This window comes from Streptomyces sp. NPDC048338 (assembly GCF_043201055.1).
Taxonomy (GTDB): Bacteria; Actinomycetota; Actinomycetes; order Streptomycetales; family Streptomycetaceae; genus Streptomyces.
In genome coordinates this window covers 115,344-229,173 of record NZ_JBICYQ010000005.1, presented here as the reverse complement: position 1 = coordinate 229,173, position 113,830 = coordinate 115,344, and the positions used below count along the sequence as shown (strand labels likewise).

The 113,830-nt window shown below is 70.7% G+C and carries 109 protein-coding genes and 1 pseudogene (2 of these 110 only partly in view); 64 read left to right on the top strand and 46 right to left on the bottom strand.

Annotated features, from left to right (window positions below; all coding sequences use genetic code 11):
* The 16 genes from ACGFZF_RS14285 to ACGFZF_RS14210 form a co-directional block, all read left to right on the top strand.
* Positions 1-36, top strand: the final stretch of a protein-coding gene (locus tag ACGFZF_RS14285; protein WP_329283905.1) for a hypothetical protein. Its footprint begins 477 nt before the window's first position; 36 of the gene's 513 nt are visible here — the last part of the coding sequence; its start codon lies beyond the left edge, outside the window; it ends in the stop codon at positions 34-36.
* 39 nt (positions 37-75) lie between these two features.
* A complete protein-coding gene (locus tag ACGFZF_RS14280; RefSeq protein ID WP_392625653.1) occupies positions 76-906 on the top strand; it encodes a hypothetical protein in 831 nt (276 codons plus the stop codon).
* A gap of 140 nt (positions 907-1,046) precedes the next feature.
* Positions 1,047-1,409, top strand: coding sequence for a hypothetical protein (locus ACGFZF_RS14275; protein ID WP_392582298.1), 363 nt, complete (start codon positions 1,047-1,049; stop codon positions 1,407-1,409).
* Between the two features lie 22 nt (positions 1,410-1,431).
* A complete protein-coding gene (locus ACGFZF_RS14270) occupies positions 1,432-2,010 on the top strand; it encodes a hypothetical protein (RefSeq protein ID WP_392582299.1) in 579 nt (192 codons plus the stop codon).
* Positions 1,937-2,464: a hypothetical protein gene (locus tag ACGFZF_RS14265; protein WP_392625651.1), complete on the top strand. Its 528-nt coding sequence runs from the start codon at positions 1,937-1,939 to the stop codon at positions 2,462-2,464. Before ACGFZF_RS14270 ends, ACGFZF_RS14265 begins: the two co-directional genes overlap by 74 nt.
* Positions 2,465-2,523: 59 nt before the next feature.
* The gene (locus ACGFZF_RS14260; protein WP_393554006.1) at positions 2,524-3,189 is read left to right on the top strand and encodes a hypothetical protein; all 666 of its coding nucleotides are present in this window, start codon (positions 2,524-2,526) and stop codon (positions 3,187-3,189) included.
* Positions 3,186-3,605, top strand: coding sequence for a hypothetical protein (locus tag ACGFZF_RS14255; RefSeq protein ID WP_392582302.1), 420 nt, complete (start codon positions 3,186-3,188; stop codon positions 3,603-3,605). The genes ACGFZF_RS14260 and ACGFZF_RS14255 overlap by 4 nt, the downstream gene beginning before the upstream one ends.
* Positions 3,606-3,708: 103 nt before the next feature.
* The gene (locus ACGFZF_RS14250) at positions 3,709-4,659 is read left to right on the top strand and encodes a hypothetical protein (protein WP_392582303.1); all 951 of its coding nucleotides are present in this window, start codon (positions 3,709-3,711) and stop codon (positions 4,657-4,659) included.
* Positions 4,656-5,672, top strand: a complete 1,017-nt coding sequence (locus ACGFZF_RS14245) for a hypothetical protein (RefSeq protein ID WP_392582304.1) — start codon at positions 4,656-4,658, stop codon at positions 5,670-5,672. The genes ACGFZF_RS14250 and ACGFZF_RS14245 overlap by 4 nt, the downstream gene beginning before the upstream one ends.
* A gap of 223 nt (positions 5,673-5,895) precedes the next feature.
* Positions 5,896-7,167 (top strand): MFS transporter, encoded by a 1,272-nt coding sequence (locus tag ACGFZF_RS14240; protein WP_392582305.1) that lies wholly within the window; start codon positions 5,896-5,898, stop codon positions 7,165-7,167.
* A 37-nt stretch (positions 7,168-7,204) separates the two neighbouring features.
* The gene (locus ACGFZF_RS14235) at positions 7,205-7,426 is read left to right on the top strand and encodes a hypothetical protein (protein ID WP_392582341.1); all 222 of its coding nucleotides are present in this window, start codon (positions 7,205-7,207) and stop codon (positions 7,424-7,426) included.
* A 194-nt stretch (positions 7,427-7,620) separates the two neighbouring features.
* Positions 7,621-8,763 carry an AAA family ATPase gene (locus ACGFZF_RS14230; protein WP_392582342.1) on the top strand — a complete coding sequence of 381 codons (1,143 nt, stop codon included), beginning with the start codon at positions 7,621-7,623 and terminating at the stop codon, positions 8,761-8,763.
* Positions 8,760-10,556, top strand: coding sequence for a hypothetical protein (locus ACGFZF_RS14225; RefSeq protein ID WP_392582306.1), 1,797 nt, complete (start codon positions 8,760-8,762; stop codon positions 10,554-10,556). The genes ACGFZF_RS14230 and ACGFZF_RS14225 overlap by 4 nt, the downstream gene beginning before the upstream one ends.
* Positions 10,557-10,809: 253 nt before the next feature.
* Complete coding sequence (locus tag ACGFZF_RS14220; RefSeq protein ID WP_359751030.1) at positions 10,810-11,256, top strand: hypothetical protein; 447 nt, start codon at positions 10,810-10,812, stop codon at positions 11,254-11,256.
* 128 nt (positions 11,257-11,384) lie between these two features.
* Positions 11,385-11,804 carry a hypothetical protein gene (locus ACGFZF_RS14215; protein ID WP_121827781.1) on the top strand — a complete coding sequence of 140 codons (420 nt, stop codon included), beginning with the start codon at positions 11,385-11,387 and terminating at the stop codon, positions 11,802-11,804.
* Complete coding sequence (locus ACGFZF_RS14210) at positions 11,801-12,628, top strand: relaxase/mobilization nuclease (protein WP_392582307.1); 828 nt, start codon at positions 11,801-11,803, stop codon at positions 12,626-12,628. Before ACGFZF_RS14215 ends, ACGFZF_RS14210 begins: the two co-directional genes overlap by 4 nt.
* A 39-nt stretch (positions 12,629-12,667) precedes the next feature.
* Here ACGFZF_RS14210 and ACGFZF_RS14205 read toward each other — a convergent pair whose 3' ends face one another.
* Positions 12,668-13,264 carry a hypothetical protein gene (locus ACGFZF_RS14205; RefSeq protein WP_392582308.1) on the bottom strand — a complete coding sequence of 199 codons (597 nt, stop codon included), beginning with the start codon at positions 13,262-13,264 and terminating at the stop codon, positions 12,668-12,670.
* Positions 13,265-13,349: 85 nt separating this feature from the next.
* Here ACGFZF_RS14205 and ACGFZF_RS14200 point away from each other — a divergent pair, with 85 nt between their 5' ends.
* The 20 genes from ACGFZF_RS14200 (at position 13,350) to ACGFZF_RS14105 (ending at position 30,567) form a co-directional block, all read left to right on the top strand.
* The gene (locus ACGFZF_RS14200; protein WP_392582309.1) at positions 13,350-14,090 is read left to right on the top strand and encodes a hypothetical protein; all 741 of its coding nucleotides are present in this window, start codon (positions 13,350-13,352) and stop codon (positions 14,088-14,090) included.
* A 40-nt stretch (positions 14,091-14,130) separates the two neighbouring features.
* On the top strand, positions 14,131-14,532 hold the full coding sequence (locus ACGFZF_RS14195) for a hypothetical protein (protein ID WP_392582310.1): 402 nt from the start codon (positions 14,131-14,133) through the stop codon (positions 14,530-14,532).
* 278 nt (positions 14,533-14,810) lie between these two features.
* Positions 14,811-14,966, top strand: a complete 156-nt coding sequence (locus ACGFZF_RS14190; protein WP_306768195.1) for a hypothetical protein — start codon at positions 14,811-14,813, stop codon at positions 14,964-14,966.
* Positions 14,963-15,787 (top strand): DUF317 domain-containing protein, encoded by an 825-nt coding sequence (locus ACGFZF_RS14185; protein WP_392582311.1) that lies wholly within the window; start codon positions 14,963-14,965, stop codon positions 15,785-15,787. The genes ACGFZF_RS14190 and ACGFZF_RS14185 overlap by 4 nt, the downstream gene beginning before the upstream one ends.
* Positions 15,788-15,813: 26 nt before the next feature.
* Positions 15,814-16,632, top strand: coding sequence for a DUF317 domain-containing protein (locus tag ACGFZF_RS14180; RefSeq protein WP_392582312.1), 819 nt, complete (start codon positions 15,814-15,816; stop codon positions 16,630-16,632).
* Positions 16,633-16,832: 200 nt separating this feature from the next.
* Positions 16,833-17,246 carry a hypothetical protein gene (locus tag ACGFZF_RS14175; RefSeq protein WP_392582313.1) on the top strand — a complete coding sequence of 138 codons (414 nt, stop codon included), beginning with the start codon at positions 16,833-16,835 and terminating at the stop codon, positions 17,244-17,246.
* Positions 17,243-17,995 carry a DUF317 domain-containing protein gene (locus ACGFZF_RS14170; protein ID WP_392582314.1) on the top strand — a complete coding sequence of 251 codons (753 nt, stop codon included), beginning with the start codon at positions 17,243-17,245 and terminating at the stop codon, positions 17,993-17,995. The genes ACGFZF_RS14175 and ACGFZF_RS14170 overlap by 4 nt, the downstream gene beginning before the upstream one ends.
* 34 nt (positions 17,996-18,029) lie before the next feature.
* A complete protein-coding gene (locus tag ACGFZF_RS14165) occupies positions 18,030-19,826 on the top strand; it encodes a type IV secretory system conjugative DNA transfer family protein (RefSeq protein ID WP_392582315.1) in 1,797 nt (598 codons plus the stop codon).
* A gap of 56 nt (positions 19,827-19,882) precedes the next feature.
* Positions 19,883-20,455 carry a hypothetical protein gene (locus ACGFZF_RS14160; protein WP_392582316.1) on the top strand — a complete coding sequence of 191 codons (573 nt, stop codon included), beginning with the start codon at positions 19,883-19,885 and terminating at the stop codon, positions 20,453-20,455.
* A gap of 123 nt (positions 20,456-20,578) precedes the next feature.
* A complete protein-coding gene (locus tag ACGFZF_RS14155) occupies positions 20,579-21,181 on the top strand; it encodes a DUF317 domain-containing protein (RefSeq protein WP_393554235.1) in 603 nt (200 codons plus the stop codon).
* 174 nt (positions 21,182-21,355) lie between these two features.
* Positions 21,356-22,321, top strand: coding sequence for a hypothetical protein (locus tag ACGFZF_RS14150; RefSeq protein ID WP_392582317.1), 966 nt, complete (start codon positions 21,356-21,358; stop codon positions 22,319-22,321).
* A gap of 247 nt (positions 22,322-22,568) precedes the next feature.
* Positions 22,569-23,096: a hypothetical protein gene (locus ACGFZF_RS14145; protein ID WP_392582318.1), complete on the top strand. Its 528-nt coding sequence runs from the start codon at positions 22,569-22,571 to the stop codon at positions 23,094-23,096.
* Positions 23,097-23,584: 488 nt separating this feature from the next.
* Entirely contained in the window at positions 23,585-24,472 is an 888-nt protein-coding gene (locus ACGFZF_RS14140; RefSeq protein WP_392582344.1) for a hypothetical protein, read from the top strand.
* A gap of 2 nt (positions 24,473-24,474) precedes the next feature.
* On the top strand, positions 24,475-25,749 hold the full coding sequence (locus ACGFZF_RS14135) for a DNA cytosine methyltransferase (RefSeq protein ID WP_392582319.1): 1,275 nt from the start codon (positions 24,475-24,477) through the stop codon (positions 25,747-25,749).
* Complete coding sequence (locus ACGFZF_RS14130; RefSeq protein ID WP_392582320.1) at positions 25,749-26,894, top strand: DnaB-like helicase N-terminal domain-containing protein; 1,146 nt, start codon at positions 25,749-25,751, stop codon at positions 26,892-26,894. The genes ACGFZF_RS14135 and ACGFZF_RS14130 overlap by 1 nt, the downstream gene beginning before the upstream one ends.
* 13 nt (positions 26,895-26,907) lie before the next feature.
* Positions 26,908-27,246, top strand: a complete 339-nt coding sequence (locus ACGFZF_RS14125; RefSeq protein WP_392582321.1) for a hypothetical protein — start codon at positions 26,908-26,910, stop codon at positions 27,244-27,246.
* Positions 27,236-28,198, top strand: coding sequence for a DUF317 domain-containing protein (locus ACGFZF_RS14120; RefSeq protein ID WP_392582322.1), 963 nt, complete (start codon positions 27,236-27,238; stop codon positions 28,196-28,198). Before ACGFZF_RS14125 ends, ACGFZF_RS14120 begins: the two co-directional genes overlap by 11 nt.
* A gap of 252 nt (positions 28,199-28,450) precedes the next feature.
* Positions 28,451-28,627 carry a hypothetical protein gene (locus tag ACGFZF_RS14115; RefSeq protein WP_392582323.1) on the top strand — a complete coding sequence of 59 codons (177 nt, stop codon included), beginning with the start codon at positions 28,451-28,453 and terminating at the stop codon, positions 28,625-28,627.
* A gap of 9 nt (positions 28,628-28,636) precedes the next feature.
* Positions 28,637-29,848 carry a JmjC domain-containing protein gene (locus ACGFZF_RS14110; RefSeq protein WP_392582324.1) on the top strand — a complete coding sequence of 404 codons (1,212 nt, stop codon included), beginning with the start codon at positions 28,637-28,639 and terminating at the stop codon, positions 29,846-29,848.
* Positions 29,758-30,567 (top strand): aldo/keto reductase, encoded by an 810-nt coding sequence (locus ACGFZF_RS14105; protein WP_392625646.1) that lies wholly within the window; start codon positions 29,758-29,760, stop codon positions 30,565-30,567. The genes ACGFZF_RS14110 and ACGFZF_RS14105 overlap by 91 nt, the downstream gene beginning before the upstream one ends.
* On the opposite strand, the gene ACGFZF_RS14100 is transcribed toward ACGFZF_RS14105, so the two are convergent.
* Complete coding sequence (locus ACGFZF_RS14100) at positions 30,555-31,394, bottom strand: hypothetical protein (RefSeq protein ID WP_392582326.1); 840 nt, start codon at positions 31,392-31,394, stop codon at positions 30,555-30,557. The genes ACGFZF_RS14105 and ACGFZF_RS14100 overlap by 13 nt on opposite strands.
* 179 nt (positions 31,395-31,573) lie before the next feature.
* Here ACGFZF_RS14100 and ACGFZF_RS14095 point away from each other — a divergent pair, with 179 nt between their 5' ends.
* Complete coding sequence (locus ACGFZF_RS14095) at positions 31,574-32,401, top strand: SDR family oxidoreductase (protein WP_392582327.1); 828 nt, start codon at positions 31,574-31,576, stop codon at positions 32,399-32,401.
* Between the two features lie 108 nt (positions 32,402-32,509).
* On the opposite strand, the gene ACGFZF_RS14090 is transcribed toward ACGFZF_RS14095, so the two are convergent.
* Together ACGFZF_RS14090 and ACGFZF_RS14085 are read right to left on the bottom strand one after the other, a co-directional pair.
* Entirely contained in the window at positions 32,510-32,821 is a 312-nt protein-coding gene (locus ACGFZF_RS14090; protein WP_392582328.1) for a DUF6087 family protein, read from the bottom strand.
* Positions 32,822-32,990: 169 nt separating this feature from the next.
* The gene (locus tag ACGFZF_RS14085; RefSeq protein WP_329283866.1) at positions 32,991-33,404 is read right to left on the bottom strand and encodes an NUDIX hydrolase; all 414 of its coding nucleotides are present in this window, start codon (positions 33,402-33,404) and stop codon (positions 32,991-32,993) included.
* A gap of 431 nt (positions 33,405-33,835) precedes the next feature.
* Between ACGFZF_RS14085 and ACGFZF_RS14080 the strand changes: the two genes are divergently transcribed.
* A complete protein-coding gene (locus ACGFZF_RS14080) occupies positions 33,836-34,567 on the top strand; it encodes an endonuclease domain-containing protein (protein WP_392625644.1) in 732 nt (243 codons plus the stop codon).
* 45 nt (positions 34,568-34,612) lie between these two features.
* Here the strand turns inward: ACGFZF_RS14080 and ACGFZF_RS14075 are convergent, their stop codons facing one another.
* The 9 genes and pseudogenes from ACGFZF_RS14075 to ACGFZF_RS14035 form a co-directional block, all read right to left on the bottom strand.
* Positions 34,613-36,772 carry a DEAD/DEAH box helicase gene (locus ACGFZF_RS14075; RefSeq protein ID WP_392582563.1) on the bottom strand — a complete coding sequence of 720 codons (2,160 nt, stop codon included), beginning with the start codon at positions 36,770-36,772 and terminating at the stop codon, positions 34,613-34,615.
* Between the two features lie 53 nt (positions 36,773-36,825).
* Positions 36,826-38,136: a BREX system ATP-binding protein BrxD gene (gene brxD, locus ACGFZF_RS14070; protein ID WP_392582576.1), complete on the bottom strand. Its 1,311-nt coding sequence runs from the start codon at positions 38,134-38,136 to the stop codon at positions 36,826-36,828.
* 163 nt (positions 38,137-38,299) lie between these two features.
* Positions 38,300-41,218 carry a BREX-2 system phosphatase PglZ gene (gene pglZ / locus ACGFZF_RS14065; protein WP_392625642.1) on the bottom strand — a complete coding sequence of 973 codons (2,919 nt, stop codon included), beginning with the start codon at positions 41,216-41,218 and terminating at the stop codon, positions 38,300-38,302.
* The gene (locus ACGFZF_RS14060) at positions 41,218-45,111 is read right to left on the bottom strand and encodes a phage resistance protein (protein ID WP_392625640.1); all 3,894 of its coding nucleotides are present in this window, start codon (positions 45,109-45,111) and stop codon (positions 41,218-41,220) included. The genes pglZ and ACGFZF_RS14060 overlap by 1 nt, the downstream gene beginning before the upstream one ends.
* 23 nt (positions 45,112-45,134) lie before the next feature.
* Complete coding sequence (gene pglX / locus ACGFZF_RS14055) at positions 45,135-48,341, bottom strand: BREX-2 system adenine-specific DNA-methyltransferase PglX (RefSeq protein ID WP_393554233.1); 3,207 nt, start codon at positions 48,339-48,341, stop codon at positions 45,135-45,137.
* Positions 48,338-49,105 (bottom strand): transposase, encoded by a 768-nt coding sequence (locus tag ACGFZF_RS14050; protein ID WP_393553992.1) that lies wholly within the window; start codon positions 49,103-49,105, stop codon positions 48,338-48,340. Before ACGFZF_RS14050 ends, pglX begins: the two co-directional genes overlap by 4 nt.
* A gap of 44 nt (positions 49,106-49,149) precedes the next feature.
* Positions 49,150-49,740, bottom strand: a pseudogene (locus ACGFZF_RS14045) (SAM-dependent methyltransferase); the annotation flags it as partial.
* A gap of 63 nt (positions 49,741-49,803) precedes the next feature.
* Positions 49,804-54,471, bottom strand: coding sequence for a BREX system serine/threonine kinase PglW (pglW, locus tag ACGFZF_RS14040; protein ID WP_392625637.1), 4,668 nt, complete (start codon positions 54,469-54,471; stop codon positions 49,804-49,806).
* A gap of 763 nt (positions 54,472-55,234) precedes the next feature.
* Positions 55,235-56,113 (bottom strand): DUF5655 domain-containing protein, encoded by an 879-nt coding sequence (locus tag ACGFZF_RS14035; protein WP_392625635.1) that lies wholly within the window; start codon positions 56,111-56,113, stop codon positions 55,235-55,237.
* Positions 56,114-56,986: 873 nt separating this feature from the next.
* Here ACGFZF_RS14035 and ACGFZF_RS14030 point away from each other — a divergent pair.
* Complete coding sequence (locus tag ACGFZF_RS14030) at positions 56,987-57,175, top strand: hypothetical protein (RefSeq protein WP_392625633.1); 189 nt, start codon at positions 56,987-56,989, stop codon at positions 57,173-57,175.
* Positions 57,176-57,258: 83 nt separating this feature from the next.
* Here the strand turns inward: ACGFZF_RS14030 and ACGFZF_RS14025 are convergent, their stop codons facing one another.
* On the bottom strand, positions 57,259-57,462 hold the full coding sequence (locus ACGFZF_RS14025; protein ID WP_392625631.1) for a hypothetical protein: 204 nt from the start codon (positions 57,460-57,462) through the stop codon (positions 57,259-57,261).
* 495 nt (positions 57,463-57,957) lie between these two features.
* Between ACGFZF_RS14025 and ACGFZF_RS14020 the strand changes: the two genes are divergently transcribed.
* The 3 genes from ACGFZF_RS14020 to ACGFZF_RS14010 all read left to right on the top strand — a co-directional run bounded on the left by ACGFZF_RS14020 (position 57,958) and on the right by ACGFZF_RS14010 (position 60,399).
* Entirely contained in the window at positions 57,958-58,986 is a 1,029-nt protein-coding gene (locus tag ACGFZF_RS14020; protein ID WP_392625629.1) for an IS630 family transposase, read from the top strand.
* Between the two features lie 331 nt (positions 58,987-59,317).
* Entirely contained in the window at positions 59,318-59,644 is a 327-nt protein-coding gene (locus tag ACGFZF_RS14015) for a hypothetical protein (protein WP_392625627.1), read from the top strand.
* Entirely contained in the window at positions 59,644-60,399 is a 756-nt protein-coding gene (locus ACGFZF_RS14010; RefSeq protein WP_392625625.1) for a nucleotidyl transferase AbiEii/AbiGii toxin family protein, read from the top strand. Before ACGFZF_RS14015 ends, ACGFZF_RS14010 begins: the two co-directional genes overlap by 1 nt.
* Before the next feature lie 191 nt (positions 60,400-60,590).
* Here the strand turns inward: ACGFZF_RS14010 and ACGFZF_RS14005 are convergent, their stop codons facing one another.
* Genes ACGFZF_RS14005 through ACGFZF_RS13995 form a run of 3 tightly spaced genes read right to left on the bottom strand, consistent with a single transcriptional unit; the run spans position 60,591 to position 61,998 of the window.
* Entirely contained in the window at positions 60,591-61,004 is a 414-nt protein-coding gene (locus tag ACGFZF_RS14005) for a RidA family protein (protein WP_392625854.1), read from the bottom strand.
* Positions 61,001-61,432, bottom strand: a complete 432-nt coding sequence (locus ACGFZF_RS14000) for a PRC-barrel domain-containing protein (RefSeq protein WP_392625852.1) — start codon at positions 61,430-61,432, stop codon at positions 61,001-61,003. Before ACGFZF_RS14000 ends, ACGFZF_RS14005 begins: the two co-directional genes overlap by 4 nt.
* 2 nt (positions 61,433-61,434) lie before the next feature.
* Positions 61,435-61,998, bottom strand: coding sequence for a PRC-barrel domain-containing protein (locus tag ACGFZF_RS13995; RefSeq protein ID WP_392625623.1), 564 nt, complete (start codon positions 61,996-61,998; stop codon positions 61,435-61,437).
* Positions 61,999-62,270: 272 nt separating this feature from the next.
* Between ACGFZF_RS13995 and ACGFZF_RS13990 the strand changes: the two genes are divergently transcribed.
* Positions 62,271-64,115: a glycoside hydrolase family 15 protein gene (locus ACGFZF_RS13990; RefSeq protein WP_392625621.1), complete on the top strand. Its 1,845-nt coding sequence runs from the start codon at positions 62,271-62,273 to the stop codon at positions 64,113-64,115.
* Between the two features lie 27 nt (positions 64,116-64,142).
* On the opposite strand, the gene ACGFZF_RS13985 is transcribed toward ACGFZF_RS13990, so the two are convergent.
* Together ACGFZF_RS13985 and ACGFZF_RS13980 are read right to left on the bottom strand one after the other, a co-directional pair.
* Positions 64,143-65,039, bottom strand: coding sequence for a universal stress protein (locus ACGFZF_RS13985; protein WP_392625619.1), 897 nt, complete (start codon positions 65,037-65,039; stop codon positions 64,143-64,145).
* 24 nt (positions 65,040-65,063) lie between these two features.
* On the bottom strand, positions 65,064-65,228 hold the full coding sequence (locus tag ACGFZF_RS13980) for a hypothetical protein (RefSeq protein ID WP_392625617.1): 165 nt from the start codon (positions 65,226-65,228) through the stop codon (positions 65,064-65,066).
* 240 nt (positions 65,229-65,468) lie between these two features.
* Between ACGFZF_RS13980 and ACGFZF_RS13975 the strand changes: the two genes are divergently transcribed.
* The 3 genes from ACGFZF_RS13975 (at position 65,469) to ACGFZF_RS13965 (ending at position 67,838) form a co-directional block, all read left to right on the top strand.
* Positions 65,469-66,356, top strand: a complete 888-nt coding sequence (locus tag ACGFZF_RS13975) for a slipin family protein (protein WP_392625615.1) — start codon at positions 65,469-65,471, stop codon at positions 66,354-66,356.
* Positions 66,357-66,545: 189 nt separating this feature from the next.
* Positions 66,546-66,881: a DUF3040 domain-containing protein gene (locus ACGFZF_RS13970; RefSeq protein WP_392625613.1), complete on the top strand. Its 336-nt coding sequence runs from the start codon at positions 66,546-66,548 to the stop codon at positions 66,879-66,881.
* A gap of 123 nt (positions 66,882-67,004) precedes the next feature.
* On the top strand, positions 67,005-67,838 hold the full coding sequence (locus tag ACGFZF_RS13965; protein WP_392625611.1) for a Na+/H+ antiporter NhaA: 834 nt from the start codon (positions 67,005-67,007) through the stop codon (positions 67,836-67,838).
* A 153-nt stretch (positions 67,839-67,991) separates the two neighbouring features.
* On the opposite strand, the gene ACGFZF_RS13960 is transcribed toward ACGFZF_RS13965, so the two are convergent.
* Complete coding sequence (locus ACGFZF_RS13960; protein ID WP_392625609.1) at positions 67,992-68,912, bottom strand: helix-turn-helix transcriptional regulator; 921 nt, start codon at positions 68,910-68,912, stop codon at positions 67,992-67,994.
* Positions 68,913-69,105: 193 nt separating this feature from the next.
* On the opposite strand from ACGFZF_RS13960, the gene ACGFZF_RS13955 reads away from it, so the two are divergent.
* The 4 genes from ACGFZF_RS13955 to ACGFZF_RS13940 all read left to right on the top strand — a co-directional run bounded on the left by ACGFZF_RS13955 (position 69,106) and on the right by ACGFZF_RS13940 (position 72,021).
* The gene (locus ACGFZF_RS13955) at positions 69,106-70,011 is read left to right on the top strand and encodes an NADP-dependent oxidoreductase (RefSeq protein WP_393553985.1); all 906 of its coding nucleotides are present in this window, start codon (positions 69,106-69,108) and stop codon (positions 70,009-70,011) included.
* 168 nt (positions 70,012-70,179) lie between these two features.
* Positions 70,180-70,626, top strand: a complete 447-nt coding sequence (locus ACGFZF_RS13950) for a MerR family transcriptional regulator (RefSeq protein WP_392625605.1) — start codon at positions 70,180-70,182, stop codon at positions 70,624-70,626.
* A complete protein-coding gene (locus tag ACGFZF_RS13945; RefSeq protein ID WP_392625603.1) occupies positions 70,623-71,306 on the top strand; it encodes a hypothetical protein in 684 nt (227 codons plus the stop codon). The genes ACGFZF_RS13950 and ACGFZF_RS13945 overlap by 4 nt, the downstream gene beginning before the upstream one ends.
* 376 nt (positions 71,307-71,682) lie before the next feature.
* Complete coding sequence (locus ACGFZF_RS13940) at positions 71,683-72,021, top strand: TfoX/Sxy family protein (RefSeq protein ID WP_392625601.1); 339 nt, start codon at positions 71,683-71,685, stop codon at positions 72,019-72,021.
* Positions 72,022-72,036: 15 nt separating this feature from the next.
* On the opposite strand, the gene ACGFZF_RS13935 is transcribed toward ACGFZF_RS13940, so the two are convergent.
* Together ACGFZF_RS13935 and ACGFZF_RS13930 are read right to left on the bottom strand one after the other, a co-directional pair.
* Entirely contained in the window at positions 72,037-72,477 is a 441-nt protein-coding gene (locus tag ACGFZF_RS13935; protein ID WP_392625599.1) for an SRPBCC family protein, read from the bottom strand.
* Between the two features lie 15 nt (positions 72,478-72,492).
* Positions 72,493-72,912: an SRPBCC domain-containing protein gene (locus ACGFZF_RS13930; protein ID WP_392625597.1), complete on the bottom strand. Its 420-nt coding sequence runs from the start codon at positions 72,910-72,912 to the stop codon at positions 72,493-72,495.
* 104 nt (positions 72,913-73,016) lie between these two features.
* Here ACGFZF_RS13930 and ACGFZF_RS13925 point away from each other — a divergent pair, with 104 nt between their 5' ends.
* Positions 73,017-73,328: an ArsR/SmtB family transcription factor gene (locus ACGFZF_RS13925; RefSeq protein ID WP_392625595.1), complete on the top strand. Its 312-nt coding sequence runs from the start codon at positions 73,017-73,019 to the stop codon at positions 73,326-73,328.
* Positions 73,325-73,792, top strand: a complete 468-nt coding sequence (locus tag ACGFZF_RS13920; protein WP_392625594.1) for an SRPBCC domain-containing protein — start codon at positions 73,325-73,327, stop codon at positions 73,790-73,792. Before ACGFZF_RS13925 ends, ACGFZF_RS13920 begins: the two co-directional genes overlap by 4 nt.
* Positions 73,793-74,052: 260 nt before the next feature.
* On the opposite strand, the gene ACGFZF_RS13915 is transcribed toward ACGFZF_RS13920, so the two are convergent.
* Positions 74,053-75,543: a SulP family inorganic anion transporter gene (locus ACGFZF_RS13915; RefSeq protein ID WP_392625592.1), complete on the bottom strand. Its 1,491-nt coding sequence runs from the start codon at positions 75,541-75,543 to the stop codon at positions 74,053-74,055.
* Between the two features lie 421 nt (positions 75,544-75,964).
* On the opposite strand from ACGFZF_RS13915, the gene ACGFZF_RS13910 reads away from it, so the two are divergent.
* A complete protein-coding gene (locus ACGFZF_RS13910) occupies positions 75,965-76,378 on the top strand; it encodes a MerR family transcriptional regulator (RefSeq protein ID WP_392625591.1) in 414 nt (137 codons plus the stop codon).
* 268 nt (positions 76,379-76,646) lie between these two features.
* On the top strand, positions 76,647-77,474 hold the full coding sequence (locus ACGFZF_RS13905) for a PhzF family phenazine biosynthesis protein (RefSeq protein ID WP_392625589.1): 828 nt from the start codon (positions 76,647-76,649) through the stop codon (positions 77,472-77,474).
* Positions 77,475-77,973: 499 nt separating this feature from the next.
* Here the strand turns inward: ACGFZF_RS13905 and ACGFZF_RS13900 are convergent, their stop codons facing one another.
* A complete protein-coding gene (locus ACGFZF_RS13900) occupies positions 77,974-79,302 on the bottom strand; it encodes a class I SAM-dependent RNA methyltransferase (RefSeq protein WP_393553979.1) in 1,329 nt (442 codons plus the stop codon).
* 85 nt (positions 79,303-79,387) lie between these two features.
* A complete protein-coding gene (locus tag ACGFZF_RS13895) occupies positions 79,388-81,436 on the bottom strand; it encodes an APC family permease (RefSeq protein WP_393553977.1) in 2,049 nt (682 codons plus the stop codon).
* A gap of 234 nt (positions 81,437-81,670) precedes the next feature.
* Between ACGFZF_RS13895 and ACGFZF_RS13890 the strand changes: the two genes are divergently transcribed.
* A complete protein-coding gene (locus tag ACGFZF_RS13890; RefSeq protein ID WP_356604124.1) occupies positions 81,671-82,339 on the top strand; it encodes a TrkA family potassium uptake protein in 669 nt (222 codons plus the stop codon).
* Complete coding sequence (locus ACGFZF_RS13885; RefSeq protein ID WP_147976788.1) at positions 82,339-83,022, top strand: TrkA family potassium uptake protein; 684 nt, start codon at positions 82,339-82,341, stop codon at positions 83,020-83,022. Before ACGFZF_RS13890 ends, ACGFZF_RS13885 begins: the two co-directional genes overlap by 1 nt.
* A gap of 153 nt (positions 83,023-83,175) precedes the next feature.
* Here the strand turns inward: ACGFZF_RS13885 and ACGFZF_RS13880 are convergent, their stop codons facing one another.
* The 4 genes from ACGFZF_RS13880 to ACGFZF_RS13865 all read right to left on the bottom strand — a co-directional run bounded on the left by ACGFZF_RS13880 (position 83,176) and on the right by ACGFZF_RS13865 (position 87,760).
* The gene (locus tag ACGFZF_RS13880; RefSeq protein WP_356604128.1) at positions 83,176-83,922 is read right to left on the bottom strand and encodes a DUF3159 domain-containing protein; all 747 of its coding nucleotides are present in this window, start codon (positions 83,920-83,922) and stop codon (positions 83,176-83,178) included.
* A 3-nt stretch (positions 83,923-83,925) separates the two neighbouring features.
* Positions 83,926-84,324 (bottom strand): OB-fold nucleic acid binding domain-containing protein, encoded by a 399-nt coding sequence (locus tag ACGFZF_RS13875; protein WP_356604130.1) that lies wholly within the window; start codon positions 84,322-84,324, stop codon positions 83,926-83,928.
* Between the two features lie 138 nt (positions 84,325-84,462).
* Positions 84,463-85,149, bottom strand: a complete 687-nt coding sequence (locus ACGFZF_RS13870; protein ID WP_393553973.1) for a response regulator — start codon at positions 85,147-85,149, stop codon at positions 84,463-84,465.
* A gap of 61 nt (positions 85,150-85,210) precedes the next feature.
* Positions 85,211-87,760 (bottom strand): ATP-binding protein, encoded by a 2,550-nt coding sequence (locus ACGFZF_RS13865; protein WP_393553971.1) that lies wholly within the window; start codon positions 87,758-87,760, stop codon positions 85,211-85,213.
* A gap of 219 nt (positions 87,761-87,979) precedes the next feature.
* Here ACGFZF_RS13865 and ACGFZF_RS13860 point away from each other — a divergent pair, with 219 nt between their 5' ends.
* On the top strand, positions 87,980-88,381 hold the full coding sequence (locus ACGFZF_RS13860) for a YciI family protein (protein WP_393553969.1): 402 nt from the start codon (positions 87,980-87,982) through the stop codon (positions 88,379-88,381).
* Positions 88,378-89,637, top strand: coding sequence for an RNA polymerase sigma factor (locus ACGFZF_RS13855; protein ID WP_393553967.1), 1,260 nt, complete (start codon positions 88,378-88,380; stop codon positions 89,635-89,637). The genes ACGFZF_RS13860 and ACGFZF_RS13855 overlap by 4 nt, the downstream gene beginning before the upstream one ends.
* A gap of 220 nt (positions 89,638-89,857) precedes the next feature.
* Here the strand turns inward: ACGFZF_RS13855 and ACGFZF_RS13850 are convergent, their stop codons facing one another.
* The 4 genes from ACGFZF_RS13850 to ACGFZF_RS13835 form a co-directional block, all read right to left on the bottom strand.
* Positions 89,858-90,526 carry an ABC transporter ATP-binding protein gene (locus ACGFZF_RS13850; RefSeq protein WP_393554230.1) on the bottom strand — a complete coding sequence of 223 codons (669 nt, stop codon included), beginning with the start codon at positions 90,524-90,526 and terminating at the stop codon, positions 89,858-89,860.
* Positions 90,527-90,758: 232 nt separating this feature from the next.
* Complete coding sequence (locus ACGFZF_RS13845) at positions 90,759-91,529, bottom strand: DUF3710 domain-containing protein (protein ID WP_393553965.1); 771 nt, start codon at positions 91,527-91,529, stop codon at positions 90,759-90,761.
* Position 91,530: 1 nt separating this feature from the next.
* Positions 91,531-92,043: a dUTP diphosphatase gene (gene dut, locus ACGFZF_RS13840; protein ID WP_147976780.1), complete on the bottom strand. Its 513-nt coding sequence runs from the start codon at positions 92,041-92,043 to the stop codon at positions 91,531-91,533.
* Positions 92,043-92,627 (bottom strand): PaaI family thioesterase, encoded by a 585-nt coding sequence (locus tag ACGFZF_RS13835; RefSeq protein ID WP_393553962.1) that lies wholly within the window; start codon positions 92,625-92,627, stop codon positions 92,043-92,045. The genes dut and ACGFZF_RS13835 overlap by 1 nt, the downstream gene beginning before the upstream one ends.
* 58 nt (positions 92,628-92,685) lie before the next feature.
* Between ACGFZF_RS13835 and ACGFZF_RS13830 the strand changes: the two genes are divergently transcribed.
* Positions 92,686-93,192 carry a DUF3093 domain-containing protein gene (locus ACGFZF_RS13830; protein WP_393553960.1) on the top strand — a complete coding sequence of 169 codons (507 nt, stop codon included), beginning with the start codon at positions 92,686-92,688 and terminating at the stop codon, positions 93,190-93,192.
* A gap of 102 nt (positions 93,193-93,294) precedes the next feature.
* On the opposite strand, the gene ACGFZF_RS13825 is transcribed toward ACGFZF_RS13830, so the two are convergent.
* The 4 genes from ACGFZF_RS13825 to ACGFZF_RS13810 form a co-directional block, all read right to left on the bottom strand.
* The gene (locus ACGFZF_RS13825) at positions 93,295-94,278 is read right to left on the bottom strand and encodes a hypothetical protein (RefSeq protein WP_393553958.1); all 984 of its coding nucleotides are present in this window, start codon (positions 94,276-94,278) and stop codon (positions 93,295-93,297) included.
* A gap of 12 nt (positions 94,279-94,290) precedes the next feature.
* The gene (locus ACGFZF_RS13820) at positions 94,291-94,587 is read right to left on the bottom strand and encodes a DUF4193 domain-containing protein (protein WP_003955561.1); all 297 of its coding nucleotides are present in this window, start codon (positions 94,585-94,587) and stop codon (positions 94,291-94,293) included.
* Positions 94,588-94,982: 395 nt separating this feature from the next.
* A complete protein-coding gene (locus tag ACGFZF_RS13815) occupies positions 94,983-96,218 on the bottom strand; it encodes a sensor histidine kinase (RefSeq protein ID WP_393553956.1) in 1,236 nt (411 codons plus the stop codon).
* A gap of 5 nt (positions 96,219-96,223) precedes the next feature.
* On the bottom strand, positions 96,224-96,877 hold the full coding sequence (locus ACGFZF_RS13810; protein ID WP_147976775.1) for a response regulator transcription factor: 654 nt from the start codon (positions 96,875-96,877) through the stop codon (positions 96,224-96,226).
* 449 nt (positions 96,878-97,326) lie between these two features.
* On the opposite strand from ACGFZF_RS13810, the gene ACGFZF_RS13805 reads away from it, so the two are divergent.
* A complete protein-coding gene (locus ACGFZF_RS13805; RefSeq protein ID WP_187282579.1) occupies positions 97,327-97,500 on the top strand; it encodes a hypothetical protein in 174 nt (57 codons plus the stop codon).
* Between the two features lie 115 nt (positions 97,501-97,615).
* Here the strand turns inward: ACGFZF_RS13805 and ACGFZF_RS13800 are convergent, their stop codons facing one another.
* Both ACGFZF_RS13800 and ACGFZF_RS13795 read right to left on the bottom strand, forming a co-directional pair.
* A complete protein-coding gene (locus ACGFZF_RS13800; RefSeq protein ID WP_393553953.1) occupies positions 97,616-98,455 on the bottom strand; it encodes an inositol monophosphatase family protein in 840 nt (279 codons plus the stop codon).
* 9 nt (positions 98,456-98,464) lie between these two features.
* Positions 98,465-99,592, bottom strand: coding sequence for a ferrochelatase (locus ACGFZF_RS13795; protein WP_393553951.1), 1,128 nt, complete (start codon positions 99,590-99,592; stop codon positions 98,465-98,467).
* A 131-nt stretch (positions 99,593-99,723) separates the two neighbouring features.
* Between ACGFZF_RS13795 and ACGFZF_RS13790 the strand changes: the two genes are divergently transcribed.
* Together ACGFZF_RS13790 and ACGFZF_RS13785 are read left to right on the top strand one after the other, a co-directional pair.
* Positions 99,724-100,977 (top strand): MFS transporter, encoded by a 1,254-nt coding sequence (locus tag ACGFZF_RS13790; protein ID WP_393553949.1) that lies wholly within the window; start codon positions 99,724-99,726, stop codon positions 100,975-100,977.
* The gene (locus ACGFZF_RS13785; RefSeq protein ID WP_393553947.1) at positions 100,925-102,256 is read left to right on the top strand and encodes a D-arabinono-1,4-lactone oxidase; all 1,332 of its coding nucleotides are present in this window, start codon (positions 100,925-100,927) and stop codon (positions 102,254-102,256) included. Before ACGFZF_RS13790 ends, ACGFZF_RS13785 begins: the two co-directional genes overlap by 53 nt.
* A gap of 7 nt (positions 102,257-102,263) precedes the next feature.
* Here ACGFZF_RS13785 and ACGFZF_RS13780 read toward each other — a convergent pair whose 3' ends face one another.
* Positions 102,264-103,097: a hypothetical protein gene (locus ACGFZF_RS13780; RefSeq protein ID WP_393553945.1), complete on the bottom strand. Its 834-nt coding sequence runs from the start codon at positions 103,095-103,097 to the stop codon at positions 102,264-102,266.
* 453 nt (positions 103,098-103,550) lie between these two features.
* Between ACGFZF_RS13780 and sepH the strand changes: the two genes are divergently transcribed.
* Positions 103,551-104,627, top strand: coding sequence for a septation protein SepH (sepH, locus tag ACGFZF_RS13775; protein WP_393553943.1), 1,077 nt, complete (start codon positions 103,551-103,553; stop codon positions 104,625-104,627).
* Positions 104,628-104,715: 88 nt separating this feature from the next.
* Here the strand turns inward: sepH and ACGFZF_RS13770 are convergent, their stop codons facing one another.
* Positions 104,716-105,543 carry a sulfurtransferase gene (locus ACGFZF_RS13770; protein WP_393553941.1) on the bottom strand — a complete coding sequence of 276 codons (828 nt, stop codon included), beginning with the start codon at positions 105,541-105,543 and terminating at the stop codon, positions 104,716-104,718.
* Positions 105,544-105,860: 317 nt separating this feature from the next.
* Here ACGFZF_RS13770 and ACGFZF_RS13765 point away from each other — a divergent pair, with 317 nt between their 5' ends.
* The gene (locus ACGFZF_RS13765) at positions 105,861-106,634 is read left to right on the top strand and encodes a VOC family protein (protein ID WP_393553939.1); all 774 of its coding nucleotides are present in this window, start codon (positions 105,861-105,863) and stop codon (positions 106,632-106,634) included.
* A 78-nt stretch (positions 106,635-106,712) separates the two neighbouring features.
* On the opposite strand, the gene ACGFZF_RS13760 is transcribed toward ACGFZF_RS13765, so the two are convergent.
* The 5 genes from ACGFZF_RS13760 to ACGFZF_RS13740 form a co-directional block, all read right to left on the bottom strand.
* Entirely contained in the window at positions 106,713-108,119 is a 1,407-nt protein-coding gene (locus ACGFZF_RS13760) for a polysialyltransferase family glycosyltransferase (RefSeq protein WP_393553937.1), read from the bottom strand.
* 3 nt (positions 108,120-108,122) lie between these two features.
* Complete coding sequence (locus ACGFZF_RS13755) at positions 108,123-109,088, bottom strand: glycosyltransferase family 2 protein (protein WP_393553935.1); 966 nt, start codon at positions 109,086-109,088, stop codon at positions 108,123-108,125.
* A 91-nt stretch (positions 109,089-109,179) separates the two neighbouring features.
* On the bottom strand, positions 109,180-111,876 hold the full coding sequence (locus ACGFZF_RS13750) for a YfhO family protein (RefSeq protein WP_393553933.1): 2,697 nt from the start codon (positions 111,874-111,876) through the stop codon (positions 109,180-109,182).
* Positions 111,877-112,037: 161 nt separating this feature from the next.
* Entirely contained in the window at positions 112,038-112,688 is a 651-nt protein-coding gene (locus ACGFZF_RS13745) for a thymidine kinase (RefSeq protein WP_356604173.1), read from the bottom strand.
* 73 nt (positions 112,689-112,761) lie between these two features.
* On the bottom strand, positions 112,762-113,830 hold the 3' portion of the coding sequence (locus ACGFZF_RS13740; protein ID WP_393553930.1) for an alkaline phosphatase family protein. It continues 146 nt past the right edge of the window; only the last 1,069 of its 1,215 coding nucleotides appear in the window; its start codon lies beyond the right edge, outside the window — the gene reads right to left on this strand; its stop codon occupies positions 112,762-112,764.

Genomic DNA, 113,830 nt, shown 5'->3' with positions numbered 1-113,830 from the left:
GACGCCGACTGGGACCGCGACCACGAGGACCTGTAGGCGCCCCAGCCTCGTACCTCGACTGGCCACGCCCACGACATGTCGGAGACCATGCTGCGGAATTCACCCCCACTCGAAACCTTCGCCCTGGAGATCGCAGATCGGCTCCCGGGTGACTGGACAAGCGCCTATCACCGTCACCCCTCCTACCGCGATCAGTTCCCGACCGCCGACCGGCTGTGGGACAACGGTCACGTCGACTGGGCTGCCGGCGAGTTCGTCCTCGGCCACGACGCGGTCCTCACCGGCCCGGCCGGACAAGAGCTCTACATCATCGACCGGCCCCTCAGACCCAAGCAGTTTCTCGTCGCCGCGCTGGAGCCACCCGGCTTCCTGCCGCACCACTTCCATGACGTACCCGAGCCGAACGGCATCGTGATCGGCACCGATCCCGTCCGTGCCGCTGCCGCGATCACCCGCCGACTCCTCCCCCGATACGCCCGGGCCGCGGAGGCCGTGCGCGAGCAAGCGCGACGACGGCCTGCCCCTCCAGCCCACCGACAGGCACCAGCAGAGACCAGCGCGGTCACGCTCGTCCGCTACGAGGACGGACTCCTCGGCGCCCCGTACGGACACGTCCCCGCTGAAGCCCGAGACACCCTGTACCTGACCGGATTCCAGTACGTCCCGAATCAGGGTGCGTTCCTCCTGCGTTCTGAGTCCGGGCCCGTCGCCACGGCCGTACGCATCCAGGTCCTCGCCGACCGGCTGGCCAAGCTCGGGATCGGGCTCAACTACCGCCATCCCGCAGCGGTATCGGGCACCGCCGTGGTCACGACGGGCCGCACCAATACGCCCCAGGCGAGCCGGGTCGCTACCGGGGCGGCTCTACACTCCGCCGCCCCGCGCTCGTCGGGCCGCGCGCGGTAACCCAGGCCATGCCGCTGCAGAAAGGGAGCTCCCTGCCTTCCCGAACCGACTCTGCCGACCACGGTCCGGCGACGGCCGGGGTGCACGGCTCGAGCCTCGACCGCGCCGATCTGCCCGACGCTCGCTTCCCGTACAGCAGCATGTTGAACGCCCTGAGCAGCGCCGTCCTCGCAAGCACGGACGTGCGGGATGCCGCCGTGGTACTGCACCAACTCGTCGACGGCACCGACGGCCTGCTCGCCCGGCTCGCGGAACTCCTCGATGCCACAGCCGACCGGGCCCGCGCGTACGACCGCGACGACGGGGACGACGACGCTTTCTACCTGGCGAAGGACCTCGCCGACGCCGCCGTCCAAGTACGGCGGCTCGGTGAAGACCTCCACGTCGTCCCCGAGCGCATGGCCGGCCTTTCCCCGCCCCCGCCGACGCGCCACCACCCTCGCCCAGCAGGCGCGCCCCGGCCGCCCGTGTCCTCCGCGCCCCAGCCCAGGCACGCCCCGTAGTCCCTTCTCCCCTGGAGCCTTCTTGGGATCCCCTGCCTTCATCGCCCGCCCCGACCCGGACGGCGGCTACACCGGCGTTCACCTCCAGTACGACAGCAGCCCTCCGAACATGGTGCCGCTGCTCCTCGCCGCCTACCGCTTCCGCTTCGGCCGGGACCTCGAAGCCCTCAGCCGATACCTGGTGGACGACGTCGTCTTCGCCTGGGAGGAGATCGGAACCGACCTCCTCGACGGATCGCCCCCGGGCCTGCTCCAGCGGCTGACCGGCGGCGAGCAGTGGCCCAGCCGCGAGATGACCGGCGTCGTGAACCTCGACGGGACGCCCGCCGAGCGGGACGTCATCACCCAGCACAGCTCCGAAGGTCATCACTGGGGGTACGTCCTTCATCCGGCCGGCATCGAGGTCATCAGCCGCCAGATGGACGCTCACGGCCCGGTCATCTCCTGGGACACCGACCCCCGGACCCACTTCAGCGAGGCGATGGCGCTGTGGATGCCCGGCACTCCGCCGCCGATGTCCCTGCCACGTGATCTGCCCAAGCTCACTCCCGTTCCGCCAGCAGCTCCTGCACGGACCGCCACTCGACCACCACGCCGCTGACCGCTCTCTTCAAGGAGTCCTCCTGAATCAGCACTTCACCTTCGGCCGACACCCCGACCACGGGTTCGTCGCTTCCGCCACCGCCCATACACCGCCTCATCTGGCGCACTGGTACCTGACCGCCGAGCAGTTCGAGCCCGTCCCCGAGCAGCCGGGGCTGTACCGGCTGGCCATGCCGGAGTACGACGGAGTGCGCCGTGCGCGGCAAGCCGTCCATGACCTGCGCCAGCGGGGCTTCGACGTCTACGCCGACTACACCCTCGACCCGTCCCAGAGCGCCGGCCCGCCCAGGGTCCAGCCCCGGGCCGGGCTGGAGGAGCGCCGCTCGCGGATCGCGCAGGCCGCCGGAATCCGCTCGGCGCAGTACCAGCCGAGCTTCTCCGCCCAGGCCGCGCCGGCACCCTCACGGCCGGTGGGCTCCGTCCCGGCCTCGGGCCAGGGGCGTGGCCGGTGACCGATGACCTGATCACTATCGTCCGCGGTCGGGGCGGCGAGGTGGAGGCGGAGGGGCCGATGGACGGCCTGGCTTCCGAGCTGCTCGCGCGTGCGGGGTTCGTCAGGCAGTACACACTGCGCGGCATCTGGCACCGTCTCCCCTTCGACATGGGCGTGGAGTGGGAGAACGAGCACGCCTCCCTGGCCGCGGAGATGCTGCGCGCCGCCCGCTACCCCGTCCGCCTCGACGCGGCTCTGTCGCCGACGTCCGTCCCGTCGGCTGACGGTGTGGACGTCCCGCCGTCCGTGGCGGCGGCGGCCAAGACTCTGAAGGCCCGGGCGGCGGGCGGGACGGACCTCCAGCAGCCGCACGAAGCGGGACGAGCGCTGGCCGCTCTGGCCCAGGGCGAGGACAGTCTCCTGCGGCCCGCCGCCGACGTGCTCCTTGCCGTCGCCACTGCCCTCTCGGGCCTCCCCGGCCCGGCTCACGACCGCGACGCCCGGCGTCTGGCCGAGCTCAGCGGTGTCCTACGGGTCGTGGAAACCGAGGTCGACCGCATCGCCCTTCGCCTGCGCGCCGCACCCGACGTCACCTCGTCCGCAGGCCGCACGACGCAGGCCACCGTCGAGGTCCCGGCGAAGTTGCAGAGCCTCATCCACCGGCTCGGCCACGCCCGAGTACGCGAGTACGAGGCCCATCTCCTTGAACCGGCAGCACCCGGTGAGCCGGGACGAAGCCGGTGACCGCCGCCGCTCAGACTCCGGCCGGCACGGAGCTACGCCGCCGCGCCCGCGCACAGACGCTCCCCTACCTGGCCGCCCTCGCGCTGCCGGATCCCGCCGAGTCCGTGCGGGCCTGGACACAGCACCTGGGCGACGAGCGGTGCGCCGCCGAGGTCCACGTCATCGTCGACGCTTTGACCGGCACCGCGACCAGCCCGCTCCTCGCTCTTCGTGACGCGCTGCGCACCACAGGGGGCTGGTGCCGCGAGCACGGTCAGCCCGTCCTCGCCGAGCGGTACTTGCGCGCCGCCGACCTCCTCGACGTCGCCGACCGTCAGCTCTACCAGCTCGGCATCGACCACCTCACCGCCTTTCACACCGAACCCTGCCCGCCCGGGCACCCACACCGAGAGGACCCTGCACCTGAACTCCCGTGAACCAGCCGCGGGCTCCGTCACCCGGATCACTCTGTTCACCAGTGACCGCGATGGCATCGTCGGCCTCGTCGACGGTGACGCATGGCAGTGGGCCCGCACCGCCATGGAGCTGTCCGGGTTCGACAAGAACGACTCCGGCGACATGGTCTTGCCGCTGTCCGATCTCACCCTTGCCCGCCAGGCCCTGATCACCCTCGGCGCCGTCGCCGAGCGAACTCTCGGTCTGCAGCTCACGCCCAGCAGCGAGCGGTACATCGGGGACATCGCGCTCGACGTGGCCGAGCACCTGCCCGGACAGTGGACCGCAAGAGTCGAGAACTACTCGCTCCGTGTCTGGCAGGAGGACCTCGCCGGCGGCCTGTGGAGCACCGGGCCCATCGCCCAGACTCTGGCGGCCGACCGGGTACAGCAGGCCGCCATCCTGAAGCGCGACGACGGAACGGAACTCGCCGTCGTCAAGGACCCCCACCTCGACACGTACCACGTCGGCGCCCTCCGGCCCGGCCACGTCCCGGGCCCGACGAACGCCACCGCCCCACCCGGCGTGACGGTGCAGCCGACCGCCTCGGCCGCCGCCCACATCATTCGCACCGGGCTCCTCCCGGCCTACACCCGCTCGGTCCTGCAGGCGCACGCCGCCGATCTGTCGGACGATCTCACCTGGGCACGGGAGACCTACGAGGCCGGCACCATCCCCGACCCCGCCCCGGCCGACCTCGTCGATGCCTACGTCCGGTTCACCGCCTCCGCGCCGCTCGTCATCGCGGCGATCCGGACCCTGGGCGCCCCCACCGAGTACGAGGTCGACTTCCTCCACCGGGTAGAGGACATCGTCACAGCGCCGGCCGAGGAGACCGGGCCGAAGCCGGTCACGGCGCACCCCGACCCGCTCGGCTGGTGGCTCGTGGAAGGCGGCGACGAGCTCGTCGCCCTCTCCCTGCGCACCCTCGCCAGCGTGCCGCTGCCCCTCGAACAGGGGCGCCGGACCGGGAGCCGAACGCTGGCTCTGGCACCTGCGCCTGCCCGGTCGGAGCCCACGGTGAGACGCCGGTGACGCAACCTCGCAACAACTCTGGCGAGCCCGGCTCGCCCGCCGTCCGTGCGGCGCTCGACGCTTTGGCGGCCTACGCCATACGGTTCGCCTCCCTCCAGGCGCGCGGGGACGACGCGGTCGCTCGTGTGCAGGCAAGCACCGGGTGGCCCGAGCACGTCGCCATGGAGCGAGCGATCGTGGCGGAACAACACCGGGAACAGGAGATGGAGTTCGCCGCGCTCCTGCCCCATACGGTCCTTCTCATCGACCGGGCCCGTACCGCCCTGGAGTTCCAGCCATCCGCCCGGCACCAAGCCGGGTGGAACCTGCTCATGGACGACCTCGAAGCCGCCGCAGATCATGCCCGCCACCTCTCCGAGCAGTCGATCGCCGACCGGTCGACCTCGCGGCAGTGCCACGTCACCTGGGCCGACCGGGCACGGTTCCTGCGCGACCTCGCCGTACAGGAGGGCCCGCCGCCTCCCGGACCCGAGCTGCCCGCTGCAGAAGAGGCACGGTGGACCGCCCACGCGCACGATGTCCGCCGTCGCCACATGATGTACCTGTACGAGAGCCGGTACGACGCGGCTGGTCGGCAGATCACCGTCGTCGAGGTCCCTGACCTCGACCAGCCCACCGGGGACTGCGTCCTCGTCGTCGCCGGAGACGTCGACAGCGCCACGATGCGCGTCCTGGGCCGCTACGACACGCTCGACCAGGCGCAGGGCGACCTGCCTGCGGCCATTCAGCCCGGTGTGCTGCACCCCCGCGGAAGGTTTCCCCGCCGCGCGGGGAAGGTTCCGCCGTTGGCCGACCTCATCGAGCAGATCGCCGGCGCCACGCAGAGCCAGGAGATCGCCGAGGTTCTCGACTACGTCGTGAGCGACGGCGCCGGCCCTCGCCACCTCTCCCAGCTCTCCGACCTCCTGGCCGAATGCGCCGACTTCGCGCTCGCCACCGAGACAGCCACCGGTCGGGATCTGTCAGTGCGATTGCGGGGGCTCATGGTCCAGACCGACGTCCTGGACCGGTAGCTCCGCCATGCGCTCATCGCCTTCCAGGACACGATCGCCGTCCTGCCGCCGCACCGCACCCCGCAGCCACGGCACCTCATACCCCCGCCCGCCGTGCGATCCACCCCGCCGCCTCCGCCTGCCCAGGCCGCCCCGCCCCGCGTCCCGCGCCGCCTCTGACTCCAGCACGAGGCCGCCGGGCGAGCCTCGGCCACCTCCCGGAAAGTCTCCGCCCTCCTTGCTCTTGGCCGAACGCCCCCTCGCCTCACCGCCCGTGACCTACCGGGCCGTTCTCGGCACGCGACACGTCCTGCGCCTGCTCGCCGGCACCCTGACCGGCCGGATGCCCAGCGGCATGGTCGCCGTCTCCCTGGTTCTGTGGGTCACGCGTGGCGGAGGGTCACTGGCGACGGCCAGCGCACTTGCCGCCATCTACGGGCTGACCGCCAGCGTCACCCAGCCGCTGAAGGGCAGGCTCATGGACCGGCATGGGCAGACCCGTGTGAGCGCGCCCGCCGCCATCGTCTCCAGCAGCAGCCTGCTCGCCCTGCCCGTCATCGGTCCAGGCGGCAGCACGTGGCTGATCGGAGCCGCGGTCGCGCTCGCCGGCCTCTCCGCCCCGCCGCTGGAGTCCGGTCTGAGGTCACTGTGGCCGAGTGTCGTGACCGACCTGGGGCAGCGAAAGGTCATCCAGGCCCTCGACACTGGCGCCCAGGGGTTGATGTATGTCGCCGGCCCGCTCCTGGCCACCTGGCTCGCCACCACGTTCGGAGCCGACGCCGCACTGGCCGCGGCCTCCGCGCTCGTACTCGTCGGCACCGCCACCGTCCTCACCTCCGCGCCCTCGCGCACCTGGCGCCCGCACCGAGAGGAAGCGGTTGGGTCCGCCCGGCCAGTGAAACGACACCGGCTCGTGAGCGGCGGCATGGTGCTGCTGTGCATGGGGCTCGCTGCACTCGGGGTGTCCTTGGGCGGGCTGGGAGTCTGGGCTGCGGCCATCGCCGAAACCAATCAAGCCGCCTGGCTGACCGGCGTACTGCCCGCCGCGTTCTCCACCGGATCGTTCCTCGGCGGCCTGCTCTTCGCACGCCTCGCCCGTCGCGCCGCGCCCGCCACCCAACTCAGCTGTACGTCCGCCCTGTTCACGGTCGGGTGGCTGGCGCTGTTGACCCAGCCGGGCCCGCACGCGGCGATCGTCGCCGCCGCTCTACCGGGGCTCTTCCTCACCATGGTCATCACCTGCGGCTTCGAGACGATCGATGCCCTCGCCCCCGCCTCGCGGACCACCGAGGCGTACTCGTGGCTGATCCTCGCCGTCGGCACCGGCCAGGCCGCGGGCACCGTCCTCGCCGGCACCCTCGCCGACCACCTCCTCGGCCTGTCCGCGCTCCCCGCCGCCGGCGCCGCCATCGCCACCACCGTCTTCGCACTCTCCCGGCCCGTGCTCGGCCCCCGCCGCCGGCCGGGCCGGCACCGCCGCACCTCCACCCCACCGCGTCCCCGCCACCGCCGATAGGACTCCCGCCTTGCCCGAATCACCAGCCGAGCCGTTCATGCCGATCCGGCACAGCATCACCGGTGAGATCACCACCACCCGATTTGGCGCCGCCGCCCGGCGGATCCTGCTCCAGTCCGGCTTCGAAGAGGCGCCAGGCTGCGTCTGCCGAACGACGGAACCCGGTACGGAGCAGGCTCACGGGCCTGCTCGGCAGCCAGCGAGCTGCTCGTCGCTGGCCATCCCCTGCACCTGCACCGAGCCCCCGGTCGGCCGGTGAGCGCCGACGTACACCCTCGGTTGGCCCGGTCGCCGAGGTCGGCACAGTCCGTGATCCGCTCCGCCAGCGGCCAGCCGCTCCAGTGCATCGCCAACCCCGCCCGCCCCCGTACCTGTTGAAGGACCCTCGTTTTGACGACACCCGGAACGCCTACCAATCCAGCACGGACCAAGGGCGGCGAACTACGGGCCAAGGTGGCCCGGCTGCTGGCCGACCGGCCGGCGGACAAGCTCACCATCGGGGACATGGCCCGGCAGCTGGGCCACTCCCACGGCGCCGTCCGCAACGCGTCCCTCACCCTGGTGCGACGCGGTGAGGCCGACCAAAGCGGGAGCGGACAGCCGGAGTTCCGGGCGAACGCGAAGACCGCTGCAGCCGCGCAGACCGCTGTGATCAGCCCACCGGGTACCCACGCTCCCCGCGCCCAGGCAGACACCGCCGGCACGACCGCTCCCGCAGCAGCCAGGCCCAGGCAGACCGGCCCGATCCGCCGCGCGGGGGGCCAGCTCTACCACCCCCGGGAGCTGGCCGATCTGCCCGACGTCGAGGCGCTAAATCGCCTGCGCGACGCCGACGTGCCGGTGCTGCTCTACGGTCCTCCGGGCACCGGCAAGACGTCGCTGGTGGAGGCCGCGTTCCCGGACCTGCTCACCGTCGCCGGTGACGGCGACACCACGGTCGGCGACTTGATCGGCGAGTACACGCAGGCCGACGGCGGAGGTTACGTCTTCCAGTACGGTCCGCTGGTCACCGCGATGACGGAGGGCCGCGCCCTGCTGATCGACGATGCCACTCTGATCTCGCCGAAGGTGTTGGCGTCGCTGTATCCCGCGATGGACGGGCGCCGGCAGATCCAGGTCAAGGCCCACAAGGGCGAGACCATCAAGGCCGAGCCGGGCTTCTACGTGGTCGCGGGCCACAACCCCGGCGTCCACGGTGCCGTTCTGACGGAGGCGCTGTCGTCCCGGTTCAGCGTGCAGATCCAGATCGGCACGGACTATGACCTCGCCCTGGCCCTGAAGATCGATGCCCGGGTGGTCCGGGTCGCCCGGCACCTCTCCCGCCAGGTCGACCTCGGTGAGCTGGGCTGGGCCCCCCAGCTGCGGGAACTGCTCAGCTACCAGAAGACCGAGGCCGTCCTCGGCACCAACGCCGCGCTCGCGAACCTGGTCGGCATCGCTCCTGTGGAGGATCGCGACGCCGTCGCCGACGCCGTCATCAAGGCTGTCGGCGTCAAGAAGATCGCGCCCCTCACCCTCGGCAAGCAGCTGTCCGCCTCGGCCGCCCGCAAGCCTCCGGGCAGCACCGTCTCCGCACACCGGGGCCGCTCGCGATGAGCGCTCACCACCACGTCCAGTCCCCCGCCACCACGCCGGAGGACGCCGCCGACCTCGCACGATGGGACGACGACGGCGCCCCGCCCGCGCAATTCCGTTCCTCTCCGGACGCGTGGCTGCGCGTGGGAGCCGAACTCGGCGACCGCCTAGTCGCCCTCTCCGGCCGCCAGGACCTCCTCGTCACCTGCCGCCCCGGCACCCGCAGCGGCGCACCGGCCGCGTTCTACCCCACCTTGGGCGAGGTCGAGTTCGACGCCCGCCTGTTCGCCCCGCTCCAGCCCCACGAGATTCATCCGCGGATCGTGGGCGACGAGGAGCGGTATCCCGCCGCCTGGGGAGTGTTCGTCCACGAGGCCGCCCACGCGGCCCACTCCGTCTGGACACCGCCTGCCGGAGCCTCCCCCCGTGTCGTCGAGGCCGCGTTCCTGCTGGAAGAGAGCCGCGCCGAAGGCGCACACCTGACCAGGCGGCCCACCGACCGCACGTACTTGCGCACCAGTGCCCGAACCCTGGTCATGCCCGACATCGCCCACCCCACCCTCCAGGGCATCGAGCACGCCGCCTCCGTGGCGGCCCTGATCCTCGGCCGCCGCGATGTCGGCATCCTGGACGCCGGCGAGACCAAGGCCGTCGCCGATCTGTGCGAAAAGGTGCTGGGCGCAGACCTGCTGACCACACTCACCCGCATCTGGACCGCAGCCCACCAGTGCGCCGACCACGACGCCACGACCATGCTCGGGCACGCCCAGGACTGGTGTGACGCTCTGGACGTCGCGGCTCCCACCCTGCCGGTGCCGGAGAACCTTCGCGATCTGCTGTCCGGCGCCGTGGGGGTCGTCATGGACTGCACGGCCGCCACGGACGCCGCCGACCTCGCGGAACAGGCAGCAGCGAACAACGCCATGGCCGCACAGTCCAAGGCGCGGGCCCAGGACCGTGCCCAGCGGGCCGGCCAGCGACGCCAAGCCGCCGCCACCGCAAAGTCGGTCTTCAACGCCCGCGGCACCGTCAGCCCCGACGGCACACCGGCCCCCTACAGCAACCCCGTCACCGGAACCCGCCGGCCCACCGCCGCCGAGCAGAGTGCCGCCTCGCGCCTGAGCCGCGCCCTGCGTGCCGCCGCCTACCGCGAGCGGACCGAGGAGCGGACCACCAGCCCCACCCCGCCCGGCCGCCTCAACATGCGCGCGGCCCTCGCCCGCGACGCCCAGCGCGCGGCCGGGTCGGTCCCCACCGCGGAACCGTTCACCCACACCCGCCGCCGGAACTCCCCCACCCCGCCGCTGCGCGTGGGTATCGCCGTCGATGTCTCCGGTTCCATGCGTGCCGCCTGTGCGCCCGTCGCGTCCGCTGCCTGGATCGTGGCACGCGCAGCAGCGCTGACCGACCCCGAGTCCCTTACCGCCACAATCGCCTATGACAGGCACCTGACCGCCTTGACCCGGCCCACCCACCGGGCACCGGAGCGCGTGACGACGTTCGAGGCCAACGGCGGCGCCCACAACCTCGGCGACGCCATCGACGCACTCGACCACGGCCTCGGACTCAGCCTCCCCGGCGCCGGCCGCCTCCTCGTGATCGTCACCGACGCCCAGTACCGCAGCGACGAAACCGCTGCGGCCGTCACCCGCGTCAAGCAGCTCACGACCGCCGGCTGCGCCGTACTCCAGCTCACCCTCACCGCGAGGTCCCACCACTTGCCGGGTACCACCTTGCTGCACCTGCCCAAGCCCTCCAGCGCTCCCGCCGCCATCGCCAGGGCGGCCACCGACGCCATCCGCAGGACACGCTGAGACGACGCAGAAGGCGGAAGCGTCCCCCGAGACCACCGCCGAGCACCCCGGACCACCTCCGTCTGCCGCCGAATCGTGCATCTGATGCACGACCCTCCGCAGCAACGCAGGCCACCACCCCAACCGCCGACGAAAGGCACACGATTTGAAGCCCCAGACCAGCAGCCCGACCTCGAACGTAACGCCCAGCAACCGGAATTCCCCGGGGATCAAGACCGTCTGGACCGTGATCCACAGCTGTGGACACGAGGTAATGCACAACCTCTCCGACCGGGCAGCCGACCGCCGGGCGGGGTTCGCCCGCTGGCTCGCCGGCCGCGAGTGCACCGACTGCTGGAAGGCCGCCCGCGACGCCGACACCGTCGCGAAGGACCAGTGGCTCGCCGCCCGCCGCGCGGAGGAACAGGCCGCGGCCGTCGAGTGGGCCGAGCGGTTCGACATGCCCCCGCTGGAGGGGTCCGAGCGGGCCCTGGCCTGGGGCGAGCGCTCCCGGTTCCAGCTCGTCACCGCCGCATACACGGCCCTGGTCAGCGAAGGCACCTGGGACGAGGCGGACTGGGCCGTCCTGGAGGACAAGATCCGTTCGATCAGCCGCGCCGGGTGGTGGATCGACCAGCGCGACACCGACGGCACCGATCTCCCCGAGCTGCTCGACGCTGCCACGAGCGCCGACGTCGGCACCGAGAACCCGCACCGCTGACCGGCTCCGCACCGACGCGAAATCGCACATATATAGCGCACGTTCGCCGGTTAGCCTAACCGGCCGATTTCCAGACCATGGAGTCCTGCCCCCAACGCCACCTGCGGCTTTCTGCGGAAGGACCCACCGTGCCCGAACCCACCCGCCCCGTGTTCGCCCCCGTCGACACGATCACCTCCGACCGCGACATCACCCACGCCCACTTCGCCCCCGGCGATCAGATCGTGGTGATCAAGGGCGTTGCCGACGGTGAACTGTGGGGCGAGTCGATGACCGTTGTGGCGCCCTCCTGGCACACCCCGACCGACGAGGACGGGTGGCGGGTACGCAACCCGCTCGGCGGCGCTCAGTCGTTCATCACCGCCCACCCCCGTTACCTCGTCCACCTCTCCAAGCGGTGCCCCGACTGCCTGATCTACCTGCGGGCCCTGGAGGACTTCCTCCTCCCGAAGGTCGTCGGCACGCAGGAGGTCGACCTCGGCTGGTACCGGGTGACCGACCTCGGCCAGCTCGTCCACGCCACGGACGGGAAGGCGGCCGGGCGGTGATCATCCGCGTCCACCAGCGGGGTGGTGACGTCGGACCTGTGCTGGCCGACGACGTCTTTGACACCCCGCTCTCTTACGAGGAGAAGCTCCCCGCGGACATGGTGGTGGCCTACTGGCCGGGGCTGGACGTGGACACGGCGGTCGGAGAACCGGGGTCGTGGACGGTGCTGGACTGGGCGGAGCACATCAACGATCCGCTGTTCGAGTATCCCTTCGCGGTGAGCCCCGGCCAGGACCGGCGCTCGGTCTTCCACCTGGACGTCCGCCTCGCGCCCGAAGACCGGTCACTGACCGGGCAGGAGTGGTCCGAGGTCGCCCACCGCATCGCCCGCGCGGCCGGCATCGAGATCCCCGGCGACGACCAGGGCTGCCGATGGGTCGCCTTCCAGGCCCGTCCACACCACCTCAGCCTGATCGCCAGCCTGATCCGGCTCGACGGCACCTGGCAGCGCCAGCCCGCTGGCTTCCGCCGCCACCTGGCTGCCGAGGCCCGCCGCCTGGAGAGCGACCTCGGCCTGCTCACCCCCGGCGCGCTCACTCCCACCGACCGCCTCGCTCCCCTGGCGGAGGTGACCGCCCCGCTTGCCGACGCACGCCGCGTCGTCGAGCTGCACGCCCAACTCCTCGCCGGGCATCCGCAGGCCCCCCTCCGCGAGGCGGGTCACCGCCTGGAGTGGCTCGCCCGCCGCATGTTCGACCTCGAGCGGGACCTCACCACCACTGCCGCGGAACTCCGTCGGCCGCCGGCACCCCCGGGCGCCACGGCATCGAGCCTCCCGGCCGCGCTCCCGGCGGCACGAGCGGGAACACGGCCCCCCATGTAAGGAGACTCCTGCTTGGCGCTCAGCGACCGCCACATCGAACTACGGCGCGATCCGGACTCCGGCGAAGTCCTCGCCCACGGAGGCGACTCGGAGGCCCACAGCGTCCTGCAGCGCACCGGCTTCGTCCACATCCTCCGCCGCCACGAGCAGTACCACCGCCTCCCCACCGGCCTCGACCAGGCCGACGAGGAAACCGTCGCCACCGCCGCGGTGTCCGCACTCCGCTCGGTCGGCTACTGGGTCGCCTGCGACGCCAACTTCGACACCGACCAGCGCACCTCCCACTATCTGCCCCTCGGGGCGCAGGTCGCCGCCCTCGCCGACCAGCTGCGGCGGGCTTCCACGACCCAGGACGCAGCAGCCGTCCTGACCGAGCTGACCGCCTCCCACGACGGCGTCCTCGCCGGTCTCGCCCAGGTCCTGGCCTCCGTCGACGAGTTCCTCGAAACCCTCGGCAAGGACTCCGACCGGCAGACCGCCGCCACCGTGCGCGGCCTGAGCGGACACCACCTCGCGGTCATCGCCGCCCAGCTCCACCAGCTGCGCAACGAACTCACCGACCGGCACGAGGACCACCCCGCACGCCGCCCCTGCCCCGGCAAAGTCGCAGACCACGAACGCGAAGCGTCCGTCCACTGCCCCTGCCCCGTCCCCGCACTGCCGCCCGGCCGCCCGCCGCGCCACCGGCCCGGCGCCGTTGACCCACGCACCAAGGACTGCCTTGCACGACACCGATCCCAGCGACCTCGAATCCTTCGCCACCATCCTCGCCGGCGAACTGCCCGGCCGGTGGACCAGCCAGTACCACCCCGACCACGGCGGTACCGACTACGACCACCTCACCACCGCCGTGTGGGACATGGACCAGACAGCCCACGCCATCGCCTCCCACGCCGTGACCCACTGCGCGGTCCTCACCCGCACCGACGACAACACCCGCCTGCTCGTCATCGACCACCTCGCCCAGGCCGAAGGCTTCCTCGTCGCCGCCCTGGCCCCCGCCGACCTCCCCGACGCCGCGTACGCGGGAGTCCGCGAGCCCGACGGTCTCGCCGTCCCCGCCGACCCGTTCCACGCAGCCGAGGCCACCACCCTGCACCTGCTCCCCCGCTACGCGGACGCCCTGGCACACGCCCGCCGCAATACCGCCGCGCTCGACGCCCCGCTTCCCAAGCAAGTCGACCTCACCTGGGCCGCCGACGCCCTGACCACCCCGGTCCCCGACTCCGTCGCGCTGGCCCGGCTCCTGACCGACCACGGCTTCGTCCACGACACCCGTCAGGACCTGCTCGTGCTGCCCGGCGATGACACCGCCCTCCAGGCCCGGTACGTCCGGGCCGTCGGAGCACTGCTCGCCGAACTCGGTGTCGGCGTCGGGATGCGGCACCCCGCACCGCCGGCAACCGCCATGACCCGGCCGCTGCCCGCCCAGCCAACGACCTCCGCCGCGCGCAGCCGATGAGCTCCGCCGCCGACCCCAACCCCGCCCCTTGGAGCATGTCTTGAACCTCGCGGACGACAACAACACGGACGTGGAGATCTACCGCAAGGCCGACCATCCCGATCGCCTCCACATCGTCACCAGGACAGGCGCCCCCGAGGAACTCCTCGCCCGGCTCGATGCCTCCGGTCTGGAGCGCCGACAAGAGGTGACCGCCGGGCCCGTCTACACCTGGCACGAGACCCCCGGCGGCCTGGGCCAGAGAGCCCAGCGGCAGCTCGCCACCCGCGCGATCCTCCCGCTCCTGATCGCAGGGTTCAACGTCAACATCGACCCCGAGGAACTCGATGTAACCGCCTGGGCCCAGAGCATGCTGGCCCACCGCACCTCGCAGAAGCCGCCCGCGGATCCCTCCCAGCCTCCTCCGTCCCCGGCCGCCGGCCCGCCGGGCCCCCGGCGCTGACCGCACCCCCGGCTCGCACCGATCCCCACTGGAGCCACGCCCTGAACCAACAGCCCACCCCCCGTACCTACGGCGCCTACCAGGCCCGCAGCATCGCCGCCCGGCTCGACCACCTCAACGAGTACCTGACCCGGCCCGGCACTCCACCCGACACCGTCGCCGTCCTGGCCGACGTCTTCGACCCCGAGCACGGCGCCCTTGGCGCGTTCACCACTCTGGCCGCGACCGCCAGCCGCTTCGCCCAACAGCAGGCCACGCAAGGACTGCTGCCGCCGGAGGTGTGGCTCGCCCTGGGGCGCGCCGCCAACGAGCTCAACGACATCGGCCTCGACCTCGACGAGCACCTCGACACCCTGGCCGCCGCCCGCACCCCCTCCACCACGCCCGTCAAGCCGCCCGTGCCAGTTCCCCTCGTCGTACGGAGGCACCGGTGAGCCCTCGACAGCACCCCAACTGGGGGGCCGGTGACCAGGCCGAGCAGCACTACCTCGTCGAGCCCCGGCATCTGGCCGGCGGCGGCGACATCCGGCACGTGACCGAGTTCCTGCGCGCCTCCGGCTGGACGGACCGCTCCGTCACCGGCGGGCCGCTCGTCTTCGACCGCGCCGACCACCTGGTGCGCGTCGTCTACGACCCCATCGAACACCCCGACAGACAGCACCCTGGCGGCTGGCACATCCAGGGCCAGGCCACCGCGACCGAGGCCGCCTGGCAGGTCACCTTCACCCGGCAGACGCCGGTGGAGATCGTCGCCGGGTTCACCGACGCCCTCACCCGAGACCGCTCGGCCCACGCCCCCAACCCGTGGTCGCCGCTCCAGCAGCAGCAGTGGGAGACCGAGCGCGGCCAGCACTTCACCGCCATCAGCCCCGACCGCAACGCCTGGCTGCAGTTCCACCAGAACGAGCCAGGTCAGGCGCACTGGTGGGCCGGCGCCCGCACCGAGCACGGCCGGACCTGGGACGCGGTCTTCTCCTCCACAACCCCGGTGCACCTGATCGAGAACTTCTCCGCCGCGCTCGCCGACCCTCAACCGGCCATGCGGCCCCGCGGACACGTCCCGCCCTCGAAGTGGACCCAGGTCACCTCCGTATCCGTACGGCCGTCGGAGCTCAGCGCCTGGCAGCAGGCCCGGATCACCGCCGCCCGCGCCACCACCTGGGGGCGTAACTCCTGGGCCGCCGCCCGCGCCCGCACCCGTAAGCCCGCTCCCGCCCGCCCGTACGCAGCGAGCGGCGGAGCCCGTACCCGATGAATGCCACCTGAAGGAGCAGCTCCTCCGTGATCGACTCGCGTCAGCTGGATGCCTTCAACGACGACTACCTGAGCAAGCTCGGCTCGCCGGTCTCACCCCGCTACCTGGCCGGCCCCGGCGATCCCCGGCACATCACCCACGCTCTGTACGCCGCCGGTTGGACCGTGCACTCCGATCCCCTGCACCCGGTCATCCGCATGAAGAGCCCCGACCGTGACCACGAGCTCGTCTACAAGCCATCCCCTCACCACTTCCACGGCTGGTGGAAGGTCCACAGCACGCTCGGAGACAACTGGTACGCCTCGTTCAGCGGCGACGCCCCCGTGGAGATCATCGCCGGACTCACCGACGCTCTCGTGCGCCCCACGCCAGACAGCGCCTCCGATGACCTGGCCGGCATCCTCGCCGAGCAGGGCTGGAAGCACACAGCCGACGGCGACGGCGGGCACAAGATCGTCTCCCCCGACCGCACCGCCGTGGCCGAGCGACGCGTCTCGCCCTCCATGGGCCTGTGCGGCTGGGAGGTCGAGGTCGCCCGGAACTCAGGGCCCTACGGCCCCGAGGGATTCCTGTGGCGAGTGGCCCTGGACTCGCGCGCCCCTGGCCACGTGCTGAACGCGATGGCCACCGCGCTCTGCGACCCGGCTCCCGTGCTGCGTCCCCGCTTCGAGATCAATGAAGGCCCCCACCTTCACGTAGGCCGGGAAGTCGGGATCGGCACCCGCATCGTCACCGCACACCGCAATCGCCTCGCCCAGGCCCGCGGCTACCGGCCCGCGGCCCCCACCATCACCACCTCTACCGGCCCCATTTCACCGGCAGCCACCCCCGCACGTCGCCGCTGACCCGCAGCCGGCCTCCCTGCCCCCACCCGCACGAAGGATCCGCCCTGAGCACGCCCTCCGACTCCCACCCCCTCCTGCTCGCACAGCTGAAGACCTTTCTGGCGGAGAGCGAGACCATCCTCGCCGCCTGGGACATCTACTCCGACGAGCACTCTGATGCCGAAGGCCGTGCGATCGACGAAGTCAGCTACGGCTGGCGCATGGTCCAGCGTGACTCCGAGACCTGGCGAGCATTCCTACCCGTCCGGCCCGGCGCCCGCCAGATCCTCGCCACGGCCTCCGTCCAGTTGCAGCACGTCCCGGCGGGCGACATCTCGCCTCAATGGGCGTACCAGCTGCGCGAGCTGAACCGGGCCCTCGACCGGCTGGACGAACTGCGCCGCGAGCACGCCGAGGTCCGCGAAGCCCACCGCGCCGCTCCTGTCTCGCCGGAGAAGTTCGTCGACTCCGTCGCCGAGCGCAACGAGGAGGCATGGGGCTACCTCGACACGTGGGCCACCGCCGGCCACACCCTCCTCGACATCCACGCTGCCGCCTATAAGGTGCCCGCCCGATGGGTGCCGGTCCCGGCTCCGGCCCCGGTGCCCACCCGACCGGCGCGGGGACTGGGATGAGGGCCGCGAAGGTCGCGCAGGCGCTCGTCTCCCCCCGCTACCTCGCCGGTCCGGGCGACCCGGCGTGGGTGACCGCGGCTCTGCACGCCAGCGCCGGATGGAGCCACGGGCAGGACCCGCTCATGCCCCGCGTCATCCTGACCAGCCCGGACAACAAGTCCATGCTCCGCCTGGAACCGGCCCTCAACGAGCCGTGGTGGCACCTCTCCCACCGTGACGGCCGCACTGGTGCGCAGTGGCAGGCGTCGTTCGACGGCGCAACCCCCGTCGAGCTGATCGCCGCGGTCACCGACGCGCTCAGCCACCCCGACTACAACGCCGCGGCGATGGCCGAGCCGTACAGGGTGCTCACGCGGGCTGGATGGGACGTCGCCTCCACCAGCGACTTCCGCTCCCCGGACAGCCGTGTCCGAGGGGAGCGCCACAACTACTCCGGCAGCACCGACTGGCGCATCACCGCCAACCTCTACACGGACGACCCCGTGTGGAAGGCCAGGTTCTCCGGCGCCACGCCCCGGGTGCTCGTGGCCGCCTTCCTCGCGGCTCTCGCCGACCCCGAGCCGGTGCGCCGTTCCTCCGAGCAGACCCAGGGCCTCTCCCTCCACCGGGTCACCCTGCAGTGGCAGGAACAGCCGGCGGAAAGCGTGGCCCGGGTGCTGCCGGAGCGGATCGAGCAACTCGCCGCCCGCCGCGCGAGCCCGCCGCCCGCGCCACCGACGCCCCCACCGCCGCGCCGCCACACCCGCTGACGCACCCCGCCCGCACCGTCCAAGGACCCTCCGCTTGCGATCCGCCCCCTCCTCCAGCTCCGACGGCTACGACATAGCCCTGAAAGTGCTCCTCGCCGCCCTCGCCGTCGGCCTTCCAGCCGCCTCCATCGCCTGGCTGAGCAGCAACATCGCCGCCTGGGCGGCAGGCACCGGCCCTTGGGTTCCCTACCGCCCAGGAGAGGCCCTCCTTCGCCCCGAACAGCTCTGGCCAGCAGCCGGCGAAACGTCCCTGCTCCTGACTACCCGCGTCATCCCCGTCCTGCTGACCCTGCTTCTCGCCGTCACAGCCGGCCTCCTGTGGATGCGGTACAAGAACCGGGCCGGCGGCAGCAGGAAGAAAACCGTCGCCGGGATGGCGACGGCCCGCGACATCCAGCCGCTGCTCGCCAAGGCCGTTGAAGCCAAGGCACGCTCCCTGCGCCCGAGCCTGAAGAACGCCAAACACATCGCCCCCCGCGACGCCGGCATCCTGGTCGGCAACCTCGCCGGGACCCGCCACGAGGTCCGCATGGGCTTCGAGGACGTGGCGGTCGCGATCATGGCCCCGCGCTCCGGAAAGACCACCAGCCTGGCCATCCCGTCAATCCTGGCCGCCCCTGGGCCCGTCCTGCTCACGTCCAACAAGGCGGCCGGCGACGCCTATACGGCGTGCTTCGACGCCCGCTGCCAGGTCGGGCGGGTGTGGTCGATGGACCCTCAGCAGATCGCCCACGCCGAGCGGACGATGTGGTGGAACCCGCTCGCCGACGCCAAGACTCTCGACGGCGCGGGACGGCTCGCCGGGCACTTCCTCGCCGCGAGCGTCGACGCGAGTCAGCAGGGCGACTTCTGGTCGAAGGCTGGATCCAACATCCTGGCGCAGCTCTTCTTGGCTGCCGCACTGGACGAGCGGCCGATCACGGACGTGATGGGATGGCTCGCCTTCCCGGCGGACCGTACCCCGCTGGACATTCTGCGAGACCACAAGTTCACCGCGGTCGCTTCCCAGCTGAAGGGGACCGTGGAAGGCCCGCCGGAAACCCGTGACGGGATCTACGAGACCGCGAGGCAGTACGCCGCCGCCCTGCTCAACCAGGACATCGCGGCCTGGGTCACCCCACAGAGCAGCGTCGCCGAGTTCCGCCCCGCCGACTTCGTCACCTCCACCGACTCCCTGTTCCTGCTGTCGAAGGACGGTGGAGGCGGCGCGAGCGCGCTGATCGCGGCGTGCGCGGACTCGGTGATGCGGGCCGCGACCGCCCAGGCCGAGCGCGCCGGCGGGCGACTGGACCCGCCGATGCTCGCGATCCTCGACGAGGCCGCAAATGTCTGCAAGATCAGCGATCTCCCCGACCTGTACTCGCACCTCGGCAGCCGCGGGATCATCCCGATCACCATCCTGCAGTCCTACCGCCAGGGCCAGAAGGTGTGGGGCGACGCGGGCATGGACGCCATGTGGAGCGCGGCCACCGTGAAGATCATCGGTTCCGGCATCGATGATCCGGACTTCGCCGACAAGCTGAGCCGGATGGTCGGAGACCACGACGTCGAGACCACTTCCACCTCGACCTCCGAGTCCGGGAAGTCCACCTCGGTGTCGATGCGGCAGGAACGGATCCTGCCCGCCGACGCGATCCGCGCACTGCCCAAGGGCTCTGCCCTGTGCCTGGCCACCGGTATGAGGGTCGCCATGTTGGCCCTCCGCCCCTGGTACGCCGAGCCCGGCTCCGACGAACTCGCAGCCGCTTCTGCCCGCGCGTCGAAGGCCATCACCGCCCGCGCCATCGCCAAACAGCAGCCGACCCAGGGCGACTTCGACCAGGCCGCGTAAAGAACTCCCCCTGTCCGGCCCAGCCCTGTCCGCACATCCCCTCTTCGTGGAGACCAGTGAAGATCATCGACCTCGCCGAACAGACCCGTCTCCTCGGGCTCCTGCCGGGCGAGCTGGGCGACCTGCGCACCGAGATCGACGGCGTCCGGGCCGGCGAGATTGCCCGGCCCGTGCGGGAGATCGCCCCCATCGCCGTACGCACCCACCAGCTGGCGATCAGGTGCCTGCAGCAGCTCGACGCCCTTTCGACCAGCCAGTACGCCGTCATGAAGAACGGGCACGAGAACCTCGCCTACATGTCGGAGGCAGCCCTGCGGATCTCCGTCGCCGCCTCCCTGTGCGCGTACGGCATCACCGGCCGCACCGACGCCCTCCTCTACGAGGACGGCGACCGGACGGCGGATACCAGCCGCAGCTACCTCTCCGAGGCAACGGAAGAACTCGATCGCGCCGCCGGCGCCTACCGGGGGCTCGCCCAGAACCTCTCCCGGCGGCTGGCCTCCTCCGCCGCCCGTGCCGAGGACCAGCTCCTGATCGACCGGGCCACCTCCGCGACGCCTAAGCCAGCCCTGAGCGCGGTGCCATCCGCGCCCACACGGGCCGATGCCTTCATTGCCCGGAGCAGGTAGCCATGGAGAGCATCTCCACAGACCGCTTCCTGGTGTCGCCCCGGCACCTGGCAGGCGCGGGTGACCGGCTCACGGATGTCCTCGGCCCCCTGATCCACCTGTTCGGGTGGGACCACGTCCACGATCCGGCATCCGGCCACATCAGCGTGGACAGCCCAGGTCACGACCTGCTGCTGGACTTCGCACCGACCAGCGCCCACGGAACATGGTGGACGATCGCGCACCACGTCCCATCCTCTCTGGAAGATCACCGCGACCCACCTCACCCCGCTCGAACCCCTTGCCGCCATCACCCAGGCCCTGCCCCAGCTCCTTGGCGACACGCGGCATGCCGACCGGATCCCCCTCACCGCCCGATCGGTCGCCGAGATCCCCGACCTGAGCGGATGGACCACGGACGGGGCCTCGTTCTCTTCCCCCGACGGGCACTGCACCATGTACTGCGAACCGGGTGGGCCCTGGCGCGTGGAGCACTCCGTGTACGACGGCTTCGGCACCCGCTGGTCGCTCCGAGCCGAAGGCGACCTCCCCGAAGAGCTGGCCGCCCAGTTCCTCACCTTCCTGGCTACGCCTGACCCGGTCGAGCGCGCCCATGGCGACATCCCGTTCCTCGCTCTCGGCGCGGCGAGGCTGACGCCGCTCAACGGGAAGCAGCCGCTGGGTGCGCACGTCGCGCACTCGCTCGGCGGGCTGGGCGACGCCGCCTCGCGGGGGCGAAGCCGATGACGCAGACCGGTGACACGCTCGACCAGACACCGCTCGCCGCTCACGTCCTCGAGTTGGCCGCCACATTCGGCAGGCCGTCAGGCCCCGCCCTGAGCACACGGCCGGCAGCAACGGCCACGAACTCCTCCGACCGAACCGGCACCCGGGTCCAGAGGGCCAGATGAATGAATGCACATGAACGATTCCTCCTCCAGCGAAGCGCCCGGTCCCATCGCCCAGTCGACGCCTGCGGGCCGACGCACGGCCTGGCCGAAGGAGCGGCGCCGAGACCGCTACATGTGGGAACTGGCCCGCGGGCAGATCTCCGCGTTCGGTGAGGCCAAGCCACTGGCGTCCTGGGCCGAAGACCCCCGCTGCGCGGTCAACCGCGAAGCCCTGCGGACCCGGCTCGCTCTCGGGTGGCTGCCCGAGGACGCCATCACCCGGCAGCGCCACGATAAGCCCGTACTGGAACACACCTTCCAGGAACGGACTTTGACCCTGCGTGGCTGGGCGGACCAGTCCGGGATCAAGTACCACACGCTCTACAACCGGATCGCGAAGTTCGGGATGACCTTCGAGGAAGCTCTGCTCAAGGGAGCCGACGGCCCGGACTTCACCATGCACATCACCGCCTTCGGCGAGACCAAGCCGCTGTGCCATTGGGGCGTCGACCCGCGTGCCAACTGCAGCACTACCACCATCCGACGGCGCCTCACCCAGGGCTGGGATCCCGAACAAGCCATCGTCGAGGAGCCACAGAACCGCTCGACCCTGGGCACTGGCATTCCCCATAGGGCCTACGGCCTCAGCATGGGGCTGGAGGACTGGGCCCGGCACACCCAGATCCCCGTCGGCACCCTGCGCTACGCCATGGACCAGCACGAACTTCCCCTGGAATCCGCGCTTCACGCCCTGGGCTGGAGCCCTCAGTCGGAGCCTGCCGCGGTGCACGACCTGATCACCATCACCGCCGACCAGCTGCTTCCGGGCGACCGCGTGCTTGGCATCACCACAGACGGCTCCCCCGCACCCGTACTCACCGTACGTAGGCCGCCAGCCGACCAGCGCCCGCAGCCGGGCGTGCCCACCTCGCTGCCCTCGGCGCAGGCGCTCGAACGTCTCGCACGCCCTTCCTCCGCTGCCGGCCTTCGCCGCTGACCCGGCCAGCGCGGGCCCGGGAAGGCCCCCTGCCCGTTAGGGTCAGCCGCTTCCACCCTCGCAGCCCTCAACCACACCCCTCTTCGGGATGGCCCGCTGACGGACCCGTACCGAGCCACCCCTCCTTACGAACTGCCCCCATCCAAAAGGAGGTTCTCCCACGTCCCCCGACATCCCGACCGCGCACGACGTCGCTCGTGCACTCGCCGACCAGATCCGCCCCGGCGCCGCGCCCCGTGACGTGACGATGAACTTCGGCGTCCGCCGGCAGGCGGCAGCCGACTACAACCACCGCTCCCGCGGCGGCCCAGTCACGGGCTTCGCCCAAGTCATTCACGCCACGCTCTTCGGACTGCCCGCAGACGACGATCCGCTGCCGACCGCGCTGGACGAACTCCTCCAGGCCACCCACACCGCGACAGCACCCGACCAGCAGATCGCCATTCTGCGGCAGGTCGCCGAGCAGATGCGCAACGCCGCGGAAATCATCCAGCGCTACCAGTACCGGGCCCAGTGGGACCAGCTCCCCGACAACGCCGCCGAACAACTCCGCGAGGCTCACGACCAGGCCCAGCTCATCGCCACGACCCTCGATCGGGTCGCCCCGGCCTTCGAAGCCGAGCCTGCGGGAACCCCGCCCCCCAGCCGGGCCGCCGCCGACTCCGAAGCCCGCAGCCGGACAGAGCCGATCAGCCTCACCACCAGCCGCTCCGGGCCCGCCCCCACCCCGCTGCTGATGCCTCCCGTCGCAGGCGGGACGGGACGACAGCGATGACGAGCACACACGAAGCGGATCGGGAGTGGGTGGCGGACGCTCCTCCTGCCTCGGTCCTCACCCTCGCCAGTCAGACCACACAATTCCGCGACCACCTCGGCGCCCTTCAGTTCGGTTGAGTCCAGCGCCCCGGCCAGGGCCCTGGAATCTCGCAGCTGGGTCCTGAGCGAAGCGCGCCGCCCCGTACCCGGCTCCCGGTCGGTCCGCCTCCACCTGACCGACACCGGACGCTTCGCCCTCGCATCGCGCCTCGGCAGGGCCTTTGCCGACACGTGTCCTCGCGCGACGGCTGTCCGGCCCGTTCCGGCACGCACCCCCTGACCGCCGAGGGCCCCTTCCAGCGCCCAGTGGCGCCTCCTCGCCTCCCTGGCTCCTCGCCCCGCACCGGCCCTCCCCCGCTCGCCCGCCCCTACGTGACGCCTCTCTTTCACCTCGCCCAAGGAATTTCCATTTCCCGCTCGCTCTCCCCCACCCCCCATTTCCGCGCTCTGTCCCTCGGTGCCGGAGTTCAGTCCAGCACTCTCCTCGCGCTCTCCGCTGAAGGAATCCTCCCCAAGATCGACTATGCGATATTCGCCGATACAGGCTGGGAACCCGAATCCGTCTACCGTCACCTCGACCGCCTCGAAGAAGAGGTAGCAACCCCTGCCGGGATACCGATCCTTCGCGTCTCCTCGGGCAATATTCGCGACGACGCCCTTAACCCCGATCACCGCTTCGCTTCGATGCCGCTCTACATCCTGAACAGGGACGGTCGACCTGGGATGACCAGGCGCCAGTGCACCGGGGAATACAAGGTCAAGCCCATCAAGAAGACGATCCGGAAGCTCCTCGGCTACCCGTACCCGACCCGCGTACCGAAGGGTGTTTTCGTCGAGCAGTGGATCGGCATATCCACCGATGAATTCCACCGCGCCAAGGACGCCGACGTCCAGTACATGCGGAACCTGCACCCGCTGATCGAGATGGACTGGTCCCGCTCTGACTGCGTCCGCTATCTCACCTCTCTCGGCCTCGCCGACACCCCGAAGTCCAGCTGCCTCGGCTGCCCATTCCACGGCAATGCCCATTGGCGGCACATACGCGACGCCTCCCCTGCCGAATGGGAGGACGTCGTGGAATTCGACGTCGCTATCCGCCAGGGAAACGCACGGGCCAACGCCACCGGGAACAAGCTGCTCGGCGAAGCCTTCCTCCACCGTTCTCGCGTCCCCCTCGACCAGGCCCCGATCGACCATGTCACCGCCGCGGAACGTGCGGCACTGGGCGACGAGGCGGCCTCCGCGCTGGAAGGCGGGGTCGTCAACGGCTGCTCTCCCTGGTCGTGCCGTGGCGAAGCCGACCCGGTCCAGGACGACTTCGGGCTGACGGCGTGATCATGGGCCGCGATCTCGTGATCGATCTGTTCGCCGGCCCGGGCGGTTGGAGCGTCCCTCTGCGCCGCTTCGGAATCCGGGACGTCGGACTGGAGTGGGACGAGTGGGCGTGCAAGACACGGGCCGCCGCCGGCCTGCTCACCATCCGTACGGACGTCGCGATGTATCCGGCCGGGATCTTCGCCGGGCGCACGCGCGGCTTCATCGCCTCCCCGCCGTGCCAGGCGTGGAGCATGGCGGGGAAGCGTCTGGGGCTGGTCGACCAGCCGCTGGTGCACCAGGCGGTCGCCGATCTCGCCGCCGGCCGTGACACCCGCGAGAAGCTCCTCGGCGCCTGCCAGGACGAGCGCTCCCTCCTGGCGGCCGAGCCGATGCGCTACCTCCGCGCCCTCGCCTCGGCGGGCGAGCCGGACTGGGTGGCGATGGAGGAGGTCCCCGACGTCCTCCCCCTGTGGAAGCAGTACGCCGCGATCCTGCGGTCCTGGGGCTTCTCCGCCTGGACCGGAATCCTCAACTCGGCTGACTACGGCGTCCCGCAGACGCGCAAGCGAGCGATCCTCCTCGCCTCGCGCGTCCGAACTGCCGAACCCCCGCCGCCGACGCACGCCCGCTTCGCTGAGCCGGAGACCCTCTTCGGGCCCGGCCGCGAACGGTGGGTGTCCATGGCCGAGGCACTCGGCTGGGGCGCCACCGATCGTCCCGTGCCGACTGTCTGCGCTGGTGGTGGACCCGGCGGTGGCCCTGAGCCCTTCCCCTCCGGCGCCCGCAAGACCCTGGCCGACGCGCGCGACCGCGGGACATGGACGGAGCCCCCGGCGCCCTCGGACATCGTCCTCAAGCCCCAGACCCGCGGCGCGGGTTGGACGGCCCGGTACGGAACGCGCGGAAACAGCCCGGCCTCCGGCCCGGCCCCGACGTGCACCAGCAAGGCCACCCACTGGACCTGGGCACTGCGCAGCAACAACCAGGCCCACGCGACCGTCCGACCGGTCTCGGAGCCTGCGGGCACGCTGTTCTTCGGGCACCGGGCCAACGAATGCACCTGGGTCGCCCACCCGGATCACGTCAAGACCCAGGAGACGCCGGCGCCGATCCGGATCACCGCCGCCGAGGCAGGCACCCTGCAGACCTTCCCCGCCGACTACCCCTGGCAGGGCACCAAGGGCGCCAGGTTCTCCCAGATCGGCAACGCCGTCCCGCCCCGGCTCGCCGCACACCTCCTCGCCCCGCACCTCGACCGCACCCTCACCGCCGACGACTTCACCCTGGCCGCCTGATGCACCTCACCCCCGACACCGATGCCGAGGATCTGTACGAACCGACCGAGCGCCCCCCGCTCCACTACGCCGAGCAGGCGCTCCTCGGCGCCGTCCTGCTCCAGCCAGCGCTCCTGCCGGCCGTGGAAGACCTCAGCCCCTCGTTCTTCGACAGCCCCGTCCACGGCGCCGTCTTCGCCGCGATGCGGGAGGTCCCCACGCCGGAGCAAATGACCAGCAGCACCGGGCTCGCCTGGCTCACGGCGGTCCTGGCCAAAGCCCGGCCGCAGGCGCCGGGCCTGACCCCCTCCTACATGCACACCCTCATCTCCGCCTGCCCCCAGCCCCAGCACGTGGCCGCGTACGCCGCCGTCATCCACGCCGAGCACGCCCGGCGCACCATCGGCCTCCACGCCGAGCAACTCGCGCAGGCCGCCACGGACACCACCGTGCCGGACCGGCCCCGCCACGCTCTCTCCGCCGCCGACACCCTCGCCAGGCACCTTGATCACCTGGCCGAACGGTTCCCCTCCCACGCCCGCCCCTTGCCCCGCACCCCTCTACCGCCGACCCCTCGGCCGGCCGAACGGGACGAAGACCGGGAGGCCGAGCAGTGGCTGCTCGCCTGCGCGGTGTCCCGGCCGGAACAGGTCCGGGAGATGCGCTGGCTGACCGCGGACGACTTCCTCGACCCTGTCCACGCCGGCCTGTGGCAGGCCGTGACCGCGCTGGCCCACCGCGGAGATCCCGTGGACCCGGTCACGATGCTGTGGGAGGCCCAGCAGCGCGGCCTCCTGGCCACCGGCATCGCCCCGGCTGCCGTGATCGCCCTGCTGTCGGAGCCCGTCGGCTCCGCGGACTACTGGGGGGAGCAGCTGCTCGAACGGAACCTGCTCGCCCGAGCCCTCCTCGCAGCCCGGCAGATCACCGCCTACACCGCGGACCCGGCCAATACCGTGCACCAGCTCGTCACCGGCAGCCGCCGCGCACTCGCCGACCTGCACACCGTCCGCAGCCGCTGGCAGAACGCCACCCGTCCGCTACCGGCTTCCCTCCCATCCGCTGAATCCACCAGCCCACGAGCCGGTCCGCGAGGTCCCCTCACCACCCAGCGCGCCCCAGTCCCTCCCCCGGCCCGGCAACCCACCGCCGGGCGAGTCCCCTAGCCGATGGACCCCGATGCCCCACGCCCCTGCCAGCGCCCACATCCACTTCGCCCTCCACCCCGACCACCACCCGGGTGTCATCGCCACCACCAGCGGCCCTACGGCCGACGCCGCCCGCTCCCACCTCCACGACCTCGGCTGGCGCAGCAGCAGCCCCACCACCATGGTGCTCGCCCGCATCGACCGCGACGAGCCCCACTACGCCGACACCGCGGCCGAACAGCTGAAGCGATACGGCTTCACCGTCGACATCGCACCCGGCCTCCAGGACGAGATCAACACCGAGTGGGAATGGAGCAACTACCCCTTTCCCCTGGTGCACAACGGAAGAAGTCCGCGAGGTGAGCGCTGAAGCCCAGCGCATCCACGACGACATCGCCGAAGGCCGCCTCGTCGTCCACCTGCACGCCGACGACGGACAGAACACCGTCGCCGTCGCCAGCTACACCACCGGCGTCCGGTGCCACGTCCACCTCCACGGTGAGGACCATGTCCGGCAGGTCACCTCCACGTTCGAGAGCGAGACGGAGGCCATCGCCGAGTTCCACCGGCTGTACTCCGTCGCCGTTCGCCCCGGCCCCGCCCCGCTGACCGGCCTCGAACACACTGTCCGCCAAGTCCTTACGGGAGCAGCGCTGGCCGATCACCGGGAGACCGCGGCGCCCACAGCCGAGCCACCTGCCGCAGGACCTGGCGAGCACGAATCATTCCTCCAGGCCCTCTTCGACGGCGCCCCGCAGTGGGAGAAGTACCGGCCATTCGACGAAACAACGATCGCCGTCCACGAATCCCTCATCGCCCGGGCCGAGTTCGATCACGAGGCCCGTCACCGCACCGACGTCGCCTGGACGATCGCCGAATACAACGGCCCGGTCGGCGAGCGCCTCTGGCACACGACCATCACCGCCAGCGCCCCTGTCCCTCTGATCCACGCGATCCTGCACTACCTCGATGCCCCGGCCCACGCGCCGTTGGGGAAACCGCACGAGATCCTCCAAGCCGCCAGGTGGCATCCCACCAGCCACCCCGCACGCACCACCTGGACGTCTGCGGGTAACGCGATCACGGTCGAGCACGCCCCGCACGCCATGGCCGACTGCTGGATTCTGTACGGCAGGGACATCCTCGACCATGCCGCGTGGACGATACGGCTCTCCGCCGGCGCCAGCCAGGACCTCCTGGCCGAGCTGGTCGCCACCGCCACGGCTCTCGTTCCTGCCCCCACAGCCGCCACGATCCCCAGTGTGATGCCCGCTCGTCGACTCCCGCCCACTGCCGCTCAGCCGCGCGCCTATCGCTGCTGAAGATGCGCTGCCACCAACCACATCGGCTGCGCGGAGTGTCGGCGCGTCTCGTCGGCGTTTCGACACCCTCCTGAACGTCGCGAAGCCCGAAGGGCGGCCACCCCCCTCCCCGGACACAGGCGTGGTGTCGCCGATGAACAAGACGCACGCCCGCACACATGTCCGAATCTAGCTCTACTCCCTTCTGCTGGACGCGGGTTAACTCAAACCTTCGCCCGGATCAGGGCGGTAGCGACTGAGGGGAGAGCGTCGATGGCAGACAGGGCGTCCACGCAGGGAGCAGGGACCAGCCCCGCGCTCCTGATCGCCGTGAAGGAACTGGCGACCGCGCATGACCGCAGTGAGGCCGAGCGGTCAGACATCACCAGCTCGCAGAACAGTGCGGGCGATGACGGCGAGAACCGCGACCTGAACCTCCCGAAGGCGTAGGGGGAACCCTTGGAGCACCGGCTCGTCACTCACATCGAGAAGGCTCTCGGCTGGGACGGGCCGGGTTCCGTAGGGGCCGCGTTCACGCGCGGCCGCCTCATGGACCCGGCGCTGCCCGCTCGGCTATTGACGCCGCACAAGCTGCTGGACCTGATCAAGCGCCGCCACCTGGCTAATCCGCAGCTGCGTTGCTATGCCGAGGGCGATGAAATACACCCGTCCACGTTCCTTTCCACCAACGTCAACCGGCGAAGGCAGGCTGTGAGTCAGGCCGACTTGGCGGCCCTCGGACGGATCCTCAACAACAACGGCACCGTGGTCTTGGACCACGTGGACTTCTTCGACCCGACACTGGAAGTCGCCTGCCGGGCCCTCGGCTGGTGGTCAGGCGAACTGACCTCCGCTAACGCCTACCTCGCGGTCGGCGACACCGACGGATTCCACCTTCACTGGGATGACCACGAGGTCATCGCCGTGCAACTCTCCGGCGAAAAATCGTGGGAGGTACGCGGCCCGTCCCGGTCGGCGCCGATGTACCGCGACGCCAAACGCAACCGCACGCCCTCCGAGGAAGTGCTGTGGAAGGGCACGATGCGGGCCGGCGACGTCATGCACATCCCTCGCGGCTTCTGGCACACCGCCACCCGACTCGGCTCCGGCAGCGACGGCCACTCGTTGCACGTGACGTTCGGGTTCACCAAACGGAGCGGCGTCACGTGGGCCAACTTCCTGTCTGACGCCGCCCGCGCGGATGAGACGTTCCGCCGCGACCTGGAGGGCACCGAAGGAACCGCCCACAAGGCGCTGGCGGACAAGCTCAGCACTCTGGCCGCCGCCTACAGCCCCGAGCGGTACCTGGACGAACTCCGCTCCAGCACCCCACCCGCACGCCATCTGCCCTACGTGGCCGCCTTCGGTCGGCCGGAGGGGGTTGCAGCCGCCACCGAGTTCGCCCCCTCCCTCGTTCGCTCCGGCGACACGGTCCAAGTCGTCGGTGGGGGAAAGCGGCTGACCTTCCACGAGCGCGCGGAGCCGGGCCTACGTGCGCTCCTGTCGGGTCACCCGGTCTACCTCGACGGCGCCACCGAGGACACCCTGACCCTGGCCGAACTGCTCATCGCGGAGGGGCTGTGCGAACCACTGACGGAGATGTCATCCTCGGGCTATACCGGTCTGGTCACGCCCGTGACGTACTCGAAGAAGCCGCCGAACTGGACGTAGCGCGCCTGGACACCGCCTCGAACTACTTCGGACATCGCTCACATGAGGTGCTGAACGCGCTGGCTGGCGACCTCTTGCCGAGGTTCTCCGTCTCCACCAAGGTCGGATACTTCCCCGGAGGGCACTCCCTCGACCCTGCCCGGCTGCGCGCCGCAGTCCAGCGGGCCGCAAAAGACCTGGGCCGGGAGCCGGACACCGTACTCCTCCACAACCCTGAGCACTCCCGCCCGGACTCCGAGACGCTCACGCGCGCGTGCGCGGTCTTGACCGACGCCACGAGGGCGGGACTATGCAGGGGATGGGGCATATCGACCTGGGACCCACGCCCACTCGTGGACCTCGATGCGCCCCGCCCTGACGCCCTCATGGTCCGGACAGGGCTACTGGTCGGCGTCGACATCCTCGAAGCAGCCGAGGACCTGGTGACGCGGTGGCGTCCATCGCAGGTGTGGGGAATGAGCCCTTTCGGCGGCAGCACGACCGAAGCAGTGTGGGAGAAGTTCGACCCACGGATTTTCCTTCGGGACTCTCCTTCGGCCACACGGATCCAGGCGGCGTTCCGCTCCGCCTACGGCCTACCCCAGGTCGACGCGATCGCGGTCGGCACGAACAACGTCGACCACCTGCGGGAACTGGTCGACGCAGTGGCCTACGAGGTCAACGACCAGGTGATCTCGGAGTACAAGCGACTCCTTCAGGACCGCCGTCAGGCCGTCTGAAGTTCCTTCACCACTCGCTCCGCCGTCTCCCGGGCGGCCCCCAGCCGGGGGTCGTCCGGATCGGCGTAGGGGCCGAGGATCTTCGCGGCGACGAACAGCGTCATCAGCTTGCCGTCCCGGCTTTTCAGATCGTCGTGCCGCGCGCGGCGGACGCGTTCGGCCAGGGCCGGGACTGCCAGCGAGGCCCCCCAAAGACTCGCCGCATCCAGACCACGCGGGGCCATGCCCCAGTCTTCCCAGTCGAACACGCAGAACACCGGCGCCGTCACATTCGCCCAGTTGAGATCCGCGTGAGCCGGCCGCCAGTCGGTCACCGTCGCATCGACATCAGGGAAGACGTTGTGGATCGTTTCCCCGACCAGTTCCTGCGTGAGGGTCTCAGTATCCGGTGTCGCAATCCGATTCGTGTGCTGCGAGGCAAGGGCGTCCAGCGAAGCACTCAGAGAGGCCCACCACTCATCCGACAACTTCGGGGCCTCCGCCACCACAGCGCTGCCCGCTGGTGTACCTGGCAGCAGCTCCGTCTCGTCCGCCCGCCACATCACCGGCTCCACCGCATCTCGCCACGCAAGGCCGGCGATCCAGGCTGGCTTGGCGATCCCGCGCAGAGCCTCCGCGGATGCGGTGCCGTCCCCGCCCTGGACCCCAATCCGATCGAGCCCCCGCCGCTCAATCCGCACCCACGTACCACGGTCCGTGCGCGCGCCCACAGAGCGGCGCTTGCGCACCACGGTCCCTGGGTCCAGGCATACCCCCAGCGCCTGCTCCACACGATCCAGAACGGTTTCCACGGGAACCTTGCGCAGATCCACCGAACGCAGCGTCATACGCAAGAACGTACCAAGACCTTGCGGCAGCGCGCCCAGCCCGCACCCGACTGAACGAACGGCCGATGCTCCGTTCTCTGGAGAGATGCTCGCGCCGAACCAGCCTGGTCTCGCTGGTCTCGTACCGGGCTCTCGATTAACCCTCAGACCACAGCAGGCGTGCCCTAGCGTGTTACGGCATGACTGCTTTGATCATCGGCGGCAGCGGGTTCTTAGGGACGGAGCTGCTACGTCAGGCCCACCTGAAGGGCCGGAGCACGGCCGCGACATTTCACTCACGCCCCGGCGACCCTGCTGTCACTACCTGGCACCAGCTCGACATCCGCGACCCTGTACGCATCGAGGCGCTGCTGAACACGGTGGCCCCACAGACGGTGCTCGATGTGACGAGCGGCGAGTCCGACTGGACAGTCACCGCGGACGGCTCAATCCATGTCGCCATGGCCACCGCGAAGCTGGGCATCAGCCTGGTGCACGTCTCGAGCGACGCAGTGTTTTCCGGCATCGGCCGCGCCCAATACGACGAGTACTGCACCCCGGACCCACTCACACCCTATGGGGCCGCGAAGGCTGCCGCCGAAACGGCTGTCCGGCTCCTCTGCCCGGATGCGGCGGTCGTCCGCACCTCACTGATCATCGGACACGGGCAGTCCGAACACGAACGCATGGTGCACGCGCTGGCAGCCGGGACACGGAAGGGTGCGCTCTTCACCGATGACGTGCGCTGCCCTGTGTACGTCGCTGACCTGGCAGCCGCCCTCTGGGAGCTCGTGGAGTCCAACGCCGCTGGCATCTTCCACATGGCCGGCGCGGATGCCCTCAGCCGCTACGCCATGGGCGTGCTCATCGCCCGACGCGACGGGATAGACCCCGCACTGCTGCCTGCTGGCCGTCGGGCGGACAGCCACCTGCCCGGCGCGCTCGACGTGCGTCTCGACAGCTGCGCCACTCAACGGCGGCTGAGCACCCGGCTGCGCGGAGCACGAGAGTTCCTGGGGACGAGCTGACGAGACGGTCAGCCCCGTACACAACTGGAGGTAAGAGTGGAGAGCATCTTCTGCTCCGGCACGATCGCCTCGGCTGGATGATTGATGCTCGTCCTCACCCTCTCGGTTTCAGCCTGAGCCGGCGGGTGGCTTCCGGTGGCGACCAGCCGGCTTCGGCATCGGAGTCTCGGCAGGAGGAGCAGGATCGGTCTGCGGAGAGGGGTTCAGGTAACGCTGCGCCGCCGCGTAGTCGTCCGTGATCGTGACGGGCTGCCACTGGTATCCGTCCCATCGCACGATCACCCTCGGCTTGTCCGGGTTGACGTGGGCGGCACGCCTCGGGCCCCGGGTGAGAGGAACCGCGTCCATCTCACCCACGCGCTGGGCCCGGCGTCTAAGCCACCGCTCAGCCCACTCGCCGAAGGGCTCGTCCTCAATCATGGGTCTCCCCGTTCATCTGGCGGCAGAGTATCGGTCGCGGGTCCGGCACTGCCGAGGTAAGGCAGACCAGCCAGCCAGGAACCGACCTGGAAGGCATCCGCGCGTCTCGTGGCCGATCTCTGCTCCTCCTGACAGCGTGGCCCACAGCAGCGGCCGAAGGCGGGAGCACTCAGCCAGTCAGTGCTGCGTCGAGGTAGTCCTGCACTGGCCCGAACAGTCCGTACGGCACGTACTGCGGGATCTCCCCATGGGCGACCCAAGCGAGCTCGGCCAGCTCCTCGGTGTCCGCGACGTGGGCGGTGCCGCCCAACACCTCACAAGCGGTGTACGACATCAGTCGGCCAGTCTTCGGGTGGACACGCTCGCCAAGCAGCTTCATGGCAGCCACGTCCAGGCCGGTCTCCTCGTGGGTCTCCCGAACGGCGGCGTCTTCGCGCGCCTCGCCGGGCTCGACCTCACCGGCCGGAAACTGCCAGGAGAGCTGTCCCTCGCTAACCCGGCGGCGCACCATGAGCACCCGCCCCTCGTGGACGACGATGGCCGCGGCGATGCCAGGGCGTTCCGCCGTGTTCTGCTGCGTCATGTCTGCTCCTCCAGGACGGCCAGGATGGGGGGGGAAGAACGTATCGACGGGGATGAAGCGGGGCACCGAGTTTCTGGGGAAATCACGTCCTGGTCGTTCGCCGACCGTACAGGTGCCGAGTTCACCCAAGAGGGTGACGGAGAATGCCTCTTGGAGGAGCTGCTTCACACCCGATGCCTGCGCGACGGCCTGCTCCCGGCAGCCATCTGGCACCATCGCACTCTCAGCTCCGAGCGGGGCGTCAGCATGACCCGCCCGCCTCGGGGCCGAACGACTGCCGCCACGTACGCCGCTGTACCGGGACGTGCACAGGAACGTCGCGCCGCGGGGCCAAATCGTGCGTTCCGTTCCCGGCGCTTCTCGGTGCATCGTGATGAGCGGCAACGAGAGGGATGAAACTCGCTGTCAGTGATGACTGATAGACGTTAGGTATGCATAATGCTGTGTCCCGGCACCCCGAACCGGCATGCCACCGCTGGAAGTCACCGACCGATCTGGACCCGAAATCGCCGTCGCTGGGGAAGCTGATCTCGTGGCAGCGTGACCGATGCGCGATGTGTGGGGGATCCGCTACTGGGTGCGTGGTGGACCATGACCACGCCACTGGGCTTGTGCGGGGACTGCTGTGCTCCACCTGCAACACGACGGAGGGCAGGAAGGGACCCGAAGATGAACCGTTCGCCTCCTACCGCCGCCTGCCGCCCACGGCGATCATCGGTGTGACACTTCCGTACCGCCCAGGCGATCGTGCGTACGCATACCGATGCGATCGCCACCTCGGCTACCTGAGCATTCCCTCCGCCTGGTGTCCTGGGGTCAACGACCTCATCCTGCTTGACGACCCGTCGGATCCCGCCGCGATGATGCGCGCCACCGCAGAACACGAGCGACAGAACCCGGGAATGGGAGACATGGCTCGGATCGAGCTGGTCGCATTCGAATGCGTGGGCGACCTCCGGCCGGACGGGGCCTGTCGCGATCAGCGGAAGCACCTAGAAGGTGAGCCTTCGCCGGGGACGCCAGTGTTCGCGCCTACTCGCGCCGCCCGGGCACAGAGTCTGACCGGCACTCTGGCCGATGGTCGGGTACTGGACATGCGTAACAGGCCCCGTGGGCTCCCGCGCCGCGGATCAGCCCCCTTATGGAGGCGCGTCGACCGTTGAGGCGGTTCGTATCCCGCACGTGCGCCGCTGGCCTGGATCTTGGTCTCAGCCGCCCCATTCCAGTCGCACGGGCTCGCGGGCCGCGGCCAGGGCGCTGTCGAGGTCAGCAAGGCGCTCGGCGAGGGTGGTGCTGGCAAGTCGGGGCGGGAGGGCGACGGAGAATTTGAGGCCGCGGACGGCGCGCGGGTCGACGCTGGGCAGGGTGAGGGAGTCGGGGAGTTCAGCGCGGGCGGTCTTCCAGTCGTCGGGGGCGAGGTCCTGGCGAAGACGGACATGAGTGTCGGTGGGACGCTGAACGGGGTCGGCGAGGTTGCCGAGAGAGGCTGCGAGCGTTGCGTTGGCGCGGTAGCCGGCCCAGGTCCACCAGCGGGTGGCATCGGCGTTGCGGACCAGCAGGGTGCCCGCCGGGTGTACTTCGTGGGGTGCTCGGTCCATGCGGAGTTCGGCAAGGGTGGCAGTCGCGCGGCGGGTGAGGCGGACGTCGGGGTCTGTGCCGAGGAGGACGTCGCGCATGGCGCGGGTGAGGGCGTAGGAGAGGCCGCGGGCTTCGCTTCCCTGCCATTTGGCGATGCCGCCGTCTTCGACGGGTTCGACGAAGGCGCGACGTCGAGCCCAGTCGATGAAGGTGACCTGCCAGCTGCGGCCGGCCAGGAGTAGGCGTCGCGGGCCTGGGCGTTCCTCTGTGAGGACGGTGGGGTCGGTGGTCCCGATCTCCTTGCGTCCGGCTAGCACGGTGAACTCGGGCGGTGCTGTGAAAGAAGCGGTCAGCTCCATGAAGTGGCGTCGGCCGAAGTGCTTCTCTGCTTCGGTGCCGATAAACAGCATGCCTCCGTCGCTGTCGAGGAAGCCGTCTTCGACAAGGTGGGACACGAGGGGTGCGGCGGAGCGGTCGAAAGGAGCCAGACCGTTCCATTGCTCGGGCCACAGGCGGTCGCCGAGACGGTGTTCCTGCAGGGTGACAGCGAGGATTTGTTGTGCGACGAGATGACGGGGTGAGGGAGGCGGGGTGACAGGTTCAACCCAGCCTCGGGACCACAGGGTGAGCAGGCCGGCGGCTTGGAGGAAGGCGTCGGGCCGGGTGGCGAGGAACAGGCAGTTGCGGGAGGTGCCACTGCGGCGTCCGGTACGGCCGATGCGTTGCAGGAAAGAGGCCACCGTGCTGGGTGAGTCGATCTGGATGACGCGGTCGAGGTCGCCCACGTCGATGCCGAGCTCGAGGGTTGAGGTGGAGACGATGACACAGTCGCGTGCTTCGGCGAATGCCTGCTCGGAGCGAGCACGTTCGTCGGCGGAGAGGGAGGCATGGGAGAGGAACACGGTGACGTCGCGCGCCCGTAGTGCCGCGCCGAGCTCTTCCACCTGCTTGCGCGAGTCACAGAATACGAGCCGTTTTTCGCCCTTGTGCAGGGCGGAGATCACTTTGGCAGCGTTGGAGAGAGATCCGACGTAGTCGAGTTCCACCTCTCCAGCGGGGCGCGGGAGATTTTCAGCGCCGGCCGATGCGGTCCCGCTGGCGGGCAGGGTCACTCCGGGGGCGACGACTCGGCCGGGGCGGTCGGCGGGGCTGGCGCCCTGGAGCCAGGTGAGCAGGGTATCGGGGTTGCCGACGGTGGCGGAGAGGCCGATGCGTTGGATCCGTTGGCCGGTCAGTCGCTCCAGGCGTTCGAGTACGGCGAGCAGGTGCCAGCCGCGGTCGTCCCCCGCGAAGGCGTGCACCTCGTCGACTACGACGGCGCGTACGCGGCCCAGCATGTGCGTGTGGTCGGTCTTGACGCTGATAAGCATCGCTTCGAGGGACTCGGGCGTCGTCAGCAGGAAGTCGGGGGACTCTGTGCGGATGCGGCGGCGCACGGACTCCGGGGTGTCGCCATGCCAGAGCGCGGCTCGGCGGCCCAGCCACTGGGCGTAGCTGTCGACCCGGTGCACCAGGTTGTTCAGGAGTGCCTTGAGCGGTGCAAGGTAGAGGACGGAGGTGCCGGTCCAATGCTTCTCCCGCATTGCGGACAGCATCGGGAAGGTGGCTGCCTCCGTCTTTCCTCCGGCGGTCGGCGCGAGCAGGATCGCGTCCTCGCCGTCCATCAGCGGGTGTACGGCCTCCTTCTGCAGGGGGCGCAGATCCGGCCACCCGAGTGTGTTGACGATGTGGTGCAGGACTACCGGGTCGAGGCGGTCCACCGGGTCGGTGGCGCGCGGCTGATCCTGCACGTCTATGGCTCCTGCGCTGGTCGTCAGAGGTCGGGGCTTCGAGGAATGGCTCTTCAGAGCTCGAGGTCGAGATCGTCCGCGGAGGCGGCTGGCGTGGGCGCGGCGAAATTCCGTTCGGTGGCGGTGAGGTCGCCGCTGGAGACCGTGAGCTTGTAGTGCGTGCGCGGGTCGAAGTCGGGGAACTGGTCGATCCGGTCCAACACGTCCCCGACCAGTTTCTTCAGGTACAGCCGGGGTGCTACTCCGACCCTTCCGCCGAGAGCACCTCCCACGGCCCGTGCCAGGTCGGTGAGGTACGCGTCGTCGGCGAGCTGCTTGATCCGATCCGGGGACTGGGAGCCGTCCGCGTACAGGTCGCGGATGGTGGCGCCCAGGCCGGTCAGTGACTGCTCGGTAAATCCGGGCAGCCGAATCTGGACGGCCCGTGGGTTGTCGAAGCGGGGGTCGGTGGTGAAGTCGGTGGCGAGGCGCTGGGCGAGAGGTGCGAGTCGCTGTACGCCCTGTTGTCCGTCGTAGAAGGCGGGCGTTCCCGTGATGACGAGGTAGAGGCCAGGGAAGCGGCCGGAGTGAACCTCGTCGATGAGCTGCCGCAGTGCGTTGAGTGCCTTGTCGCGTGCGTCGGAACGAACCCGCTGGAGGGTTTCCACCTCGTCCAGCACGAGAACGAGTCCGGCGTGCCCGGCGTCCCGGAGCACGGTGAGCAGGCCCTGCAAGAAGCCGAAGGCACCGAAGTGGTCCAGGTCGCCGCGGACGCCTGCGCTGCGCCGGGCGGCTGCGGCGACGTGCGGCTGGCCACCGAGCCAGGCCATGACCGCGGCGGCGGTGGCCTCGTCTCCGGCGTCCAGGGACTGCTTGTATCCACGTAGGGCGGTGGCGAAGGCGGGGGCATGCCGGGAGACCTCGGCAAGCCGGGCAGTGAGAAGTCGGTCCACGGCCTGCGGCAGCTCGGTCTCGCTCGCGCCGTCGGCGAGTGCGTCCTCCTCCAGCGCGTAGAACCACGCGTCGACGACCGGCCGCAGTGCGCTCGGCGGGAAGCTCACGGTGGCCAGGCGTTCGGTGAGCCGCCGGTAGACGGTCTCCAGCTTGTGTAGGGGGGTCTCGGTCTCCGACACCTGTACTTCGGCCACGGCGAAGGTGCGTCGTTTGGCGCGTTCGCCGAGCCAGCGGGTGAAGAAGGTCTTGCCGGATCCGTACTCGCCACGCACGGCCTTGAACACCGAGCCGCCGCCGGCGACGGCGTCCAGTTCCTCGTCGATTGCCCCTTCGAAGCGGCCCAGGCCGGTCGCGAGCAGGTCGAGGCCGCTTTCGGGGACAGCGCCGCGCCGCAGCGCATCCACCACGGCGCGCCGTCGCACGACGCCGATCGGGGTAGCGGCCCCTGATGCTGAAGATCCAAACGCGTTCACCCGAACAGTCTCCCATCCGGCCGCCCACCTGGCCGGATTCCGACGCCAAAGCCTGGCATCCAGCACGCGGACCGGGCGGGCCGGGAGACCGGCCCACCCGATGCAGGCGCACCGCGCCGGTTCACAGCCCGAACTGCTCGATCAGCTGGGCCCGGTGCAGGCGAAGGGTGCGATTGTCAGGGAGGATCTCCAGGATCTGGGCGCCGTCGTAATTGAGGAGCTGGGCGAGGGTTGCTGCGAAGCCGGGTGCACGGGTGGCGGGCTGGCCCGCTCGCTCGGCAAGAGCGGTCATCGGCAGGGTGCCGGCCTCGACAAGCGCGACCAGTGCCTTCGGGAGGACCGTCTTGTCGCGTGGCTTACGGGCGAGCAGGTCCAGCTGTGCCTGGTACAGCTCAGTCGCCATGAGCCGCTCGACCAGGGCAACAGCAGGGTCTTCGGACTGGTTGGAGGTGGGTGCGGTCTCGGGCTCGGCCGCCGACTCCCCGGGTTCCTGCGGTACGGGGGGGACCACCTCGTCCTCGCCGAACAGGCTGATGGCGCCCTCGGGGGCGGGCGGGGCGGCCTTCCTGGTCTGCTTCCGGCGCGGGCTCGCCACGGCGGCGTCGGGCACGGCACCTGCGTCCGCTTCGTTCTTGGCGCCGGCCTGGACGACGCCACGACCCTCGCCGTCCTCGGTCCACCAGGAGGGTGTCGGGTCGCCCAGCTCCCGCCATCCGATCGGCGGCTCGGCGCCGAAGGGAAGCAGGGCGAGGAGCGGGATGGTGAACTCGGCGAGGGTCGCCCCACCGTGGTAGCCGGCCTTGAGCGCGGTATACCGGGTGTCGTGGTCCCGCAGCGCGACGATCCGCGATCCGGGCTCCGGCCAGACCACCCGCGGTCCGGACAGCTCGATCTCAGCCGGGGCGACGGGTCCACCAGGAGTGCGGTGGCGGGCCGAACCGATCGTGCCGCCGGCCGCATCGAGCTTGGTGCCGCGCCGCTCGACTACATGGCCGTGGTCGGAGGTAAGCAGCACCGTCATGCCATGCGCACGGGCAGCTCGCAGCAACGGTTCCAGACCGCCGATCTCCCTGGCCCGCCACGCGCCGTCGCCGAGTTTCTGCTCCTTGCCGAGGCGGTCGTCGACCGTGTTGAGTACGACCGCGACATGGGTGCGCTCGTCGGCGAGGGCTTCGGTGAGGGCGGTGGAGAACGGCGAGCCGGTGTCGGGGCCGCGCAGGTCGTCCTTGTGGAAGACGACCGCCGGTGCCCCGTTCCAGCAGGACTGCTGGGGGAAGAGCCGCTTCTCGTCGTTCTGGTCACCCTTCATCAGGGTGCCCGCGAACAACGAGGTCCGCGATACGGTCGTGAGGGTGGGCAGCGCGGCAGCCACGGCGCGCCGGACGGGCGGTCCGGCCGCGGTGGGCAACGGGTCGAACTCCGCCCACTGTCCCCGGAGTTCTTCGCCAAGCTCCGCAGCTATCGCCGCGCTCATCCCATCCACGAGCAGGAGCAGAACCCGTCGGCCGGGGCTGGCCACGACGGGTGCGACAACACGGTCCAGCAAGCTCTCCACGGTGAGCATGGCGCCGGGGGCGGTGCCACCCGCGGTCCACACCGCGAGCCGCTCGGAGAATGCACGGTCCAGCTCGCGGCGCTTGTCCCGCACCTGCGCGCCGATCCGGCTGTACGCGTCGGCGAGTACGTCGTCCGGGTCGCCGCCCGCTTCGAGGTGTTCCAAGGCTCGGTCTACCCAGCCGAGTTCGCAGATCTGACGGGCTGTGCCGTCAGCGACCGAGGCGATATCGGCCTCAGGCGAGCCGGCGAGCCACTGCCGCAAGCGCGCCGCCATCCTCACCCGCTCGATTCGCGCGCGGGTGGCGCCGTCGGCGGCCAGAGCATGGTCGGCCAGCGCGATTACGGCAGCGGTGATCGTGTCGGTGCCGCCGTCGGCAAGGGCACGACCAGCCGCGGTGAAGCGGGCATCGAGTCCGGCCGCGAGCAGCGGGCTGGCAGTCGCGGCAGCCTGTGCCCCGAACTGTGCCACGAGCTGTGCGGCCCGAGTCAGGACCGGGTCGGCGAGCCGGTGCTCGCCTCGGTCGACAAGCCCGCGGACGAACGCCTCGCCACTGGATCCGAAGGAGGCCAGGAGTTTGTCGAGGTCGTCGCCCTGGGCAGGAGGCTGTTCGCCGAGCCACCGCTCGGCGCGCCCTCGCGCCCGGTACAAGTCGTGATCGGCCTCCGCGTGCCCCCACAAGGTGGCGCAGACGACCGCGTAGGCGGCTGCGTCTGCCCCGTGTTCAGCGTTCACCAGAGCGGTGATGATCTTTCCGGTGGAACCGCCCTGCTCCGGTTCGGCGAGGAAGCGGGCCAAGCCGGCCCGTTCCGGTCCGCGCAGGTCGCGCAGGAGGTCGGGGCCGCCAGAGGTGAGGGTCCATCGGAACAGTGCGACGGGGTCGATGCGGTCTCCGTCGTCGTGTGCGGCCGGCCCGCCCAGCGCATCCGTGTCGTGACGACCGAGCCTGAGACGGCGCCTGGCCAGCCGGGTGAGCGCCTCGTCTCGGGAAAGCACTCCCTTACCCAACGAGGGCCAGCCGCGGGTGGCCGCCGCGTCCAGGAGCGCTTCGGCCGCCCAGGTCTCGCTGCGCAGTCGCCCGTCGAGGCCGCGTGCGTCGAATGCCTCCTGCACGACCTCCCAGTTGTCGACGGACCGGATCCTGCCGCCGTAGACGCGGGCGAGCAGCCCGGGGTCGAGGTCGGTGTCCTCGCAGTCGGTGAGGACGACCAGGATTTTGGGGTCGGGGGCAGTTGCCGCGTCGAGATGGCCCAGGATCTGCTCGTGTACGGCCAATACCGAGGGCCCGACGGCCACGCGCGCCCGCAGCCCGCCCGCTGTCTGTTGCACTGCGGGCCCGTCCCAGGCCGGATCGGCCCGCAGCAGCAGGACGCGGACCGTGCCGTCGCCAAGCCGGCTGCGGGCGGCGAGATACTGGCGGACGGTCCCCGCCGGCAGCCGGGCGAGACCGGCGGACGCGGGCGCTGCGGTGACGGTGTCGGACATCAGTCGACAACCTTCCAGACGACCTCGACGGTGGCGTTGGGGTTCTCGGCCGCGAGCGCCGCGATCTCCGCCTGCAGCTCGGCGGCAGCCCGCGCGGCGGTGGTCCGCCCGCCGCCGGAGCGGACAACGGGCCGAGACGGCGTGCGGGGCCCCGGCTGCGCCACCGGCTCCGGCAGCACCTGCGGGTGGGCGGAGCCGCCGATCAGGTCCACGTCGTCCGAGCTCGGCGACGAGGTGGCCGGGGTCTGGGGCTGCTCGGCCGTGGCCTGTCGGGACCTCAGCAGGGACAGCACCTCCCGGCCACTGGCCTGCAACACGCCCGGCAGGTCGGGGTAGTCTCCCGGATCGCCGGCGGCGGCATCTCGCACCCGCTCCAGGACGGCCGCGCCGTCCACACCGAGGGTGTCGGCCAGGCCCAGCTGGTCCCAGCTGGTGTTCTGCAGCGCGGCAGCGACCTTCCCCGCGCCCTTGAGGGACATGGCGTAACGGTGTGCGGTGAAGTCACCGAGGTCGAAGCGGGCGAGCCGGTCAACGACGGTCTTGGCGTCTATGCCGGCCTCCGTCACCGACTTCACCAGCTCCTGCGCCCGCCGGGCGAGGACGAGGCGGGGCGAGTCGTCGTCGAGGCGCAGGAAGGAACGGTGCTTCTCCAGTTCCCCGACGAGCCGTCCTGCATCCTGGGCGAGCGCGGCGGCAGCCTGCTTGATCTGTCCGGCGAACTGGTTGACGATCCGCCCACGACGCAGTTGCGGCGCCCGGTCCCCGAGCACGGTCTCATACCGCTTCCGCGCCTCGGTCCAGTCCGCCTCACTGGGCAGCGCCTGCTCGCGCATGGCGTAGTCCCGCTTCAACTCATGTGGTGCGGGAGCCGGTTCGACGGGGACACCCCCGCGAACCCACACCCGGTCAGTCATCTCCGCGTAAGCGGCGGCGAGCAGCCGGCGAAGCGGCTCAGACAGTCCGCGCGGCTCGGGAAGGTCGCTCCAGTCGGAGAGCTTCACCAGAGTCGGCTCGGCCGTGCCGTCCCGGCGGGCCTGGCTGGTGAAGTGGTCAGGCCAGGTGGTGGACTGCCGGTAGTACGCCTCCCGCATGGTTCCGAGCCCGAGGCCGCCCGCGATCCGCGCCATGGTCTTGCGGTCCTTGCCATCGACCTCGACCTGTCCGTCGCGGTCCTCGGCGGCCTTGCGCACGTACTCGAAGACGGTCCTGATCTCGGCAGGCTTCACAGACTTGCCGGCCCCATCGGGGTCCAGGTCGGGGTGGGCAGGGTACTGGTGGGCAAGCAGCTTGCCAGCCAGGTCGCGGGCAGCGGCGTCCAGCGCTGCACCGAGCGGGAGCCGAAGCTCGGGCACATCCTGCTGGGCGACCAGGTGGGTGTCGAAGCCGAGGTCGACGACCCCTTCCTGCTTTTGCGCGAGCCCATACGCCTGCCGCAGCGCCTGGATGACGCGCTCGGTGAGGATGTTGCGCTGCGACTGCAGCATGCTCTTGGCGCGCGCCTTGTCGTCAGCGTTGAGGCTGCGCGCGAATTCGGAGTCGAAGCGGGCCTCGTCGGCGAGGGCCTTGTCGATGACGACGAGACGCTCGAAGTCACTGCGGGAGGCGTCGGTCAGGTGTGTGGGCAGCCAGGCCAGGGTGCGCGAGTCGCCGCCCGGCTTCTCCCGCAGGGCACGCAGCCGCTGCAGGTCGTCCATCGGACCGAACTCGCCCTCGTCGTACGGGAAATCGACGACGAGCCGCCAGGCGTCGTCCTGGCTGGGCCGCAAGGTCGCCTCGGACAGCGAGTCGACATCGGCGACGTGGCCGAAGACCACCTCGATCTGTCGTTCGGTGCCCTTCCACACAAGGTCAAGCACGTCGTATGCGTCGAAGCCTCCGGGCCCGTCGCCAACCCCGAGCGCGTCCTTGAGCAGGCTCCGCATCTTGGCGCGCCGGTTGCCCAGGTTGTTGTGGACCTGTGCATTGGCGAGGACGGCGTCCAGGTCGACGCCGGTGAGCTCTAGACGGACCACCGCGCCCGGCCCGGTACCGGCGACCTTGATCTCAGGGAAGGTCGCCGCCCACTCCTTCACCTTCTGCTCGAGCCGGCCGACCTCGGTCCCCGCGATGCGCGTGGTGATGGAACCGTGGTTGAGGGCGTGCAGCCGCGCCAACGTGAGGTCGGCGAGCGCCGGCACGCTGGGCGCGAGCGCCGACAGCAAGAGGGTCTGCAGGAGCCGGCTGTCACCGGTGAAGTCGCGGCAACGGGCCGCGAGCTGCGGGTCGCCCAGGCTCTCGGGAGAGCGTCGGTACGCCTCGACCTGGTCCTCGGTGACCTGGTTGGTCTTCAGCAGGTACGGGCGCAGCTTGTCCCGGTACAGCTTGTCGGCAGCCTCGAAGTGGACATTGGTCTCCCCGCTGAACGCCTTGTCGCCGCCGCCCGCGATCGCCGGATACAGATCGCCGAGCGGCACGAGCTGTCCGAGCCGCCAGTCGTCACGATGGTCGACAAGCAGCTGGCTCATCAGCTTCAGGCCGGTGCGAGAGCGCTGCAGCGCGGCAGAGATGTGCACCAGGGTGTCCATGAACGCCGGCGGGAACGGGTACGTCCGCCTAAAAGCATCCTCGTCCGCGCCGGTGGTGGACTTGTCGTGACCCAGCAGGGTGTCCCACACATCCGGGCCGAGCTTCTTAGCCTCAGCGAACGCCGCATCCACCTTCGCCTCGGCCCCCGGCACGGGCTTGAGCAGACGAGCCTGCGCGATCTGAGGAAGGTTGCGGTCCTCCAGGACGATCTCGTCGTAACGCCCGCCGTTGAGCTTCAGGGTGTCCTGCACTGCCGCCTCGGCGGCACCGGACATCTCCTCACCGACCAGCTCACGCAGATCGCGCTGACGGGCGATGAACGACACCACCGGAATGGCACGCCGCTCGTCACCGCCCTCCACGAAGTTCGTCACCTTGCTGGATTCCCTGCCCAGCACCTTCTGGTCGTGGATGAGAGTGGCCAGCCACAGGATCAGCTCGTCCATGAACAGGATGAGCCCGTCGTAGCCCAGCGATTTGGCGTGCGCCGCGATGACGCTGAGCCCCCTGTCGAGGGAGATGAAGCCGCTGACATCCTCGGAAGCATTGCGCGCGAAGGCGGGAAACAGCGTTCTTGTGAGGTCCTGCACGAGGCGGGCACGCAGGTCCCTCGGCGTGGAGGGATTGTCCAGATCGAGGCTCTTGGTGTTCTCGTGCTCCTCTACCGCGTCCATGGCCTCGTCGAGAAGGCTGCTGGTCCAGGAGAAAGAATCACCCCATTCGTCCTCCTGGCCGCCGGCATCGGCGAGCTGCGCGATCACCCAGTCGTCGCCGTTACGGCGGCGCTGCTCGGCGAAGTCCTCGAAGATCCCGTCGGTCCGGTAGACCTGCGGCAGCGGGCAGTCCGGATGCAGCTTGCGTACGTGCTCCACGTACTTGCCGAGCACCCGCTGCTCCAAGGACTTGGAGCCGAGCATGTGGTACGGCACCAGCAGGAACTTGCGGTCATCCGCGTCGAGCCAGGAGTGCCGGGCCCGAACCTGATCGAGCTCGCTACGGTTCCGAGCGGCCTGGTTGCGCGAGAGCAGCGCGTAAAGCACCGCCATGAAGTGCGACTTACCGGAACCGAACGAACCGTGCAGATATGCCGCCTTCGACGAGTGACTGTCGAGCGCCGACTTGATCAGGTCCAGTGCCTCGTCGAAGTTGCCCAGCAGCCGGTCGGTGACGACGTAGTCCTTCAGGGCCGCCTCAGCCCCCTCGGGGGCGACCGCCTCGTTCAGCTTCAGCACGAAGTCGGAGGTGGACACCGACTCCGGGATGTCGATCAGCTCCCGCAGAAGCGGCCGGTCCTCAGGGCGAGAGTTGTTCCTACTCATGAACGCCATGGTGTTTAAGCTCCTCGCCCTGATCAGTCGGACTCTGCGCCGGCGACGGCATCGGTGACGTTGTCCGTGACGGACATCTGGACGGCGGCCCTCGTGCTCGTTCGCCTCTTGGGCGCGGCTGCCTTCTTCGCGCCACCGCGGGTGGCCGCAACCGGGCGCCAGGCCCGTAGCGCGTCGTCAGTCAGCCCGAGCTCGCCCTGCTTCTGCTGCCGGAACGCCAAAATCTCGGCGGCCGGCGACGCCCCGAACTCCGGGTCGTACTCGCCATGCCACTGCTCCAGCCACGGCTGCAGCTCAAGCAGCCCGGCCAGGTACGGCACGATGTCGTCCTCGCCGAGCCCGGCCTGCTGGATGTGGGAGGCGAGCGCGAGGGCCTGCTCCAAGTGGTCCCAGCCGGCCCACCCGTAAAGCTCTGGCGACTGTGCGTTGGCCGTGCCGTACGAGACGAACTGCTCCTTGGGTACATCGAGCTTGCCACGCGCACGCCAGTAACTCGGCTTCAGGAAGTCTGCCGCGGTGTACTTCGGCGGCACGGGCGTCCGCTCACGGACCTTCCGCTTGGCGAGCTCGTCCGGCGCGGCGTCCTCCTCGCGCTGGAGGTCCCACACGTGCTCCCAGTCCGCCCGCTTCTTCAGCGCGACGGGCTTGTAGCGGAGCGCGGCAACGAACGGCACATGCTCCTCTGACAGCAGCTCACGGACCGTCTTGGCGAGATCCTGCTGGGGGGCGTAGAGATCGGCAACAGACGTAAAGTCCTCGTCCGCGGAGAGCGCTTCAGCGAGGCGGCCGAGAGTGATGACGGTCGGGTTGCCGTTGACGTCAAACCAATACGCACGATCCTCCATCCGGTCGAGCAGCCAGGTCCTCAACGCCTTCTGCCGCATTGCGGCCCAACCCTCGGTCGCCCAACGCCTCTTGTACTCGGGGCGCTCAACCATGCCGATGGCTCGGTTGGACTCGATGGCGTCGATGCGCTTCTGGACGAGGGCGCGATAGTCGGCGGGCCAGTGGTCGGGGATCTCTCGGATCTGCTCCGATCCGTGCCGGTTGAACCACTCCTCGCTGGCCTCGCCGGTTTCGACACGGCGCGCGAGCACGATCTCGAAGGCGCGCTCACCGAGGGCAAGGTCGGGCACCGCATCGGGGTCAGAGAGACGTAGGTCTTCGGAGTGCAGGTTGTAGAGGGAGTAGACCTGCCAGTCCAGCTCCTCCTGGAGGGCGATCATGCGGGCGCGGAGGGAGGCGTGACGACTTTCGGCTTCGCGGAGGGCGGAGGCAGTGGGGGTTGTCTTGGCTGCGAGGGCGGCAGGGGTGACGCCGGAGAGCTGCTGGGCGAGGGCGTCGAGGGCGGTGGCGAGTGCGGCGGGGTACTCGGCGGGAAGAGGAAATTCCTGGAGCTTGGTGCCGGTGAACTCGTAAAAGCGCTCCCAGACCTGCGACTTGTAGCCCTCGTTTACGCCCTGGCTACCCTTGTCGTGACTAACCATTTTGAGCCAGAAACCAGCCGTGGAGCTATTGAGCAACCCGAGCAGCCGCACATACTCCTCCTCACTCGCCCCCTTATTGAGCGCGACGACGGGAGCGGTGCGGATGAATACGCGCCGCGCGCGGTTCAGCGCAAAGTGATTGTGCGTAGCAACGAAGGGGAAAGCGATCGTGAACTTCGGCCTATACCTGTTCTTAAAGAACATGGAGTACTCAAACCAGGCAAGCCCACGCTCCAGTTGCGACTTGCCGAAGGCGACGCGGTCGATGAGGTAGCGACGGGACGGCCACAGGAAGCGTCTCAATTCCGGCGATGCCGTCGCCTTGAGAGTCTTCTCGTCATATGGCCACGCTGAGGTCGTCGCTCCGCTGATGGTGAAATCGCGGACGGAGCCACCGTCCACAAGCTGGCGCGCTTCGTCGTCCGTGACGCCTGAACGGCGCAAGGCTCCAGCACCCACCATGAATGCGTCGTCCTCACGCGTTACTGCACCAGCGCCAATTTCCTGAGCAACTGATCGGAGCTGTGCACGCGATCCAGAGTTCAGCGTCTCAACCATCTCAAGTCCGCCATCAGCCAGGATCCACGGCTGCTTGCCGAAATACCGACCCCGCTCCAGATCGTCCACTGAAACCCACTGTCCCGCACTCCCCGGTCGGTCGATCAGCTCGACGATCGCCCGCCACACCAGCCCCTCCGCTTCCTTCCCTTCCTCCGGCGCCGACGGCTCCCCCTGCACGCTCCGCACCGTGCGGATCGTCGCCTGCCGCTTTACTCCCTCCCTAGGTCGCCCGATGAGAATCACTGTCGGCGTCCCGTGCCCCGGGATGACCGCCCCTGAGGTGTCGATGACCTCCGTCAACTCGACCTTGTGCGCGAAGTACTCCTCGATGAGCTTGGTGCCGAATTCACGCTTCATGAAGGAGTTCGCTGTGATCTGACCGACCGTGCCGTAGCCGTGCCCGTCCGCCCCACCCTGCTTGGCTAGTTCGAAGAACCGCTGGGCGAAGGGAACGGACAGTGCGTACGTCCCCGCGCACGCGCTGTATAGCTCTCGGTACAGCTGGTTGAGCTGCTTGTCCTTGACCGTGATGTACGGAGGGTTACCCACTACTACGTGGTAGCGCCCCTGGTCCAGGATCCCGGGGTACTCGTCCACGTCCTCCGTGGCGTATGAGAACTGAGCGAGCGGGTCACCGGCCGCGCCGCCCTCGTCCGCAAAGCCAAGCCCCAGTTGAAGCTCCAGCTGGCGATCCTTGATGAGGGAGTCGCCCACAGCAAGCTGGATCGGCCACTCGTAGTGCTGGGCCTCCTCGAAAGTCCGCATTCCGCTTGCGGCCACCGCCGCAACCAGGAGCCGGAAGCGGGCGATCGCGATCGCGAAAGGGTTGAGGTCCACTCCGTGCACCGAGTCGAGGGCGGCTCGCACCCGCTCGTACGAGCCCACCTCTGGACGCTCCTCCGCCCACATCCGTACCAGCCGTCGGAACGCTTCGAGCACGAAGTGACCGGACCCGCAGGTCGGGTCGATCATCTTCAGTTCCTCGAACCCGAACTCCCGTACCGCCGGGGTCATCGTCCGGTCGAGAATGAACTCCTCCACGAATTCCGGCGTCTGCAGCAGCGCGTACGTCTTACGGGCCGCCTCGCTAAGGTCCTGGTACAGATCGCCTAAGGGCTGTCCCGTAAATGATCGTTGAGTCGCCTCGGGCGCGGGTGGCCGCGGTGTGGTCCGCTGGTCTATCCGGCGAGTGCGAGGTTGTGCATCCGTGCGATGCCGAGCATGGCGTGGTGGACGCCGTCGCCTTTGAGGCGGCAGTCGCGGAGGATCTTCCAGGTCTTCATGCGGGCGAAGACGTGCTCGACGCGGGCCCGGACCTGCTTGTGGGACTTGTTGTGCTCCTGCTTCCACTCCGGCAGTTCCTCGCCCTTGCGGCGGCGGTGAGGCATGACGAGTCCGGTGCCGGGGTAGCCGCCGTCGGCGATCGTGAGGGTCTTGCCGACGGCGGCTTTGACGCCGGATTCCTCCCACGCCTTGCAGTCGTTGCGGTTTCCGGCGAGCGGCCGGCCGACCACGACGACCAGGCGGGTGTCGGCGTCGATGACGACCTGATGGCTGGTGGAGTACCGGTAGTTCTTGGACTGCTCGGCGATGGTGTGGTCGCGGGTGGGGACGAGGGTGCCGTCCACGATGAGCACGGTGTCCTTGGCGAACCGCTTGCGGGGCTGGAGCGCGAGCATCGGCCCGAGGTGGTCGATGATCCGGTCCGCCGCCGACTTCGACACCCCGAACAGCGGGGCGAGCTGCCGCATCGTCAAGTTCGTGCGCCAGTACGCCGCGACCAGGAGGGCCCGGTCCTCCAGCGGAAGACTCCACGGCCGGCCCTTGCGGACCGCGTCCGCACCCTCGCGCCGCAACACGGTCACCAGCTTCCCGAACAGGCGCGGGCTCAGCCCGGTGAACGGGGCTATCCAGGACGGCTCCGACGCCGTGATCACACCAGCCACAGCAAGATCATCTCACCCGTGACCAGCAGTTACGGGACAGCCCTTAGGAACCGGGTGCTCCAGCCCTCAGTGCCAGCCTCTCTCAGCGGGTCGCTGAAGTCATGGACAAGCACCGGGCCGTCGGCTTCATTCTCACTGGCGCGCTGCTCCCGCCAGAACGCGAGGAGCGCGCCGGCCCCGTCGTGCGAAAGAGGGATCTGGTAGAGCGGGTTGTGGTCGCGGTCGAAGAGCAGTCGGCCGGCCTGCCCGGCGCCCAGCTCTGCGAACGCCGTCTCCAGCCAGCCTCGGTACGTCGGGTCGACGTCCTTCTCCAGGAACTCCTCGTACCGCGCCTGCGCGATCTCACGCCCAGCCACATCCGGCGCGGTGATGTACGGCTCGGCGATCAGCCGGTTGTCCTCGCTGAAGCGGACGAAGACGGTGCCGAGCACCCAGGCCACCGCGACCTGGGTGATCCGCTCCCCGACCCAGGCGTTCCACGTCGCCGCCGTACGGCCCAGCTTCCGGGCCTGCTCATACTCACCGCGCAGCCGCGTCCCTACCTCGGGGACAGCTTTGACCTGCTGTTCAAGGTCGGTCTCTGCCGCCTTGACCTGCTTCTGCAGGTCGGCGAGGAGGCTCTTGCGGTCGATCACGGAACGGCTCCTGTAGAGAAAACGGAGTGGGCGGAAGAAGGCCGGTTCAGGAGAGGAAGAGGGTCAGGCGTCCGGTGCGAGGTGTTTGCGCGCGACCCAGGCATCGGGTACGACGATCCACTCGTCGAACCCTGCCTGGTACGGCACGCTCTGCCCGGCCAGCCGTGGTGCTTTCGCTGGGTCGGACTGGGCGACGAGCAGCCACAGCGGGCTGCCACCTTGCCGCGCTTCCTCCGCGAGTCTTACGAGCAGGTCCAGCGCGTCGTACCGAGCGAGCACCGCAGTGTCGGTGAGGAGCAGCGGTCCCTGCGCCTGCCGCAGTCGCTCTCGCAGCTGCGGCTCGATGCGCCCCCAAGCCTTGTCTGTGCGGATGCGCAGCTGCTGGTGAGCCCGGCTTCCGGGTTCGGCGGCGTCCGCCTTGAGGACGGTCTCCCAGGTCGGTCTGGCCGCCTCGCCGATCACACCGCGCAGTTCCTTCACGAAGAGCCCGGTCAATGACACCGACCGCACACCGTACGGCTCGTCCGCCAGGTGCCCCACCGCGTCCTCAGCACCCCGGTGGGGCACCGTCAGGACCCGGAAGCCGTCCTGTCGCGCCGAGTGGCTGAGCCGCTGTTCGGCCTTGACTGCGGCGGCGACGGCCGCGTCCGCGTCGTACTGGGTGGGGGCGGATCGACGGGCTGTCGAGGCTCCCCAGCTCGCCGAGGTCAGGCCGGCGGTGGCGTCCCCGGCCGGACCGTCCGGGATGAGGCGGAGCACCTTGTCGTAACGCGTGGCCAGCTTCAGCTCGAAGCCGGCCTGCTTCAGGTAACGGACCAGTGCGCTGCCCGTGGGCAATTCGCGTGGCACCAGCGGGTCTGTGCCCAGGTCGGGGAAGCGGGTCGTAACTCGCTTGTGCAGGGCGTCAACCGTGAGACCCGGCAGTCGCTCCTCCTCGACGCCCGGCTGGACGGCCAGCACACCGGCCTGGGTGATCCTCAGCGCGCGAACCAGGTCCAGGTCGCGCGGGTAAATCTCCAGTCGGGGGGTGAGAGCGGCTCGGTTGGAAGCTGCCACCGCGATCTCGGCGGTGCGCCGCTCGTCCCAGCCCAGGTTTCCCGGCGGCCGTCGCACCGCGTCCAGCTCGGTAAGGACGGTGCTGGCAGTCGGCAGGGATTCCAGGTCCGCGAGTCGCTCGGCTCGCGCGCCCAGGTTGAGCGCGTATTCCTGCAGAGCGGGCAGCGTCGGGGTATCCGGGCCGTCCACGCCCTCCCGGACATCGATGGCGAGCAGGCCGAGCACCGGATCGGCGCCCTTGGGCATCCGGGCATGGAAGTAGCGGAAGAGCGGAGGGGACTCGTTGTTGTAGCTCTCTCGCTCGACCACCGCGCGGAGGAGCGACAGTGCGAGCGCGCGCCGGTCGCGACGCTCCACGTGCTGGGTGCCGCGCCGGGCGATCAGCGCGTCGGCGAGCTCGATCACCGGGGCCACCCGTCCGCGCTCGGCAAGAAGCTCCACCACCTCCTCGCGCAGCAGTCCAAGGGCGGCGTCCTCGTACCATCGCTCGCGCGCCTTCTTCACGATCTGCGGGATACGGCCCGCGGTCAGGCCCACCGCGTCAGCAACGTCCCGCTGCCGAACCCATGCCAGGCCCTCGGGCAGCCTGCCGGTCTCGTTGGGCAGCCGCAGTAGCAGCCGGACCGCTTCGCGCTCCTTGGCGTTGGATCGGGCATTGCCGCTGGATGGCTTCGGGACCAGGCGAGCGGCCAGCGCGTCCAGGCTCAGTGCGCCCAGCAGCTGCGGGTCAGTGACATTCCCGCCGCCGGCAGCGACCGACTCGGCTACCGCCTGCTCCAGCTCCGTGATTTCCTGGCCGGCTGCCTTGCGGGCCTCCGCGCTGAGTGGTGCGGGGGCCGCTTTGCCGAGGCGGAGGTTCCACTCCTTCTGCCGGCGCTGGATCTCCTCCCGGGTGCGCGAGCCCATGCCCGGCGCAGTGAGGAACTTCCTCGCCGAGTAATCCAGTACGTCCCCAACGGAGTTCAGCCCCATGGCGAACAGCTGGGACTGCGCGGAAAGCGTCAGACCTGCCACAGACAGAGGCGTCGTACGGTCAGCCCTGGCCGCCTGCTGGTCACGAACCTGCTCGACGGAAGCATCGTCGTCCTCGCGGCCGATCTGCGGCCCGGCTTCCTGCGTGGCCCCTACGCTTTCCGCCGTAACGTGCCCGGAGCTCGGAGCCGTCGTCCGCTGCGCATCCAGGAAGAGTGCCTGCCAGGCACGCTCCATCGGCTTCAGGTCCGAGAACCGGTCCTTCACGTCCCGCGCCAAAGCCTTGCGGAAGAAGGCGACCAGGCCGTCACGGACCGCCGGCTCGAAAGCGTCGGCGGCGAGCTGCGGGTACGGCCACTCCTTCGGATCGGTCTGCCGGGCTGTGACAGCACCGTCACCCCATCGGGGCAGCTCGTTCGACGCCATCTCGTGCAATGTCGCCGCGAGCGCGTACCGCTCGGCATGACCGTCGTACGAGCCGCGCGTGATAACTCCCACGAACGGGTCGAGATAGCCCTCGGTGCCCGCATCGATCTCCTTCGCCGGGTATCCGGCGAGCGAGAAGTCGATCAGCACCAACTGTCGGGTGCCGTTGGGACGGATCCGGATGGCGATGTTGTCCGGCTTCAGGTCCCGATGCCAGATTCCCTCCGCCTCCAAGTGCTCCACCGCGCCGAACAGGTACTTCCCGTACGCCTCCAGCTGATCCATGCCCAGGCGGCCGTTGTCCCGCAGCTGACGGGCGACGGTGTCCTCACGCCGCCTCGGTCCCTTCCCGTCACCACGGTCCTGCTCCTTCAGCTCTCGGCTGTCGCCGACGTATTCGAGAGCGAGCACCCGGCGTCCCGCGAGAGTGATCGGCTCACGCTCGTACAGCGCGATGATGCTGGAATCCCGGTGGATGCGGCCCAAGATCTGGGCCTCCCGGTCGAGGACTGCGTGCTTGGCCTCGCTCAGCGCGACCTTTAGCACAGCCACCGGCAGGGTGCCGCTACGCCGCGGCTCACCCGCGAGATCCCTCACCAGGAACGCCCGAGAGGTCGAGCCGGTGCCGAGCCGGCGAACAACTTCCCAGCGCCCGGCCAGTACATCCCCGGCCACGGCCTCCAGCGGGTCCTTCTCCGGCTCGCCCCGATCCTCGTCCGCTTCCGACCCCGACCCGCCGTCCCCGCCCGTGCCTGCGGCTGTGGCCGAGCCGACGGAGTCCTTTTCGGTGAATGCCTGCTCGACGTACTCCAGCATCTCCAGGAAGTCGTCGACCGTGGACAGGCGGCGGCCCGGTTCGTACGCGGTGGATGCCTCCACCAGGTCGTCGATGTCCGGGTTGAGCCCGTCGACCAAGGCACTCGGGCGCAGGCTCTCACCGGCTTCCAGGCGGGCCATGACCTCGCTCTGGCTTGCGCCTGGCGCCTGCCCGGTGACCAGCAGATACGTGAGGACACCGAGCCCGTACACATCGAGGCGCACCGGGTCGGCCTTCGGGATCCTCAGTTCCGGCGCCAGATACGGATCAGCCTGCTCCGAGACGTGGAACCCGGACACGTTTGTAGGAGCCAGGGTCAGAGGTCGGCCACGGCTGGCGCTCTGGCCTGTAGCGATCTGCCAGTCCGCGATTTGCGGCCAAGGGCCCAGCCAGCGCTGCTCCTCGCTGAGCTCCCGCCCGCGCGGGCCGCGATCACGCGGAATGATGTGCACCGCGTGCGCCGACAGCGTGCGGTGATGGACACGGCGTGAGTGCGCGGAGCGCACCGTCTCCGCAAGTTGTCGTACGAGCGCGAGGCGGCCCCGCAGGTCCAGATGCTTCCCGTGCTGCACCAAAAAGTCGTCAAGGCGCAGAGTCTCCGGGTGGTAATCGAACAGGATCGTCGGGCCGGCCGGATGCCCCGACGGCAGATAACTCTTCAGCTGTACCGCACCTGGGTGCCGGAACCGGCTGAGCACGAGTGCCTCGCGAGCAGCGGCCTGCTCTACGGAACGCCGCTCGGCGTCTGAAGCACCGCGCTCGCTGAGGAAGACCCGCACTCGTGCCAGATCGTGCAGCTGGGAGTGACGGCCCAGGTAGTCGGCCCAGGTAGGGCCGGAGTCGAACGCCTTCGCATCCAGGAGATAGGAGCCCACCTCATGCTGGCGGCGGATCGGTGCGATGCCGAGCTTCTTCAGGGCCACGTCGACGCGGCGAGACGTCTCGGCCGTTATCCGGCGCCGGGCGTCTGCCGGCGGCTCGGCCAACATGTCGACGAGCTGCTTGACCGTGAAAACGCCGTTCAGATCGGCGGCCGGAAGGTTCACCCGGAGCTTGTCATCGGTGAAGCAGACCGCCTCGCCCACCCAGATCTTCGGCCGGCCTCCGGGCTGGCCGGAGATGTCGTTGATCAGGCCGGACAGCTCCTTGGCCTTCCGGTTCGCCAGGTGCAGGGGGTTGCCGTGTCGCCGCTGGGTTCCGCCGGGCGTGGTCTGCACCCAGTCGTTACCGCCGCCGTGTACCGATCCGTGCCAGTCCTTCAGCTCGAGGAGGAACACCCCGGCCGGTGCTGTCACCAGAAGATCGATCTCCCGGACATGGCCGCTGTTCGCAGTGAACGTGAAATTCGACCAGGCTCGCCACGGCTCTTCGTCCGGCAGACGCCTGCGGATCGCTTCCAGGCCGCGGCGCTCGTGCTCGTGCTCGGACTCGGTGACCGTCGTCCACCGACCTTCCAGCATGCGACTCCCCGCCTGTGTCCATTTGCACGTATTTGCGCGTACCGCGATCCTGCCGCCGTTCGCAAGAACGGCGGGCTGCCCCCGCTGAATGAATCTTAGAGGGCAGGACTGACAGCAAGAGGCAAAGTGGGCGTCCTGGAGGTCTTTGCCCTTCTAGCGTGATCACCAGGTTCCTGCTGGTCAGGTGCAGATTCGGCCACACCATGGACGAGGTGGTCGCGCTGGCGGCCTCAGATGTCGCCTGTCGACCGACGGGGCGGCCTGGCCCCCACCCGGCTGCCCGCCGCTCTGCGAGCAGAGAGCAGCGTCCCTTCGGAGAGCTGGACCGGAAGGATGCCTACGACGTAGCGTCGTTTGCGAGGTCTCGCCGTATCCCCCGTCGGCGAGACCTCGCCTCATCCGCACAGGTACTGGCAGAGGCCGACACCGGCAGCCGACCAGGTGGTTGATCCTGCCCTCGATCGCACGCCCGTGCCCCACGCTTACTCCCGCTGAAGCCGGGTCGCAACCCGCAGCCCGCGACCGGCCTCAGGACGGTGCCCCCGCGGAAAATGGCTGACCTGGATGTACGCGATGGACGGTGCCGGAGCGGCATGCGCGGCGAAATGTAGCCGAGATCCCCCGGTTAGCCTAACCGGGGAATCTCCGGAAGATGGATATCTCCACCGCCGCCATCTGCCCGCCCATCGAGAGGGACACTCACGACTACGCCCCCGAATGACGCCTTACGACTGCAGATTCGCTCGCACGTGACCTTGAACTATCACGCCGCGGTGTAGCTGGCGCGAAAGAGGTCTTGAGCACGCTCAAGGTCCCTTTCTGTGCGCAGCCGTACCTCCAGATCGCCCGTGCCATGGTGCCCCAAGCCGGTCACGTTCCTGGTGAAGTCCGGGACAAGGTCGATATCGGCCGGGTCAAGCGACAGGTACACGTGGACCTTGGTCCGCTGGGGCGGGCAGATGCTCGCGAAATTCTGCAGCCGCCGGTAGGCGCTGTAGTGCTTGCGCTGCACCTTGGTGATGCCGTCGCCAAGGCCGAGGAGCGCTTCATCCGCCGCTGCCGCCAGCTCCACAAGACGCTCCGGTCCCATGCCGGCCAGTCCCTTGTGCTGCACTCGCCTGCCTTGCGTCGGCCGTCCTGCGACCGTGGCCACGGTCTCAAGGCCAATAAGGTCCCTGCCGAAGAAGCGGTAGCGGACCAGATCGATGCTGCGCCGGTGCTCACGCACGGCGTGGAGGTCGTAGCGTGTGTAGTCCCCGGCCACACAGATCAATCGGGGTCCGCTCCAGAGCACCTGGGCCGCGGCGTTCGCCCCGAGCTTGTCACGGACCAGGTGCTCGAACTCGCTGCGGTGATCGACGAGCCAGCTCAGGTAGAAGAGCCCCTGGTTGATCACGCCCGGATCCGTGCCGCGCTTGTACTCGACCACGACGGGTGCCCCGTTCGCGTCGAGCCCCAGCGAATCGATTCGGCCGGCGTGAACAGGCCCCGTACTGTATTCGGATGCCAGAAACCGGACGCCCAACAACGCCTCCATGTCTGTCTCGACAAGGCGCTGCACGTCCATTTCGGCAGCGGCGAGCCGGGGCGCGAGCTCGCTCACGCCCCTGTCCATGGTCTTGAACAACCGCAGTTCCCACACCTCCCCATTCCGTGGTCGGCTCCAACGCATAAGGCTGCAGGCATATTTCCAGGCCGACGTGCAGCTACGGAGCGTGTTCGACCGCCGATACAGGCAAGCGAGGCGAGAGCGATGGCGCCCTGGGGCGCGCACAGCAGAAAGCCGCCCTTCCGACCGGGTTGTCACACCGGCCGGAAGGGCGGCTTTCTGTTGCTGACGGGTAGTCAGCGTATGAGCCGGGCGTGCGTCAGGCGTGCGTCAAACGTGCGTCACGTGCGTCGAATATGCGTCAAGATATCGCCCGTAACGCACGTAACGCACATAATGCACACTTGGCAAAGCCGCAGGTCAGCGGCCCTTTTCGGCAGGCTCAAGGATCGCGACACACTCGACATGGTGGGTCATCGCAATAAGGTCTAGCCAAAACAGGTTAAAAGAAACCGCAGGTCAGAGGTGCGCGAAACGCAAAACGGACGCAAGATCAATGTGCATTACGTGCATGATGGGCGCCACGTGCAGCCTCCTGGCGTACGAAGAGGCGGCAGGCCGGGCCCCTCAGCGCCGAGTATCCGTCTGCCCGGCACCGAGAGATGCCGCACCCCCGTCCCGGCTGGCGAACGATCCCGGCGTCCCGCTCGTCGACGCACCAGGGACGCAGACCGACTGCAAGACGGACACAGCGATCCGCCGGAGCCAGGCTCTGACTTCACTTGCGTGCAGCCGGCCGAGTCGATCCTGGACCGGTCCAGGTGGGTGGACCTTCACCGGGCGCCCGTCTTTCTGCCTCGTACAAGGCGACTTCACGCGAAAGGGTTTTGTGTACCCATCAGGGCTCAAGGGAAGTATTCCCTGCCGTGATAACGGCGAAGGAGTTCAGCTTCAGGGGGGTGGGTCATGGGGTGGTTCCGTAAGTGGCTGGAGACCTCGGGCGAGAGCCAGAAGAGGGAACGTGCTTGTGAAGGGTTCCATCTGACGCAGATCGAGGTGGACGAGTACATGGCCCTGGCCCAGGAGCAGGGGGATTCCATGCCCCGGTTCGGCACCTGCAGCTGCGGCTACTACCCGACCATGCCCAACGCGTAGACAGCAGAGAGGTGCGTCTGCCGCACTTCGGCCTGATGCTCCGGACACCGGGGAGGGCGGGCACCCGATGAGGGACTGATACCTCAGGCCTGGTGCTGTCGGTGGCGGTGGCGGTGGGTGCGGATCTCAGTGATCGCAAGGATGAGCGCGGCGAGGTTGAGGGGGAAGGCTATCGCGGCGGCGATCTGCGGTATGCCGGCGCCTCGCAGAAGGCTGGCCGCGAGGGCTGTCAGGAACAGGGCCAGGGGCAGGGTCGGCCTCCGTGCCGGTGCGATGCCGCGTCGCACCCCCGACCGTCGAGGCGACCTTGGAGGCCGCACGGAACTTGAGCCGGGACCAGAGGCCTACCCGCCCCCACTCGCAGTGTCGGCAGATCACCCGCGTCGGGGCTCCGGTAGTGCTGGTGCCACTCGGCCATCAGGCCCTGGGACCAGACCGCGAACTTGCGGCTGTCGCGGGTACAGCCCCTGCGCGTGCCCCACCACATCTCGTCGCGGGCGGCGTAGGCGGCGTTCACCAGCTTCACCAGCGCCCCGCATACCGTCCTGGTCGACGAACGGTGCCGCGGCCCCACGCAGCGTGACCGCCCCGCCCTCACGCGGATCACGGCCGCGACCCGCCGAGCACCGGACCGGGCCGACGAGCGCGCCCCAAAAGGCCTACGGCTGCCGCAGTGGTCACACCGTTCCCCAACGGCAAATCCAGCCGTCACGCGTGCCTGCTATTGAGCCGAAACTCATCGGTTGCCTGGTCGTTGGTCGGGTGTGATCGAGGGTGGGGATATGCGCCGGCTGTCGCCGGCCGCGCAGGAGGACCTGCGTCTGCGGGTGGTTGCGGCGCTGGAGTCGGGGCGGGTGGCGACGTACGGCCGTGCCGCGGAGTTGTTCGGCGTCTCGGAAAGGTCGGTGGGCACCTGGTGGCGGGCCTTCAAGGCCGCTGGCAGGCCGGCGCTGCTGGCGGCCGAGCGTGAATCGCAGGCGGGGAAGGGCGAGTTACTCGACGATGCCGCACGGGGTGCGGTGTTGCGGGCGATGCGGGACTACACCCCGGCCGACCTGGGGCAGAGCGGGGTGATGTGGACCCGTGCCTCGACGCAGGCCTTAATCCGGCTGGTGTGCGGGGTGTCGATGACGGAACAGGGGGTGGGTAAATGGCTGCGCCGGCACGGCTTCACGCCGCAGCGTCCCGCCCGCCGCTCCTACAGGCAGCAGGACGAACAGGTGCGGGCCTGGCTGGAGGAGGAGTACCCGGCGATCGCCGCGCGGGCCAGGCGGGAGAAGGCCGAGCTGGTCTGGGCCGATCAGTGCGGCCTGCGCTCCGACACGGCGCCGCCCGGACGCTCCTGGGCCCCGGCCGGGCACACCCCGATCGTGCGGGTCAACGGCCGACGCTTCAAGGTCAACATCATGTCTGCGGTCGCTTCGCGGGGCGCGCTGTGGTTCACCGTCTTCCCGGAGAAGTTCACCGCGGACGTGTTCTGCGCGTTCCTCGACCGTCTCGCCCGACAGGCCCGCCGGAAGGTGCACGTCATCGTGGACCGGCACCCGGTCCACCGCAGCAAGGCCGTGAAGCGGTGGCTCGCCGAGAACGCAGAGCGGATCGAGCTGCACCTGATGCCCGGCTACAGCCCGGAACTCAACCCCGACGAGCTGCTGAACGCCGACCTGAAACACCATGTCCACGCGGCCCGCGCCACCTCGACTGACGACCTCGCCCGCGAAACCCGGCGCTTCCTCCACCGCCGACAGCGGCAACCCCACATCGTGACCGGCTACTTCCACGGCCGACACGTCCGCTACACGATCCAGTAGGAAACCCATCAGTTTCGGCTCAATACGTGCATAGCGAGCGATATGTGCAGTGCGCTGACGCTGCTTTCTCGCTTCCTTCTGGACATTCTGGGCCCGATATCGCCCGCGGAGTCGGCCAGACGCGCACGGCACCACGGCGCCGGAGGCGTCGTCGATGGGCGAAGTTGGCTCGGGGCTGGATTCACGCCTCTTCCGCAGAGCCGATGGCCGCCCGATAGACCAGACCATGCGTGCCCAGCGCAGAGGCGGCTTGCACCTCGGCTGGCTGCCGGGACGCCGCGTCCGCAGGTATGCGTACCGCAGAGCTGCGGTTTCGGGCATGCTGGGGAGCATGAGCAGCAGGTACGCACAGCTCCGGCCGTATGCGCTGCCGGACTCGCTCGGGCAGCTGAGGGGTCCGGGGAGCGGCATCGTGGTCCTGCCCAGGCATCTGGACTGGGGCCCGCACTACGAATTCGACCTGGCCGACGACGCTGACGTGCGGCTGATGTACGAGCGGGTGATCCGCGAGGCGCAGGCGCCGGAGGACCTGCACGCCCACCTCAACGCGGACATGCTGCGGGCCCACTGGCGCACCCTGTTCCTGCCCCGTCCGGCGAGGGCCACCTGGGAGGCCCGTTTCCCCGAGCTCGCCAGTACGCCGGCGGCGGCCGCGTAGTGGAAGACCTGCACCATCGGCTCATCCGCATCGGTCTGGAAGCGCTCGCGAAGGACTTCGGCTACCGGCTCGCCGGCGGGTACGCCGTCCAGGCCCACCGTCTCGTCAGCCGGGTCAGCGATGATGTCGACCTTTTCACTCCGATCGGACGCGCCGAGGGCGAGCTTCCTCAGGCGATTGCCCGGCTCGTCGAGGCGTACGAGGCGGCCGGGTACAAGGTCCAGGTCACGCAGCAGGCCCAGGTGTACGCGCGCCTGCACGTCACCGATCCGGGGACCGGCGCGCAGTCCAAGGTCGAGCTCGTCGGTGATCTCCTGCACCATCCGCCCGTCGACTCGGACCTCGGTCCCGTCCTCCATCTGGACGACTTGGCGGCCGCGAAGACCGGCGCCTTGTTCGGCCGGGCCGAAGTGCGCGACGCCATCGATGTCGACGCCCTCCTGCGAGCCGGGTACAACCGCGCCCGCCTGCTCGAACTCGCCGCTCGGAACGAGGCCGAACCGAACCTGTCGGAGTACGTCTCCGCCCTCGCCCGGGTGGAACACCACACCGACAAACAGTTCGCAGCCTATGGAATCGACGCACAAGCGGCTGCCGCGATCCGCGGCCGGTTCGCCGACTGGCGCCGAGAGTTGTCCCAGGCTCTCCACGAGGAGTCCGCCAAGGCTGCCAGCACGAACGGCCCGCCTGCTGCCCCGCTCCCGCCCTCACCGCCCAGTCGCGGTGCGGGGCCCAAGCTGCCGGGTGGCCGCTGAGAAAGGCCGTACCGTCGGCCTCGTGGTCTCGTACGGCAGGGGTTCAAGGAGGCCCGACCGGTCCGCCGAGTCACCGCCGATCGGAACCTGGTCGCCCGGTGTCCCCCACCGATACCACCATCGGGCACCCCCTGCCCGCCTCGTCGCGCATCGGCCGTCGGCTCCACACACCCGCGACCGGGGGCTCCTACTCAGCCGAGGACGGCGGTTGCCTCGATCTCGGCCAGATGGTCGGGGACGTCCAGTACCGCGACGCCCAGCAGCGAGGCGGGAGGTGTCGCGGTGACTCCCAGCTTCGCGGCTGCCCGGCCGAGCCCCTCCATGAGCAGGGGTATCTTGTCCGGGGTCCAGTCGACGACGTAGACGGTCAGTTTCGCCACGTCGTCGAAAGAGCCGCCCACTCCGGCCAGGGCAGTGCCGACGTGGAGGTAGCACTGCTCCACCTGAGCGGCGACGTCGCCTTCGCCGACCGTGGCGCCGTCGACGTCCCAGGCGACCCGCCCGGCGATGAAGACCAGCTTCGATCCGGTCGCTATCGACACCTGTCGTGCGCTGCGCGGAGCCGGCCGGGCATCTGGGTGCTGCCTGGGGTGTCGGCGGTTCAGGGGGCGGCGACGATGACGGCGTAGCTGCCGGCGCCGAGGAGGCGCTCGCCATCGACGTCCTGGTCGCCGAGGATGAGGCGCTGGATGTGGCCGGTGGCTGCGTGGAACTCGATGTCCTGCACCGTGCCGAGGTCCTGTCCGGTCTCGGTCAGGACGCGTTTGCCGAGCGGGTCGTGGCGCTTGCCCGCCGGGGTCTTGGTGTCGTCCTCGCTCTGGAAGTCGTCGGCGGAGCGGACGGTGATGGCGTCGGGTCCAAACGTCTGGACGTGGTTCCAGGTGACGAGTGTGCCGGAGGCTTTGGTCTTCACGCGGAGGGCGGCGATGCGGGCCGGTGAGGCGGCGATGGCGAGCCCCGTGACGGTGGCGAGTGTCTCGGCGGTGGACAAGCCGATAATGCCGCGGCCCTTGGCCTGGCTGAACAGCGGCATTGTCACGTCTCCCCTTCTAGGCGGGTGCGCAGCCCGCGGGCTGCTTCAGGGAACCCGGCCAGGTCTCCGGCGGTGAATTCGCCGGTGGCGTCGGGGACGAGGACCATCTCGCCGGAAACGGCGACGGGCTTGATCACGGGCAGCAGGACCCGCTGGTGGCCGCGTCCGGCGGCCTCGATCTCGTAGCCGGCCACGGTCGGTGTGCGGCCTGTCTCGATGATGACGTCGACGATCTTGCCGAGGTCGGTACCGCCGTCGGTCATGGCCCGGGCACCGAGGACGTTGCCGCCGCCGTCGGCGGTGAGGTCCTTGGTCGTCTGGTCGTCGTCTGCGAGCGCGTTCTCGTCCCGGATCATGACCGCGTCCGGGCCGAGCGCGTGGACCTTGTTCCACGGCAGATCCCGCTTGAGCGGGCCGGAGAGCAGTCCGCGCCCACTGAGGGTGAAACAGCGCACGCTGCCGCGGGCGGTGTCGAAGACGATGTCCTTGACCTGGGCGATGTCCTCGCCGCCGAGGGTCACCACCGGCAGCTTGGCGATGTCACTCGCCCGCATGTACCCGCTCATGACCCCGTCCTGTCTCCGCCGCCCCTGCGCGGGCGCCTGCCCGCGATGACCCCGCCGCCGCGCCGCCGCGCCTGGATTCCCAGCACCGAGACAGCGCACACCGCGACGGCCGCCAGGACGATGACGAGCCAGATCCACCACTCCATCTGCGCCGACCTCCCGCACCCGCGCCCCTGGGTCCAGTATCCGCCGTCACTGACAGCCGTGCACCTGGCCGGACACCCACCGGGTACCGCGGGAGACGTGTGCGGGCCGAAGGGCGACCATGGGGTATGGACGTGCCGCGCCCGCCGCAACGGCATCAGGGCTACCTGCCGATCGCCGACCACGGCCTGATCGGTGACGGAAAGAGCTGTGCGCTGATCGGACGGGACGGCGCCGTGGCCTTCATGTGCGTGCCCCGCTTCGATTCCGCACCGCTGTTCGCCGCCCTGCTGGACCGCGACAGCGGCGGCACCCTCCTGCTCGCTCCGGTGGAGACGCGGTGCAGCCGCCAGTGGTACGAGCCGGGCACCGGGGTGCTCGTGACCGAGATGACCGGGCCGGAGGGCACCGTCGAGGTCACCGACGCGTTCCTGCTCAAGCCGGGCGCCCGACTGGAGGACGACGTGCCGGCCGGGACCGGACGGCTGCTGCGCCGAGCCCGGGTGACCCGCGGCCGGGTGACGCTGCATGTGAACGTCGCCCCTCGCCCTCCCGCGACCGTGCGGTGGGGGCCGCACGGATGGGAGCTTCTCTGCCCGGACCAGAAGGTCACCGTCCGTATCGGGGCGTCGCACCCCCTCCCCGCCGTGGACACCACGGTGAGGCTGCGGGAGGGCGAGACGTTCACGCTCTGCCTGGACTGGAGCGGCGGCCCGGCCCGGGCCCATGAGGGAGCCGACCAGGGCATCGATGCGACCGTGCGGGTGTGGCGGCGGTGGGCCGGCCAGGTACCGTCCGATCTGCCCCGGCCACGGCTGGTCCTGCGTTCCGCGATCACGCTCAAGCTCCTCGACCACATCGAGAACGGCGCCATCCTCGCCGCTCCCACCTCCTCGCTGCCCGAGCACATCGGCGGAACCCGCAATTGGGACTACCGCTACGCCTGGATCCGGGATGCGGCGTACGCGGTGTTCGCGCTGCGGCGTGTCGGGCTGCCGAGTGAGGCGGAGGGATTCCTGCGCTGGGTACTGGACGCCGTCGGCCGGGGCCCGCGGCCCCTGGTGCTGTACGACCTCGACGGTCTGCCCCCGCCCGGCGAGGTGATCGACACCACTCTGGAGGGCTATCGTCGGTCAGCCCCGGTGCGGTGGGGCAACGCGGCGGCCGACCAGGTCCAGCACGACCTGTACGGGGAGATCCTGGACTGCGCCTTCCAGTGGGCGGCCACCGGAGGGCGACTACCCGACAGACTGTGGCATCAGCTCACCGGCCTGGTCCAGGCAGCCCGCACGGCCTGGCGGCGTCCGGACCACGGCATCTGGGAGGTCCGCACGCCCGGCCGCCCGTTCACCTACTCGGCGGCGATGTGCCAGGTCGCCCTCGACCGCGCGGCCCGGCTGGCACGCCGGCTGAACCTGCCCGGCGACGCGTCCGGTTGGGCCGCCGACGCGCACGCGCTCACCGAGCGGATCCTCACCGAGGCCTGGAACGACGAGGTGGGTGCGCTGGCTTCCCAGATGGGCGGCCGGGGAGAACTGGACGCCTCTCTCCTCGCCCTGCCGTTGCGTCGTGTTCTGCCGGCCGACCATCCACGCATGGTCGCGACCGCGCAGATCATAGGTGAGCGCCTCGACGCCGGTGGCGGTCTGCTGTTCCGCTACCTGCCCCAGGCCACCCCCGACGGGATCGACGAGCCGGAGGGAGCGTTCATGCTGTGCAGCTTCTGGATGGCCGACAACCTCGCAGGCCAAGGCCGGACCGATGAAGCCGGCGCGCTGTTCGAGCACCTGTGCTCCTACGCCAGCCCGCTCGGCCTGCTGCCCGAGCAGATCGACGCCTCGGACGGCTCGTTCCTGGGAAACTTCCCCCAGGGGCTCAGCCACGTCGGACTGCTGTCCACCGCTGTGGTCCTCGCCCGTACCCAGCGCGGCATCCAGCCCGAACTGTCCACGGAAGCCTGGTTCCGGCACTGACCGACTCCCCCGACGCCCGCGGCTGCCTCAGTGCCCGTCCGGGTGTTCCTCGTCTTGCGTGGCGCACGGTATGACGGCGACCGGGCAGTGGGCGTGGTGGAGGACTTCGCCGCTGACCGAGCCGAGCATGAGGCGCCCCAGCCCGCTACGGCCCCGAGTGCCCGCCACCAGCAGTTCCGCAGTACGTGATGCCTCGACCAGGACGCTCGCGGGCCGCCCCTCGCTCACATGCAACCGCAGCCGGGGCCACCGTTCCTGGTAGGCGGCGAGTTCGCGCTCCAGTGCCTCGGCCGCGCTGTCCCTCAGCGCCTGCCGGTCCGTGAGAACGGGCCCGGTGGTGCCGGCCCTCGCCAGTACCGGTGGCGCCACCGCGTGGATCACGTCCAGGTCCGCCTCGCGGCGGACTGCCGCCTCCACGGCGAAGTCCATCACTTCGGCCGGTACACCGCCGGCCACCGCCCCGACCACGACCCACCGGCGCCCCGGTCCGGGATCCGGCTCTTCGCCCGGGCGGATCACCAGGACGGGGCACCCGGAATGCGTGGCGACCTGGAGAGCAACCGATCCCAGCGGAAGCCGGGGAAACCCTCCCGACCCCCGGTGGCCCACCACGACCAGAGCCACCTCGTGCGAACGCCGCACGAGCGCCGGGGCGGGCGAACCCGAAACGATGTCGGGAACGACCCGGACCTGTGGGAACTCCTTCGCCACCAGGTCGGCGAAGGGAGCGATCACCCGTTCCGCCCGTTGCACGTGGTCCATCCCCGCCTCCCGCGAGCCGGGCGGCAGCGGCCACTCCACCGCGTGCAGGACCCGCAGGACACCGCCGTGGGCCAGTGCCTCCCAGGCGGCCGCCCGCACCACCGGCACCAGTTCCTCGGCATCAACGACACCGACCACCACACCCCCGGAAACCTCGCTCATTGGCATCTCCCGTCCGCCGGCCGGCTACCTCAAGTGGCGCCGTCGCGTGGGGGTGGACCAGCGCCTGGCGGCGATGAGCATGGCGGCGACCACGACACCGACCGCGACCAGGAACGCCAGCCCGTCGACCGCCGCTCCCACGATCCCGAGAACGAAGGCCACCGCCACCAGGACGAAGAAGAACACCACGGCCAACACCTCCCTTCCGTCACCAGCGCGCGACGCGCATAGCCAGACCAAGCCGGCGGCATCAGCACTCTCACCTGCGGCTCCTGCCCTCCGCACCCGGTTTCACACGCGCACGCACCGCCGTCCTCGGGCCACCGGCCAGCACCCGCACACCGCCGGGCCCCACCCACACGGGTACTCCACCACGCAACGGGAAGAATGCCAAAAAGAGGTAAAGCTTCATGATTGTTGGTGAATGTCATGCTGCAAGGACTGCTGACCGGTCTGGTCGTGACGGGCATCGCCGCAGCGCTGTACCTGGCGGCTGCCGCCCGGGTGATCAGGCAGTACGAACGGGGAGTCGTGCTGCGCTTCGGCCGCTTGATGGGGTCCGTCCGCGGGCCGGGGTTCACCATGGTCGTTCCCGTGGTCGACCGGATGCACAAGGTGAACATGCAGATCGTCACGATGCCGGTGCCGGCCCAGGACGGCATCACCAGGGACAACGTGACCGTACGGGTGGACGCGGTGATCTACTTCAAGGTCGTCGACCCCGTGGACGCGATCATCCGCGTGGAGGACTACCGATTCGCCGTATCGCAGATGGCGCAGACTTCGTTGCGCTCGATCCTGGGCAAGAGCGACCTCGACGAACTGCTGTCCAACCGGGAGAAGCTGAATCAGGGCCTGGAAGTGATGATGGACAGTCCGGCCGTGGAGTGGGGCGTGACCATCGACCGGGTCGAGATCAAGGACGTCTCCCTGCCCGAGGGCATGAAGCGCTCCATGGCCCGTCAGGCCGAGGCCGACCGGGAGCGCCGCTCCCGCCTGATCAACGCCGACGCCGAACTCCAGGCCTCCCGGAAACTCGCGCAGGCGGCGGCGGTCATGTCCGAACAGCCCGCCGCCCTGCAGCTGCGGCTTCTGCAAACCGTCGTGGCCGTGGCCGCCGAGAAGAACTCCACCCTGGTCCTGCCCTTCCCGGTCGAGCTCCTGCGCTTCCTCGAACGGGCCGGGGCCCATCACCAGGACCCGGCAGAACAGACGTCCTCCCGAACGGCGATGCAGATGGCGAGCCCGGCGGACGGCGAGCCTCTCGTCTCTGCCCGACCGCCCCTCGCAGGAGTACCCGATGCGCTGCGCAGCTGAGGTGCCGGCATCACCGTGAGCGGAACCGACTCTCGGGACGACGCCCGACCGGGTCACGTGCGGCGGTGGCCGGCGTGCACTCGGCACCCGGGCGCCGGCAGGCCGGCCGGTGTTCGTGCGGAAGAACCTGTCCTGAGGGGCGAAAATGAGTACATGCCCGGCACCTCGCACACAGCGGAGGTGGTTTGGATGGATGAGGGACCCGCGCTGTCGCCTCAGGAACGCAAAATCCTGGCGGACATCGAGCAGACCCTGGAAGCTGACGTCGAGCTCCAGCACACGCTCCGCTCCACGTCCCGGCGGCGCGTTATCGCGTGGCCTCCCCTCGCGGCGGGAATCATCTGCATCCTGGCCGTACTCTGCCTCGGCCTGCTGGTGGCTGCCGCCGCGACCTCATCACCCATGCTGATCTGGTGTTTCGCCCTCGCCTGGGTCTCGCTGCTCGTCACCATGGCTCTGTACCTGCGGGGCTGGTACCGCAACCGGCGAGCACGCTCGGGCGGCGCGCCTCCCACCCGGCCGTAGCGGCAGGCATTCCAGTACGGCGGCACTGCTGTGTTCAGCGAGCGGACGGCGGTTACGGTGGAAGGAGCGTCACAGTGCCCGGCGTAGCGCCGTCAGCGGCCGACCCCCGGAAGGCGCTGCGTCATGACCAGGAAGCGGCAGGGTGCCGGACCGCCGCCGTTCCTGGGGCTGCTGCCAGGATCCGAGCGCCGCTCCCTGGCCGAGATCCTCCGTGCGGAGACGTTTGGCGGGCTCGTCCTGCTGGCCGCGGCCGTCATCGCGCTGGTGTGGGCCAGCAGCCCGCTCGCCGACAGCTACGAACACGTCAAAGAGTTCGAGTTCGGCCCGTCTGCCCTCGGTCTCCACCTGTCCGTCGCCCATTGGACCGCCGACGGCTTGCTCGCCATCTTCTTCCTCGCCGCGGGCATCGAGCTCAAGCGCGAACTCGTCCGCGGCGAGCTGAGCGCCCCGGCCACGGCCGCCCTGCCCATCGTGGCCGCGCTCTGCGGCATGGCCGTCCCCGCCGGCTTGTACGTACTCGTCTCCGCAACGGGTGGGGGAAGCCCGGAGGGCTGGGCCGTCCCCGTAGCAACCGACATCGCCTTCGCGCTCGCCGTCCTCGCCGTGATCTCCACCCACCTGCCCGCCTCCCTGCGCGCCTTCCTCCCCGCGCGCTTCACCCACGCCCGGCTCAACCCCGAACTGGCCTGGGCCGACGTCCTCGGGCTCGCAGCGCTCGCCGGCATCGGCTTCACCATCGCCCTGCTCTTCGGTGAACTCGCCTTCCCCGGGGGAGTCAACGCGGAATCCGTCAAGGCCGCGGTACTGATCACCTCACTCATCTCCGCAGCGGCCGCCGGCGCCGTGCTCCGGCGCCGCAACGCCGTCTACCGCCACCTGTCCGACGAAGAGGAGCACGCCTCGGGCAACGGCGGCGCCGATAACCCCGGGGCCGCGACGGGCGGCAGCAGCCGCTGACCGTAGTACGCGTCAGGCGCGGCCCTGGCGCTGATCCGGGGAGCCGGCGCCGTCTCACCCGCACATGCAAGCCTGCCCACCCACCCGTCGGTAGTCCCGGACCGCCGGTCAGAGTGGCTGGCCGGTGTTGTCCACGAGAGCGATCGAGGCAGGTCAGTGCGGCTTCGGTGAGCGCACTCGCGGCGAGTGGGGCGATGCGGGCGCGCCTGCCGGAGCCGCGGACACCGCCCAGCTGCCGAGCAGGCGCAGCGCGGTGTCCGCGCGGGTGTCGGGGGCGGTGAAGACGACCAGGGACCGGTCCTCGCCCCCGGGAAGCGCGAGCGTCTCGTAGGCGAGGTCGAATCCGCCGACGACGGGGTGCCGGAAAGTCTTCAAGCCGTACGGCTCCTTGCCCACCTCCTGCTCCGCCCACAGGGAACGGAACTCCGCACTGCGGCCGGACAGTTCGGCAACGATCCGGGCCAGACGCACGTCACCGGGCCGGCGTCCGGCACAGAAGCGCAGGAAGCCTACGGTCTGGCGGGCCACGTCTTCCCAACGCGGGTACAGCTCCCGGGCAGTGGCGTCGAGGAACACGTGGCGGGCGAGGTTGAGTCGCCCACCGGTAACCGCAGCCGGGGCGCGGATGAGTGCGCGGGCCAGGTCGTTGGCGTCGAGTACGTCCATCGCGGGGCTGAGGACGTATGCCGGGACGGCTCCCACGGCGGCCAGCAGGCGCCGGAGCCCGTCCCGTACGCACCCGTCCTGTATGGGGTCCGCGGCATCGGCCGGGGCCGGATCGGCGGCGCTGCGGGCGCGGGGCCGGTGCGCCAGGTCGTTCACATGCGCACGCTCGGCAGTGTCGAGCCGCAGAACCCGCGCCAGGGCATCCAGTACGGAGTCGGACGGATGGTGGGCGCGGCCCTGTTCCAGGCGCGTGTAGTAGACGACACTCACGCCCGCGAGCTCGGCGACCTCTTCGCGGCGCAGCCCCGCGACCCGTCGCCGGCCGGTGACGGGGATTCCGGCCGCCGCCGGAGTCACCCGGGCGCGCCGTGACGTCAGGAAACTGCCGAGCTCGTTGGCTGAGTTCATGCCCGCCAGTATCCGTCGCCCGGCGCCCGGCAGCCTGTCCCTGCCAGTACCCCCCAGCCCCGTGCCGGGCCTCCTCGCCTGGTACTCGGGGGGACTGGCTGCGCCTCCTCCAGGCCCGCAGCATGGACCCCGTCGCCGGTACGACAGCCGCGACGGACACGAACAGACACCCAACAGAGCAGGAGCATCTTCGATGCGTACAGTGGTCTTCTCCCGGTACGGCGACGAAAGCGTTCTGGAGCTCACAGAACGGCCGTCACCGACCCCCGCGGACGGCGAGATCCTGGTGGAGGTCATGGCCGCCGGCGTCAACCCCGTCGACTGGAAGCACCGCGAGGGAGCGGTCCGCAGCGACCGGCCGTTCCCGCTGGGGATGGGCTGGGACGTGGCGGGGGTGGTGCGGGCCACGGCGCCGGGCGGCCCGGCGGTCGGCGAGGCCGTGTACGGGATGCTGCCGCTGCCGTACGGCGGCGCGTACCAGGAACTGGCCGTCCTGCCCTCCTCCGCAGTGGCGCCCAAGCCGGCCCGGCTCTCCTACGCGGAGGCCGCCGCCGTACCCCTGGCCGCGCTCACGGCATGGCAGGCCCTGGAGGCGGCCGGAGTGAACGCCGGGGCACGTGTTCTGGTGCACGCGGGCGCCGGGGGTGTCGGCCACTTCGCCGTCCAGTTCGCCCGGCACCTCGGGGCGCACGTCACCGCGACCGCCTCCGCCCGCAACCTGGACTTCCTGCGCCGGCTCGGCGTCGACGAGCCCGTCGACCGCGCGACAACCGACTTGACCGCCTCGGACCCCTTCGACATCGTCCTTGACACCGTCGGAGGCCCGGTGCAGCACACGTCATGGCGACTGCTGCGGCCCGGCGGCACCCTCATCACGCTCCCCGAACCCGTCGACGAGGCACACCGTCTGCCCTGCATCACAGCCCACCGCATCATCGTCACCCCCGACGGCGAGGCCCTGCGCCACATCGGCACCCTCATCGACTCCGGCGCCGTGCACGTCGAGATCCAGTCCGTCCTCCCTCTGGAGAAGGCGGCCGAAGCACACCGCATCAGCACGGAGGGCCGGGTACGCGGCAAGCTGGTCCTGAGCCTGTGAAGCACCGGCAGCCGACCACACACCCGCCGGCTCCGTCCCGGAAGCCAGAGGCACCCTCGCCCCTCCGCGGGCGATCGCAGGCTGGGACGCGCGCCACATGCACTGTGACAGAGGTCACCAGAGGGAAGGTTGAAGCTGGAGTCATGTCCAGGATCTAGCGTCAGGGACATGACCACAGCAATCCTTCCGGGCTTGTCCCGGCTCAGCACCGGAGCCTTGGCGCGCGCCGGTGGCGTCTCGGTGGACGCCATCCGTTTCTACGAGCGGGAGGGGCTCCTCCCGCCCGCGGAGCGGACCAGCGGTGACCACCGCCGTTACCCGCCCGAGGCCCTGGACCGGCTCGACTTCATCCGGGTCGGTCAGCGCCTCGGGCTGAGCCTGGAGGAGATCAAGGAGCTGGCAGACGCCTGCGAGCAGGTCGCGGACTGCCCGGTGAACCACGCCGTGGAGCTGTTGCGCGGGCGCATCGTGAACGTGGAGCGGCAGCTGACGGACCTCACCGTGCTGCGCGACCGGCTCGTCCACGTCGTCGGGCAGATGGAGTCCCACCGGGGCGGGGACCACTGGACCACGGGCACCGTCCTTCCGGCCTCCAGAACGGAGCACACCCGATGACCCGACCCCTGACACCCGCGGCCCGGGCTCTCCACCGCGCCGGCCTGGTGGGGGCTCTTGTGACCTTCACATGTGCGGTGGCCTTCCCGGCCCTTACCGCCGTTCACCCGGGTGTACACCTCCAGCCCACCGACCTGCCGCTGTCCCTGGAAGAGTTCCTCCGGCCCCTCAACGGCAGCCCGGACGCCGTGTTGTTGTGGATGGCCTTCGACACCCTCTTCGTCGTCGCCTACATGACGACCTTCGCCGCGGCCAGGGCCCTGACCATCTCCCGCCCGCTCGGCACGCTCAGCCTCGCCGCGATGATCACGGCCGGAGCCCTGGACATGGTGGAGAACGCCGTGCTCGCCGTCCACGCGGCGCAGGCGTCCGCAGCGGAGCCGCTCACGACGGCACCGGTGATGACCCTGTACGTGATCGCCCAGCTCAAGACCGCCGCCGCGACCACCGGCATCGCTTTGCTCGCCCTGGCGCTGCCCGCGAACACCCGGCTGCTGCGCGCGGCGATCGCTGCCGCGGGCGCCTTCGTGCTCGTCACCGTGGCCGGCGTGGCCCGTCCCGAACTGGCACCCCTGGAGGCATTGCCGATCCTGCTGCTCATGGGCTTGCTGGCGGCTGTCTTCATCCGTCGGCTGAGGGCCTCCGCCCCAGCCTCGGCCCCGCTGGCCGAGGCGGCGTAGCCGTCCGAACACGCCGGGGCCGCCCGTACGTTCGGGCGGCCCGCCCACGCCTTCCCGTCACCGGACCTGCGGCGGGAAGAGCGGGGCCGCGCGAGAGGACGAATAACTCAGGAGATTTTTGGCGACTTCGACTACAGAGCATGAGCTGCGCACAGGAGGCGGTGCGGTCCTCCCATGCCTGATCATGATGGGCTGAGGCGACGCCTGCCGTGCTTCCCCGGCAAGCGCTACCCGGACAGGGCCCCTCCAGTCGGGCCACTGGTCTCAGCCCGGCAGTGGGAAGTCCAGGAGCGCCGCCTTGCGTTCCAGGGCGGTGCTCAGGCCGCCGGCTGACACCCACTCTCGCGCACGGCGCGTCGTCCGGCCGTGCGGGAGAGTGGGTTCCACGACGTACGACGAAGGGCTGGCCCAGCGGATCAGGGAGCGGCTCGGAGAGTGGCTGCAGATCACCGAGAAGCGGATGTTCGGCGGCCCGGCATTCCTGCTGGGCGGGAACATGACCGTAGGCGTGGTCGGCGACGAGCTCATCGCCCGGGTGGGCCCCGAGCACACCGAGGAGGCCCTGACCCGCCCGGAGGCCCGCCCGATGGACTTCACCGGCAAGCCGATACGCGGCTGGGTGACCGTCGGCGGCCCCGCGCTCGCGGAGGATCAGGTCCTCGACCACTGGATCACCACGGCCGTGGGCTTCGCGAGCACGCTCCCGCCCAAGTGACGGCGCTCAGGCGGGTCACTCCAGGAGGGTCTTGAGCCGGGCGAGATCCTGGTTCTGTGCGCGACGCATTGCGGCGGTCATGGCGGGGGCGGCGAGCGAGGCGAAGCCGCGGGGTTCGCCTCGGTTGCGCAGGGTCATGCGCGTGTGGCCCGAGCCGTCGCCGTACGGCTCCCAGGTGTAGGTGGTCTCCATGGGGAAGGGGCCCTCGGCGGTCCGCATCACCAGCCGCCGACCGGGCTCGTACGCGGTGACCTCGTACGTGTAGGCGAGGCGCCGGCCGAGGAACCGGGCGACGAACGCCATCCGAGAGCCGACCGCGACGGGCGGCGGGGTCTGCCACTCGACGGACGCGATCTTCTCGTACCACTCCGGCGCGCGCGAGGGGTCGGCCGCGTAGGCGGCGACCCGCTCGCACGGCGCGGCGATCACGGTCTCGGTCAGGACATCGACCTTCATCGGCATGTTCCGGGCTCAGACGGTGAAGAAGGGCTCGGGCGTGCCCGTCTCGGCGTAGTCCTTCAGGCGGGTCATCAGCAGGCCCCAGGTCTCACTGATCATCGGGACCTCGGCCTCGCCGTCCGGGAATCCGGAATGCACGAAGACGAGGCGGGTGCCTTCGGCGGTCTCGGCCAGCTCCCAGGTGATGGTGGTGCCTGCCCAGTGGGGCGGGAAGGCGCCGATGTTCGTCCAGACGACGCGTTCCTCGTCGGCCCGCTCTCGGCGGAGCTGGAAGGGCTCGGGCACGCCGGGGAAGTTGAAGTACAGGACGTCGCCCTTTCGGTTCACGTCGTTCGTCCACCAGCCGGTGAGGCCGTCGTGGGTGTTGAGGCCCTCCAGGACGCGGGCCCGGTCGGTGGCGATGTCGGTCTCGTAGGTGATCGCGGTGGTCATGTCGTGCTCCTGGTGGTGCTCTGGTTCCCATGGGGCTTATTTAAGTCCAGACTAAAATAAGCCTGTCGAGACGGCAAGCTGAAGCCTGGACTAAAATTCAAGGCATGGACGCGGTGCAGGTCATAGCGGAACCCAGGCGGCGCGAGATTCTGCGGCTGATCTGGGACGACGAGCTGTCCGCGGGGGACATCGCGGCCCGTTTCGAGGTCACCTTCGGGGCCGTGTCCCAGCACCTCAAGGTGCTGCGCGACACCGGGCTGGTTACGCTGCGCAAGGACGGGACCAAGCGGTTCTACCGGGCCGACCGGGAGGCGCTGGGCCCGCTCGCCGACTACCTCCGGGCCATGTGGGGCACCAAGCTCGACACCCTGGCCCGGCTCGCCGAAGAGGCCGAACGGAACGAGACCCCCTCATGACGACCCCCTCGACACCCACCGACACGGTCACCCTGGAACGGCACATCGCCGCCCGCCCCGAGACCGTCTTCGGCTTCTTCACCGACCGGAAGAAGTGGCTGTCCTGGATGGGCGCCGACGGCACCTTCTCCTTCGAACCCGGCGGCGCCTACCGCACCCGCGTCACCGGAGAGAACGTCGCCTCCGGCCACTTCCTCACCGTCGACCCGCCCAAGCGGCTCGTCTTCACCTGGGGCTGGGAGGGCGGCGCCATGCCCGTCCCGCCCGGCTCCAGCACCGTGGAGATCACCCTCGAACCCGTCCCCGGCGGCACCCTGCTGCGCCTGGTCCACAGCGGCCTGCCCGGACCCGAGGCGTGTGCAGCCCACGCCGAGGGCTGGCAGCACTACGTCGACCGCCTCGCGGTCCGAGCCGAAGGCGACGATCCCGGGCCCGACGCCTGGATGCAGCAGCCTGCGCACTGAGCCTTCAAAGTGCAACAACCCCGGCCGTGGCGCATGACCAGAGATACCTTCGTGCGCACCGGCCCACACCTTGGCCCCAACTGCTCTTCGGCCATGTTGTCCTTCGACCACGAACGCTTCGTTTTGCAGCTCTACCTTTCGTCTGGTCCTTCGTCGTGCAGATCGATCCTTCATCCGTGCAGGTCGGTCGGTCCGAGGACCGGGTGCGGTGCGCGCAGAGACACGGGAAACGAAGGGGGGCCTTGATGATCGGCAGGCCCTTAGTGGCCGGCTGCGAGCTCGCCGCTGAGCTTGCCGTGGAGCCGGGCGCTGGGGTCGTTGAGGCCGGTGATCTCGACGGTCTTGCCGCGCTGGGCGTATTTCATCTCGACTGCGTCGAGGGCGGCCACGGAGGAGGCGTCCCAGATGTGTGCGGAGGAGAGGTCGATGATGACCCGGCCCGGGTCGCCCGCGTAGTCGAACTGACCGACGAGGTCGTTGGAGGAGGCGAAGAACAGCTCGCCGGTGACCCGGTAGACGACCGTCGTGCCGTCGGGGTCGACCACGGCGGTGACCTCCGCGAGGTGGGCGACCCGCTTGGCGAAGACGACCATGGCGGCCACGGAGCCGCTGACGACGCCGATCGCGAGGTTGTGCGTGGCGACCACGCACACCACGGTGATGACCATGACGCCGATCTCCCCGGCGGGCATCCGCCTGAGGGTCTTCGGCGCGATGGAGTGCCAGTCGAAGGTCGCGAACGAGACCATGATCATGACCGCAACCAGGGCGGCCATCGGGATGTCGGAGACGACCGGGCCGAAGGCGACGCACAGCACCATCAGGAAGACGCCCGCGAGGAAGGTGGAAAGGCGGGTACGGGCACCGGAGACCTTCACGTTGATCATCGTCTGGCCGATCATCGCGCAGCCGCCCATGCCGCCGAAGAAGCCGGTGACGATGTTGGCGATCCCCTGGCCGATGGACTCGCGGGTCTTGCTGGAGTGGGTGTCGGTGATCTCGTCGACGAGCTTCGCGGTCATCAGCGACTCCATCAGGCCGACCAGCGCCATCGCGAACGCGTACGGGGCGATCGTCGTCAGGGTCTCCATGGTGAACGGCACGTCGGGAAGGCCCGGCACCGGCAGGGAGGACGGCAGCGCGCCCTTGTCACCCACGGCCGGTACCGCGATGCCGGCCGCGACCGTGATGACGGTCAGGACCGTGATCGACACGAGCGGGGCCGGGACCACGGTGGTCACCTTGGGGAAGAACACCATCAGCGCCAGCCCGGCCGCGATCAGCGGGTACACGGCCCACGGCACGTCCCGCATCTCCGGAACCTGGGCCATGAAGATCAGGACGGCCAGGGAGTTCACGAAGCCGACCATCACCGAGCGCGGGATGAACCGCATCAGCTTCGCCACCCCCAGCGAGCCCAGCACGACCTGGAACACACCGGCCAGGATGACGGCCGCGATCAGGTACCCCAGGCCGTGCTCCCGGTTCAGCGGTGCGATCACCAGCGCGACCGCACCCGTCGCCGCCGAGATCATCGCCCGCCGTCCGCCGACGACGGAGATCACCACGGCCATAGTGAAGGAGGCGAAGAGCCCGATCGCCGGATCCACTCCGGCGATGATCGAGAACGAGATCGCCTCCGGGATCAGCGCGAGCGCGACGACCAGGCCGGCCAGCACCTCGGTACGCCACACCCTCGGATCGGACAACCAGTCGGGCTTCAGGCCACGCAGGCGCGTGGCCGGGGACACAGCAGAAGCGTCGAAAGACAAGGGAGGGAACCTTCGTACTCGGGCACACCCATGGGGCAGGCCAGGGCGGGCGGGAGGACGCGGAGGGGCCGGGCCGGCGCCCCGCGAGACGACTCCGTCGTCGCGGAGCCGGAAAAACGGGAAGGAACGGAGCGCGCCCGCGACTGCGCCGGGGCTCACGTCCAAGGGCGAAGCGTCACGGCGGGCAGGCGGCGCCGACAGGCGTCAAGGGCTCGCGCACGCTTCTCTCCTGCAAGAATCGAAACTTCACCAAGGGCGCCGTCGCCCCCGACAGGCACCATGAGGGAGATCGCGGCGCGACCGCCCTCATCCAAAAACTCTACCCTAACGTTAGGGTAGAGAACGGTGGCGCCCACCCGGGCCGAAACCGCCGACGACGAAAGGCCAGAGGATCACGGGCGTGAACGGCAAGCACATGCAGATCGGCGAGGTCGCCACACGGACCGAGCTGTCCCTGCGGACCATCCGGCACTACGAGGAGACCGGCCTCGTCGCGCCCTCCGCCCGCTCCCAGGGCGGCTTCCGCCTCTACACGGAGAACGACGTGCAGCGGCTCATGGTCATCCGCCGCATGAAGCCCCTCGGTTTCAGCCTCGACCAGATGCGCGACCTCCTGGACGCCACCGATCGCCTCGACGCCGCGACCGAACTCGACGGCACCGAGTGCGAAGCCCTTCTGGAACGCGTCCGCACGTACGAGCAGGCTGCCGTCGAGCAGATCGACAGGCTCCGCATCCAGCTCTCCCGCGCCGAGGAATTCGCTAACACCCTCCGCACGCGCCTGGAGCACAACGCGACCAAGGCTCGAAACTGACGGAGGCGTACGGCGAGCGCGATGCGCGCTGAGCCACAGGAAGGCGGCCAGGAGCGCGCTCATCGCCGCAGCCGGCCTCTGGGACGGTGTCGCCCATGCGCGGCGAGTCCGCTCGAGCCGGAACGCGGAGGTCGGCTGCTCGCCCCAACTGACTCACCTGCCGCCTGCCTTCGCGGCACAGATCGGGTGAAGCTCAGGACGGAGAGCAAGTCCACTTCTCTCAAATTGGACTTCGCGTAGCCGTGATTGGCGTCGATACAGTCGCGGCATGCGTATCCACGTCGTAGACGCCTTCACAGACCGGCCCTCCGCCGGCAACCCTGCGGGCGTATGCCTGCTCGACGCCGAAGCCTGGCCCGAAGATGCCTGGATGCAGCAGGTTGCCGCCGAACTGAACCACTCGGAGACCGCCTTCGCCCGGCAGCTCCCGGTCGGCGACGACGCCGACTGGGAGATCCGTTGGTTCACCCCGCTCGTCGAGACCAATCTGTGCGGCCACGCCACATTGGCCACGGCGCACACACTACGGCGGGAGCGAGGGGCTGTCGGCACGCTGCGTTTCCGCAGCCGGTTCAGCGGCACCCTCACCGCGCACGCACAGGAGGACGGCAGCATCACCCTCGACTTCCCCGCCGCACCCGGCACCGAAGTACCGGTGCCGGAAGGCCTGCCAGAAGCCCTGGGAGTAAAGCCGGAGGCCACCTTCCGCACCGGTGCGCTCCGCGATCTGCTGACCGTCCTGCCCGACGAGGCCACCGTCCGGGCCGTTACCCCCGACCTCGACGCGATGGCCGACGTAACCCGCCGCGAGGATCTGCGCGGCGTCATCATCACGGCCCCGGCGCCCGGTGCCGGCCTTGGGTACGACTTCGTCTCCCGCTTCTTCTCACCCGCCGAGGGCATCTCCGAGGATCCGGTAACCGGCAGCGCCCACACCGCACTGGCCCCCTACTGGTCGACGCGGATCGGCCGCGACGGGCTCACCGGCCTACAGGCATCCGCGCGCACCGGGCTGGTCAGGACTGCCGTGTACGGTGACCGCGTCCATCTCACCGGGCACGCAGTCACCGTCCTCGACGGGACCCTGCACGCCTGACTGATCGAACTCGATGGGGCTGAGGTAGCCGAGCCGTTTCTGAATGCGGCGGGGCTTAGAGAAGCCGTCGAGGTATTGGAACGGTGCGAGGTTCGCCTCGGCATGCGTGGAGCGCCTCGACCCGCTGAACACACCGCCCCGGCTCCCGACATCCCCACACCCCGAGACGACGATCTCAGGCCCATTCTCGGGCATTGGAGCCCGTACGGCCCCTGACACAACACGGACCGGACACCTCACCTGGCCTCACGGAACGTCACTACCGAGAAGCGGATGGGGCAGGGGTAGCCAACAGCTCGGCAGCCAGTGCTCCAGCCGCTTCAGGACGCCTCCGACCCCACAGCTGACGGGTCCACCGACGGTCGCCAAGCACGCATGACGACCCATCAGAATCCGCGCCGTCCGTGCGTCAAACGTGCGTCACGTGCGTCGAATATGCGTCAAGATATCGCACCTAACGCACCTAACGCCCATAACGCACACTCGGGGAAACGGCAGGTCAGCGGCCCTTTTCGGCAGGCTCAAGGATCGCGACACACTCGACATGATGGGTCATCGGGAACAGGTCGAACGCGCGCAGGGTGCGGACCCGGTAGCCGCCCCCCTTGAAGTAGGCGAGGTCGCGGGCCAGGGCCGCCGGGTCGCAGGCGACGTAGGCGATGCGGCGGGCGCCGAGGCCCGCGAGGTGCTTGACCGTCTGCTTGCCGGCGCCGGCGCGCGGGGGGTCCAGGACGATGAGGTCGACGTCGGTGATGCCGGTGCGCGGCAGGACCGACTCGACCTTGCCCTGTTCGATGCGGACGCGCGGGAAGTCGGCCAGGTTGTGGCGGGCGTCCTCCACCGCGCGCTTGCCGGACTCGATGCCGAGGACGGCGCCCTGGTCACCGACCCGGTCCGCGAGGGCGCCCGCGAAGAGGCCGACGCCGCAGTAGAGGTCGAGGGCGGTGTCGCCCTTGCGCGGGAGGAGGCCCTGCATGACGGCCTTCATGAGCGTGTCGGCGGCCTTCGGGTGGACCTGCCAGAAGCCGCCGCTGCCCACGCGGTGGGTGCGGTCGTCGGCGCGCTCGCGGACGAAGGCGCGGCCGTGGACGCGGTGGACGCCGCCGTCCTTCTCGTCCACGCGCATGACCGAGACCGGCTTGTCGAGCTCCACCAGGGGGAGGCGCGCGCCGGGGCGCGGGGTGAGGATCACCTGGCGGTCGGAGGAACCGGAGGCCGCGATCGCCTCGATGGAGGCCATGCCCTCCCAGTTCCGCTTCTCGATGCCGAGCTCGGAGACGCCCTCGGCCGCGATCATGCAGCGGTCGATCACCTCGACCTCGTGCGAGCGGTGGCGGCGCAGGCCCGCGTGGCCCTCGGTGTCGACCGCGTACTGCACGCGGGTGCGCCACTGCGGGACCTCGCCTGCCGGGAGCTTGTCGCCCTCGGCCGGCATGACGGTGCCGTCCCAGCCGGCCTCCTCGGGCCTGAGCCCGGCGAGGCGCTGGAGCTGTTCGGCGATGACCTCGCCCTTGAGGCGGCGCTGGGCGCCCGGCTTGGCGTGCTGCCAGTCGCAGCCGCCGCACTTGCCCGGCCCGGCGAAGGGGCAGGGCGCCTCGACCCGGTCCTTGGAGGCTTCGAGGACGGTGACGGCGTCCGCCCGCAGGAAGCGGGAGGTCTCCTCGCCCTCGGTGACGCGGGCGACGATCCGCTCGCCCGGCAGGGCGTGGCGGACGAAGAGGACGCGGCCTTCCTCGGTGCGGGCGATGCAGTGGCCACCGTGTGCGACGGGGCCGACCTCGACCTCGTACTCCTCCCCGACGAGCGACGACTCAGATGCGTTCTGCATGACGGGGAGACTCCAGAGAATGAGAGAGGTGGGCTGCCGCAGCGGCAGCCCACCAGTCTACGTGCCCGTGGGGACGGATTCGGCCTCAGCTCTTGGCGGTCGGCTCCTTGGCCCGCTTCTCGACGGGGCCGCGGCGCACGGATCCCGGCGCGTTCCAGTCCTGGCGCTTCCTCGCCCGCTTCTTGGCGGCCTCGGAGGACTGCAGCTGGTAGGGCACCGAGGTCACCATGACGCCGGGGGTGAACAGCAGCCGGCCCTTGAGCCGCAGGGCGCTCTGGTTGTGCAGCAGGTGCTCGTACCAGTGACCGACGACGTACTCCGGGATGTACACGGAGACGGCGTCGCGCGGGCTCTCCCGGCGGATGCTCTTGACGTACTCGATGACCGGGCGGGTGATCTCGCGGTACGGCGAGTCGAGGATCTTGAGCGGGACGTTGATGCCGCGCCGCTCCCACTCCTCCTTGAGCGCCTTGGTCTCGGCCGGGTCGACGTTGACGCTCAGCGCCTCCAGTTCGTGGGCGTGCAGCAGCTTGGCGTAGGCGAGCGCCCGCAGCGTCGGCTTGTGCAGCTTGGAGACCAGGACGACGGAGCGGACCCGGGAGGGGCGGACGTACTCGTCCGGGCGTTCCTCGGCCGCCGCGATCTCCTCGGCCACACGGTCGTAGTGGCGGCGGATCGCCGTCATCGTCCCGTAGAAGATCACCATGCCGAGCAGCGCGACCCAGGCGCCGTGGGTGAACTTGGTGGCGAGGACGACGACCAGGACGAGGCCGGTGAAGAAGGCGCCGAAGGTGTTGATCGCACGGGAGCGGATCATGTGCCGGCGCTTGGCCTGGTCCTTCTCGCTCCGCAGGTGGCGGTTCCAGTGCCGCACCATGCCGATCTGGCTGAGGGTGAAGGAGACGAACACGCCGACGATGTAGAGCTGGATGAGCTTCGTCGAGTCGGCTCCGTAGAGCCACACGAGCAGCGCGGCGGCGCCGGCCAGCAGGACGATTCCGTTGGAGAACGCGAGGCGGTCGCCACGGGTGTGCAGCTGCCGGGGCAGGTACCGGTCCTGCGCGAGGATCGAGCCGAGGAGCGGGAAGCCGTTGTACGCCGTGTTGGCGGCCAGGAACAGGACGAGGGCGGTGGCCGCGGCGAGGACGACGAAGAGGAAGGTGCCGTCGCCGAAGACGGCGGCGGCCACCTGGGAGATGACCGGGTCCTGGACGTAACTCTCGCCGACCGGGACGCCGTTCAGCAGCAGGTCCTGGGCGGGCTTCTCGGCCATCCGCACGTCGGTGGCCATGGCCAGGAAGATGATGCCGCAGAACATGGTGACGGCCAGGCCGCCCATGAGGGCGAGGGTGGTGGCCGCGTTCCTCGACTTCGGCTTGCGGAAGGCGGGGACGCCGTTGGAGATCGCCTCGACGCCCGTGAGGGCGGCACAGCCGGAGGAGAAGGCGCGCAGCAGCAGGAAGACCAGCGCGAAGCCGGCGAGGCCCTGGTGCTCGGGCTTGATCTCGAAGTCCGCGGTGGGGGCCTGCATGGTGTCGCCGAGGACGATCCCCCGGTAGGCGCCCCAGGCGATCATGATGAAGACGCCGGCGACGAAGACGTACGTCGGGATGGCGAAGAGGCTGCCCGACTCCTTCACTCCGCGGAGGTTCATCAGGGTCAGCAGCACGATGACGGCGACCGCGCAGAGCACCTTGTGCTCGACGACGAAGGGGATGGCCGAGCCGAGGTTCTCGATGCCCGAGGAGATGGAGACGGCGACGGTCAGGACGTAGTCGACGAGCAGCGCGCTGGCGACGGTGAGTCCGGCTTTCGGGCCGAGGTTGGTGGTGGCGACCTCGTAGTCGCCACCGCCGCTCGGGTAGGCGTGGACGTTCTGCCGGTACGAGGCGACGACGGTGAACATCAGGACGACGACGGCCAGCGCGATCCACGGGCTGAAGTGGTACGCCGACAGGCCCGCGATGGAGAGGACGAGCAGCACCTCGCCGGGTGCGTACGCCACCGAGGAGAGCGGGTCGGAGGCGAAGACGGGGAGCGCGATGCGCTTCGGGAGGAGTGTTTCCCCGAGCTTGTCGCTGCGCAGGGCCCGCCCGATGAGGATTCGTTTGGGCACGTCGGTCAGTTTGGGCACGCAGAGGATCGTAAGCGTTCGAAAACCGCCACGCCCACCGGCACCCCCGATCCGCACCGAATCTCCCTGCGTACCACCTCGGATGAGGTCGCGGTAGGCGTTGCCGCATAAGCTCGGAGCGGGCAACACGGCAGGGCGTTGCCCGCCGTGGCCCGGGCCAGTCGGGTGAGGAAAGTTGTGAGCAGGGTGTATTCGCAGGTCAGCAAGGCGATCAGGAGTGCGGGGTAAGGGGACGTGCACATCGTCATCATGGGCTGCGGGCGAGTGGGAGCCGCTCTCGCGCAGACCCTGGAACAGCAGGGCCACACCGTCGCGGTCGTCGACCAGGACCCGACGGCTTTCCGCCGTCTGGGCTCCGGCTTCGGCGGACGCCGCGTCACGGGCGTGGGCTTCGATCAGGACACGCTGCGCGAGGCGGGGATCGAGGAGGCCGGCGCCTTCGCCGCGGTGAGCAGCGGCGACAACTCCAACATCATCGCCGCGCGGGTCGCGCGCGAGATGTTCGGCATCGAGAACGTGGCCGCGCGGATCTACGACCCGCGGCGCGCCGAGGTCTACCAGCGGCTCGGCATCCCGACCGTCGCGACCGTCCGCTGGACCGCCGACCAGATGCTGCGGCGGCTGCTGCCGTCCGGCGCGGAGCCGCTGTGGAGCGACCCGAGCGGGGGCGTCCAGCTGGCCGAGGTGCACACATCGCCCGCGTGGATCGGCCACAAGGTCAGCCGCCTGCAGGACGAGACGGGGGTGCGCGTGGCGTTCCTCACCCGGCTGGGCGAAGCGATTCTCCCCTCTTCGCAGACGGTGTTGCAGGAGGGCGACCTCGTGCACGTGATGATGCGTACGGACGAGATCGCGAAGGTCGAGGCGGCCTTCGCCGAGGGTCCTGAGGAGGGCGGTCACTGATGCGTGTCGCTATTGCGGGCGCGGGTGCGGTGGGCCGTTCCATCGCGGGCGAGCTCCTGGAGAACGGCCACGAGGTCCTGCTGGTCGACAAGGCCCCGACCGCCATCTCGGTGGAGCGGGTGCCGCAGGCGGAGTGGCTGCTGGCCGACGCCTGCGAGATCACCTCGCTCGACGAGGCGGCGCTGCAGCGCTGCAACGTGGTGATCGCGGCGACCGGTGACGACAAGGTGAACCTGGTCGTCTCGCTGCTCGCGAAGACCGAGTACGGCGTGCCGCGGGTGGTCGCCCGGGTGAACAACCCCAAGAACGAGTGGCTCTTCAACGAGTCCTGGGGCGTGGACGTCGCCGTCTCGACGCCGCGTCTGATGTCGGCCCTGGTGGAGGAGGCGGTGAGCGTCGGCGACCTGGTCCGGCTGCTGCGCTTCAGCCACGGCGACGCCAACCTGGTGGAGCTGACCCTGCCGCCGGAGTCCGCGGTCGCGGGGACGTCGGTGGGCGACGTGGCCTGGCCGCAGGACACCTCGCTGGTGACCATCATCCGCGGCTCCCGGGTGCTGACCCCGAGCGCGGAGGAGACGCTGGAGGCGGGCGACGAGCTGCTGTTCGTGGCCGCGCAGGCGCGCGAGGAGCAGTTGGAGGACCTGTTGTCGGTCCGCCGCGGCGAGGAGTCGTCCGCCGGCTGACGCGGGCGGGGGCCGGCTCCGGCCGGGGCCGCGGTCCCGGCGAGCGGATCCGGCACCGGGACGAACGAAGGGGCTGTGAGGAAGCGGAATCGCTTCCTCACAGCCCCTTCGCCGTCACGGCCCCCGGCCGTGCCAGGTGTCACGGGCGGGCGGCTACGCCTCCGGGCGCTGCGCCGCCTCGGCCTTGCGGGCCTTCTCGGCCTCCTCCTCCGCCTCCATCTCGGCGAAGACGTCGATCGGCGGCGGCGCCTTGGCGAGGAAGACCCAGGTGAGGTAGACGGCCAGCAGGAAGGGCGGGATCTTCAGCGCGACCAGCACCCAGCCGAACTTGGTCGTGTCGGCCCACCAGTACATCGGGAAGAGGATCGCGCACTTGCCGAGCAGGATCAGGCCCCACGCCCAGCTCGCCTTGGCGTACGCCTTCTTGCGGCCGGGGTTGCGGGTGCGCCAGGAGAGGTTCTCCTTGAAGACCGGCCCGAGGATGAGACCGATCAGCGGCACGCCGGCGAGCGTGGTGATGATGTAGGCGAGGGCGAGGCCCAGCGTGTACAGCATGCCCGGCAGGTAGAAGTCCTTCGCGTTGCCGGTCATCATCGCGAAGACCACACCGAAGGCGACGCCGAAGACGCCGCTGAAGGCGTGCTTCACGGTGTCCCGGCGGATCAGCCGGACCACGACGAGGGCCAGCGAGACCGCGAGCGCGGCGATCGCCGAGATGTGCAGGTCCTTGTTGATCGTGAAGATCGTCACGAACAGCAGACCGGGCACGACGGTCTCGACCATGCCGCGCACGCCGCCGAAGGCCTCGAACAGCGCGGCCTCGGTGACCTCCTTCGAGGCCTGGGCGTCCTTGGCGTCCTGCGCCGCCTGATCGGTGGTCGGCTTGTCGAGGGACGTCACCGGCTACTCCTGTCCGAGCGGTCGGAGCTCGTATTTGGGATTGAAGAGGACCCGCCGGCCGTGGCTCATGGAGATCCGGCCGGAGGCGATGAGCTTGCGGCCCGGTTCGATGCCCACGATGGACCGCCTGCCCAGCCACACCACGTCCAGCGGGGCCGTGCCGTCGAACAGCTCGGCCTCCAGCGCGGGCACGCCGGCCCGCGGCCGCAGGGTGACCGTGCGCAAGGTACCAGTCACCTTGACCACCTGGCGGTCGGAACAGTCGGAGATACGCGTGCACCCCGACGCCTGGGCGTCCTCCTGGAGCTCTTCGGACTCCAGTTCCTCCTGGGAGGTGGACAGCCGGTCGAGCATCCGCCGGAAGCGCCCGGCCGGCTTCTCTGTACGCGGTGCAGCACTCATACAGAAAGCGTACCGGCCCTCCTCCCCACGGGAACCGGCCGCTTCCCACGGCTCTCCCGCCCTCGGATCCCGCCTCGGTCCCGCCCCGGGACGGTCGCCGCACCGGTGGCCGGACGGGCCGCCGCCGCGGCGTTCGCATCAGCGCTCGAAGCGGTAGCCCATGCCCGGTTCGGTGACGAAGTGACGCGGGTGCGAGGGGTCGGCCTCCAGCTTGCGCCGCAGCTGGGCCATGTACACGCGCAGGTAGTTCGTCTCGGTGCCGTACGAGGGCCCCCAGACCTCCTGGAGGAGCTGCTTCTGGCTGACCAGGCGGCCGCTGTTGCGGACGAGGACCTCCAGCAGGTGCCACTCCGTGGGGGTGAGCCGGACGTCCCGCCCGTCGCGGTGGACCTTCTTGGCCGCGAGGTCGACGGTGAAGCCGGCCGTCTCGACGAGGACGACGCCGTCCTCGGCGCCGCCGACCGGTTCGGCCCGCCGCACGGCGGCGCGCAGCCGGGCCAGCAGCTCGTCCATGCCGAAGGGCTTGGTGACGTAGTCGTCGGCGCCCGCGTCGAGGGCCTCGACCTTCTCGTCCGAGGTCTGCCGGGCCGAGAGCACCAGGATCGGCACCCGGGTCCAGCCGCGCAGGCCCTTGATGACCTCGACCCCGTCGATGTCGGGCAGCCCCAGGTCGAGGACGACCACGTCGGGATGGCGTTCGGCGGCGAGCCGGAGGGCGGTCGCGCCGTCGGCCGCCGCGTCCACCTCGTACTTCCGCGCCTTGAGGTTGATCACCAGCGCGCGGACGATCTGCGGCTCGTCGTCGACGACGAGAACCCGGGTCATCGAAGCAGTCCTTCTCTCTGTACGGCTCTCAGTGGGCGGTGCGGTGCGGTGCGGTGCGCGGTCAGGGTGCGGCCCGGGCGGGCAGTTCCGGCGCGTCCGCCGGCGGCCGTCCGCGTACGGCCTTGAGGGTCAGGGTCATCGTCAGGCCCCCGCCCGGTGTGTCGTCGGCCGTGACGGTGCCGCCCATCGCCTCGACGAAGCCCCGGGCGACGGCGAGGCCGAGGCCGACGCCGGAGCCGCGCGGGGCGTCCCCGAAGCGCTGGAACGGTTCGAAGATGCCGTCCTTGTCCTCGTCGGGCACTCCCGGCCCGCGGTCCACGACCCGCAGTTCGACCCGGTCGCCCAGCACGCTGGCGGCGACGACGACCGGCACCTGGGGCGGGCTGTACTTGACGGCGTTCTCGACGATGTTGGCGACCGCCCGCTCCAGGAGTCCCTTGTCGACCTCGACCATCGGCAGGCTCTCGGGGACGTCCAGCTCCGCGCTGCCGTCCGGGACTCCGCCGAGTGCCATGGGCACGACCTCGTCCAGGTCGACGGCGCGGATCAGCGGGGTGACGGTGCCGGTCTGGAGGCGGGACATGTCGAGGAGGTTCCCCACGAGGTGGTCGAGCCGGTCGGAGCCGTCCTCGATGCCGGCCAGGAGCTCGGCCCGGTCCGCCTCGGACCATTCGACGTCGTCGGAGCGCAGCGAGGAGACGGCGGCCTTGATCGCGGCGAGCGGGGTGCGCAGGTCGTGGCTGACGGCGGCCAGCAGCGAGGTCCGGATCTTGTTGCCCTCGGCGAGCTTCCGGGCGTCCTCGGCCTCTCCGACGAGTCGCTGCCGGTCGAGGACGACCGCGGCCTGTGCCGCGAAGGCGCCGAGCACCCGCCGGTCCTCGGCGGGCAGGGCCCGGCCGGTGAGCACGAGCGCCAGGTGCTCGCCGACGGGCATGTCCACGTCCGCGTCCTCGGGGCGGGCGGCGGGCCGGGTGCCCACGCTCGCCGCGCAGGTCCACGGGTCGACGTCGCTCGCCCGTTCCAGCAGGGCGACCGACTCCATCGAGAAGGTCTCCCGGCCCCGCTCCAGGAGGGCCTCCAAGCTCGACTCCCCGCGCAGCACGCTGCCGGCGAGGTAGGAGAGCACCTCGGACTCGGCGCGCAGGCGGGCGGCCTGGTGGGTGCGCCGGGCGGCGAGGTCGACCACCGAGGCCACCGACACGGCGACACCGAAGAAGACGGCGATGGCGACGATGTTCCGGGGGTCGGCGATCGTGATCCGGTGCACCGGCGGGGTGAAGAACCAGTTCAGCAGGAAGGAGCCGAAGACCACCGAGGCCAGGGCCGGCAGCAGCCCGCCCAGCAGTGCGGCGGCCACCGCGAGGGCCAGGAACAGCAGCATGTCGTTGGCCAGGCCGAGGTCGGCGTCGACATGGGTGAGGAGGAGGCTGAGCAGCGCCGGACCGCCGACGCCGACGACCCAGCCCCAGATGATCCGGGGGCGGCCGAGGCGGGCGCCGCGGGTGACGGGCAGCCCGCGTCCCTTGGCGACCTCCTCGTGGGTGACGATGTGGACGTCGAGGTCGGGTCCCGACTCGCGGGCGACGGTCTGGCCGACGCCGGGGCCGAAGACGTACTGCCAGGTCTTGCGGCGGCTGGAGCCGAGGACGATCTGGGTGGCGTTGACGCCCCGGGCGAACTCCAGCAGGCCCGAGGGGATGTCGTCGCCGATGACGTGGTGGAACGTTCCGCCGAGGTCCTCCGCCAGGGTGCGCTGCACCGCCAGCTCCTTGGGCGAGGCGGCCGTGAGCCCGTCGCTGCGGGCGATGTACACGGCGAGCACCTCGCCGCCGGCGCCCTTCTCGGCGAGGCGGGCGGCGCGCCGGATGAGGGTGCGGCCCTCGGGACCGCCGGTGAGACCGACGACGATCCGCTCGCGGGCCTGCCAGGTGGAGCGGATGTTGTGCTCGCCCCGGTACTGCCGGAGGTACTCGTCGACCCGGTCGGCCGTCCACAGCAGGGCGAGCTCGCGCAGCGCGGTCAGGTTGCCGGGCCGGAAGTAGTTCGACAGCGAGGCGTCGATGCGGTCGGGTTTGTATATGTTCCCGTGCGCCATGCGGCGGCGCAGCGCCTCGGGCGACATGTCGACCAGCTCGATCTGGTCCGCGCGGCGGACGACCTCGTCGGGCAGCGTCTCGCGCTGGCGGACCCCGGTGATCGACTCCACGACGTCGCCGAGTGACTCCAGGTGCTGGATGTTGACGGTCGATATGACGTCGACGCCGGCGGCGAGCAGCTCCTCGACGTCCTGCCAGCGCTTGCCGTTTCGGGAGCCGGGCACGTTCGTGTGGGCGAGCTCGTCCACGAGGGCGACGGCGGGCCGCCGGGCCAGGACCGCGTCCACGTCCATCTCGGTGAAGGCGGCGCCCTGGTGGGTCAGGGAGCGGCGCGGTACCTGCTCCAGCCCGTGCAGCATGACCTCGGTGCGCGGGCGGTCGTGGTGCTCGACGAAGGCGACGACGCAGTCCGTGCCGCGCTCGACGCGCCGGTGTCCCTCGGAGAGCATCGCGTACGTCTTGCCGACGCCCGGGGCAGCACCGAGGTAGATCCGTAGCTTGCCGCGTCCACCCATGGCTCGACCATACGTCCGGGGATTCGGACATTCTGCACGGGCGTGGGGTGCGTGGAGCCGTATTGACGGGATTCTGATGCGCGTGCGCGCGGGGCCCGGGGAATCCCGCTGGATATTCTCGGCGGAAACCCCTCGCGGGTGTCGAAATCCCCGGGCCGGCTTCGACCTGTCCGTGCATCCGGGCCCTACGGGCCCCACGACGGACACGAGGAGCACACCATGAAGTACATGCTGCTGATGCAGTTCAGCTCGCAGACGCTGGACGCCCCGGCGGTCGGCGAGTGGCGGCCGGAGGAGATCCAGGCGCACATCGGGTTCATGAGGACCACGAACGAGAAGCTCGCCGCCGCCGGTGAGCTGGTCGACGCCCAGGGTCTGGCGATGCCGGACACCGCGAGGATCGTGCGCGCGGCGGCCGACGGGTCGGCGCTGGTCACCGAGGGCCCGTTCGCGGAGACCAAGGAGTTCCTGGCCGGCTGGTGGATCGTGGACGTGGAGACGCCGGAGCGGGCCGTCGCCATCGCGGCCGAGGTCTCGACCGCGCCCGGCCCGGGCGGGGCTCCGCTGAACATGCCGATCGAGGTCCGCGAGGTCATGTCCGCGCCTCCGACGGAGCTGTGAGCACCGAGCACCGGATCGACGACCTGCTGCGCCCGCTGGCGCCGCAGGTCGTCGGCGTGCTCACGCGCCGCTACGGGGACTTCGACGCGGCCGAGGACGCGGTGCAGGAGGCGCTGGCCGACGCGGCCGCCCAGTGGCCGGAGCAGGGGGTTCCGGGCAATCCGCGGGGCTGGCTGATCCAGGTGGCCGCGCGCCGGATGGCCGATCTGGTCCGCGCCGAGCAGGCACGTCGGCGCCGGGAGGACCGGGCGGCCGGTCTGGAGCCGGCGGACCGGTGGGCCGCGCCCGCTGCGGACGCGGACGACGCGGCGGGCCGGGACGACACCCTCACGCTGCTCTTCCTGTGCTGCCATCCGGCGCTGTCGCGGGCGTCCGCCGTCGCCCTCACGCTGCGGTCGGTGGGCGGGCTGACGACCGGCGAGATCGCGCGGGCCTTCCTGGTGCCGGAGTCGACCATGGGCCAGCGGATCTCCCGGGCGAAGCAGCGGATCAAGTCCTCCGGCGTGCCGTTCGGCATGCCCGAGGAGAAGGACCGGGCGGCGCGGCTCGCGGCCGTCCTGCACGTGCTGTACCTGATCTTCAACGAGGGGTACGCGACGAGCGACGGGGCCGAACTGCGCCGGGTGGAGCTGTCGGCCGAGGCGATCCGGCTGACGCGCGCCGTGCACGCGACGCTGCCCGACGACAGTGAGGTCGCGGGCCTGCTGGCGCTGATGCTGCTCACCAACGCGCGGGGCGCGGCCCGCACGGGCCCGTCCGGCGAGCTGATCCCGCTCGCGGACCAGGACCGCTCATGGTGGGACGCGGCGGCGATCGCCGAGGGCGTGGCCCTGGTCACCGCAGCGCTGCCCCGGGGGCCGGTGGGGCCCTACCAGGTGCAGGCCGCGATCGCGGCGGTGCACGACGAGGCGCCGACGGCGCGGGAGACGGACTGGCCGCAGATCCTGGCGCTCTACGGGGTCCTGGAGCGGGTCTCGCCCAGCCCGGTCGTGTCCCTCAACCGCGCGGTCGCGGTGGCGATGGTCCAGGGCCCGGTCGCGGGCCTGGAGATCGTGGACGACCTGGCCGGGCGGGGCGAGCTGAAGGACCACTACCGGGTCCATGTGGTGCGTGCCCATCTGCTGGAGCGCGCGGGGGAACCGGAGGCGGCCCGGCAGGAGTACCTGCGTGCGGCGGCCCGCACGGCGAGCCTGCCGGAACGCCACTACCTGACGCTGCGGGCGTCGGCGCTGGGGGCGGCACGGCAGAGTCCCTGAGGCCCCTGGGGCCCCGTGCCGGTGCGCGCTCCCTCCCGCGGGCCGGAGGCCCGGGAACCCTAGGGGGTGTCTTGCCGATCAGGCCGGGTCAGTGAGCGGTGTGCTGGGGCTTCGGATCCAAGGCGGAGGAAGAAGTCATGGCGGAGCCATGCCGACTGACGACAACGCGGGAGACGGAGTCTCAGCACACCGGGAGCCCGGCAAGATCGGCAAGACGCCCCTAGTGCTCGATGATCTCGCCGTCGCCGAGTTCGAGGACCCGGTCCGCCAGGCCCAGCAGCTGCGGGTCGTGGGTGGCCACCAGCGCCGTGACGCCCTCGCTGCGCACCACGGCGCGCAGCAGCTCCATCACCGCGAGTCCGGTCTCCGCGTCCAGCTGGCCCGTCGGCTCGTCGGCGATCAGCAGGGCCGGCTTGTTGGCCAGGGCGCGGGCGATGGCGACGCGCTGCTGCTGGCCGCCGGACAGCTCGCCGGGCCGCTGCGCGGCGTGGTCGGCGAGGCCCACCAGGGCGAGCAGCAGGGCGACCCGCTCCTCACGCTCCCTGGGGTCGGCCTTCCGCAGGCGCAGCGGGACGCCCACGTTCTCGGCGGCCGTCAGGATGGGGATGAGGCCGAAGGACTGGAAGATGAAGCCGACGCGGTCCCGGCGGAGCTCCAGGAGGCCGTTCTCGCCCAGCTCGGCGAGGTCCGTGCCGCCGATGGTGATCCGCCCGTCGTCCGGGGTGTCCAGGCCGCCGACCAGGTTGAGCAGGGTCGTCTTGCCGGAACCCGAGCGGCCCTTGAGGGCGACGAGCTCGCCGCGCGGGATGTCGAAGGAGACACCGCGCAGGGCGTGGACGGCCGCCGCGCCCGTGCCGTACGACCGGTGCAGGTTCCGGACGCGCACCATGGGACCGCCGGACGGGTCCTCGGCCACCGCCGTACCGGACCGCGCGCTGCTCTCACTCACCCTGGGCTCCCCCCGTCGTCGGACACGTGCGCCCGTCAGTATGTGCCGCCGGGGCGCCCGCGGGCCAGACTCGGAGGGGCGAAGATCCACGGAACGGCGGTGGGCCGGTCCCCGTACGCCTGGTACGGGGACCGGCCCACCGGTCGTGCGGAGGTCCGTGCGGGGACCGGGGTCAGCGGACCTCGGTGATCTCGGGACCGCGCTGGAGCTGGCCCATGCCGCCGGAGAAGCGCGAGCCTTCCTGCTCCTCCTGCTGGACGCCCTCGGGCACCATCTGCGCGTCGTTCGGCAGCTTGAGGACGATCGGGTCGCGGGGGGCCATCGGCCCCTCGCCCCGGACCACCACGGTGTCCCGGACGATCTGCTCCAGGAGGCCGGCGGCCTCGGGCTGCACCGCGCCCTGGCCGGAGATCACTCCGCGCAGGAACCAGCGGGGCCCGTCGACGCCCACGAAGCGCACCAGCTGCACGCCGCCGGTGCCGTCCGGCAGCTGTACGGGGACCTGGGCACGAAGCTCCCAGCCCAGCGGGCCCTCGACCTCGTCGATGACACCGCCCTGCTGGGTGATGCCGGAGGCGATCTCCTCGCGGACCTCGCCCCAGATGCCTTCCTTCTTCGGCGCGGCGAACGCCTGCAGCTGCACGGCGCTGTCACGCAGCACGACGGTGGCCGCGACGATCGCGTCGCCCGCCACCTCGACCCGCAGCTCCATGCCGTCGACTCCGGGCACGAAGATGCCGCCCAGGTCCACCCGGCCGTCCTCCGGCTTGGAGACCTCGGAGATGTCCCACGGTCCGTCGGGCCGGGGAGCCGGCGGAAGGTTCACCCGGCGCGGCGCGCCGGCCGTGTCGTCGGTGTCGAGCTCGTCGACGACCTGCTCGGCCTCGCCCGCTGCGTCCGCCACGTCCCCAGCGGAACCACTCTTCTTGCGACGTCCGAACACGTCACTGTCCTTCCCGGTCGGATACGACCGAAGCGTATCGATTCCCACCCGATGTGCCGTCCACGGCGGCATGCCCGCCGGTGGACCCGAAGCCCCCCTCGGCCCGCGCCGAGCCGGGAAGCTCCGCCACCTCGTGGAAGCGCACCTTCTCGACCTGCTGGACGACAAGTTGGGCAATCCTGTCGAATCGTTCGAACCGCACGCTCTCGCGCGGGTCGAGATTGACCACGATCACCTTGATCTCTCCACGGTACCCGGCATCCACCGTCCCCGGGGCATTCACGAGGGCTACTCCGCAGCGGGCGGCCAGGCCCGAGCGGGGGTGCACGAAGGCGGCGTAGCCGTCGGGCAGCGCGATGGAGACCCCGGTGGGGAGCACGGCCCGCTCACCGGGGGCCAGGACGGCCGCCTCGGTGGTCACGAGGTCGGCCCCGGCGTCCCCGGGATGGCCGTAGGACGGGAGCGGTACGTCCGGGTCCACGCGCCGGATGAGTACGTCGACGGGGTTGCGCATCAGGGGTTCACCTCGAAGGCGCGGGCGCGCCTGACCTGGTCGGGGTCGGACATGGCGGCCTGGATCTCCTCCGGCCGGCCGTTGTCGATGAAGTGGTCGACCTTGACCTCTATGAAGAGGGCGTCGGCACGGACGGCGACGGGGCCCTCGGGCCCGCCGATCCGGCCGGTCGCGGTCGAGTAGATCTTGCGCCCGTGCACGGCGGTGACCGCGGCCTCCAGGTGCAGGACGGTGCCCACCGGCACGGGCCGGGCGAAGTCGGTCTCCAGGCGTCCGGTGACGGCGATGACCCGCAGCAGCCAGTTCAGGGAACCGAGGGTCTCGTCGAGCGCGGTGGCGAGGACGCCGCCGTGCGCGAGGCCGGGGGCGCCCTGGTGGTCGGGGGTCACGGTGAACTCGGCGGTGACGGTCACGCCCTCGCCGGCGCGGGCCGCGAGATGGAGTCCGTGGGGCTGCCCGCCGCCGCACCCGAAGCAGTGCTCGTAGTGCGCGCCGAGCAGCTCGCCGGGGGCGGGCGCGTCGGGGTGGCGTACCGGCGGTATGGCGTCGGCCGGCGGGGTGAGGGCGGCAGATGTTGCAGTCACAGGCGCAGACCTTACCCGCGCGGGTAGGGCCTGGTCGCGCCGTGCCAAGCTTGGAGGCATGCAGCCCTCCGCACCGTCCTCCGCGCCGCGCTTCGACGAACGACTGACCGCCCCCCCTTCGTGGTGGGTGATCGTGGCGCTGCTGGGCCTGTCCGGCGGTCTGGTGACGTTCCCGCTGGGCACGATCCCGATGCTCGCCGGCCTGATCGCCGCGGCGGCCGCGGCGGCCGTGGTGGTCTCCTCGTACGGCTCCGCCCGCATCCGTGTGGTGGCGGGGTCGCTGGTCGCCGGCGACGCGCGGATCCCGGTCTCCGCGCTGGGTACGCCCGAGGTCCTGGACGCGGAGGAGGCGCGTGCCTGGCGCAGCTACAAGGCCGATCCGCGCGCGTTCATGCTGCTGCGGAGCTACGTCCCGACCGCGCTCCGTGTCGAGGTCACCGATCCGGCGGACCCGACGCCGTACGTCTACCTCTCGACCCGGGACCCGCAGGGTCTGGCGGCGGCCCTGGAGGCGGCCGGCGCGGAGGCGGCGGGGGACGCGAGCGCGAGGTCCGCGGAGGCGTAGGGCCCGCCCTTCGGAGCGGCGTCCGGACGGCCGGCTGACGCGGCGGGACGGCCGGCTGCCGGTCCGTCCCCGACCGGTCTCGTCCGGCAGGACCGGGAGGGCCTAGAAGCCGATCTCCTTGGGGTTCTTCGGCTGCTCCAGCGGGGGCAGGCCGCCGAGGGCCTCCCAGGGGACCTGGCGCTTGCGCAGGTCCTTGCGGATGTGTCCCGCGAGCTTCTTGGTGTCGCGCCGGTTCATCACGGCGCCGACGGCGGCGCCGACCATGAACGGCATGAGGTTGGGCAGGTTGCGCACCATGCGCTTCATGATCTGCTGACGCAGTTCGCGCTTGAGCTGCCCGCCGAGCGCCGCGTTGACGGTGGTCGGCCGGGTGGGGTCGATCCCCCGCTCCTCGGCCCAGGACGTCAGATAGGCCGTCGAGCGCTGGGTGAGCGACCCGGGCGGCCGGAGGCCGTAGACCTCGTGCAGTTCGGCGATGAGCTTCAGCTCGATGGCCGCGACGCCCGTGATCTCCGCGGCCAGCTCGGCCGGCATCGCGGGGGGTACGGGCAGCATGGCGGCGGCGCCGATGCCGGCGCCGACGGTGGAGCTGGCGTTGGCGGCGCCCGCCACGAGCTTGTCGGCGATCTGCTCGGGACCGAGCCCCGGGAAGTGCTTGCGCAGGGTCGCCAGGTCGCGCACGGGGATGCGCGGAGCCAGCTCGATCAGCCGGTCGGCGAGATAGCCGATACCGGCCTTGGCGCTCTCGCCGCCGCGCTTCACGCCGCGCCTGACCGCGTCCATCCGGGCACGGTCGGGTTTGAGCCGGTCCAGCTGGGCGCGCGCCGGTTCGGCGGCCCGCCTGACGGCGCCGAGACGGCCGCCACGCGGTGTCTCCCGCTCGACCGGATCCGGCGTCGTGGCCGCTTCGAGCGAGGCCGAGGGGCCCCGCTCGTCGTCACGTACGCCGAGGACGGGCAGGAAGGCGGTCTGCTCGGCTTCGGGAGCCTCCTGGGCACCCTCGGCCGGGCCGGAGCCGCCCGGGTGCGCCTCCGGCCTCCCAGGGAGGCGGAAGCGACGCTTCCGAGACGGTGTGTCGCCTGCCACGGCCGACCGGCCTCAGTCGCAGTCGCGGCAGATCGGCTGACCGTTCTTCTCTCGCGCCAGCTGGCTGCGGTGGTGCACGAGGAAGCAGCTCATGCAGGTGAACTCGTCGGCCTGCTTGGGCAGGACCCGGACGGCGAGCTCTTCGTTGGACAGGTCGGCGCCGGGAAGCTCCAGGCCTTCTGCGGCCTCGAACTCGTCGACGTCGACCGTCGAGGTCGACTTGTCGTTCCGGCGGGCCTTCAGTTCCTCAAGGCTGTCCGAATCGACGTCGTCGTCGGTCTTGCGTGGGGTGTCGTAATCCGTTGCCATGTCGCTCTCCCCCTCTGGGTGGTTGCGGTGTCTCCAGCGCACGTAACGCGTGAGAGGCCGGACTTGTGCCCGACCCGAGGCGGAGATTTTGCCTCACATCAAGGTCTGTTACTCAATCGACACCCAACCCGCCCTCTCACGAGTGATCGGCTTTGGGTGGCGAACGGGACCGTACACGGTCCACCTGCCGTCCCTCACGGGTGCCACCCCGTGTACTTCCCGTCATCCAGGGCCCCGGAAACCCGTAGTTTTCCCGGTTTTCCACTGAAATTCTCGATCACGGAGAGTAGAGAGTCGGGTGCTCGCTCCTGTGATCGATCACACAGGTGCGTCTCAGGAACGGGCTCCGAAAATTCCGCGCAAAGCGAACGGAACCGGCTGGTACCCGAAGTGTGTCAGATCGGAAGAGTGACACGCATCACGAGACCGCCGCCTTCGCGGGGCTCCGCGATGATACGGCCGCCGTGGGCGCGCGCGACGGACCGGGCGATCGACAGGCCGAGACCGACGCCCTTGTCGCTCCCCGTACGCTCCGTGCGCAGCCGTCTGAACGGCTCGAAGAGGTTGTCGACCTCGTACGCGGGAACCACGGGACCCGTGTTCGAGACCACCATGACCGCCTGTCCGTGGTCGACCTCCGTGGTCACCTCCACCCAGCCCTCCTCCGCCACGTTGTAGCGCACGCCGTTCTGCACCAGGTTCAGGGCGATCCGCTCCAGCAGGACGCCGTTCCCCTGCACCACGGCGGGCTCCCGCTCGCCGCGGATCTCGACGCCCTTGGCCTCGGCCTCCGCGTGCGCCTGGTCGATGGCGCGTGAGGCGACCTCGGCGAGGTCCACCGGTTTGCGCTCGATGATCTCGTTGTCGCTGCGGGCCAGCAGCAGCAGGCCCTCCACGAGCTGCTCACTGCGCTCGTTGGTGGCCAGCAGCGTCTTGCCGAGCTGCTGGAGCTCCACGGGCGCCCCGGGGTCGGAGAGGTGGACTTCCAGAAGCGTGCGGTTGATCGCCAGCGGCGTGCGCAGCTCGTGCGAGGCGTTGGCGACGAACCGCTGCTGGGCGGTGAAGGCCCGTTCCAGCCGGTCCAGCATGTCGTCGAAGGTGTCGGCGAGCTCCTTGAGCTCGTCGTCGGGGCCGTCCAGCTTGATCCGCCGGGTCAGGTCGGATCCGGCCACCTGGCGGGCGGTCCGGGTGATCCGGCCGAGCGGGGAGAGCACCCGGCCGGCCATGGCGTAGCCGAAGGCGAAGGCGATGATGCTCAGACCGAGCAGCGCGAACAGCGAGCGCCGCAGGAGGTCGTCGAGGGCCACGTCGCGCTGGTGCTGGAAGCAGGCCGTGACGGCGCGGTTGAAGTCGTCCACATTGCCCTGCTCGGGCAGGACGCACCCGGAGGTGGTGGGCAGCACCTTGCCTTCGACGATCTTGAAGGGCAGATCGGCGACGGTGACGTTCAGCGCGTTGGCGGTGAGCAGGTAGATGATCGACAGCAGCAGGATGCCCGCGATCAGGAACATGCCGCCGTAGAGCAGCGTGAGCCGTATGCGGATCGTCGGACGCAACAGCGGCCGGACCGGGTCCCGGGGGTCCCAGGTCGGCTTCGGGGGCGCCTGGGGCGGCGCAGGGGTCGTGGTCACGGTGGTCAGATCCGGTAGCCGGAGCCGGGCACGGTGACGATGACGGGGGGCTCCCCGAGCTTGCGGCGCAGGGTCATCACCGTGACCCGCACGACGTTGGTGAACGGGTCGGTGTTCTCGTCCCAGGCCTTCTCCAGCAGCTGCTCGGCCGAGACGACGGCTCCCTCGCTGCGCATCAGCACCTCCAGGACGGCGAACTCCTTCGGGGCGAGCTGCACCTCCCGGCCGTCGCGCAGGACCTCGCGGCGGTTCGGGTCGAGCTTGATCCCGGCGCGCTCCAGGACGGGCGGCAGCGGCACCGTGGTGCGCCGGCCGAGCGCCCGCACCCGCGCGGTCAGCTCCGTGAACGCGAAGGGCTTCGGCAGGTAGTCGTCCGCGCCGAGCTCCAGCCCCTCCACGCGCTCGCTGACGTCGGCGGAGGCGGTGAGCATCAGGACGCGCGTGGGCATCCCGAGCTCGACGATCTTGCGGCAGACGTCGTCGCCGTGGACGAGCGGGAGGTCGCGGTCGAGGACGACCACGTCGTAGTCGTTCACCCCGATGCGCTCGAGGGCCGCGGCGCCGTCGTACACGACGTCGACGGCCAGTGCCTCCCGGCGCAGTCCGGTGGCCACCGCATCGGCGAGCAGCTGCTCGTCCTCGACGACGAGTACACGCACGTCGCAATTCCTTCCCGAGTGCCCTGGTCATGGACGCGAAGAGCGCGGACCGGGCGGTTCCTGAGCACTGACTGTGCGTGTCCATCCTGCCCCGAACGCGCGTAAACCGGCTGTAAGACGGGCTGCGGCCGCCCCCGCCCGGGGCGGGTGCCGGGCGTCTCCCGGGGCCGGTGCGGGGTGTCCCCGGGGTCCGGTGCGCGGGCGGGACTTTCCCGGCAGGATCCGGGGGCGTGCGCCGGGGGCGGGCAGGGGCGCGCCGAGAATTCACCTGATTCACGGGCCAGTTGAGGTTTCTGTGAGGAAGGGCCTGGGGAGGACGACTGCACACCCCGTGATCACGCCCTGTATGTGGCACGCCACAAGCCGTTCTGTCCCCCAGAGGTTGCAGCGTGTGATCCACCCACCCTCGGCACACCCCGTGCCACCGACCCATGACGAGGGGGCGCACGATGGACGCTTTCACCGCAGGACTGCTGCAGCGCATTAGGACGGCGCAGACCGACCTCACACGGGCTCGCGAGACGGGCGACGACTTCCTCGCGGACGTCGAGCAGGCTGAGCTCGAAGACCTGCATCGCCTGGCCGCCGAACACGGCGTGGAGATCGGCGCGACCTGCGCCTGACCCCACCGACGTGAAGGGGCCCCGTGCGGATGCGCACGGGGCCCCTTCACGTGTCCGGGGACGGCCCTCAGGGCCTGTCTCCAAAGTGGCGCCGGCAGGGCTCGCGGTGTCCGTCCTAGTCGTGCCAGGCGCCGTGCTCCTCCAGGAGCTTCTGGAGGGGGGCGAAGACGCCGGGGGACGCCGCGACGGTCAGCTCGCCCGAGGCGGGCTCGCCGGGGCGTCCGCCGGTCAGGCAGCCCGCCTCGCGGGCGATGAGGTCCCCCGCGGCGAGGTCCCAGGGGTTGAGGCCGCGCTCGTAGTAGCCGTCGAGGCGGCCGGCCGCGACGTCGCACAGGTCGATGGCCGCGGAGCCGCCCCTGCGGATGTCCCGCAGGAGCGGGATCATGCGCTGGGCGACGTCGGCCTGGTGGGCCCGGCGGTGCTGGAGGTAGCCGAAGCCGGTGGAGATCAGGGCCTGGTCCAGCGGGGGCGACGGACGGGCGGCGAGGCGGCGGTCACCGACGTAGGCGCCCCCGCCCAGGACCGCGTGGTAGGTCTCGCCGCGCAGCGGGGCCGCCACGACGCCGACGACGGTCTCGCCGTCGCGTTCGGCGGCGATGGAGACCGCCCAGGTGGGAAGCCCGTAGAGATAGTTCACGGTGCCGTCGAGCGGGTCGATGACCCAGCGGATGCCGCTGGTGCCGGGGCTGGCGGCGCCTTCCTCGCCGAGGAAGCCGTCGTCGGGACGGTGCTCGGACAGGTAGCCGGTGATCAGCTTCTCGGCGGCGAGGTCCATCTCGGTGACGACGTCGATCGGGCTCGTCTTGGTCGCGGCCACGGCGAGGTCGTCCGGCCGGCCGTCGCGCAGCAGCGCGCCGGCCCGGCGGCCGGCCTCCAGGGCGAGAGTGAGCAGTTCGGCGACGAGGGGGTCGGCCGGCGCGGGGCCGGTGGACCCGGGGGTCACGGGCTCGGTCATGGGTGCTCCTTAGGCGTACGGGCTGTCGGCGCCGGCGGCCGCCGGCCGGTCGGCCCGCGCCGGGCAGCAGCCGATCGGGCAGAGGTCGTGGGAGGCTCCGAGTGCGCCCAGCGCGCAGCGCTCGGTGCGGACGCCCCGCTCGCTCGCGGCGCGCTCCAGGACGAGCTCGCGCACGGCTGCGGCGAAGCGCGGGTCCGCCCCGACGGTCGCCGAGCGCCGCACCGGGAGCCCCAGCTCCGCGGCCTTGGCGGTGGCCTCCGTGTCGAGGTCGTAGAGGACCTCCATGTGGTCCGAGACGAAGCCGATGGGGACCATCACGGCGGCCGGGGCTCCGGCGCCGTGGAGCTCCTCCAGGTGGTCGCAGATGTCGGGTTCGAGCCAGGGGATGTGCGGGGCGCCGCTGCGGGACTGGTAGACGAGCCGCCAGGGGTGGTCCTCGCCGGTCCGCTCGCGGACCGCGTCCACGATCACCCGCGCGACGTCGAGGTGCTGCTTCACGTAGGCCCCGCCCGCGCCGTGCTCGGCCGCCGGTCCGGAGGAGTCCGCCGCGGAGTCGGGGATGGAGTGGGTGGTGAAGGCGAGGTGGACGCCGGACCGCACGGACGGGTCGAGTTCGTCCAGGGAGGCGAGGACGCCTTCGACCATGGGCTCGACGAACCCGGGGTGGTTGAAGTAGTGCCGGAGTTTGTCGACCCGGGGCAGCGGCAGCCCTTCCGCCTCCAGCTCGGAGAGCGCGTCGGCGAGGTTCTCGCGATACTGGCGGCAGCCGGAGTAGGAGGCGTAGGCGCTGGTCGTGAGCACGGCGATGTGGCGTCGGCCGTCGGTGATCATCTCCCGCAGGGTGTCGGTGAGATAGGGCGCCCAGTTCCGGTTTCCCCAGTAGACCGGCAGGTCGAGGCCGGCCTGCGCGAAGTCCTCCCGCAGCGCGGAGAGCAGCGCGCGGTTCTGGTCGTTGATCGGGCTGACGCCGCCGAAGAGGAAGTAGTGCTGCCCCACCTCTTTGAGCCGTTCCTTCGGGATGCCTCGGCCGCGGGTCACGTTCTCCAGGAACGGGACCACGTCGTCCGGGCCCTCGGGGCCGCCGAAGGACAGCAGCAGAAGGGCGTCGTACGGGGCGGGATCGTGCTGATCGGACATGGACCGATCTTCCCACCCGCCTCACGCGGCCGAGGCGCGGCCCGACGGAAAAACAGGCTGACCGCACCCACTTCAACACCGTAGGCTTTAGCTATTAATTACACGTGTAGAGCCGACGCCCGGAGATCCCCTTGCCCAGTCCCTATCGCGCGATCTTCGCGGCGCCCGGCACCACGTCCTTCTCCGTGGCCGGCTTCGTCGGCCGGATGCCACTGTCCATGATGGGCATCGGCATCGTCACCATGATCTCCCAGGTCACCGGACGCTACGGCCTGGCGGGCGCGCTCTCCGCGACCCTGGCCGCGTCCGCCGCGGTGATGGGCCCGCGGGTGTCCCAGCTGGTCGACCGGTACGGCCAGCGGCGCGTGCTGCGCCCGGCGACCCTGATCGCGCTGGCCGCGGGCGCCGGACTGCTCGTCTGCGTCCAGCAGGACGCCCCGGACTGGACGCTCTTCGCCTTCACGGCCCTCGTCGGCTGCGTGCCGAGCGTCGGCGCCATGACCCGGGCCCGCTGGGCGGAGATCTACCGCGGCGAGGGCCGTCGGCTGCACACCGCGTACTCGTGGGAGTCGATCGTCGACGAGGTGTGCTTCATCTTCGGCCCGATCCTCTCCATCGGCCTGTCCACGATCTGGTTCCCCGAGGCAGGCCCGCTGTTCGCCGGCGTGTTCCTCGCGATCGGCGTCTTCTGGCTGACCTCGCTGCGCGCCACCGAGCCCCGGCCGCATCCGCGCACCGCGGACTCCGGCGGCTCCGCCCTGCGCTCCCCCGGGCTCCAGGTGCTCGCGCTCGCCTTCGTCGCCACCGGCGCGATCTTCGGCTCGGTCGACGTGGTGACGGTGGCCTTCGCCGACGAGCGGGGCGCCAAGGCGGCCGCCAGCCTGGTCCTCGCCGTGTACGCGCTCGGCTCCTGCCTGGCGGGCGCGGTCTTCGGGCTGCTGCATCTCAAGGGCGAGCCGTCCCGGCGCTGGCTGCTGGGCGTCTGCGCGATGGCCGTGAGTATGATCCCCCTCCTACTGGCCGGGAACCTGCCGTTGCTGGCCGTGGCGCTCTTTGTCGCGGGCCTCTCCATCGCACCGACGATGGTGACCACGATGGCCCTCGTCGAAGCGCACGTACCGCGCACCAAGCTGACCGAGGGCATGACCTGGACGGGTACCGGGCTCGCGATCGGTGTGGCGCTCGGCTCCTCGGCCGCCGGCTGGGTGGTCGACGCCCGGGGTGCGGAGGCGGGGTACGTGGTGCCCGTCGTATCGGGTGGCGTCGCGGTGGTGGTGGGTCTCCTGGGGTACCGCCGGCTGGGCAAGCCGGTGCCGACTGGGGAGGGGCAGCGTGAGCGGGACCACGAGGGAGAGCACCGGGGCGACGAGCAGCCCGTGGCGTAACTGGGCCGGGAACGTCACCTCCCGCCCCGTGCGGGAGGTGAGCCCCGCGTCGGCCGACGAACTGGCCGAGGCGATCGCGAAGGCGGCCGAGGACGGGCTGCGGGTGAAGACGGTCGGGACCGGCCACTCCTTCACCTCGATCGCCGCCACGGACGGCCTGCTCGTCCGCCCCCATCTGCTGGCCGGGATCCGGCGGATCGACCGCGAGGCGATGACGGTCACCGTCGAGTCGGGCACGCCCCTCAAGCGGCTGAACGTGGCGCTGGCCCGGGAGGGCCTGTCGCTCACGAACATGGGCGACATCATGGAGCAGACGGTCGCCGGCGCCACCTCCACCGGGACGCACGGCACCGGCCGGGACTCGGCCTCCCTCGCCGCCCAGATCCGCGAGCTGGAGCTGGTCACGGCCGACGGGCGGCTGATGACCTGCTCGGAGAAGGAGAACCCGGAGGTCTTCGCGGCCGCGCGCCTCGGGCTCGGCGCGCTCGGTGTGATCACGGCGATCACCTTCGCCGTGGAGCCGGTCTTCCTGCTCACCGCGCGCGAGGAGCCGATGACCTTCGACCGGGTCACCGCGGAGTTCGACGCGCTGCACGCGGAGAACGAGCACTTCGAGTTCTACTGGTTCCCCCACACGGACAACTGCAACACCAAGCGCAACAACCGCAGCGCGGGACCGGCCGCCCCTCCCGGGCGGCTCAGCGGCTGGGTCGAGGACGAGTTCCTGTCCAACGGGGTCTTCCAGCTGGCCTGCTCCCTCGGCCGCGCGGTGCCCCCGGTGATCCCTTCGATCGCCAAGGTCTCCAGCCGGGCGCTGTCGGCCCGCACCTACACCGACATCCCCTACAAGGTGTTCACCTCGCCGCGCCGGGTGCGGTTCCTGGAGATGGAGTACGCGCTGCCGCGCGAGGCGGCCGTCTCTGCGCTGCGCGAGGTCAAGGCGATGGTCGAGCGCTCGCCGCTGAAGGTGAGCTTCCCGGTCGAGGTGCGGACGGCTCCGGCGGACGACATCACGCTCTCGACCGCCTCGGGCCGGGAGAGCGCCTACATCGCCGTCCACCTCTACAAGGGCACTCCCCACCGCGCGTACTTCACCGCGGTGGAGAGCATCATGACGGCGCACGGGGGGCGTCCGCACTGGGGCAAGGTGCACACCCGGGACGCCGCCTACTTCGCGGAGGTCTACCCGCGCTTCGCCGAGTTCACGGCCCTGCGCGACCGGCTGGACCCGGACCGGCTCTTCGGCAACGACTACCTGCGGCGGGTCCTGGGCGGCTGACGGCGCCTCAGCCGGCCGGCGTCTCGTCCGCCGGTGCACCGGCGGACGGGGTTCCGGTCGCGGGCGGGGTGGGAGCGGGCGTCGTCGACGGCGCGGACGGCGTGGCCGACGGCTCGGGTGTCGGGTCGCCGGAGTCCGAGGGCGTCGGCCCGGGCTCCGGCGTGCCCTCTCCGGTGCCGCGGGACGGGCCTCCGCCTTCCTCCTCCGCGCGGGGCGTCGGGTCGGCGCCGTCGTCCTGCCGCTCCTCCGGGGTCTCGCGGGTCGACGGGGTGCTTCCGGTGCCGTCCTGGCCCCGGACGACCGAGCCGAAGGTGGTCGATCCCTTGGTGCCGCTGAAGTCCTGATCGGAGATCAGCTCGTAGGCGGTGATGCCGCCCATCGAGACGAGGAAGACGAGGGCCGCGGCGACGGCGGAGCGCTTCCAGCCGCGGACTCGGGTGCCGTGCGTGGTGGCGGCGCCGAACTCCTCGTCGTACGGCGGGCCGGCCCCGACCGGCTGCCACGCCGGGCCGTGCGCGGCGACGGACCCGGCCTGCCGGGCGGCCGACGGAACCTCGACGGCCCGCGCGGCCCTCACCGGCTCGCCGTGGACGGCGACTTCGCGTATCTGCTCGCCCGTGCGCCTGAAGAGGTGCTGGAGGAAGGAGCCGCCGCAGGTCGCGATGACACTGATCAGCCCGGCACCCAGGATCGTGCCGTACACGCCCAGGCTGGAGGCGAGCTTGGCCGCCACGACGGCGGCCACCGCACTGGCGGAGACCTGGGCCACACTCAGGTCGAGCCGCTTCTTCTTCCCGTCCGACGCGGCGTGCTCCTTCTTCGCGTCCTCGGCGTGATCCATTCCCGCCCCTTGCCTGCTCATTCGTTCCACCATGCACCCACAAGGGACATTTGGGCGAAGGGGATAGTTCCGCTTCTGGCGTTTATGTGAACAGCGCCACGCGGGTACAAGATCGCGGAGACTCAACTCCCGTACCGTCGGCAAAGTTGGGCGGCGCGCCGGTCCACCCAGGTGGCCCGAATGGAGTACTGTGTCGAGCCCTGGGTCCGGGCTCTCTCATGGGCGTCCGGGTCATCGGGAGGGGGCCGAAGGTGGCACTCGAACCGGCGGCACCGCGGCACCGCACGGACGCCCGCTGCACAGCGTGACGATCTGTCACTCTACGTGTGCAGACAGGTAACCGTGCCATAACGGCGGTCCAGGGTCCATGCCCGACACGCCGGGCAACTCGGCAAGGTTGTGGCAGGCTGCACCCGGGCAGGCCACACTCGACTAGCGGAAGCAGCGACGCACGTGACGTCGGCAGGCACCACCCGGGAGGTCCCCATGCCCGAACTGCGTGTCGTGGCCGTCTCCAACGACGGCACACGACTGGTGCTGAAGGCTGCTGACAGCACGGAGTACACGCTTCCGATCGACGAGCGGCTGCGCGCCGCCGTACGCAACGACCGCGCGCGCCTCGGCCAGATCGAGATCGAGGTGGAGAGCCACCTCCGCCCCCGTGACATCCAGGCGCGCATAAGGGCCGGTGCCTCCGCCGAGGAGGTCGCCCAGCTCGCCGGAATCCCCGTCGACCGCGTACGCCGCTTCGAGGGCCCCGTGCTCGCGGAGCGGGCGTTCATGGCGGAGCGGGCCCGCAAGACCCCCGTGCGCCGGCCCGGCGAGAACACCGGACCCCAGCTCGGCGAGGCTGTGCAGGAGCGGCTGCTGCTGCGCGGCGCCGAGAAGGACACCGTGCAGTGGGACTCCTGGCGCCGTGACGACGGCACCTGGGAGGTGCTGCTCGTCTACCGGGTGGCGGGCGAGGTGCACACGGCGAGCTGGACGTACGACCCGCCCCGGCGGCTCGTCCAGGCCGTGGACGACGAGGCGCGGGCGCTGATCGGCGAGACGGACGACACGATCGCCGCCGCGCCGGAGCCGAGCTTCCCGTTCGTGCCGCGGATCGCCCGGCTGCCCCGGGACCGGCCGCTCGACCGCGCGCTGGACCGGCAGATCGAGCGCCAGCCGGAACGGCCGTCCGCCTCCGCGGAGCCGGAGGAGGAACGGGACTCGCTGACCAGCCTGCTGGAGGCGGTGCCGAGCTTCCGCGGCGACATGGTCGTCCCTGACCGCAACACCGAACCGTCGTCGACCGAACCGTCCGACGAGCCCGAGGCGGAGGAGCCGCCGGCTCCGGCGGCCTCGGCCGGTGCGGGCTCGGCGTACGCGGACGTCCTGATGCCCCGGGCGGTCTCGGGTCACCGCGACCGTCTGACGGGCACCACCGACCGCCAGGCCGAGGCCGACGGCGTCCGGCCGGGCCGCCGCGCGGCGGTCCCGAGCTGGGACGAGATCGTCTTCGGCACCCGCCGGAAGAAGCAGGACTGACGGCACTCCGCACGTCCGTCACCACACGGGAAGGGGCCCGCGCCGTCGCACGGCGCGGGCCCTTCGCGTGCCCGGGCGGGCCGGCCCCTTACCGGGGTTCCGGTCCCGTGGCCACCGGGCGGGCGGGGTCGTGGGACCACTCCGACCACGAGCCCGCGTACAGAGCCGCGGGGATGCCGGCCAGAGCCAGGGCCAGGACCTCGTGGGCGCCCGAGACGCCCGAACCGCAGTAGACGGCGACCTCGGAGTCGGCGGTCGCGCCCAGGCCCGAGAAACGGGCGGCCAGCGCGTCCGCCGGCAGGAAGCGGCCGTCGGGAGCGACGTTCTCCGTCGTGGGTGCCGAGACCGCGCCCGGGATGTGGCCGCCGACCCGGTCGATGGGCTCGACGTCGCCCCGGTAGCGCTCCGCCGCCCGTGCGTCCAGGAGGAGCCCCGAGCGGGCCACCGCCGCCGCGCCGTCGGCGTCGAGCAGTCCGACCGGGCTCGGCTCCGGTGCGAAGTCGCCCGGCTCCGGCTGCGGGGTCTCCTTCGACAGCTCCCCCGTCCAGGCCGCGAGCCCTCCGTCGAGGACCCGCACGTCGGTGTGGCCCGTGAAGCGCAGCAGCCACCAGGCACGGGCCGCGCCCCAGCCGAGTCCGCCGTCGTAGACCACGACCGGTGTGCCGGCCGAGACACCCGCCCGGCGCATCGCCGCGCCGAAGACCGCCATGTCCGGCAGGGGGTGCCGGCCGCCGGCGCCGGGCGCTCCGGCCAGCTCGGCGTCGAGGTCGACGTAGACCGCGCCGGGGAGGTGGCCGGCCTCGTACTCGGGCAGCCCGGGCGGGCCTCCCAGCTGCCAGCGGACGTCCAGCAGGACCGGGGGCCTCGGCCCGGCCGACTCGCTCACGAGTTCGCTTGCGGTGATGATGGGCTTCATGGGTGCCATCCTCGCGCAGCCCGCGACGCCGCGGGCCGCTCGGTAGGTCAGGCCGACCGGTCGACGGCGGCCAGGACCCGGCATTCCAGGCATCCTCGTGCCGGATCGCGCCAAAATCGGCGCGGCCGGGGCGCACCGCGCGCCCAACGGTGCAACGATCGGCACCGGGCGCGCGGTGAGGCACGTGCGCGGCCGGCGCGACGGCGGGTGTGGACCTCCGCTCCGGAGCCGGCGCCCGGGCCCATCGCTCCGTACGCGTGCGTACGGACGCCCGGTCCCCCGTGCGGCCACGACGATGGTCCGAGGAGAGAGTGACGATGACCGAGGCGACGCGACGCACACCCGGTACACCTTCGTGGGTGAGCCTGATGGTGCACGGCCTTGACGCGACGCAGGAGTTCTACGGCGCGCTCTTCGGCTGGGAGTTCGTGCCCGGGCCCCACCAGCTCGGCCCGTACGTCCGCGCCCTCCTGGACGGCAAGGAGGTGGCGGGGATCGGCCAGCTGCCGCCCGACCGGCATCTGCCGGTCGCCTGGACCACCTATCTGGCCACCGACGACGCCGCCGGGACCACCGAGACCATCCGCTGCTGCGGCGGCACCGTCGCCGTCGGGCCGCTGGACGCCGGCGAGGCGGGCCGGCTGGCGATCTGCTCGGACCCGACGGGCGCCGTCTTCGGCGTCTGGCAGGCCGAGGCGCACCACGGCACGGCGACCGCGGGACCGCCCGGGACGCCGGTCTGGAACGAGCTGCTGACGCACGAGACCTCGATGGTCGCCAAGTTCTACCGGACGGTCTTCGGGTACGAGATCGAGCCGGTCGTCTCCGCGGACTTCGACTACCTGACCCTCCACCTGGACGGCCGTCCGGTCGCGTCCCTGCACGGGGTCGGCACCGCGCTCCCGCGCGACCGGGGCGCGCACTGGATGACGTACTTCGAGGTCGCCGACACGGACGCGGCCGCCCGCCTGGTCACGGAGCTGGGCGGCAGGGTCCTGCGGCCGCCCCGGGAGGGCACGGCGGGCCGCCTGGCGACCGTCACGGACCCCGAGGGTGCCGTCTTCACGATCGTCCGGTCGGCCGACGCCTGAGCCCGCGCACCGGACGCCCGGACGCGCGCTCCGTCCCGGTGCCCCACCTCGCGGCCCCGGGGCAACGGCCCCGCCGGGTCAGGCCCGCCGGCCGCGCACCGGCCTCCGCCGCGTCCGGGAGGGGGAGCGGCCCGCGTCCCCGCCGGGCAGGCCGAGTTCGGTCAGCCGGTCCCGGTCGACGTAGCGGGCGAGCGGGTCGTCCGGACGCAGGCCGTCGAGGAGTGCGACGGCCTCCGCGCGCAGACCGGGGTGCAGCTTCGGCTGCATGCAGTAGCCCACCGCCTCGACCAGCGGTTCCAGCGTGTCCGGCGCGGCTCCCGGGACGGCCGGAGCGGCGCCCGACTCCAGGTCGGGCACCAGGTGGTCGACGAGGGTCAGCGGCACGCGGTTGCTGTTCTCGTACGGCTTGAGCCGCTCCAGCACCGTTCCCGTGCCGACCCGGGCGATGGGGACGCCGTAGTACACGGAGGCCGTGAGCATCGCGGTCGAGAAGCAGCCGACGACGAGCCGGGGCCGGCAGCGGGCGTAGAAGGTCTCGGCGAGCAGCGGGCCGTCCAGGACGGTCAGCCGCACACCGGCGGCCTCGGCCGCCTCCCGCAGGGCCCGGGAGTAGCGGGCGGGTGCGGTCGGGTGCGGTTTGAAGATCACGGAGCGGTGTCCGGCCGCCGCGGCGCCGCGCACCATCCGGGCGTGCAGGTCCTCCTCCTCGTCGGCGGTGAGGATGCCGAGGACGGCGAGGTACTGACCGAGGAGCACGGCGGTGGGGGCGGCCTCGACGGCCGCCGCGACGTGCGGGTCCCCCTCGGCCGCATCGGCGATCTCGGCGAGGACCGCCCGGAAGGCGAAGTCGGGCACGATCTCCGGTTCGACGCCGTACTCGGCGAGGAGCAGCGGGCGCAGTCCGGGCACCAGATCGAGGTGGAGCAGCCGCCGGACGCGGCAGCCGATCGACTGGGGCAGCTCGTCGCGGGTGGGGCCGTAGCTCATCAGCCCGTCGGCGTAGAGCTGCACGGTGCTCTCGGCGAAGACGGCGGCGAGCGCCTTGGCGGGGTTGGCCTGGATGGACTCGACGATGAGTTCGACCGGGCCGTCGCCCAGGTCCCAGGCGGTGCGCAGGACCCGCTGCCAGAGCGGGGTCTCCTCGGGCCGGGGCGCCCAGGAGCCGGGGTGGTGGGGGTGGATGGCCTCGTTCCACTCGACCGTGGTGTCGAAGCGGGCCGCGACGCGGTCGTAGCCGGTCATGGCGTCGAGTCGCAGCGCGGTCTCGGGGATCTCGGCGTTGTGGGACACCAGCAGGACCCGCCGTGCGTGCCCGCGGGCGCCGAACCGGCCGGAGTCCAGGGCGGCGGCCACGGTGGCGGCGCCGTACAGGGTCGACACCTGGAAGATCTGCACGCGCTGCCCACGGCGGCTCGACGGGGGTGCGTCCGGGCTCGGTGCGGGCACTGTCGGGGCGGTGCCCGGCGGGGTGGAGTCCGTGGCCATGGGTCAGGCCGCCTTTCCGGTGGCGCGCAGGCTGCTGAGCAGCGTGCCGCGCGCGCTGTCCATGCCGGCCAGCGTCTCGTCGAGGACCCGCTGCGGCATCCTGCGCAGGGCGTCGGTGACGTCGTGCCGGAGGCGTCTGGCGACGGCCGGCTCGTACTGGTCGGCCTTTCCCATGTGAAAGGCGATCATCGCGCAATAGGTGCGGACCGCTTTCGGCAGGAACCGGTCCGCCTCGGCGTCCGCGGACACGTCTTCCAGCAGCAGGTCGTACGAGGGGATGAAGTCGAGCTGGCGGTTGTCGGTGATCTGGGTGAGCGAGGTGGTGACTCCGCGGCGGTAGAAGGCACCGTGCAGGCTGAGCGCCGCATAGGACGTGGTGGTCAGATGCAGCCGCCAGATCCACAGGCGGTCCTCGGCGGTGCGCAGTTTCGTCTCGAATCGCGAGGCCCCGTCGGCGAAGAGACGGCCGGAATAGATGCCGAACGGGACGAAGGGATAGTCGACCATCGTCACCATGGAGGCCGGGGCGATTCCGTCGCGGGGGTTCATCACCGTGTCGCGGAGCTTGGCCGGGGCGTAGCGTACGGCGCGGGTCCGGCCGGTCGACAGGACGTGGTCGGTGCGGGCGAAGTCGCAGCCCAGGGCCTCGATTCCGTCGACCATGGCGCGCAGGTGACCGGGCGCGTACCAGTCGTCGCCGTCGAGGAAGGTGACGTAGTCGCCGGTCGCCGCGTCGATTCCGGTGTTGCGTGCCTGGGCCACCCCGAGATTCGTCTCGTGCCGGATGACGGTGGCGTTCGGAACGCGGTCCTTCAGCCGGTCGAGCACGTACGGGGTGTCGTCCGTGGAGCAGTCGTCGACCAGCAGGAACTCGAATTCCGGGTCCGCGTTGATCGCGAGGCTGCGCAGGGTGTCGGGGGCGTAGGCCCCGACGTTGTGGAAGGGGACGACGACGGACAGTTTCGGCACACGGAATCCCAACACTCACACACGAGAACCATCGGGCGAACGCGCCCGGTGACCATCCCGGACGCCGCTCAGGCGGGCAGCGTATCGACGGTCAATTCCCGTCGGACGAGGCCGGTGTGCACGCCGGATGAACTCTTCCGGTCCTGCGGAGAAACCGCTGCCGCGCGCCGATCGCCAGCAGGCAGAGCAGGGCCGTGGCGCCGATCGCGCCGCCGAGCCGCAGTCCGGGCGGCCGGAACGAGCAGCCGACGGTGGTCGCCGTGCCGTCGAGCGGAACGGCGATCAGGCCCAGGTGGCGCCGGGCGGGGACGGGGGCGGCGTTCCCCGCGGAGCAGGTCCAGCCGGAGATCCGCGGGACGGCGACGAGGGCGGTGCCCTTGCTGCCCGGCGGGAGTTCGGCGGTGAGGGTGTGGCCCGAGGTCCGTACCGCGGTGGCTCCGGTCGCGGTCGACCGGCGCACGGCCTCGGTCAGCCGGTCCTCGATCAGGCAGCCGACCGGCTGCCGGGGCAGTGCGGGCCGCGTGGCGGGATCCAGTGCGATCCGTACCTCGCCCGAGGCGGGCACGGTGCCGAGCGGCTGCATGGGGCCGATGACGGCGGGCGGACGGCCGGCGAAGGCGACCGGGGCGCCGCCCGCCAGGGCCGCGGTCCCCCGGTAGTCGGGAGCCCAGAACCACACCTGGGCGCCGGCGGGGCAGGAGGCGGTGAGGGTGACCGCGCCGCCCCGCGGGCCGGTGGCGCGGCGGGGCGCGGCGGGCACCTCGTAGACGTCGGCGCCGAGCAGGGCCTCCTGGTTGGCGAAGGCGGACGGGCCGAAGCGGGCCTCGCGGGCCGGCAGCCGCAGGTCGGGACGGACGGTGACGAGCGGCGGCACGGGCGTGTCGGCGGTGGTGATCGTGGCCTCGGGCAGCCGGTCGGTGCGCAGCGGGGCCGACGGCGCCGAGCGCATCCGGGTCCCGATGGAGAAGATCGCGTCGGTCACGGGGTTGTCCAGGCTGACCGGGTGGCGGCCCTTGGCGTAGGAGCCGAAGCCGAGCGAGGCCAGGGTGCGCGAGGTGACGTCGGCGGTCAGGCTGCTGTAGTAGTCGGCTCCCTGGCCGCCGACGAGCAGCACGTCGTTGCCGCCGGGGACCTCGCCGGGGTCGGTGCGCTGCCGGGGCCAGGCGTCCTTGCTCTCGGTGGCCCGTGCCATGTCCGCGTGCCAGGGCCCGAGCCTCGGGGCCCAGGAGACCTCGGCCAGCTGCTGCCGCTCGATCCGGCCCGCGCCGATCGCGGTCTCGCCCGCCTGGGCGAGGACGAGCAGGGCGACGGCCACCGCGGGCATGACCTTGGTGCCGACCGCCTTCCGCCGGGCGAGGAGGACGGCCGCGGCTGCGAGGACGGCGAGCGCCAGGGCGGCGGCGAAGGCGGGATACGTCCAGCGGTCGACGACCGGGCTCTCCCGGGTGGCCAGGGTGAGGGCGGCGAGGACCGCGCCCGCGCCGAGCAGCGCGGGCGTCCGGGGCAGCCCCTGGGCCGTGGACAGCCAGGCCGCGATCAGCAACAGGCCGCAGAGCACGAAGGTCTGACGGTAGGGGATGCCGTTGGGCGAGGCGCCCGCGTGCCAGAGGAGATGCGTGGGTTCCCACTGCATCGAGAGCGCGACCAGTGCGATCGCGGCCGTCCAGCCGAGCCGGGTCCGCGGGGTGACGGCCCCGTTGAAGGGGAGGGTGAGGGCCAGCAGGAGGGCCGGGGTGCCGATGAAGAGGGCGGGGCTGGCGACGCTCGCGGTGGCGGGCAGCAGACGGGCGAGGAACTCCGTCCAGGCGACGGCCGTGAACGTCGTCTCGGGCGTGGGGTCGGCGACCCGGGTGGCCAGGAAGATCACCAGGACGAGCGGGGCCGCCAGTCCGACGCCGACGAGCACCCCCCGGGCGGCACGGAGCAGTCCGGCGAGACGCCGGCGGCCGGTGTCGTCGGCCGTGCACAGGCGGACGGCGAGCACGACGGCCGCGCCGAGCGTCGCCATGTACGCGGTGTAGAAGTTCGCGTACCAGGCCACGGCCACGACCAGCGGGCCGAGGACGGGGCGGCGCCCGGCCCGGGCCCACTCGCCGACCAGGCAGAGCAGCGGGAAGGCCAGCAGGCCGTCGAACCACATCGGGACGGTGGCGGCGAAGTTCAGGGTCCAGCCGCACAGCGCGTACGCCGTCCCCAGGACGGCCGCGACCGGCCACGGGCCGGGGCGCAGCCTCAGGAGCAGCAGCGCCATGGCGGCCCCTGCGGCGGTGATCTTGGCGGCGGTGACGACGTAGAGGGCGAGTTCGGCGCTGTCCGCGGGGAAGAGCAGGACCAGCAGGTCGAACGGGCTGCTGAGGTACGTGCCGTAGTCGCCGAGGAAGTTGGCGCCGAAGCCGGAGTTCCAGTTGAGGAAGAGGTCGCCGTGGGTGTCGCCGCGCAGCAGCCGGCGCCAGTACGCGTGGAACGGCAGGTACTGCTGGCCGAGGTCGACGGTGTTGCGGGTGGTGGGCCCGAAGGGATGGCTGCCGGCCAGCAGGCCGCCGAGGCAGAGGACGGCGCAGGTCAGGAGGGCGGCGGCGGCCGAGGCGCGCTGCGGGGCCCTGTGCCGGGCGCGTCGCGTCCACGCCCGGGCCCGGTGCCAGCGCGCTGCCGTGGCGTGCCCGGTGTCCTCGGGTCCCGAGGTCGACGCCGGCCGTCCGTCGTCCTCGGTCCGGGTGTCCCCGGCCGTCGCACCCCCGGCGCGTTCACTCTCGGCCTGGGCGGATGCGGTCTCGGCAGCAGGGGGCACGCGTCCTCCGGGATGTGTCGCGCGGATGCGCGGAGCCCGGGCGGGACGTCACGGGCCGACGGCCATTACCGCCGAGCCGGGCGACCCGCATCCGATCGGCAGACGGTGCGCGGGTACACCCGAGGTGAACTCGCGGTGCCGCGGCCGGCCGGGAGGGACGGTCAGGAGGGGGTGACGGGGAGCACGTCCGGGGAGAGCGAGCCGGCGTGCGCCGAGGCGCTGGTCATCCGGCGCCGGTGGTGGCGCCGGCACAGCACCTCGTAGCCGATCTCCTCGGCCGGCCGGTTCACGTCGCCGACGACGACCTGCTCGCCCTCCACGACCATCTCGCCGCCCACCGTGCGCGCGTTGTGCGTGGCGCGGGCCCCGCACCAGCACATCGCCTCGACCTGGAGGGTCTCGATGCGGTCGGCCAGCTCGATCAGGCGCTGCGATCCGGGGAACAGCTTGGTGCGGAAGTCGGTGGTGATCCCGAACGCGAAGACGTCGAGGTCCAGGTCGTCCACCACCCGCCCGAGCTGGTCGATCTGCTCGGGAGCGAGGAACTGCGCCTCGTCGACGATCACGTAGTCGACCTTGCCGCCACGGGACATCTGGTCCACCAGGTAGGCGTACAGGTCCATTCCGGGGGCGGCCTCGACCGCCTCGGTCACCAGGCCGAGGCGCGAGGAGAGCTTGCCCTCCCCCGCCCGGTCGTCGCGCGTGAAGATCACGCCCTGCAGGCCGCGCGCCGAGCGGTTGTGCCCGATCTGCAGGGCCAACGTGCTTTTCCCGCAGTCCATCGTTCCGGAAAAGAACACCAGCTCGGGCATGGGAGGTCGGGGACCTTTCGGGTCTGGGAAGCGGAGGGGCCGCGGGAGCGGAACGGGGAAGGGACGGGCAGGGTCAGGAACGGACCTCGAGGAGCGGCACGAGCTGCTCCGCGGGTGTCATCGATCCGTGGACGCCGACCATCGCCGACTCGTGCGGTTCGTTGACGGAGGCGGTGATGATGACGTCGTCGTGGGCGGCGGCGACGACGTCGCCGATCCGGCCGTGCACCCGCTCGTCGATCCCGTCACCGGGCCGGCCGAACCAGCCGAGCGCGACGGCCTCCTCCCGGCTCGCCACCCAGAACTGCTCCCCGAGCACCTCGCGCCAGCAGGTCAGGACGTCGGCCTCGGCACCCGGGACGGCGTAGACGTGGCGGGCACGCCCTTCACCACCGAGCAGGGCGACGCCCGCCCGCAGCTCCCAGTCCTCGTCGAAGTCGATCCGGGACTGCTCGTCGAAGGGGATGTCGACCATGCCGTGGTCCGCGGTGACGTAGAGCGCGGAGCGGGGCGGCAGCTGTTCGGCCAAGCGCTGGACGAGCCGGTCGACGAACATCAGCTGGCCGCGCCAGGCGTCGGAGTCGACTCCGAACCGGTGTCCGGCGCCGTCGAGTTCGCTGTAGTACGTGTAGACCAGCGAGCGGTCCCCGCCGGCGAGCTGCTCGGCCGCGAAGTCCATCCGCTCCTCGCCGGAGAGACGTCCGTGGAACGAGCCGCCGCTCAGCGCGATCTTGGTGAGCGGTGTGTCCTGGAAGATCGGCGAGGAGACCTGCGCGGTGTGGATGCCGGCCTTGTGGGCGAGCTCGAAGACCGTGGGGTACGGCTGCCAGACGCGCGGGGAGGTCCACGGCTTCCAGCGGAGCTGGTTCATCAGCGCACCGGTCGCGGGGTTGCGGGCCGTGTAGCCCGGCAGCCCATGCTCGCCGGGGAACCGGCCGGTGCCGACCGAGGCGAGCGAGGTCGCGGTGGTCGCGGGGAACCCCGCGGTGATCGGGCGCCCGGTGCCGCCGCGCGATCCGGCGAGCAGCGAGGTGAGGTACGGCGCCTCGTCCGGGTGGGCCTTGATCTGCTCCCAGCCGAGCCCGTCGATGAGGAAGACGCAGTTCCGGTCCGCCGGGGTGAGCTCGGCGATCCGGGCCTCG

Excerpts from the sequence above, each read along its gene's own strand:
- ACGFZF_RS14280 (WP_392625653.1), top strand. The coding sequence starts at position 76 with ATGTCGGAGACCATGCTGCGGAATTCACCCCCACTCGAAACCTTCGCC.
- ACGFZF_RS14275 (WP_392582298.1), top strand. The coding sequence starts at position 1,047 with ATGTTGAACGCCCTGAGCAGCGCCGTCCTCGCAAGCACGGACGTGCGG.
- ACGFZF_RS14260 (WP_393554006.1), top strand. The coding sequence starts at position 2,524 with ATGGACGGCCTGGCTTCCGAGCTGCTCGCGCGTGCGGGGTTCGTCAGG.
- ACGFZF_RS14250 (WP_392582303.1), top strand. The coding sequence starts at position 3,709 with ATGGAGCTGTCCGGGTTCGACAAGAACGACTCCGGCGACATGGTCTTG.
- ACGFZF_RS14235 (WP_392582341.1), top strand. The coding sequence starts at position 7,205 with ATGCCGATCCGGCACAGCATCACCGGTGAGATCACCACCACCCGATTT.
- ACGFZF_RS14225 (WP_392582306.1), top strand. The coding sequence starts at position 8,760 with ATGAGCGCTCACCACCACGTCCAGTCCCCCGCCACCACGCCGGAGGAC.
- ACGFZF_RS14220 (WP_359751030.1), top strand. The coding sequence starts at position 10,810 with ATGCACAACCTCTCCGACCGGGCAGCCGACCGCCGGGCGGGGTTCGCC.
- ACGFZF_RS14175 (WP_392582313.1), top strand. The coding sequence starts at position 16,833 with ATGGTCCAGCGTGACTCCGAGACCTGGCGAGCATTCCTACCCGTCCGG.
- ACGFZF_RS14170 (WP_392582314.1), top strand. The coding sequence starts at position 17,243 with ATGAGGGCCGCGAAGGTCGCGCAGGCGCTCGTCTCCCCCCGCTACCTC.
- ACGFZF_RS14150 (WP_392582317.1), top strand. The coding sequence starts at position 21,356 with ATGAACGATTCCTCCTCCAGCGAAGCGCCCGGTCCCATCGCCCAGTCG.
- ACGFZF_RS14145 (WP_392582318.1), top strand. The coding sequence starts at position 22,569 with ATGAACTTCGGCGTCCGCCGGCAGGCGGCAGCCGACTACAACCACCGC.
- ACGFZF_RS14135 (WP_392582319.1), top strand. The coding sequence starts at position 24,475 with ATGGGCCGCGATCTCGTGATCGATCTGTTCGCCGGCCCGGGCGGTTGG.
- ACGFZF_RS14130 (WP_392582320.1), top strand. The coding sequence starts at position 25,749 with ATGCACCTCACCCCCGACACCGATGCCGAGGATCTGTACGAACCGACC.
- ACGFZF_RS14125 (WP_392582321.1), top strand. The coding sequence starts at position 26,908 with ATGCCCCACGCCCCTGCCAGCGCCCACATCCACTTCGCCCTCCACCCC.
- ACGFZF_RS14115 (WP_392582323.1), top strand. The coding sequence starts at position 28,451 with ATGGCAGACAGGGCGTCCACGCAGGGAGCAGGGACCAGCCCCGCGCTC.
- ACGFZF_RS14100 (WP_392582326.1), bottom strand. The coding sequence starts at position 31,394 with ATGACGCTGCGTTCGGTGGATCTGCGCAAGGTTCCCGTGGAAACCGTT.
- ACGFZF_RS14095 (WP_392582327.1), top strand. The coding sequence starts at position 31,574 with ATGACTGCTTTGATCATCGGCGGCAGCGGGTTCTTAGGGACGGAGCTG.
- ACGFZF_RS14090 (WP_392582328.1), bottom strand. The coding sequence starts at position 32,821 with ATGATTGAGGACGAGCCCTTCGGCGAGTGGGCTGAGCGGTGGCTTAGA.
- ACGFZF_RS14085 (WP_329283866.1), bottom strand. The coding sequence starts at position 33,404 with ATGACGCAGCAGAACACGGCGGAACGCCCTGGCATCGCCGCGGCCATC.
- ACGFZF_RS14080 (WP_392625644.1), top strand. The coding sequence starts at position 33,836 with ATGCATAATGCTGTGTCCCGGCACCCCGAACCGGCATGCCACCGCTGG.
- pglZ (WP_392625642.1), bottom strand. The coding sequence starts at position 41,218 with ATGTCCGACACCGTCACCGCAGCGCCCGCGTCCGCCGGTCTCGCCCGG.
- ACGFZF_RS14060 (WP_392625640.1), bottom strand. The coding sequence starts at position 45,111 with ATGGCGTTCATGAGTAGGAACAACTCTCGCCCTGAGGACCGGCCGCTT.
- pglW (WP_392625637.1), bottom strand. The coding sequence starts at position 54,471 with ATGCTGGAAGGTCGGTGGACGACGGTCACCGAGTCCGAGCACGAGCAC.
- ACGFZF_RS14030 (WP_392625633.1), top strand. The coding sequence starts at position 56,987 with ATGGGGTGGTTCCGTAAGTGGCTGGAGACCTCGGGCGAGAGCCAGAAG.
- ACGFZF_RS14020 (WP_392625629.1), top strand. The coding sequence starts at position 57,958 with ATGCGCCGGCTGTCGCCGGCCGCGCAGGAGGACCTGCGTCTGCGGGTG.
- ACGFZF_RS14015 (WP_392625627.1), top strand. The coding sequence starts at position 59,318 with ATGAGCAGCAGGTACGCACAGCTCCGGCCGTATGCGCTGCCGGACTCG.
- ACGFZF_RS14000 (WP_392625852.1), bottom strand. The coding sequence starts at position 61,432 with ATGCCGCTGTTCAGCCAGGCCAAGGGCCGCGGCATTATCGGCTTGTCC.
- ACGFZF_RS13995 (WP_392625623.1), bottom strand. The coding sequence starts at position 61,998 with ATGAGCGGGTACATGCGGGCGAGTGACATCGCCAAGCTGCCGGTGGTG.
- ACGFZF_RS13990 (WP_392625621.1), top strand. The coding sequence starts at position 62,271 with ATGGACGTGCCGCGCCCGCCGCAACGGCATCAGGGCTACCTGCCGATC.
- ACGFZF_RS13985 (WP_392625619.1), bottom strand. The coding sequence starts at position 65,039 with ATGAGCGAGGTTTCCGGGGGTGTGGTGGTCGGTGTCGTTGATGCCGAG.
- ACGFZF_RS13975 (WP_392625615.1), top strand. The coding sequence starts at position 65,469 with ATGCTGCAAGGACTGCTGACCGGTCTGGTCGTGACGGGCATCGCCGCA.
- ACGFZF_RS13970 (WP_392625613.1), top strand. The coding sequence starts at position 66,546 with ATGGATGAGGGACCCGCGCTGTCGCCTCAGGAACGCAAAATCCTGGCG.
- ACGFZF_RS13965 (WP_392625611.1), top strand. The coding sequence starts at position 67,005 with ATGACCAGGAAGCGGCAGGGTGCCGGACCGCCGCCGTTCCTGGGGCTG.
- ACGFZF_RS13960 (WP_392625609.1), bottom strand. The coding sequence starts at position 68,912 with ATGAACTCAGCCAACGAGCTCGGCAGTTTCCTGACGTCACGGCGCGCC.
- ACGFZF_RS13955 (WP_393553985.1), top strand. The coding sequence starts at position 69,106 with ATGCGTACAGTGGTCTTCTCCCGGTACGGCGACGAAAGCGTTCTGGAG.
- ACGFZF_RS13950 (WP_392625605.1), top strand. The coding sequence starts at position 70,180 with ATGACCACAGCAATCCTTCCGGGCTTGTCCCGGCTCAGCACCGGAGCC.
- ACGFZF_RS13945 (WP_392625603.1), top strand. The coding sequence starts at position 70,623 with ATGACCCGACCCCTGACACCCGCGGCCCGGGCTCTCCACCGCGCCGGC.
- ACGFZF_RS13935 (WP_392625599.1), bottom strand. The coding sequence starts at position 72,477 with ATGAAGGTCGATGTCCTGACCGAGACCGTGATCGCCGCGCCGTGCGAG.
- ACGFZF_RS13930 (WP_392625597.1), bottom strand. The coding sequence starts at position 72,912 with ATGACCACCGCGATCACCTACGAGACCGACATCGCCACCGACCGGGCC.
- ACGFZF_RS13925 (WP_392625595.1), top strand. The coding sequence starts at position 73,017 with ATGGACGCGGTGCAGGTCATAGCGGAACCCAGGCGGCGCGAGATTCTG.
- ACGFZF_RS13920 (WP_392625594.1), top strand. The coding sequence starts at position 73,325 with ATGACGACCCCCTCGACACCCACCGACACGGTCACCCTGGAACGGCAC.
- ACGFZF_RS13905 (WP_392625589.1), top strand. The coding sequence starts at position 76,647 with ATGCGTATCCACGTCGTAGACGCCTTCACAGACCGGCCCTCCGCCGGC.
- ACGFZF_RS13900 (WP_393553979.1), bottom strand. The coding sequence starts at position 79,302 with ATGCAGAACGCATCTGAGTCGTCGCTCGTCGGGGAGGAGTACGAGGTC.
- ACGFZF_RS13885 (WP_147976788.1), top strand. The coding sequence starts at position 82,339 with ATGCGTGTCGCTATTGCGGGCGCGGGTGCGGTGGGCCGTTCCATCGCG.
- ACGFZF_RS13875 (WP_356604130.1), bottom strand. The coding sequence starts at position 84,324 with ATGAGTGCTGCACCGCGTACAGAGAAGCCGGCCGGGCGCTTCCGGCGG.
- ACGFZF_RS13870 (WP_393553973.1), bottom strand. The coding sequence starts at position 85,149 with ATGACCCGGGTTCTCGTCGTCGACGACGAGCCGCAGATCGTCCGCGCG.
- ACGFZF_RS13865 (WP_393553971.1), bottom strand. The coding sequence starts at position 87,760 with ATGGGTGGACGCGGCAAGCTACGGATCTACCTCGGTGCTGCCCCGGGC.
- ACGFZF_RS13860 (WP_393553969.1), top strand. The coding sequence starts at position 87,980 with ATGAAGTACATGCTGCTGATGCAGTTCAGCTCGCAGACGCTGGACGCC.
- ACGFZF_RS13850 (WP_393554230.1), bottom strand. The coding sequence starts at position 90,526 with ATGGTGCGCGTCCGGAACCTGCACCGGTCGTACGGCACGGGCGCGGCG.
- dut (WP_147976780.1), bottom strand. The coding sequence starts at position 92,043 with ATGCGCAACCCCGTCGACGTACTCATCCGGCGCGTGGACCCGGACGTA.
- ACGFZF_RS13830 (WP_393553960.1), top strand. The coding sequence starts at position 92,686 with ATGCAGCCCTCCGCACCGTCCTCCGCGCCGCGCTTCGACGAACGACTG.
- ACGFZF_RS13820 (WP_003955561.1), bottom strand. The coding sequence starts at position 94,587 with ATGGCAACGGATTACGACACCCCACGCAAGACCGACGACGACGTCGAT.
- ACGFZF_RS13805 (WP_187282579.1), top strand. The coding sequence starts at position 97,327 with ATGGACGCTTTCACCGCAGGACTGCTGCAGCGCATTAGGACGGCGCAG.
- ACGFZF_RS13800 (WP_393553953.1), bottom strand. The coding sequence starts at position 98,455 with ATGACCGAGCCCGTGACCCCCGGGTCCACCGGCCCCGCGCCGGCCGAC.
- ACGFZF_RS13795 (WP_393553951.1), bottom strand. The coding sequence starts at position 99,592 with ATGTCCGATCAGCACGATCCCGCCCCGTACGACGCCCTTCTGCTGCTG.
- ACGFZF_RS13780 (WP_393553945.1), bottom strand. The coding sequence starts at position 103,097 with ATGGATCACGCCGAGGACGCGAAGAAGGAGCACGCCGCGTCGGACGGG.
- ACGFZF_RS13770 (WP_393553941.1), bottom strand. The coding sequence starts at position 105,543 with ATGAAGCCCATCATCACCGCAAGCGAACTCGTGAGCGAGTCGGCCGGG.
- ACGFZF_RS13765 (WP_393553939.1), top strand. The coding sequence starts at position 105,861 with ATGACCGAGGCGACGCGACGCACACCCGGTACACCTTCGTGGGTGAGC.
- ACGFZF_RS13760 (WP_393553937.1), bottom strand. The coding sequence starts at position 108,119 with ATGGCCACGGACTCCACCCCGCCGGGCACCGCCCCGACAGTGCCCGCA.
- ACGFZF_RS13745 (WP_356604173.1), bottom strand. The coding sequence starts at position 112,688 with ATGCCCGAGCTGGTGTTCTTTTCCGGAACGATGGACTGCGGGAAAAGC.